The 91,481-nt window shown below is 69.2% G+C and carries 79 protein-coding genes (1 of these 79 only partly in view); 37 read left to right on the plus strand and 42 right to left on the minus strand.

What is annotated here, in order from left to right:
- The 3 genes in view from AC1RCS_RS20695 to hemC are tightly spaced (at most 7 nt apart) and all read right to left on the minus strand, a layout consistent with a single transcriptional unit that may run on beyond the window.
- Positions 1–785, minus strand: the 5' portion of a protein-coding gene (locus AC1RCS_RS20695; RefSeq protein WP_218293749.1) for a uroporphyrinogen-III C-methyltransferase. It extends 349 nt beyond the left edge of the window; the window shows 785 of its 1,134 coding nt (coding positions 1–785); the start codon lies at positions 783–785; its stop codon lies off the left edge, out of view.
- Positions 782–1,594 carry a uroporphyrinogen-III synthase gene (locus tag AC1RCS_RS20700; RefSeq protein WP_492245782.1) on the minus strand — a complete coding sequence of 271 codons (813 nt, stop codon included), beginning with the start codon at positions 1,592–1,594 and terminating at the stop codon, positions 782–784. The genes AC1RCS_RS20695 and AC1RCS_RS20700 overlap by 4 nt, the downstream gene beginning before the upstream one ends.
- 7 nt (positions 1,595–1,601) lie before the next feature.
- Positions 1,602–2,546, minus strand: a complete 945-nt coding sequence (gene hemC, locus AC1RCS_RS20705; RefSeq protein ID WP_218293751.1) for a hydroxymethylbilane synthase — start codon at positions 2,544–2,546, stop codon at positions 1,602–1,604.
- Positions 2,547–2,684: 138 nt separating this feature from the next.
- Between hemC and ppc the strand changes: the two genes are divergently transcribed.
- Both ppc and AC1RCS_RS20715 read left to right on the plus strand, forming a co-directional pair.
- Positions 2,685–5,474: a phosphoenolpyruvate carboxylase gene (ppc, locus tag AC1RCS_RS20710; RefSeq protein WP_492245781.1), complete on the plus strand. Its 2,790-nt coding sequence runs from the start codon at positions 2,685–2,687 to the stop codon at positions 5,472–5,474.
- A 264-nt stretch (positions 5,475–5,738) separates the two neighbouring features.
- Positions 5,739–7,790, plus strand: a complete 2,052-nt coding sequence (locus tag AC1RCS_RS20715) for an EAL domain-containing protein (RefSeq protein ID WP_492245832.1) — start codon at positions 5,739–5,741, stop codon at positions 7,788–7,790.
- Here AC1RCS_RS20715 and AC1RCS_RS20720 read toward each other — a convergent pair.
- Positions 7,729–9,081 (minus strand): AI-2E family transporter, encoded by a 1,353-nt coding sequence (locus AC1RCS_RS20720; protein ID WP_492245780.1) that lies wholly within the window; start codon positions 9,079–9,081, stop codon positions 7,729–7,731. The genes AC1RCS_RS20715 and AC1RCS_RS20720 overlap by 62 nt on opposite strands.
- Before the next feature lie 190 nt (positions 9,082–9,271).
- Between AC1RCS_RS20720 and AC1RCS_RS20725 the strand changes: the two genes are divergently transcribed.
- Both AC1RCS_RS20725 and AC1RCS_RS20730 read left to right on the plus strand, forming a co-directional pair.
- A complete protein-coding gene (locus tag AC1RCS_RS20725) occupies positions 9,272–10,027 on the plus strand; it encodes a hypothetical protein (protein WP_492245779.1) in 756 nt (251 codons plus the stop codon).
- A gap of 71 nt (positions 10,028–10,098) precedes the next feature.
- Positions 10,099–10,620: a FlgO family outer membrane protein gene (locus AC1RCS_RS20730; RefSeq protein ID WP_492245778.1), complete on the plus strand. Its 522-nt coding sequence runs from the start codon at positions 10,099–10,101 to the stop codon at positions 10,618–10,620.
- A gap of 260 nt (positions 10,621–10,880) precedes the next feature.
- Here the strand turns inward: AC1RCS_RS20730 and flhC are convergent, their stop codons facing one another.
- The 5 genes from flhC to AC1RCS_RS20755 all read right to left on the minus strand — a co-directional run bounded on the left by flhC (position 10,881) and on the right by AC1RCS_RS20755 (position 15,323).
- Positions 10,881–11,438: a flagellar transcriptional regulator FlhC gene (gene flhC / locus AC1RCS_RS20735; RefSeq protein ID WP_218293757.1), complete on the minus strand. Its 558-nt coding sequence runs from the start codon at positions 11,436–11,438 to the stop codon at positions 10,881–10,883.
- Between the two features lie 57 nt (positions 11,439–11,495).
- Positions 11,496–11,822, minus strand: a complete 327-nt coding sequence (flhD, locus tag AC1RCS_RS20740) for a flagellar transcriptional regulator FlhD (RefSeq protein WP_056166924.1) — start codon at positions 11,820–11,822, stop codon at positions 11,496–11,498.
- 317 nt (positions 11,823–12,139) lie between these two features.
- The gene (locus tag AC1RCS_RS20745; RefSeq protein WP_492245777.1) at positions 12,140–13,039 is read right to left on the minus strand and encodes a sulfurtransferase; all 900 of its coding nucleotides are present in this window, start codon (positions 13,037–13,039) and stop codon (positions 12,140–12,142) included.
- 77 nt (positions 13,040–13,116) lie between these two features.
- Positions 13,117–14,028 (minus strand): DMT family transporter, encoded by a 912-nt coding sequence (locus AC1RCS_RS20750; RefSeq protein ID WP_218293761.1) that lies wholly within the window; start codon positions 14,026–14,028, stop codon positions 13,117–13,119.
- Between the two features lie 140 nt (positions 14,029–14,168).
- Positions 14,169–15,323, minus strand: coding sequence for an aromatic ring-hydroxylating oxygenase subunit alpha (locus AC1RCS_RS20755; protein WP_492245776.1), 1,155 nt, complete (start codon positions 15,321–15,323; stop codon positions 14,169–14,171).
- Between the two features lie 309 nt (positions 15,324–15,632).
- Here AC1RCS_RS20755 and xseB point away from each other — a divergent pair, with 309 nt between their 5' ends.
- The 5 genes from xseB (at position 15,633) to AC1RCS_RS20780 (ending at position 21,461) form a co-directional block, all read left to right on the plus strand.
- Complete coding sequence (gene xseB, locus AC1RCS_RS20760; protein ID WP_218293763.1) at positions 15,633–15,875, plus strand: exodeoxyribonuclease VII small subunit; 243 nt, start codon at positions 15,633–15,635, stop codon at positions 15,873–15,875.
- Complete coding sequence (locus tag AC1RCS_RS20765) at positions 15,872–16,810, plus strand: polyprenyl synthetase family protein (RefSeq protein ID WP_218294430.1); 939 nt, start codon at positions 15,872–15,874, stop codon at positions 16,808–16,810. Before xseB ends, AC1RCS_RS20765 begins: the two co-directional genes overlap by 4 nt.
- A gap of 98 nt (positions 16,811–16,908) precedes the next feature.
- On the plus strand, positions 16,909–18,789 hold the full coding sequence (dxs, locus tag AC1RCS_RS20770; protein ID WP_218341673.1) for a 1-deoxy-D-xylulose-5-phosphate synthase: 1,881 nt from the start codon (positions 16,909–16,911) through the stop codon (positions 18,787–18,789).
- Positions 18,790–19,071: 282 nt separating this feature from the next.
- A complete protein-coding gene (locus AC1RCS_RS20775) occupies positions 19,072–20,154 on the plus strand; it encodes a TRAP transporter substrate-binding protein (RefSeq protein WP_218293766.1) in 1,083 nt (360 codons plus the stop codon).
- Positions 20,155–20,378: 224 nt separating this feature from the next.
- Positions 20,379–21,461 carry a TRAP transporter substrate-binding protein gene (locus tag AC1RCS_RS20780; RefSeq protein ID WP_218293768.1) on the plus strand — a complete coding sequence of 361 codons (1,083 nt, stop codon included), beginning with the start codon at positions 20,379–20,381 and terminating at the stop codon, positions 21,459–21,461.
- Positions 21,462–21,868: 407 nt separating this feature from the next.
- Here the strand turns inward: AC1RCS_RS20780 and AC1RCS_RS20785 are convergent, their stop codons facing one another.
- From AC1RCS_RS20785 to AC1RCS_RS20800, 4 genes are all read right to left on the minus strand, one after another.
- The gene (locus AC1RCS_RS20785) at positions 21,869–22,357 is read right to left on the minus strand and encodes a hypothetical protein (RefSeq protein WP_218293769.1); all 489 of its coding nucleotides are present in this window, start codon (positions 22,355–22,357) and stop codon (positions 21,869–21,871) included.
- A gap of 34 nt (positions 22,358–22,391) precedes the next feature.
- Entirely contained in the window at positions 22,392–23,912 is a 1,521-nt protein-coding gene (locus AC1RCS_RS20790; RefSeq protein WP_218293771.1) for a TRAP transporter large permease, read from the minus strand.
- 97 nt (positions 23,913–24,009) lie between these two features.
- Positions 24,010–24,549 carry a TRAP transporter small permease subunit gene (locus tag AC1RCS_RS20795; RefSeq protein WP_218293772.1) on the minus strand — a complete coding sequence of 180 codons (540 nt, stop codon included), beginning with the start codon at positions 24,547–24,549 and terminating at the stop codon, positions 24,010–24,012.
- Positions 24,550–24,867: 318 nt separating this feature from the next.
- The gene (locus AC1RCS_RS20800; protein WP_218293774.1) at positions 24,868–25,989 is read right to left on the minus strand and encodes a substrate-binding domain-containing protein; all 1,122 of its coding nucleotides are present in this window, start codon (positions 25,987–25,989) and stop codon (positions 24,868–24,870) included.
- A 50-nt stretch (positions 25,990–26,039) separates the two neighbouring features.
- Between AC1RCS_RS20800 and AC1RCS_RS20805 the strand changes: the two genes are divergently transcribed.
- The 4 genes from AC1RCS_RS20805 to AC1RCS_RS20820 are packed head-to-tail and all read left to right on the plus strand — an operon-like array spanning position 26,040 to position 29,175.
- Complete coding sequence (locus AC1RCS_RS20805; protein WP_218293776.1) at positions 26,040–26,777, plus strand: ABC transporter permease; 738 nt, start codon at positions 26,040–26,042, stop codon at positions 26,775–26,777.
- Positions 26,774–27,502 (plus strand): ABC transporter ATP-binding protein, encoded by a 729-nt coding sequence (locus AC1RCS_RS20810; protein ID WP_218341672.1) that lies wholly within the window; start codon positions 26,774–26,776, stop codon positions 27,500–27,502. Before AC1RCS_RS20805 ends, AC1RCS_RS20810 begins: the two co-directional genes overlap by 4 nt.
- A complete protein-coding gene (locus AC1RCS_RS20815; protein ID WP_492245775.1) occupies positions 27,499–28,326 on the plus strand; it encodes an ABC transporter substrate-binding protein in 828 nt (275 codons plus the stop codon). Before AC1RCS_RS20810 ends, AC1RCS_RS20815 begins: the two co-directional genes overlap by 4 nt.
- 9 nt (positions 28,327–28,335) lie before the next feature.
- A complete protein-coding gene (locus AC1RCS_RS20820) occupies positions 28,336–29,175 on the plus strand; it encodes a molybdate ABC transporter substrate-binding protein (RefSeq protein WP_492245774.1) in 840 nt (279 codons plus the stop codon).
- Positions 29,176–29,290: 115 nt separating this feature from the next.
- Here AC1RCS_RS20820 and AC1RCS_RS20825 read toward each other — a convergent pair whose 3' ends face one another.
- The 8 genes from AC1RCS_RS20825 to modA form a co-directional block, all read right to left on the minus strand.
- Positions 29,291–30,988: an ABC1 kinase family protein gene (locus AC1RCS_RS20825; RefSeq protein WP_492245773.1), complete on the minus strand. Its 1,698-nt coding sequence runs from the start codon at positions 30,986–30,988 to the stop codon at positions 29,291–29,293.
- 13 nt (positions 30,989–31,001) lie between these two features.
- Positions 31,002–31,478 carry a DUF2269 family protein gene (locus AC1RCS_RS20830; protein WP_369641842.1) on the minus strand — a complete coding sequence of 159 codons (477 nt, stop codon included), beginning with the start codon at positions 31,476–31,478 and terminating at the stop codon, positions 31,002–31,004.
- On the minus strand, positions 31,475–31,873 hold the full coding sequence (locus tag AC1RCS_RS20835; protein WP_218294431.1) for a DoxX-like family protein: 399 nt from the start codon (positions 31,871–31,873) through the stop codon (positions 31,475–31,477). Before AC1RCS_RS20835 ends, AC1RCS_RS20830 begins: the two co-directional genes overlap by 4 nt.
- Complete coding sequence (locus AC1RCS_RS20840) at positions 31,873–33,009, minus strand: saccharopine dehydrogenase family protein (RefSeq protein ID WP_492245772.1); 1,137 nt, start codon at positions 33,007–33,009, stop codon at positions 31,873–31,875. The genes AC1RCS_RS20835 and AC1RCS_RS20840 overlap by 1 nt, the downstream gene beginning before the upstream one ends.
- Positions 33,010–33,169: 160 nt before the next feature.
- Positions 33,170–34,876, minus strand: a complete 1,707-nt coding sequence (locus tag AC1RCS_RS20845; RefSeq protein WP_492245771.1) for an EAL domain-containing protein — start codon at positions 34,874–34,876, stop codon at positions 33,170–33,172.
- 95 nt (positions 34,877–34,971) lie between these two features.
- Positions 34,972–36,075, minus strand: a complete 1,104-nt coding sequence (gene modC / locus AC1RCS_RS20850) for a molybdenum ABC transporter ATP-binding protein (protein WP_218341668.1) — start codon at positions 36,073–36,075, stop codon at positions 34,972–34,974.
- An 11-nt stretch (positions 36,076–36,086) separates the two neighbouring features.
- Positions 36,087–36,770, minus strand: a complete 684-nt coding sequence (modB, locus tag AC1RCS_RS20855) for a molybdate ABC transporter permease subunit (RefSeq protein WP_218293791.1) — start codon at positions 36,768–36,770, stop codon at positions 36,087–36,089.
- Between the two features lie 75 nt (positions 36,771–36,845).
- Positions 36,846–37,553 (minus strand): molybdate ABC transporter substrate-binding protein, encoded by a 708-nt coding sequence (modA, locus tag AC1RCS_RS20860; RefSeq protein ID WP_255594618.1) that lies wholly within the window; start codon positions 37,551–37,553, stop codon positions 36,846–36,848.
- Between the two features lie 311 nt (positions 37,554–37,864).
- On the opposite strand from modA, the gene AC1RCS_RS20865 reads away from it, so the two are divergent.
- A complete protein-coding gene (locus AC1RCS_RS20865; protein ID WP_492245770.1) occupies positions 37,865–38,680 on the plus strand; it encodes a TOBE domain-containing protein in 816 nt (271 codons plus the stop codon).
- Positions 38,681–38,850: 170 nt separating this feature from the next.
- On the opposite strand, the gene AC1RCS_RS20870 is transcribed toward AC1RCS_RS20865, so the two are convergent.
- Positions 38,851–40,032, minus strand: coding sequence for a helix-turn-helix domain-containing protein (locus AC1RCS_RS20870; protein WP_492245769.1), 1,182 nt, complete (start codon positions 40,030–40,032; stop codon positions 38,851–38,853).
- A 205-nt stretch (positions 40,033–40,237) separates the two neighbouring features.
- Between AC1RCS_RS20870 and AC1RCS_RS20875 the strand changes: the two genes are divergently transcribed.
- The 7 genes from AC1RCS_RS20875 (at position 40,238) to AC1RCS_RS20905 (ending at position 48,070) form a co-directional block, all read left to right on the plus strand.
- A complete protein-coding gene (locus AC1RCS_RS20875) occupies positions 40,238–40,708 on the plus strand; it encodes a (2Fe-2S)-binding protein (RefSeq protein WP_218293798.1) in 471 nt (156 codons plus the stop codon).
- A 14-nt stretch (positions 40,709–40,722) separates the two neighbouring features.
- On the plus strand, positions 40,723–43,110 hold the full coding sequence (locus tag AC1RCS_RS20880) for a xanthine dehydrogenase family protein molybdopterin-binding subunit (protein WP_492245768.1): 2,388 nt from the start codon (positions 40,723–40,725) through the stop codon (positions 43,108–43,110).
- An 11-nt stretch (positions 43,111–43,121) separates the two neighbouring features.
- Positions 43,122–43,913 (plus strand): FAD binding domain-containing protein, encoded by a 792-nt coding sequence (locus AC1RCS_RS20885; protein ID WP_492245767.1) that lies wholly within the window; start codon positions 43,122–43,124, stop codon positions 43,911–43,913.
- Between the two features lie 111 nt (positions 43,914–44,024).
- Positions 44,025–44,963: an AAA family ATPase gene (locus AC1RCS_RS20890; protein WP_492245766.1), complete on the plus strand. Its 939-nt coding sequence runs from the start codon at positions 44,025–44,027 to the stop codon at positions 44,961–44,963.
- Between the two features lie 11 nt (positions 44,964–44,974).
- On the plus strand, positions 44,975–46,189 hold the full coding sequence (locus AC1RCS_RS20895; RefSeq protein ID WP_492245765.1) for a vWA domain-containing protein: 1,215 nt from the start codon (positions 44,975–44,977) through the stop codon (positions 46,187–46,189).
- A 58-nt stretch (positions 46,190–46,247) separates the two neighbouring features.
- A complete protein-coding gene (locus tag AC1RCS_RS20900) occupies positions 46,248–46,886 on the plus strand; it encodes an SRPBCC family protein (protein WP_218293804.1) in 639 nt (212 codons plus the stop codon).
- A 101-nt stretch (positions 46,887–46,987) separates the two neighbouring features.
- Complete coding sequence (locus AC1RCS_RS20905) at positions 46,988–48,070, plus strand: XdhC family protein (RefSeq protein ID WP_218293805.1); 1,083 nt, start codon at positions 46,988–46,990, stop codon at positions 48,068–48,070.
- A gap of 30 nt (positions 48,071–48,100) precedes the next feature.
- On the opposite strand, the gene AC1RCS_RS20910 is transcribed toward AC1RCS_RS20905, so the two are convergent.
- The 5 genes from AC1RCS_RS20910 to AC1RCS_RS20930 form a co-directional block, all read right to left on the minus strand.
- A complete protein-coding gene (locus AC1RCS_RS20910; RefSeq protein ID WP_218341660.1) occupies positions 48,101–48,793 on the minus strand; it encodes a glutathione S-transferase family protein in 693 nt (230 codons plus the stop codon).
- Between the two features lie 180 nt (positions 48,794–48,973).
- Positions 48,974–49,144 (minus strand): hypothetical protein, encoded by a 171-nt coding sequence (locus tag AC1RCS_RS20915; RefSeq protein ID WP_162995995.1) that lies wholly within the window; start codon positions 49,142–49,144, stop codon positions 48,974–48,976.
- A gap of 153 nt (positions 49,145–49,297) precedes the next feature.
- Positions 49,298–50,185, minus strand: coding sequence for a transglutaminase-like domain-containing protein (locus AC1RCS_RS20920; protein WP_218341721.1), 888 nt, complete (start codon positions 50,183–50,185; stop codon positions 49,298–49,300).
- A gap of 371 nt (positions 50,186–50,556) precedes the next feature.
- Positions 50,557–50,925 carry a hypothetical protein gene (locus AC1RCS_RS20925; RefSeq protein WP_218341659.1) on the minus strand — a complete coding sequence of 123 codons (369 nt, stop codon included), beginning with the start codon at positions 50,923–50,925 and terminating at the stop codon, positions 50,557–50,559.
- Between the two features lie 32 nt (positions 50,926–50,957).
- Complete coding sequence (locus AC1RCS_RS20930) at positions 50,958–51,710, minus strand: IclR family transcriptional regulator (protein ID WP_218293808.1); 753 nt, start codon at positions 51,708–51,710, stop codon at positions 50,958–50,960.
- Between the two features lie 97 nt (positions 51,711–51,807).
- Here AC1RCS_RS20930 and AC1RCS_RS20935 point away from each other — a divergent pair, with 97 nt between their 5' ends.
- From AC1RCS_RS20935 to AC1RCS_RS20965, 7 genes are all read left to right on the plus strand, one after another.
- A complete protein-coding gene (locus tag AC1RCS_RS20935) occupies positions 51,808–52,632 on the plus strand; it encodes an SDR family oxidoreductase (protein WP_218293809.1) in 825 nt (274 codons plus the stop codon).
- A 54-nt stretch (positions 52,633–52,686) separates the two neighbouring features.
- Positions 52,687–54,021 (plus strand): flavin-containing monooxygenase, encoded by a 1,335-nt coding sequence (locus AC1RCS_RS20940; RefSeq protein ID WP_218341658.1) that lies wholly within the window; start codon positions 52,687–52,689, stop codon positions 54,019–54,021.
- Positions 54,022–54,052: 31 nt separating this feature from the next.
- The gene (locus AC1RCS_RS20945; RefSeq protein WP_218293811.1) at positions 54,053–54,982 is read left to right on the plus strand and encodes a bile acid:sodium symporter family protein; all 930 of its coding nucleotides are present in this window, start codon (positions 54,053–54,055) and stop codon (positions 54,980–54,982) included.
- Entirely contained in the window at positions 54,979–55,971 is a 993-nt protein-coding gene (locus AC1RCS_RS20950; protein WP_492245764.1) for an SDR family oxidoreductase, read from the plus strand. Before AC1RCS_RS20945 ends, AC1RCS_RS20950 begins: the two co-directional genes overlap by 4 nt.
- On the plus strand, positions 55,968–56,888 hold the full coding sequence (locus AC1RCS_RS20955) for an EamA family transporter (protein WP_218293813.1): 921 nt from the start codon (positions 55,968–55,970) through the stop codon (positions 56,886–56,888). Before AC1RCS_RS20950 ends, AC1RCS_RS20955 begins: the two co-directional genes overlap by 4 nt.
- Positions 56,889–56,920: 32 nt before the next feature.
- The gene (locus AC1RCS_RS20960) at positions 56,921–57,559 is read left to right on the plus strand and encodes an ABC transporter ATP-binding protein (RefSeq protein ID WP_492245763.1); all 639 of its coding nucleotides are present in this window, start codon (positions 56,921–56,923) and stop codon (positions 57,557–57,559) included.
- A gap of 176 nt (positions 57,560–57,735) precedes the next feature.
- A complete protein-coding gene (locus AC1RCS_RS20965; RefSeq protein WP_369641858.1) occupies positions 57,736–58,368 on the plus strand; it encodes a LysE family translocator in 633 nt (210 codons plus the stop codon).
- A gap of 21 nt (positions 58,369–58,389) precedes the next feature.
- On the opposite strand, the gene AC1RCS_RS20970 is transcribed toward AC1RCS_RS20965, so the two are convergent.
- The 7 genes from AC1RCS_RS20970 to AC1RCS_RS21000 all read right to left on the minus strand — a co-directional run bounded on the left by AC1RCS_RS20970 (position 58,390) and on the right by AC1RCS_RS21000 (position 63,258).
- The gene (locus tag AC1RCS_RS20970) at positions 58,390–59,238 is read right to left on the minus strand and encodes a LytR/AlgR family response regulator transcription factor (protein WP_492245762.1); all 849 of its coding nucleotides are present in this window, start codon (positions 59,236–59,238) and stop codon (positions 58,390–58,392) included.
- Positions 59,235–60,305, minus strand: coding sequence for a sensor histidine kinase (locus AC1RCS_RS20975; RefSeq protein WP_492245761.1), 1,071 nt, complete (start codon positions 60,303–60,305; stop codon positions 59,235–59,237). The genes AC1RCS_RS20970 and AC1RCS_RS20975 overlap by 4 nt, the downstream gene beginning before the upstream one ends.
- A gap of 41 nt (positions 60,306–60,346) precedes the next feature.
- Complete coding sequence (locus AC1RCS_RS20980) at positions 60,347–60,652, minus strand: 2TM domain-containing protein (protein WP_492245760.1); 306 nt, start codon at positions 60,650–60,652, stop codon at positions 60,347–60,349.
- 127 nt (positions 60,653–60,779) lie between these two features.
- Positions 60,780–61,853, minus strand: a complete 1,074-nt coding sequence (locus AC1RCS_RS20985; protein ID WP_492245759.1) for an alpha/beta hydrolase family protein — start codon at positions 61,851–61,853, stop codon at positions 60,780–60,782.
- A 10-nt stretch (positions 61,854–61,863) separates the two neighbouring features.
- Positions 61,864–62,157, minus strand: a complete 294-nt coding sequence (locus tag AC1RCS_RS20990; RefSeq protein WP_218293819.1) for a 2TM domain-containing protein — start codon at positions 62,155–62,157, stop codon at positions 61,864–61,866.
- Between the two features lie 67 nt (positions 62,158–62,224).
- Positions 62,225–62,797, minus strand: coding sequence for a DUF6622 family protein (locus AC1RCS_RS20995; protein WP_492245758.1), 573 nt, complete (start codon positions 62,795–62,797; stop codon positions 62,225–62,227).
- A gap of 50 nt (positions 62,798–62,847) precedes the next feature.
- The gene (locus AC1RCS_RS21000) at positions 62,848–63,258 is read right to left on the minus strand and encodes a DUF2306 domain-containing protein (protein WP_492245757.1); all 411 of its coding nucleotides are present in this window, start codon (positions 63,256–63,258) and stop codon (positions 62,848–62,850) included.
- A 349-nt stretch (positions 63,259–63,607) separates the two neighbouring features.
- Here AC1RCS_RS21000 and AC1RCS_RS21005 point away from each other — a divergent pair, with 349 nt between their 5' ends.
- The 7 genes from AC1RCS_RS21005 to AC1RCS_RS21035 all read left to right on the plus strand — a co-directional run bounded on the left by AC1RCS_RS21005 (position 63,608) and on the right by AC1RCS_RS21035 (position 76,104).
- Positions 63,608–64,942, plus strand: a complete 1,335-nt coding sequence (locus AC1RCS_RS21005; RefSeq protein ID WP_218293822.1) for an efflux RND transporter periplasmic adaptor subunit — start codon at positions 63,608–63,610, stop codon at positions 64,940–64,942.
- 12 nt (positions 64,943–64,954) lie between these two features.
- A complete protein-coding gene (locus AC1RCS_RS21010) occupies positions 64,955–68,059 on the plus strand; it encodes an efflux RND transporter permease subunit (protein ID WP_218293823.1) in 3,105 nt (1,034 codons plus the stop codon).
- On the plus strand, positions 68,056–71,238 hold the full coding sequence (locus tag AC1RCS_RS21015) for an efflux RND transporter permease subunit (RefSeq protein ID WP_492245756.1): 3,183 nt from the start codon (positions 68,056–68,058) through the stop codon (positions 71,236–71,238). Before AC1RCS_RS21010 ends, AC1RCS_RS21015 begins: the two co-directional genes overlap by 4 nt.
- A gap of 87 nt (positions 71,239–71,325) precedes the next feature.
- Complete coding sequence (locus AC1RCS_RS21020) at positions 71,326–72,768, plus strand: efflux transporter outer membrane subunit (RefSeq protein ID WP_492245831.1); 1,443 nt, start codon at positions 71,326–71,328, stop codon at positions 72,766–72,768.
- Between the two features lie 107 nt (positions 72,769–72,875).
- Positions 72,876–73,700 carry an undecaprenyl-diphosphate phosphatase gene (locus AC1RCS_RS21025; protein ID WP_218293825.1) on the plus strand — a complete coding sequence of 275 codons (825 nt, stop codon included), beginning with the start codon at positions 72,876–72,878 and terminating at the stop codon, positions 73,698–73,700.
- Positions 73,701–73,710: 10 nt separating this feature from the next.
- Positions 73,711–74,556, plus strand: a complete 846-nt coding sequence (locus AC1RCS_RS21030) for a MipA/OmpV family protein (RefSeq protein ID WP_492245755.1) — start codon at positions 73,711–73,713, stop codon at positions 74,554–74,556.
- A 216-nt stretch (positions 74,557–74,772) separates the two neighbouring features.
- A complete protein-coding gene (locus tag AC1RCS_RS21035; RefSeq protein ID WP_218293826.1) occupies positions 74,773–76,104 on the plus strand; it encodes a diguanylate cyclase domain-containing protein in 1,332 nt (443 codons plus the stop codon).
- 57 nt (positions 76,105–76,161) lie between these two features.
- Here AC1RCS_RS21035 and AC1RCS_RS21040 read toward each other — a convergent pair whose 3' ends face one another.
- From AC1RCS_RS21040 to AC1RCS_RS21070, 7 genes are all read right to left on the minus strand, one after another.
- Entirely contained in the window at positions 76,162–77,649 is a 1,488-nt protein-coding gene (locus AC1RCS_RS21040) for an FAD-binding oxidoreductase (RefSeq protein WP_218293827.1), read from the minus strand.
- Between the two features lie 93 nt (positions 77,650–77,742).
- Entirely contained in the window at positions 77,743–79,533 is a 1,791-nt protein-coding gene (locus AC1RCS_RS21045) for a diguanylate cyclase (protein WP_218341647.1), read from the minus strand.
- Positions 79,534–79,801: 268 nt separating this feature from the next.
- Positions 79,802–81,559: a diguanylate cyclase domain-containing protein gene (locus AC1RCS_RS21050; RefSeq protein ID WP_218341719.1), complete on the minus strand. Its 1,758-nt coding sequence runs from the start codon at positions 81,557–81,559 to the stop codon at positions 79,802–79,804.
- Between the two features lie 44 nt (positions 81,560–81,603).
- The gene (locus AC1RCS_RS21055) at positions 81,604–83,079 is read right to left on the minus strand and encodes an oxygenase MpaB family protein (protein ID WP_218341646.1); all 1,476 of its coding nucleotides are present in this window, start codon (positions 83,077–83,079) and stop codon (positions 81,604–81,606) included.
- On the minus strand, positions 83,076–83,897 hold the full coding sequence (locus AC1RCS_RS21060; RefSeq protein ID WP_492245754.1) for a carotenoid biosynthesis protein: 822 nt from the start codon (positions 83,895–83,897) through the stop codon (positions 83,076–83,078). The genes AC1RCS_RS21055 and AC1RCS_RS21060 overlap by 4 nt, the downstream gene beginning before the upstream one ends.
- 129 nt (positions 83,898–84,026) lie before the next feature.
- Entirely contained in the window at positions 84,027–84,839 is an 813-nt protein-coding gene (locus AC1RCS_RS21065; protein ID WP_492245753.1) for an alpha/beta fold hydrolase, read from the minus strand.
- Between the two features lie 47 nt (positions 84,840–84,886).
- Positions 84,887–85,714 carry a proteasome-type protease gene (locus AC1RCS_RS21070; RefSeq protein WP_218293832.1) on the minus strand — a complete coding sequence of 276 codons (828 nt, stop codon included), beginning with the start codon at positions 85,712–85,714 and terminating at the stop codon, positions 84,887–84,889.
- A 319-nt stretch (positions 85,715–86,033) separates the two neighbouring features.
- Here AC1RCS_RS21070 and AC1RCS_RS21075 point away from each other — a divergent pair, with 319 nt between their 5' ends.
- The gene (locus AC1RCS_RS21075; protein ID WP_370627878.1) at positions 86,034–87,245 is read left to right on the plus strand and encodes an alpha/beta hydrolase family protein; all 1,212 of its coding nucleotides are present in this window, start codon (positions 86,034–86,036) and stop codon (positions 87,243–87,245) included.
- A gap of 57 nt (positions 87,246–87,302) precedes the next feature.
- Here the strand turns inward: AC1RCS_RS21075 and mutS are convergent, their stop codons facing one another.
- Positions 87,303–89,921, minus strand: coding sequence for a DNA mismatch repair protein MutS (mutS, locus tag AC1RCS_RS21080; protein WP_218341644.1), 2,619 nt, complete (start codon positions 89,919–89,921; stop codon positions 87,303–87,305).
- Positions 89,922–90,201: 280 nt separating this feature from the next.
- Between mutS and AC1RCS_RS21085 the strand changes: the two genes are divergently transcribed.
- Positions 90,202–91,481 (plus strand): PAS domain-containing protein (locus tag AC1RCS_RS21085; protein ID WP_492245752.1); only part of this gene is annotated, 1,280 nt, incomplete at its 3' end.

The following is a 91,481-nucleotide window of genomic DNA, read 5'->3' on the forward strand; positions in this document are numbered from 1 at the left end:
CGCTGCAGCGCGGCCTGCCACCAGGCCATCCCGCCGGTGGAGGCCGGCATGCCGCCCGGCGCCGGGGGCGCGGCCGACAGGCGCCGCGTGGCGGCGGCCTGGGCCACCGCATTGAGCACGGGCAGCTCGTCCACCTGGCGCACCAGGTCGTCCAGGCGGGCCAGCAGGCCGGCGGTGTCGGTGACGGTGGCGCGGGTCAGGCGGTCCAGGTCGCGGCCGATGGCGCGCTGCACGGGTGCGAGCCGGGGCTGGGCGGCGCGCTCGATGCGCAGGTTGGCGCTTTTGAGCGCGGCCACCAGCGGCTCCAGGCTGCCGGTGAGCTGAGCCTGCTGCTGCGCGAGGCGGATGGCGGATTCGATGTCCACCACCAGGTTCTCGTCGCGCGAGCGCGACAGGCTCTGCATGAGTTCTTCGAGCTGGCTGCGCTGCAGCGCCACCTCGCTCACCCGCGCCTCGGCCACCGACAGGCGGGCGGCGGTCTCGCGCACCAGCTCTTCGGCCTGGCGGGCCATGGTGCGGGCCTCGATCGCCTGCGCACCCGAGTCCGCAGACTGCCGGGCGAGCTGCTCCTGGATGGAGCTGAGTTTTTGCCACAGCAGGCCGCTGCTGACCAGTGCCGCCGCCGCCACGGTGCCCAGCAGCAGCGTCACGGCGCCGCCCCGGCCGGGAGCGGGTGTCGGCGCGGCGTGCGAAGGCGCGGGGCCCGCTGCGGGTGCGCCCACGGGCGCCGCCACGGGGGCTGCGGCGGGTGCAGGGGGCAGATCGTTGGGGGGCACGGAACTCATGCCGCCGATTCTATCGAGGCCACCACGTCTTCCAGGGCCGGACGGCATTCCCGCACGGCGCCAAAGCCCGCCGCACGGGCCGCCTCGGCGATGCGCGGGTGCGTGGCCAGCGCCCGCGCGGCGCCCCAGGGCTGGCCGGGCAGGGCCTCGGCCAGGTGGGCCACGGCTTCGGAACTGCTCAGCAGCCAGAGGGAACCATCGTGCGCCGCCTGTTGCGCCAGCGCCACCTCGTGCGCTGAAAAGCGGGGCGCGCCGCGTTGGTAGGCCACCACAAACTCCACCGTGCCGCCCGCTGCCTCGATCTGGCGGGCCAGCCAGTCGCGGCCGCTGCCCTGGGCAGATTCAGGCACGCTGCCGGATCTTCCGCGCACGATCAGCACGCGGTCGCCGGGCCGTACCTGCGCGGCCACCTGCTGCCACAGCGCTTCCGAGTCGAACTGCGGCGCGTCGGGCGCCGGACCGTCGATGCAGGCCGAGGGCACGCCGGCCTGCTCCAGCGCGCGCGCCGTGCCGGGGCCGGGTGACCATGCTCTTGTTTTGATAGCTGCCAGCGCTTGTCCATCCAGCGCTGGAGGCCTGCCAGATCCAAAAAAATGGGCCACGGCATTGCCACTGACAAACATCAGGGCGCGGTACTGCGCAAGGTGGGCCCTGGCCCGGGCGAGCGCCTGCTGCGCAGCGGGGTCGCGACAGGGGCCGATGGCGATGAGCGGCAGCGCCACGGCGCCGATGCCGTGCGCGCCCAGCATCTCCACCCAGTGCGCGGCCTCGCGGGCGGGCCGCGTGACGATCACCCGGGGCGAGGGCATGGGCGCCTCAGGGTTGTGGAAGGCTGGCGGGGTCCGCGCCCCGTGCGCCGCCCGCGCGCAGGCGCTGGGCAATCGCGTCGCCCAGCGCTTCGGCCTGCGCCAGTGTGCCGACGGGGGCGCTGGCCTGCGCGCGCACCAGCGGGGCCTGGCCGTCCGGGTCGCCCCAGGCGGCATCGAGCTGCAGCACGCCGGCGGCCAGCGTGCCGTGCGCCGCCAGCGGCATCGAGCAGCTGCCGCCCATGGCGCGGCTCACGGCGCGCTCGGCGGCCACGGTCAGCCAGGTGGGCTGGTGGGCCAGCGGCGCCAGCGCGTCGATCAGGTCTTGCCGGTCGCTGCGCACCTCGATGCCCAGTGCGCCCTGACCCGCCGCGGGCAGCATGGCCGTGGGCTCGAACGTGGCGCGAATGCGGGAGGCGAGCCCCAGGCGTTTCAGGCCCGCCGCCGCCAGCACGATGGCGTCGTACTGGCCTTCGTCCAGCTTGCGCAGGCGCGTGTCCAGGTTGCCGCGCAGCGGCTCGATCCTCAGGTCGGGCCGCAGGGCCTGCAGCAGCACCTGGCGGCGCAGGCTGGAGGTGCCCACCACCGCGCCCTGGGGCAGGGCATCAATGTTCGGGTAGTTGGGTGAGACAAACGCATCGCGCGGGTCTTCGCGCTCCATCACGCAGGCCAGGGCAAAACCCTCGGGCAGCTCCATGGGCACATCCTTGAGCGAGTGCACGGCGATGTGCGCGCGGCCTTCTTCCAGCGCCACTTCCAGCTCTTTCACGAACAGGCCCTTGCCGCCCACCTTGCTCAGCGACCGGTCCAGGATCTGGTCGCCCTTGGTCGTCATGCCCAGCAGCTCCACCGTGTGGCCCCGTGCGCGCAAAAGGGCCTGTACATGCTCGGCCTGCCACAGGGCGAGACGGCTTTCGCGCGTGGCAATGACGATGGTGAGGGGTGTCTGGGGCATGCTCAAGTTCGTAACCTGTTTGTAATCATTCAGGGGCGGGCGATGCTAGCATGCGCCCGCACTGGGGCTGGTGCGGCCCGGGGGCATGCCGGGCGGACGGCGCCGGCGATCCCCCCATCCCATTCCGGAGACCACCGCATGAAACGATCCGACAAGGACCAGCCCCTGATTGACGACATCCGCCTGCTCGGCCGCATTCTGGGCGACGTGATCCGGGAGCAGGAGGGCGTGGCCGCGTATGAGCTGGTGGAGCAGGTGCGCAAGCTGTCGGTGGCGTTCCGCCGCGATGCCGATCAGGAGGCCGACCGCGCGCTCAAGAAGCTGCTCAAGTCGCTCTCGGGCGACCAGACGGTGAGCGTGATCCGCGCGTTTACCTACTTCAGCCACCTGGCCAACCTGGCCGAAGACCGCCACCACATCCGCCGCCGCGCCGTGCACGAGCGCGCGGGGGACACGCAGGAGGGCAGCATCGAGGTGGCCCTGTCGCGCCTGCGCTGGGCGGGTATCGCTCCCAAGACGATTTCGCAGACGCTGGCGGGCAGCTACGTGGCCCCGGTGCTCACGGCCCACCCTACCGAAGTGCAGCGCAAGAGCATTCTGGATGCCGAGCGCGACATTGCCCTGCTGCTGGCCGTGCGCGACGACATCCAGGTGCGTGCCCAGCTGTACAACAGCGCCAAGGACGCGCTCACCCCGCGCGAACTGGCCGCCAACGAAGCCCTGCTGCGCGCCCGTGTGGCCCAGCTGTGGCAGACGCGCCTCTTGCGCTACAGCAAGCTCACCGTGGCCGACGAGATCGAAAACGCGCTCTCTTATTACGAGGCCACCTTCCTGCGCGAGATCCCCAAGATCTACGCCGACCTGGAGAACGAGCTGGGCCAGTACCCCGTGCACAGCTTTCTGCGCATGGGCCAGTGGATCGGCGGCGACCGCGACGGCAATCCCAACGTCACCGCGCAGACCCTGCAATACGCACTGGGCCGGCAGGCCGAGGTGGCCCTGCGCCACTACCTGACCGAGGTGCACTACCTGGGCGGCGAGCTGTCGCTGTCGGCGCGCCTGGTGCAGGTGTCCGCCGAGATGGAGGCCCTGGCCCTGCGCTCGCCCGACACCAACGAACACCGCCAGGACGAGCCCTACCGCCGCGCGCTCACGGGCATCTACGCCCGCCTGGCGGCCTCGCTCAAGGAACTGACCGGCGGCGAAGCCGCGCGCCATGCGGTGGTGCCGCAGAACCCCTACGGCAGCGCCGAGGAGTTCCTGGCCGACCTGCGGGTGATCGAAGCCTCGCTGCAATCGCACCATGGCGAGGCCCTGGCGGGCGAACGCCTGCACCCCCTGATCCGCGCCGTACAGGTGTTCGGCTTCCACCTGGCCACGGTGGACCTGCGCCAAAGCTCCGACAAGCACGAGGAGGTGGTGGCCGAACTGCTGGCCAAGGCGCGCATCGAGCCCCACTACGCGGGCTTGCAGGAAGCCGCCAAGCGCGCGCTGCTCATCAAGCTGCTGAACGACGCGCGCCCGCTGCGCGTGGTGGGCGCTGAGTATTCCGCACACGCAAAGGGCGAACTGGCCATCTTCGAAACCGCCCGCGTGATGCGCGAGCGCTTCGGCCACGAGGCCATCCGCCACTACATCATCAGCCACACCGAAACGGTGAGCGATTTGCTCGAAGTGCTGCTCTTGCAGAAGGAAGTGGGCCTGATGAACGGCACGCTCGATGCCGAGTCGCGCAACCACCTCATCGTGGTGCCCCTGTTCGAAACCATCGAAGACCTGCGCAATGCCGCGCCCATCATGCGCGAGTTCTATGCGCTGCCCGGCGTGGCAGCCCTGGTGCAGCGCAGTGGCGGCGAGCAGGACATCATGCTGGGCTACAGCGACAGCAACAAGGACGGCGGCATCTTCACCAGCAACTGGGAGCTGTACCGCGCCGAGATCGCGCTGGTGGAGCTGTTCGACGAGCTGGCCACCAGCCACGGCATCCAGCTGCGCATGTTCCACGGCCGGGGCGGCACCGTGGGCCGGGGCGGCGGCCCCAGCTACCAGGCCATCCTGGCGCAACCCCCCGGCACCGTGCGCGGCCAGATTCGCCTGACGGAGCAGGGCGAAGTCATCGCCTCCAAATATGCCAACCCCGAGATCGGCCGGCGCAACCTGGAAACCCTGGTGGCCGCCACGCTCGAAGCCACGCTGCTGCAGCCCACCAAGCCCGCCACCAAGGCGTTCTTGGACGCCGCCGCGCAGCTCTCGCTGGCCAGCATGGGCAGCTACCGCGCGCTGGTGTACGACACCCCGGGCTTCACCGAATACTTCTTCAACTCCACGCCGATCCGCGAGATCGCCGAACTGAACATCGGCTCGCGCCCCGCCAGCCGCAAGGCCAGCCAGAAGATCGAAGACCTGCGCGCCATCCCCTGGGGCTTCAGCTGGGGCCAGTGCCGTTTGACGCTGCCCGGCTGGTACGGCTTTGGCTCGGCGGTCGATGCGTTCGTGAACCTGGAAGGCAAGGACCCCAAGACCCAGCTGGCCCTGCTGCAGAAGATGTACCGCCAGTGGCCGTTTTTCCGCACGCTGCTGTCCAACATGGACATGGTGCTGGCCAAGAGCGACCTGGCGCTGGCCTCGCGCTACAGCGAACTCGTGACAGACGCGCGCCTGCGCAAGAAGGTGTTCACCAGCATCGAGGCCGAATGGCACCGCACGGCCGAGGCGCTCACGCGCATCACGGGCGACAAGCAGCGCCTCACGCACAACGCGGCGCTGGCCCGCTCCATCAAGCACCGCTTTCCGTACATCGACCCGCTGCACCACCTGCAGGTGGAACTGGTGCGCCGCTGGCGCGCGGGGCAGGGGGATGAGCGGGTGCAGACGGGGATTCACATCTCGATCAACGGGATCGCTGCGGGGCTGCGCAACACGGGCTGAGGTCGTCGGCTTCCCTGGGGGGCGGTGGCGCCCTTTGCAAGATGCGGGCAGGCCCGATAGCATGGGCCCAGGGGGGAGAGGACACGCGGGCAGATCGCCGGCCGCCTCTTCGGACGGGTGCGGGGAATCTGGGGGCTGCCGGGCAGGCTCCAGGTGGCATCCTCGCGGTCGCTTCAGGGTGGGAGGCATGGCTTGGGCATTGATCTTGCGTTCTGGCGGCTGTTACTGTCCCGGCGGCTGGAGGCCGTGGCGAGGGCCGACGCGATGCGTGCCATTCGCGAAGGGCTGCTCTGGGTCCTGCCGTGCCTGATGGTGTCGGCCGTCCTGCTGGTGCTGTCGGTGCTGGCGCGCATGCTGGGCCTGCCGGCCTCCGTGGCCGACTTGCTGGCGGACCTGCACGGGGAGATCAGCCGCATCCTGCCGCTGCTGATCACCGCCTCCATCGGCTACATGCTGGCCATCCGCCACCGGTTGCCACGCTTGCCGGTGGCCTTTCTGTGTTTCGTCCATGCCGCGCTCGCCGCCTACCTGCTGCGCGGCCATCCGCGGGCGGCGGCCACGCTGGTGCTGTTCATCGCGATTGCCGCCCCGCTTGTCACCGTGCCGCTGATGGCCTGGCTGATGCGGGTGCGCGGGCTGCGGGTCGCGCGCATGGCCCAGGTCAGCGAGAACGTGGAGGACGCCATGAACATGGTGGTTCCCGGCATCGCCACCACCGCGCTGCTGGTGGTCGTTCTGGCCTTGCTGCAGCAGTGGGAGGGGCTGGTGCACTGGCGCCTGCCCATCGATGTGGCCAACCCCGATCAGTCCTATCTCAACGCCGTATTGCTCACGGGCCTGAATTCGCTGCTGTGGTTTTTTGGCATCCATGGCTACCACGCGCTGCAGCCGCTGTTCCAGTCCCTGGACCAGGCCGTGGGCTGGAACGCCCTGGCCCTGCTGGCCGATCAGGTGCCGCAGCATCCCCTGAACGCGGGCCTGCTGGGGGCATTTGCCTTCATCGGCGGCTCGGGCGGAACCTTGTCGCTGGTGCTGGCCGTGCTGTGGCGCGCCCGCAGCCCCGGCCTGCGCCTGCTCGCGCTGGCGAGTCTGCCGATGGCGCTGCTGAACGTGAACGAGCTGCTGCTCTTCGGCATCCCGCTGATCCTGAACCTGCGGATGCTGCTGCCGTTCCTGGCCGTCCCCGCCCTCAATGCCTGCCTGGCGCTGGCGGCCGTGCAGGCGGGCTGGGTGGCCGTGGCCAGCATGCCCATGCCGCTCAATGCGCCGGTCGTCTTCAATGCCTATGTCAGCACCCAGGGCGACTGGGGCGCGGTGGCCCTGCAGCTGGCGCTGGTGCTGCTCGGCGCCTGCCTGTATGGGCCTGCGGTGCGCTCGCTGGAGCGCCACAACGAAACCACCGTGCACCTGCCCGGGCTGGACACCACCTTCACCCGCCTGCAGGAGGAGGGAAGCCTCTATGCGCGCGATCCCGTGGTGGTCGCACAACAAGGCCAGGCACGCCGCGAGGAACTGCTGGCCCAGGTGCGCCGCATGGGGGACTACGAATTCTTCCTGGAGTACCAGCCCCAGGTGTCGCTGCGCACCGGCCGGTGCACGGGCTGCGAGGCCTTGCTGCGGGCCCGCGATTCCCGGGGCCGCGTCCAGCCCCCCGGGGCGTTCCTGGCCTGGCTGTCCGAGGCGGGCCTGATGAAGGATGTGGACCTGTGGGTGGCGGCTGCGGCGCTGCGGCAGTACCGGCGCTGGCGCAACGCGGGCTTCGAGCTGCCCATTTCCATCAACATCACGGGCCCCACGCTCATGTCGCAGGAGCACTGCATCCGTCTGGTGGACCTGATCGCGCCAGCGGCCGGCTGCATCAGCATCGAGCTGACCGAGGATGCCCTGGCCGCGGATGTCTTCGGAATGCGCAACGCCATCGCCCGTGTGCACGCTGTGGGCGCGAAGGTCTCCATCGACGACTTTGGCACCGGCTACTCATCCCTGAGCTACCTGCATGCCTTCGAGGTCGATACGATCAAGATCGACCGCAGCTTCGTGCTCGCCAGCGCGCAGGCGCAGGGAGGGCGGGTGCTGGAAGGCCTGCTCAACTTCTGCCAGGGGCTGGGCTGCGGCATCGTGGTGGAAGGGGTCGAGACCGCCGAGCAGTTGCAACGGCTGCCCCGGACCATGGACCTGGAGGTGCAGGGCTGGTATTTCGGCCGGGCGGTGCCTGCAGACGAGCTTCCCGCGTTCGTGCAGCAGCGCCTGGACCTCAGTCCCCCAGCAACTCCCCCACCGCCTTCAGATCCTCCACCCGGTCGCACACCGCCTTGACGGCCATCATCACCGGGATGCCCAGCAGCAGGCCCCACAGGCCCCACAGCCAGCCCCAGGCCAGCACGCTGACGAACACGGCCACGGGGCTCATGCTGCTGGTGCGGCTGGTGAGCCAGGGCGTGAGCAGGTTGCCCACGAGGGTATGGATGACCAGCGACGCGCCGCCGATGGCCAGCGCCATGTCCAGGGTGCCGAACTGCAGGAAGGCCACCAGGGCCGATGCGCCGGTGACCAGGGCCGAGCCGATGTAGGGCGCGAGGTTGAGCACCCCGGCCACCACGCCCCACACGGCCGCGTTCTCCAGGCCCAGGGCCCAGTAGGCCAGGCCCGTGGCCACGCCCACCAGGGCGCTGGTGAGCACCTGCACCAGCAGGTAGCGCTGGATCTGGTTGGTGATGTCTTCCAGCACGTGGATGGTGACCTTGCGCCGTTCCAGGCTGGTGCCCGCGATGCGCAGCAGCTTGTTGCGAAACAGGTTGCCGGAGGCCAGCGCGAAGAAGGTGAGGAAGACCACCACGGTGAGCTGGCCCAGGGCCGACATCAGCCCCATGGTGCCGCTCCACAGGTAGTCGCGGATGTTGAACGGAGGGCGCTCCACCACCACGCGCTGCACGCCCCGCCGGGTGGGGCTGGCGGCGCTGTTTTCGTTGGCGGCCTGCTCGATCTGCGTGGCGGCCTTCTGCACGGTGTCGAGCGGGCTGCTGGTGCCTGCGCGCGCCTTGATGCTGTCGCGCACCTTCTTGGCGGCCACGGGCAGCGAGTCGACGAGCTGCGCGGCCCCGTCGCTCAGCGACCAGGCGGCGCTCGCCAGCCCGAAGACGATGGCGATGAGCAGCACGCCCGCGCCCAGCCAGCGCGGCACGTGGCAGCGCCGCAGGAGCTCGACGGCGGGCCGCAGCGCCGTGGTGAGCAGCAGGCTGAGCATTATGGGGATGAACACGGCGCTGGCCCAGTGCAGCAGCGCCACGCCGGCAAACAGGGCCAGCAGCGCGAGCGAGAGGTTGCGCACGTCCACGGGCATGTGGAGCATGAGCGGGCCGGTGAGGGGTGCCGGTATCTCGGCCACGGCGGCGGCCTGCGCGCCAGGGCCGGGCGGCGCCGTGCCGTGCGTGTCCGGCGAAGCGGTGGTGCCTGCGGCAGCTGCCGCCACCGTCTCCAGGGGCGTTGCTGCGGGGCCTGGCACAGGGTCGGGCCCCGCTGCTGCTGCGGCCGGCCCAGCGGCGGGCCTAGACCCTAGCGTGGCGGGGGGCAAGGAGGGGGGCAGTGGTTCGTCGGGGGGCACGGTCATGCGCGGATTGTGCGGCAGCGGGTGGCGCCGTCCTGTAGGTGGCGACCCAAGCGGGGGGAAGGCGGCGCCGAAAGCGACGCAAAAACCGCGCTTATCGCCGGATGGGCACCGTGGCCGGCCGCTAGGATGGCGCGATGCTATTGCATTGCATGCATCTCATCCACACCACGTCAACAAAGGGCTCGTGCGCATGAAACACCACCGATCCCTCGCCCGGGTGCCGTTCTGGGCCGCCACCGCCGCCGTGGCGGCGTTGCTGCTGCTGGGCGGCTGCTCGTCCCTGGACGTGCCGCGCGCCGACAACTATTCCGCCACCGACCAGAAGAAGGCGCGCGCCGTGCACCACTGGGACGTGCTGGCCGACGACGTGGCCAGCCGCGTGGCCGGCAAGATCAGCGCCTGGTCGGCGGGCGAGTACCCCATCTACGTGGCGCCGTCCGCGGGCGATACGAGCTTCAACAACGGCTTTCGCAAGCTCCTGATCACGCGGCTGCTGGATAAGGGCGTGACGCTGTCCACCCAGCCCACGGCTGTCACCATGACGTTCGAGACGCAGCTGGTGCAGCACGAGGCGCGGGTCAACAGCATGGGCCCCCTGCCCTGGACGCGCCTGGCGCTGGGGGTGGGCGTGGCGCGCGACTGGTACCTGTACCACCAGAGCGCGGGCTCCATGCTGGCCGGTGTCACGGGCCTGGGCCTGGTGACCGACCTCACGCAGTACGCCATCAGCGGCCCGGCCGCAGGCGGCCCCACGCGCACCGAGGTGCTGATCACCACCTCCCTGGAGGGCGGCGACCGGTATCTGGCGCGCACCGCCGACGTGTACTACATCGAGCAGGAGGATTCGGTGCTCTACAAGACCAAGGCGCCCGAGATGTCCCCGCCTCCCCCGCCAGCACCCCCGCCGCCCACGCCAGTGAAGACCTGGCGGGTGGTTGCGCCATGACGGCCCGGCCATCCTTCAGCGTCAGGATGCCAGCCCGGGCGCCCGCTGCTGTGCTGGCATTGGTGGGACTCATGACACTGGGCCTGCTGCAGGGCTGCGTGACCAACCCCATGCACAGCTACTACTACGGCGACCGGGCGGGCGGAGTATCGCGCAGCAACCTCATCGAGCTGAATGAACGCGCCACCGATGCGCTGCTGCAGACCGCACCGCTGGACGCCAACCAGCCCGTGCTGGTGGCCACGCTGGTCAGTGTGGACCGGCTTACCGAATCGTCGCGGCTGGGCCGCATCTTCTCCGAGCAGATCGCGGGCCGCATGGTGCACCGGGGCCTGAAGGTGACCGAGGTGAAACTGCGCGAGAACCTGCTGCTGCAGCGCGACCAGGGCGAGCTGCTGCTGTCGCGCGAGGTGCGCGAGGTGAGCCAGGCCCAGGACGCGCAGGCGGTGGTGGTGGGCACGTACGCGGTGTCCACGTCGGTGGTGTACATCAGCCTCAAGCTGGTGAACCCCGTGGGCAACACCGTGGTGGCGGCGCACAACTATGCGGTGCCCATGGATGAAAACGTGCGGGCGCTGCTGGCCGGGAGGTAGCAGGGCGCTCGCAGGCCTCAACCGGATTTGATATTAATTTGATAGCTGCTCGCGCTTTTTTTATAAGCGCAAAGTGCCAATTTGACTTGGATTCTTGAACGCTCGACCCGACCGGGCGAGCCTTACGAACTGGCGCTGCCTTCCCCCTGCCAGGGATGGCAGGCAAGGGCCGCCCCGCAGCGAGGGCATCGTCCCCTTTCCCGAATCGCGTAGCGGTTCGAGAGAAGGGGGAAGCGGCAAAGCCGCTCGGGGGGATGTACTTAGTGCAGCATCAGTGCACCGGCCGTCTTGCTCTTGCCAGCGCGGGCGGGTGGGTTGCACAGGCCACAGGTGAAATGGCGGTTCTCGTACAGCTCGGTCACGAACTGGCCGCTGCACTGGGCGCACTTGGTGCGGGTGAGCATGCCGGCATCCACGAATTTCACCAGACGCCAGGCGCGGGTGAACGACAGCAGGGGTTCGATCTCGGCCGTGGCCACCTGTTCGTTGTACAGGCGGTAGGCCTTGGTCAGCAGCTCCACCGAATCCAGGTCCACGCCCTTGGACAGGTATTCGTAGATGTTCAAAAACAGCGAGCTGTGGATGTTCTCCTGCCAGGTCAGGAACCAGTCGGTGGAGAAGGGCAGCTGGCCCTTCGATGGCGACTTGCCCGCGATTTCCTTGTACAGGCGGATCAGGCGCTCGTACGACAGCGTGGTTTCCGACTCCAGCACCTGCATGCGGGCGCCCATCTGGATCAGCATGGCGGCGCGTTCGATCTGCTTGGATTCGTTCAGAACGCTCTTGGCTGGGGCTTTGGCGGCGGTGGTGGAGGACATGGCGGGCTTTCGGCGAGAGAGATGGAGGGCGTTCGGTGCAAAGGTCTGGCGGTGGGCTCAGAGCACTTCGGACACGCGGCTGGCCATCAGGATGTTGGCGTGCAGCGTGTTGGTGGCCTCGTTGCCCACCTTCTTGGCCGAGTGGTTGGTGAGCAGGCTCCACACCAGGTTGTCGTCCACGCGGAAGCTGCAAAGAAGCGTGTTTCTGGAGGCCAGTTTCATCACTTGCGCCGCCGACAGCGATGCGAGAATATCGGCAGACTCCTCGTTCATGCCCAAGCGGAACACGGCTTCGGCCTTGTCCTGACGGATCAGGGTTTGGGCCAACATCAGGTAGGTGAGGTTGGCTTCGCGGATTTCAGCGAGGATTTGTTCGTTGGTCATGGCAGCTTCCTTTTTTCCAGTGCCGGGTCTTGCGTTGCCTGCTGATTGCAGGTTTTGCGTGATCCGTTGAAATGGATTGTGAAACCGCCCCAATCAGAAATTAAGTCGGGGTTTGGCTGTGCCGCGTGTCTGGTTCTGCGGTGGGCTGTGTAGGAATTTGCCCTACACGCACATCAGGTGCAGGCTGGCATTTCAGGCGGTGGTCGCTGCTGTGGCAGTGGGCCCAGGCTGCCCACTTCTGTTCATGGTTTTGATAGCACCCTCAAAACCATCTTTTTTGCACTTTTACAACCTGCGCTGCCGTGCTGGACGCTGGATCAGCCTTTTTCGACCGGGCGCGTGGGGTCTGAACACCACTCGCTCCAGCTGCCAGCAAACAATGCTGTCGGGCCGAGGCCGGCTATCTCCATGCCCAGCAGATTGGGCACGGCGCTCACGCCGCTGCCGCACTGGTGCACCACGGTGGCGGGGTCACGGCCGCCTAGCAGCGCTTCAAATTCAGAGCGCAGCACGTCAGCAGGCTTGAAGCGGCCATCGGCGGCGATGTTCTCGGTGAACGGGCGATTGAGCGCGCCGGGGATGTGGCCCGCCACCGGGTCCAGCGGCTCCACCTCGCCACGGTAGCGGGCACCCGCCCGCGCATCGACCACGGTCTGGCCGGGCTGCCGCAGCCGGGTCAGCACGTCGGCGGCAGTGGCCAGCCGGCGCAGGGGTTCGCCCAGCTGGAAGTTGGACTGAAAGCGCGCGGGTTCCTCGCCGCTGGCCACCGGGCCGCCCGCGGCCTGCCAGGCCTGCAGGCCGCCATCGAGGACGGCCGCGGCATCGTGGCCCGCCCACTTGAGCATCCACCACAGCCGGCCGCAGTAGTTGGCACCCTGGCGGTCGTACACGACGGCCTGCATGTTGTTGGCGAAGCCCACGCTGGACAGCCACATGGCAAACCGTTCGCGGCTGGGCAGCGGGTGGCGGCCGCCGGACGCGGGCAGGTCGGCTTCCTGCGCGGTGAGCGTGCCGCCGGCGCCGGGCGCGCCGTGCCTGGCGCTCAGGTCGTTGTTGAGGTCGGCGTACACGGCGCCGGGAAGGTGGGCCTGCGCGTACTGCTGGGCGCCCGCGCTGGGATGCATCAGGTCGAAGCTGCAGTCGAACACCATCAGCGGCGCGCCGCTGGCGGCCAGGGCTTGCAGTTCGGGGGCGGAGATGAGGGTCGTGTAGGTCATGGGGTGCGGTCCGGTGCGAAGGGAAAGACGGGCTCCATTGTGTCCAGTTGGAAAGCCGATGGCATGCCCACTTCGTATCAATGTTCTTCGGCCGGCGCACCGGGCGCGGCGCGGGCCCGCAGGATGGTGGCCACGATACCGCTGCCCACGATGAGGGCCATGCCGATCCAGCCGATGGGCGGGATCTTGTCGCCAAACAGCAGCACGCTGTAGACGGCGGCGAACACGATGCCTGAATACTGCAGATTGGCCACCACCAGCGTGCCGCGCTGGGTCTTGGCGCTGGCGTAGGCCTTGGTCATGCACAGCTGGCCGCCCGCGGCCAGCACGCCGATGGGCAGCAGCCACAGCGCCTGCCAGCCCGGCCAGGCCGAGGTGCCGGTGAACAGCATGGCCACGCCGCCCGCCACCGCCGAGCCGACGGCGAAGTAGAAGACGGTGCGCGACTCGGGCTCGCCCAGGCGCGACAGCGCCACCACCTGCATATAGGCAAACGCAGCCGTCAGGCCCGACATCAGCCCGATCAGGCCGGCAAAGGCCTGGTTCTGGTCCAGGCTGGGGCGCAGCATCAGCACCACGCCCACGAAACCGACCAGCACGGTGAGTACCAGCGGGCCTTGCAGGGCCGGGCGCGGGGTGGCTGGCGAGGGGCGCCAGGCCAGCAGCGTGCCCCCGATCAGGAAGGCGGCGATCCACACGCTGCTCATGTAGTTGAGCGTCATGGCCGTGGCCAGGGGCAGGTGGGCGATGGCGAAGAACCAGGCTCCGAGCGAGGTCACGCCCACCAGGCTGCGCCAGGCGTGCATGCCGGGGTATTGCGTCGCCAGCGTCACCTTTTGCGAGCGCGCCAGCAGCCACAGGATGAACATGCCGATCAGGCCCCGGTAGCACACCAGCTCGGCCGAGTTGAAAAAGTCCGACGCGATCTTGACGCACACGCCCATGCTGGCAAACAGGAACGCGGCCAACACCATCCAGAGGGCTTGCATCGGGTTGTGGTCTCTCGAGGCGCGCCGTGGGGCGCAGAAATGAAAATAGCTGCCAGCGCTTATTTTTTAAGCACTGGCAGCTATTTTAATGAGAGCAGACCATGGTGGGCCTGCGGATTGGCGGGGTTTTGCCGCCGTATTCAGCGTTTTGGCGTGGCCGGGTCGATGGTGTCCGAGCCCATCGCCTCACGGTACCACTCGTGGAAGTGCTGCATGCCGTCTTCCATGGGGCTTTGGTAGGGGCCGACCTCGTTGTCGCCGCGCGCCAGCAGCGCCTTGCGGCCTGCGTCCATGCGCTCGCCGATCTCGTCGTCCTCGATGCAGGTCTCCATATAGGCGGCCTTCTGCGCCTCGACGAATTCGCGCTCGAACGCCGCGATTTCTTCGGGGTAGTAGAACTCCACCATGTTCAGCGTCTTGGTCGGGCTGATGGGGTGCAGCGTGGACACGGTGAGCACATGCGGGTACCACTCCACCATGATGTGGGGGTACAGCGTGAGCCAGATGGCTCCGTGCTTGGGCGGCTTGCCCTCCCGGAAGGCGAGCAGGGCCTCATGCCAGCGCTCGTACACGGGGCTGCCGGCCTTGCCCAGGCGGTTGGCCACGCCCACGGTCTGCACCGAGTAGTTCTTGCCGAACTCCCAGCGCAGGTCCTCGCAGGTCACGAAGCTGCCCAGGCCCGGGTGGAAGGGCCCCACGTGGTAGTCCTCGAGATAGACCTCGATGAAGGTCTTCCAGTTGTAGTTGCACTCGTGCAGCTCCACGTGGTCGAGCACGTAGCCCTCGAAGTCCAGGTCGGCGCGCGGGCCCATCTGGGCGAGGTCGGCGGCCACGTCGTAGCCGTTGTCCTCGAACAGCAGGCCGTTCCACTCGCGCAGCTTGTAGTTGTTCAGGTTCAGGCAGGGGTCGTTCGCGAAGTGCGGGGCGCCCAGCAGCTCGCCCTGGGGGCTGTAGGTCCAGCGGTGCAGGGGGCACACGATGTTGCCGCCCGCGCTGCCCTTTTGCTGGGTGTGCAGGGAGCCCTTGCCCTTGAGCATGACGGCCTGGCGGTGGCGGCAGACGTTGGAGACGAGCTCGACCCCGCCCTGGGCGTTGCGCACCAGGGCGCGGCCCTCGCCCTCCTGGGGCAGTGCGTAGTAGTCGCCGACGTTCGGCACGGACAGTTGATGCCCCACATAGCGGGGCCCGCGCTGGAAGATGGACTCCAGCTCGCGCTGGAACAGCGCATCGTCAAAGTAGCTTGAAACTGGTAGTTGGCTTGCGGCCTGCTGCAGTTGAAGACTTAAATCAGACATGGGTGACCTGACCTAAAGACTCCCCACAGGGAGGTGCGCCTGGGCGCATCTGGAAAAAAGAAACCGGCTCAGGAGATGAGCCGGCTCGACGGGAATGGGATTATAGGCGGTGGGGTTATTCCCGCATCCCACTTACGTGTATTGAAACCCCTGTTCCGGCCATCTGCTCACGGCGTGCCGCGGCCCCGTGGCGGGCCGGACACAGGCTTCTGGCGCCGGGGGCGGAGCGCGCCGGGGGGCGTCCCGCGCCGCGCCGCGGTGGTGCGCCTAAAATGACCGGTTTTTCACCCGCGCACCGTCGCCCCCTCCATGCCCAAGGCCCCCGCAACTCCCGCGCCCCCCGCCGAACCCGCTAGCTACGAAGCGGCGCTGGAAGAGCTGGAGCAACTCGTGGCCCGCATTGAATCGGGCCAGCTGCCGCTGGACCAGATGCTGGCCGGCTACCAGCGCGGTGCGGCGCTGCTGGCGTTCTGCCGCCAGCGGCTCGATGCCGTGCAGGACCAGATCAAGGTGCTGGACGAAGGACAGCTGCAACCATGGAACCAGGAATGAGCGCGGTGCCGATGGCGTGTGCGAGCCGACCCCTTGACATGAATCTCTGGAGCCAGAACCACCTGGCACGCGTGGAGCAGGCCCTCTCGCAGTGGGTGGGCCACGGCGCGCCCGCCGGGCTGGGCGATGCCATGCGCTACGCCGTGCTCGACGGCGGCAAGCGCCTGCGGCCCCTGCTGGTGCTGGCGGCCTATGAGGCGGTGTGCAGCGGTGCCTCCGCCTCCGCGGTATTCGACGACGCGGCGCTGCGCGCGGCCTGCGCGGTGGAGCTGATCCACGCCTACTCGCTGGTGCACGATGACATGCCCTGCATGGACAACGACGTGCTGCGCCGGGGCAAGCCCACGGTGCACGTGCAGTTTGGCGAGGCCCAGGCGCTGCTGGCGGGCGACGCCCTGCAGGCCTTTGCGTTCGAATTGCTGACGCCGGACAACACCCTCATCCCTGCGGCCACCCAGGCCGCGCTGTGCCGGCTGCTGGCCTGCGCTGCGGGGTCGGCCGGCATGGCGGGTGGGCAGGCGATCGACCTGGCCAGCGTGGGGGTTGCGCTCACGCAGGACCAGCTGCGGCAGATGCACCGCCTCAAGACGGGCGCGCTGCTGCAGGGCAGCGTGCTCATGGGCGCGGTGTGCGGCCATGCGGTGGGCGCGGCGTACCAGGCGCTGTCCGACTATGGCGCCGCCATGGGCCTTGCTTTCCAGGTGGTCGACGACATCCTGGACGTGGTGGCCGATTCGGCCACGCTGGGCAAGACGGCGGGCAAGGACGCGGCGGCCGACAAGCCCACCTATGTCTCGCTGCTTGGGCTGGAGCCCGCGCGGGCCCATGCCGACGAACTCCTGGGCGAGGCGCATGCGGCGCTGGCCCGCAGCGGCCTGCCCGATACCCGCGCACTGGCGGCCCTGGCGGACATGGTGGTGCGCCGCTCGCACTGAGCAGGGCCCTGGCCGTGCCGCGTCGCGATGAAGAAACATACCAAACTGGCCACTGGCGCTTATCGGTAAAGCGCTGGAAGCTATAAAAAGAATAGTAAATGTCCACGACGTCCTTTCCCCTGCTGCAGAACATCAATGACCCGGCAGACCTGCGCAAGCTCTCGCGCGCAGACCTCAAGGCGCTGGCCACCGAACTGCGCGAGTTCGTGCTGCAGAGCGTCTCCCAGACCGGCGGCCACCTCAGCTCCAACCTGGGCACGGTGGAGCTGACCGTGGCGCTGCACCACGTCTTCAACACCCCCGAAGACCGCCTCGTGTGGGACGTGGGCCACCAGACTTACCCCCACAAGATCCTGACCGGCCGGCGCGACCGCATGCATACGCTGCGCCAGCTGGGCGGCATCTCGGGGTTTCCGCAGCGGGCGGAAAGCGTGTATGACACCTTCGGAACGGCGCACTCGAGCACCAGCATCTCGGCGGCACTGGGCATGGCGCTGGCCGCCAAGCGCAAGGGAGAAGACCGGCATGCGGTGGCCATCATCGGCGACGGCGCGATGAGCGCCGGCATGGCCTTCGAGGCGCTCAACAACGGCGGCGTGGCCGACGCCAACCTGCTTGTCGTGCTCAACGACAACGACATGAGCATCAGCCCGCCCGTCGGTGCGCTCAACCGCTACCTGGCCCAGCTCATGAGCGGCCAGTTCTACGCCGCCGCCAAGAACGTGGGCAAGACCGTGCTGCGCCCCGTGCCGCCCCTGCTGGAGCTGGCCAAGCGCTTCGAGCAGCAGGCCAAGGGCATGGTGGTGCCCGCCACGCTGTTCGAGAAGTTCGGCTTCAACTACATCGGTCCCATCGACGGCCACGACCTCGATTCGCTGATCCCCACGCTCGAGAACATCAAGAGCCTCAAGGGCCCGCAGTTCCTGCACGTGGTTACCAAGAAGGGCCAGGGCTACAAGCTGGCCGAGGCCGACCCCGTGGCCTACCACGGCCCCGGCAAGTTCGACCCGGCCGTGGGCCTGGTCAAGAGCAGCGCCGCGCCGAAGCCCACCTTCACCCAGGTGTTCGGCCAGTGGCTGTGCGACATGGCCGCGCACGACGGGCGCCTGGTGGGCATCACGCCCGCCATGCGCGAAGGCTCGGGCATGGTCGAGTTTGAAAAGCGCTTTCCGGACCGCTACTACGACGTGGGCATCGCCGAGCAGCACGCCGTGACGTTCGCCGCCGGCATGGCCTGCGAGGGCGTCAAGCCCGTGGTGGCGATCTACTCCACCTTCCTGCAGCGCGGCTACGACCAGCTAATCCACGACGTGGCGCTGCAGAACCTGCCCGTGGTGTTCGCGCTCGACCGTGCCGGGCTGGTGGGCGCGGACGGCGCCACGCATGCCGGGGCGTATGACATCCCGTTTGTGCGCTGCATCCCGAACATGAGCATGGCCTGCCCGGCCGACGAGCGCGAATGCCGCCAGTTGCTGAGCAGCGCCTTCGAGCAGGACCACCCCGTGGCCGTGCGCTACCCGCGCGGCAGCGGCGCGGGCGTGGCGCCGCTGGCGGGCCTGGACAGCCTGCCCTTTGGCAAGGGCGAGATCCGCCGCGAGCGCCAGGGCACCCGTGCCGGTGCCCCGCGCATCGCCATCCTGTCGTTTGGCACGCTGCTGTACCCCGCGCTCGAAGCGGCCGAGGCGCTGGACGCCACGGTGGTCAACATGCGCTGGGCCAAGCCCGTCGACGAGGCGCTGCTGCGTGAAGTGGCCGAGCGCCACGATGCGCTGGTCACGCTGGAAGAAGGCGCGATCATGGGCGGCGCGGGCAGCGCCGTGACCGAAGCGCTCAACGCCATGGGCATCGTGCGCCCGGTGCTGCAGCTGGGCCTGCCGGACGTGTTCATCGAGCACGGCGATCCGGCCAGGCTCCTGGCATTGCAGGGGCTCGACGCGGCGGGAATCCGCAACGCGATAGAGAAGCGGTTCCCGGGCTAGGGCGAACGGCCGCGCTGCGCGGACTGGCCTCGCCGGCGGCCGCATGCCGTGGGTGGATGCGCAGGCAGTGCCCTCTGCTTTTTCCGGGACAGGGTGGGGCGCTGACGGCGGGGCCGCCAGCCGGTGCCGCGCATGGCCTTGCGTGCCCGGGAAAACCTAGAGGGCCAGCCGCGGACCCTCCTCCTACAATTGCGACAAAAGGCAACAGTGCCCGTCCCCCGCCAGCGCCGCAATGGCGCCATGCGCCCGCGCCTGCCAACACCCCTCTTGGAGACAAGTTCTATGGATCGCCGCTCTCTCGTCAGACACGCAGGTATCGCAGGGGTCCTGGCCACCGGCGTGGCGCCCGCGGTGTTTGCGCAGGCATCCATCCGGTGGCGCCTGGCCTCCAGTTTCCCCAAGTCGCTGGACACCATCTATGGCGGCGCGGAGGTGTTCGCCAAGGCCGTGAAAGTGATGACGAACGGCCGCTTCGAGATCTCCGTGCACGCGGGGGGCGAACTCGTGCCGGCATTTGGCGTGGTGGACGCCGTGCAGGGCGGCGCGGTCGAGATGTGCCATACCGTGCCGTATTACTTCTACGGCAAGAGCCCCGCCTTCGCGCTGGGCTCGGCCATCCCCTTCGGCTTCAACGCGCGCCAGATGAGCGCCTGGATGCTCCATGGCAATGGACGCAAGCTCATGGACGAGTTCTACGCCGGCTTCAGCATGGTCAGTTTCGCGGGGGGAAACACCGGCACGCAGATGGGCGGGTGGTACTTGCGCGAGATCAAGAGCCCGAGCGACTTCAAGGGCATGAAGATGCGCCTGGGCGGCGGTCTGGTGGGTGAAGTGATGTCCCGGCTGGGCGCCATTCCGCAGAGCATTCCGGGGGGCGAGATCTACCAGGCCCTGCAAAAGGGCACCATCGACGCCGCCGAATGGGTGGGGCCGTATGACGACCAGAAGCTGGGGTTCAACAAGGTGGCGCCCTTTTACTATTACCCCGGCTGGTGGGAGGGCGGGCCCGAGGTGGATTTCTTCATCCACAAGAAGGCGTTCGACGGCCTCTCGGCCGACAACAAGCTCATCGTGGAGGCAGCCGCCGCCATTGCGCACGCGGACATGCTGGCCAAGTACGACGCGCTGAACCCCACCGCGCTCAAGCAGCTGGTGGCCGCCAAGACCAAGGTGCTGCCGTTCTCGCAAAGTGTCATGGATGCGGCCTTCAAGGCTTCCATGGAGGTCTTTGCGCACAACGATTCCAAAAGCCCCGAGTGGAAGAAGATCTACGGGGACATGCGCAACTTCCAGCGCGACCAGATCCTCTGGTTCCGCTTTGCCGAAGCGCGCTACGACACCTTCATGTCGGCGCAGAAGATCTGACGCCGCTTCCAGGCGATGCGGCCCGTTGCGGCCTTGTGCGCGCGGGGCGCAGCCGATGCTTGCAGAACCCTGAAGCCCTGATCGGGCGTCTGGGATTTCACGGGAAAACCCGCAAATCCGGCACAGGGCATGTTCCTACAATCGACTCCGGTAAAAAGGTTCTTGGCCCGTGGGTTACCGCCCGTTGCGCCAAGTTGTGCAATCGAGTTTTCGGAGATAACCACATGGATCGTCGTTCAATCATCAAGCATGCGGGCATCGCGGGCGTGCTGGCCGCGGGTGTTGCGCCTGCCGTTCACGCGCAGGCTGCCGTGCGCTGGCGCCTTGCGTCGAGCTTCCCCAAGCCCCTTGACACCATCTACGGCGGTGCCGAGGTGTTTGCCAATGCGGTGAAGGCCATGTCGGGCGGCAAGTTCGAGATTTCGGTGCACGCTGGCGGCGAACTGATGCCCGCCATGGGCGTGGCTGACGGCGTGCAGCAAGGCTCCGTGGAAATGTGCCACACCGTGCCGTACTACTTCTACGGCAAGAACCCCGCGTTCGCGCTGGGCTCCGCGATCCCGTTCGGCATGAACTCGCGCCAGATGAACGCGTGGATGATGCACGGCAACGGCCGCAAGCTGATGGACGAGTTCTACGCAGGCTACGGCATGCTGAGCTTCGCGGGCGGCAACACGGGCACGCAGATGGGCGGCTGGTACCGCAAGGAAATCAAGTCGGTCGCTGACCTCAAGGGCCTGAAGATGCGCCTGGGCGGCGGCCTCGTCGGCGAAGTGATGCAGAAGATGGGTGTTGTTCCCCAAAGCCTGCCAGGCGGCGAAATCTACCAGGCGCTGGAAAAAGGCACCATCGATGCGGCGGAATGGGTCGGCCCCTATGACGACCAGAAGCTGGGCTTCAACAAGGTGGCGCCTCACTACTACTACCCCGGCTGGTGGGAAGGCGGTCCTGAAGTGGACTTCTTCATCAACCAGAAGGCCTTCGATGCCCTGTCGGCCGAGAACAAGGCCATCATCCAGTCCGCTTCGTCGCACGCCGCCGTGGACATGCTGGCCAAGTACGACGCCCGCAACCCCGTGGCCCTCAAGCAACTGATCGGCGCGAAGATCAAGCTGCTGCCCTTCACCAAGGACGTGCTGGACGCTTCGTTCAAGGCTTCCCAGGAGGTGTACGCCGAGAACGATGCCAAGAGCCCCGAGTGGAAGAAGATCTATGCGGACTTCCGCAACTTCCAGCGCGACCAGGTGGCGTGGTTCCGCGTGGCCGAAGGCCGTTTCGACAGCTACATGCAGACCCTCAAGCTCTGACGCCCCACCGCGCTCAGTGCAACAAGAAAACCGCGCCCTGGCGCGGTTTTTTCATGGGCGTCGTTTTTCTATTCGCTGTTCGGTCCGCTCGCCAGAGGATGGGCCCACGCAGCGGGAGCCGGGGCCGCCGCCGGGCTCCTCATCCCCGTGGCACGCAGCTCCACCCATGGCCAACCCCTGGCTCACCTTGCCCTGCGTGTGGCATGCAGCGCCCCCGGTGGCCGTGCGGGGAGTGTTCAAGAGGCCTGGGGGCACGGCGCGGGAGGTTGCACACGGGCCCCGGGAACGTCCGCCAGGAGAGTAGTCGCCGCTGCGCGTTGGCGAGTCGGGCCCGCCGTCGTGTGGAGCGCATGAAAAAGGCGGGCACCCCTCTCGGAGTGCCCGCCTCTCCACGAAGCCGTGGCGGCTCAGAATTGCCGGAAGGCGCTGAGCTCTTTTCCCATGCGCTCGAACTCGCCGATCAGTGCGGGCGTGGCGCCATAGAACACCGTGAACTTGCCGGCGAGCGTGCGCACGTACAGGCGGGGAGCGATGAGCCAGCTGAACCCGCGCACGCGGATCAGCCGCACATAGGCCAGGTCGTCGTAGGGCATGGCCTTGTCCCACACCCAGCGCTGGTGCAGGCCTTTCGTGTCCATGCGCGTGGTGCTCACCATGATGCTCCACCAGGTCCAGGCCATCAGCGCCAGGCCCGCGATGAACCATCCGGTGCCCGTGCCCACCGAGTTGCCCAGCGCTCCCCGTGTCCACAGCTGGGCGAACCACAGGGCGCAACCGCCCACGATCACGGTGGCCATGAGCCGGAACGAGCGCGAGAACGCGGGGCCCACGACCGTGCCGCCCTCGGGTGTAAATCGAAAGGGCTCGGGCAGGGGCAGCGGGGTGAGGTTCAGCATGGCAATGGGAGCGCGGGGATGGGCCTGTTGTGCATCACTTTGCCGGTTCCGACGCTGCTTCAGCCGGGGCGTTGCCGAAAGGGTTCTCGCCGGCGGTTTCTCCGCCCGCATCGGGCGTGGCTTCCGAGCGCATCAGGTCATCCGTCGGCACCTCGATCTGGACCTTGTCGGTGTCGATGATCTCCTGTTTGGGCAGGAACATGGTCACCGTCTGTGGCACGAAGATCACGATGGTCACCAGCAGCAGCTGCATGATCACCCAGGGAATCGCGCCCATGTAGATGTCGCTGGACAGCACGGGCTTGGGAATGCGGCCTTCCTTGAAGAGCGTGTTGGCGATACCCCGCAGGTAGAAAAGCGCGAAACCGAAGGGCGGGTGCATGAAGCTCGTCTGCATGTTCACGCACAGCAGCACGCCGAACCAGATCAGGTCGATGCCCAGCTTGTCGGCCACGGGGCCCAGCATGGGCAGGATGATGAAGGCGATCTCGAAGAAGTCGAGGAAGAACGCCAGGAAGAAGATGAACAGGTTCACCGCGATCAGGAAGCCGATCTGGCCGCCGGGCAGGCCCGAGAGCATGTGTTCGACCCACTTGGCGCCGTCCACGCCCTGGAACACCATCGAGAACACGCGTGCACCGATCAGGATGAACACCACCATGGCGGTCAGGCGCATGGTGCCCTGCATGGCTTCCCACATCAGGGCCAGCGTCAGGCGCTTGTGGATCGCGGCCAGGACCATGGCGCCCACCACGCCCATGGCGCCCGCCTCGGTCGGCGTCGCAATGGCGGTGTCGATGCCGGGCAGGCCGCCCATGGAGCCCAGCACGGCGAAGATCAGCAGGGCCGACGGGATGATGCCGCGCAGGCACTTGAGCCACAGCTTGGCGCCCGACATGGTGCGCGCTTCCTTCGGGATGCCCGGCAGGTAGTGGGGCTTGAAGACGCCCAGCATGAACGTGTAGCCCGCGAAGATCAGCACCTGCAGGATGGAGGGACCCCAGGCGCCGCGGTACATGTCACCCACCGAGCGTCCCAGCTGGTCGGCCATCACGATCAGCACGAGCGAGGGCGGCACCAGCTGCGTGATGGTGCCCGAGGCGGCCAGCACGCCGGTGGCGTAGCGCATGTTGTAGCCATAGCGGATCATGACGGGCAGCGAGATGAGCGCCATGGCGATCACCTGGCCCGCCACCGTGCCGGTGATGGCCCCCAGGATGAAGCCCACGATGATCACCGAGTAGCCCAGGCCGCCGCGCACGGTGCCGAAGAGCTGGCCCATGGAGTCGAGCATGTCTTCGGCCAGGCCGCATTTCTCGAGGATGGCGCCCATGAAGGTGAAGAACGGAATGGCCAGCAAAAGCTCGTTGCTCAGGATCCCGAAGATATTGATGGGCAGGTTGGCCATGAAGACGGCGGGGAACCAGCCCATCTCGATGGCGAAGAAGCCCGAGGCCAGCCCCAGCGCGGCCAGCGAGAAGGCGACGGGGAAGCCGATCAGCATCACCACCACCAAGCCCGCGAACATGATCGGGGCAAAGTTTTCCATTTGCATTTTGTTGTTCCTGAAAATCCGGAATTGAGAGCGTGGCGCGGCGGGCTTCGCAGCTCAGCGGCACCACGGGTTCATGGTTCGGCGCTTGCGGACCGGATTACTGAACCGGTTTCTCGTAGTGGGTGCTCATCTGATAGATGCCGCGCAGATAGGCCACGCGCTTGATGATCTCGGCCAAGCCCTGCAGGAACATCAGTGAAAAACCGATCGGCATGAGCAGGATGGCGGGCCAGCGGATCAGTCCCCCCGCATTGCCCGACATTTCGCCCGAGAAGAAGGCACGGGTGAACAGCGGCCAGCTCAGGTAGGCGATCAGCAGCATGGCGGGCAGCAGAAACACCACCAGGCCCGCGATATCGACATACACCTGCTTGTTGCCGCGCAGCTTGCCGTAGATGATGTCGACGCGCACGTGCTCATTGAGCATGAGGACGAACGGGGCGCCCAGCATCACGGTGGCGGCGAACAGGTACCACTGGATCTCCAGCCAGGCGTTGGAGCTGAGGTCCAGGCCATAGCGGATGAAGGCGTTGCCTGCCGAGATGAGCGCCGCGGCCAGGACGGTCCACGTGGCCACCTTGCTGAGCTTGCCGGAAATCCAGTCCATGCCCAAGGCTAATTTGAGTAGTGCTGACACTTGGTGTCTCCTGAGAGTATAAAAAAGGGGCGGGCCCAATGCGCTGCTGGGCCCAGGGGCATGTCCGCGGCCTGCACGGCGCGCAGCAATATCCCAACGGGTGTCCGAAAGTAACGCGCATCCTACCCCTTCGCCGCTGAAGAAAGCCTGACGCGCGGACATGGGGTTTTCCTCAGGGGGGCGGGTGTCTGCCCCTCTTTCTCCTGCCTTTTTTCTCCGGTGTCAGCCCACCGCGCCGTCTCCCGGCGGGCGGCCTGCTGCCCATGCCTCCTGTGGCTTCGGAGTCGCTTCAGCGGACTCCCGGGCCCCTTCCGTCCCTCAGGCCGTGGCGCGTGCCCGGCGCTTGGGGCGGGCAAAGCGCCACCAGGGCAGCACGGTGCTCATGGCCAGGACTTCGCCGCAGTGCAGGGGGGTGTAGCCCGGCAGGGCCCCCAGCCGCTCCAGCCATTCGGGGGTCTGCAGCAGCGCGCGCAGCGCCTGCGTGGCGGGCTGGTCCAGGCTGGCCTTGAGGCATGCCAGGTGGTAGCGCTCATGCACCAGCGGCACGAAGCCCAGTCCGCGCGCCCGCGCGGCCAGCTCGATGCCCATGCCCACGTCCGCGGCACCCGCGGCCACGGCCTGCGCCACCGCCGTGTGAGAGGGTTCGTTGAGCGCATAGCCCGCGATGGAGGTGGCCCCGATCCCGGCTTGCGCGAGCAGGTCGTCGAGCAGCACGCGCGTGCCGGTACCCAGCGGCCGGTTCACGAAGCGGGCCCCGGTGCGGGCGATGTCGTCCAGGCCGTGCAGCGCCAGCGGGTTGCCGGGTGCGACGATGAGGCCCTGGGTGCGCTGGGCAAAGCCGATGATCTTGTGCAGCCCGGGCTGCAGCAGGGGCTGGTAGGTGCGTGCCGTCAGAGAGTCCGCCTTGGCGTTGTCCACGGTGTGAAAGCCCGCCAGCGTGCAGCGCCCTTCGTTCAACGCGCGGATGGCATCCACGCTGCCGGTGAAGCGGATGTCCAGATGCAGCGCGCCCGTTCCGCCGTGCGCCGCGGCATGGGCGCGCAGCGCGGCCAGCGCGTCGTCATGGCTGGCGTACAGGGTGAGCACATGGGCGTGGGGGTCGAAGGCCACGGCGAATGCGCGTTCCAGGTCGGCGTGCAGCGCGGCGATCTGCGGCGCGAGCCGTGCCTGGGCCTGCCGCTCCGCCCACAGCAGCTTGGCGCCGAACTCGCTGAGCTGCGCCGACTGGCCCTTGCCCCAGATGATGAGTTCGCCGCCCAGCTGGTCCTCCCAGCGCTTGAGGGCCCCCCAGACGTGGCGGTAGGACAGGCCCAGCCCCCGCGCCGCGCCGGAGATGGACCCGTGCTCCGCCACCGCCTGCAGCAGTTCGGGCAGCGGGTTGCGGATCAGCGCGTTGCCGGCATCGCGGCTGAGTGTGTAGTGAAGTTGGACCCTATGCACGGGAGTTCATATCGCTGGATATTGGTTGGGTGCCTACGATAGCCGAACCCATGTCCACACTCTCGGAAAGCGCGAGCACAGCGCTGCAACTCACTCTCTCGTCCGACCCCGTCCTGTGGACCATCGTGGGCCGCTCCCTGTCGGTCAGCGCCACGGCGTGCCTTCTTGCCTGCGGCGTGGGCCTGGTGCTGGGCGCCTGGCTTGGCGTGGCCCGCTTCGCCGGGCGCGGCGCCGCGCTGGCGGTGCTCAACACCTTGCTGGCGGTGCCGTCGGTGGTGGTGGGGCTGGTGGTGTACCTGGTGCTCTCGCGCAGCGGGCCGCTGGGCTCGCTGGGCTGGCTGTTCAGCTTCAAGGCCATGGTGCTGGCGCAGGCCATCCTGGTGTTGCCGGTGGTCACGGCGCTCACGCGCCAGGTGGTGGAGGATGCCGAGCGCGCGCATGGCGAACAGCTGCGCTCCATGGGCGCGGGCCCGCTGCTGCGCGCCCTGCTGCTGGCGTGGGACGAGCGCTACGCCCTGCTGACGGTGCTGCTGGCATCGTTTGGCCGCGCGATCTCGGAGGTGGGCGCGGTGATGATCGTGGGCGGCAACATCGACGGCTTCACGCGCGTGATGACCACCGCCATCGCCCTGGAGACCAGCAAGGGCGACCTGCCCCTGGCGCTGGCGCTGGGCATCATCCTGCTGGCCGTGGTGCTGGCGCTCAATGTGCTGATCGCGCTGGTGCGCCGCTGGCGCGAACGGGTGGACGGCTCTGCCTCCAGCACCCCCGTGGGGGTGGCGGCATGAGCGGGCCCTTGGCAAACCCCTGGGTCGACCTGCGCCAGGTGACCGTGCGCTACGGCCACGTGCAGGCGCTGGACCGTGTCACGCTGCGCATCACCCCCGGCGAGCGCGTGGCGCTGGTGGGCGCCAACGGCAGCGGCAAAAGCACGCTGCTGCGCGTGCTCAACGGCCTGGCCGATGCCAGCGGGGGCGGCCTGCAGTGCGATGCCGCGCTGCGCCAGGCCATGCTGTTCCAGCGCCCGCACATGCTGCGCACCAGCGCACGGAACAACGTGGCGCTGGCCCTGTGGCTGCGGGGCGTGCGGTGGCGCGATGCCCGAGTCACGGCGCTCACGGCGCTGCAGCGCGTGGGGCTGCGGGACATCGCCGCGCAGAACGCGCGCACCCTGTCGGGGGGGCAGCAGCAACGCGTGGCGCTGGCCCGCGCCTGGGCGCTGCGGCCCGACGTGCTGCTGCTGGACGAACCCACCGCCAGCCTCGACCCGCATGCCAAGCGCGAGGTCGAGGCCCTGATGGCCGACTTTGCCGCCAGCCACAGCGCGGCAGGCCCGGCGCACCCCGTGACCATGGTGTTCAGCAGCCATAACCTGGGCCAGGTCAAGCGCCTGGCCAGCCGCGTGATCTACATGGAGCATGGCCGCCTGGTGGCCGACCTGCCGGTGCACGATTTCTTCAACGGCCCCCTGCCGGAGGCCGCCCGTCTGTTTGTCAAAGGAGAGCTGGTATGACGAGTTTCAAGACTTTTCGCGCTGCAGCGCTGGTACACAAAGCGCTGGTAGCTATTGTTTTGGTAGCGTCTGGTTCCGCGTTTGCGCAGAGCATCACCATGGCGTCCACCACCTCCACGGAGCAGTCGGGCCTGTTCGGCTACCTGCTGCCCGAGTTCAAGAAGGCCACCGGGCTCGATACCAAGGTGGTAGCGCTGGGCACGGGGCAGGCGCTGGACATGGCGCGCCGGGGCGATGCCGACGTGCTGTTCGTGCACGATCAGGCGGCCGAGGAAAAGTTCGTGGCCGATGGCTGGGGCGTGAAGCGCTATCCCGTGATGTACAACGACTTCATCCTGATCGGCCCCAGGAACGACCCGGTGGGCACCAAGGGCAAGGACATCGTGCAAGCCCTGCAGAAGTTGTCCGCGGCCAACGGCGGCTTCATCTCGCGCGGCGACAAGAGCGGCACCCACGCGGCCGAGCTGCGCTACTGGAAGCTCGCGGGCGCCGACGCCACCAAGGGCAGCGGCTACAAGGAATGCGGCTGCGGCATGGGGCCCGCGCTCAACATCGCGGCATCGAGCGGCGCCTACGTGCTGGCCGACCGGGGCACCTGGCTCAACTTCAAGAACCGCGCCGACCTGGCCATCCTGGTCGAGGGCGACACCAGGCTCTTCAACCAGTACGGCGTGATGGTGGTGAACCCCGCCAAACACCCGCACGTGAAGGCGCAGGACGCGCAGAAGTTCGTGGACTGGGTGGTGTCGCCCGCGGGCCAGGCCGCCATCGCCAGCTACAAGATTGGCGGCGAGCAGCTGTTCTTCCCGAACGCAGCCCCGTGAGAACGCGCCATGGAGCACCGCGTGAGGACGGCGGCCTTGGCCGCGGCCGTGGTTTGTGTGCTGGCCCTGCCGCTGGCGGGCTGTTCCACGGTGGCTGCCGAGGCCTTGGGCGCTGAAAAGGCACCCGTGCAGGTCTATGCCGCCGGCAGCCTGCGCGAGGCCTTCACCGAGATCGCGCGCGACCATGAAGCCCGCACCGGCCAGAAGGTGGCGCTGACCTTCGGGGCCTCGGGCCTGCTGCGCGAGCGCATCGAGAAGGGCGAGGCGGCCCAGGTCTTTGCCTCGGCCGACACCGACCATCCCGAGCGCCTGGCGGCCCGGGGCGGCTGGCGGGCGCCGGTGGTGTTCACGCGCAATGCGCTGTGTGCGTTGACCAGCGAACAGATCAGCGCCACCCCCGACACCTTGCTGGCCACCTTGCTGCGCAGTGACGTGCGCGTGGGCACGTCCACGCCCAAGGCCGACCCGTCGGGCGACTACGCCTGGGCGCTGTTCCGCCAGGCCGACAAGATTCAGCCGGGCGCCTATGCCCAGCTGGATGCCAAGGCCCTGAAGCTCACGGGGGGCGCGGACTCGCCCAAGCCGCCCGCCGGCCGGGGCACTTACGCATGGGTGATGGACCAGCGCCAGGCCGATGTGTTTCTGACCTATTGCACGAACGCGGTGGCCGCGCAGGCCGAGGTGCCGCGCTTGCGGGTGGTGCAACTGCCCCCCGCGCTGCAGGTGGGGGCCGCCTATGGCATGGCGGTGCGCGCCGATGCCCCCGCTGCGGCGCAGGCGTTTGCCACCGCGCTGCGGCAACCGGCGGCGCAGGCCGTGCTGCGGCGGCTGGGGTTCGGGCCGCCCTGACAACCGAATCCGAATGCGTCGGTCGGCGGTTGCTGTGTGCACACGCCATGCCCGCCCGCCTGGTGGGGTGGGCATGGCGTGTGTTTTTTTCCGGTGCCGCCGGGGGCCGCCGTGTTCAGTCGTCGTCGCGGTGGTGGCTGCTGCGCCAGATGGCGCGCACCAGCCACAGGCCGCAGACCACCGCGCCGAAGAATCCGAGAAACCCGAAAGCCGGCAGGCCGAACAGCGTGGGTCCGCCCTTGACGGTCATCACGATGGACGAGCCGATGATCAGCGCGGCAATCACCAGCGCCATCGCGAGCCGGTTGGCCGAACGGTCGATCTGGTCGCCCACGCGCTTGAGGTGGGCCAGCTCGATGCCCACCTGAAAATGCCCGCGCCGCGCATTGCGCAGCAGCCGCGCGACATCGTCGGGCAACTGCTCCACGGTCGATAGCGCGCGCCGCAGCGTCCACCAGGCGCGGCCCGCCAGCGCCCGGGGGTGGTAGCGGTCGCGCGCCACCTGCTGGAGCAGGGGCAGGGCCTCGGTGGCCATGTGGAAGTCCGGGTCCAGGTTGCGGCCCATGCCTTCGAGGGAGATGAAGGCCTTGATCAGCAGCGCCAGGTCCGCCGGCAGGCCCAGGTGGTGTTCGCGCAGGATGGCGGTCACGTCGGCCAGCATCTGGCCCAGGCTCAGCTGCGCCAGCGGCACGCCGTGGTACTGGTCCACGAAGGCCTCCACCTCGGTCTCCAGCTGGCCCAGGTTGACGCCGTGTTCGTCGCCCGTCCAGTCCAGCAGCACATCGGCCACCGCCTGCGGCTGGTGCTCCACCAGGCCCAGCAGCAGCTGCAGCAGCTCTTCGCGCCGGCGCTGCGACAGGCGGCCCACCATGCCAAAGTCGATGAAGGCAATGCGGTTGCCCGGCAGGTAGAACACGTTGCCCGGATGCGGGTCGGCATGGAAGAGTCCATCCTCCACGATCATCTTGAGCACGGCCTGCGCGCCGCGCCGGGCGAGCACCGAGCGGTCGAATCCGGCTTCGGGCACCAGCGCCCCCAGCGCGCCGCCTGGCGTTCCGTCGATGAAGTCCTGCACATTCAGGCGCTCGCGGGTGTGCTCCCAGTACACGCGCGGGATCACGATGTGGGGCAGCTGCGCCAGGTTCAGCGCGATGCGCTCGGCCTGCCGGCATTCGCCGGCCAGGTCCAGCTCGCGGCGCAGGGAGCGCGCGAACTCGCGCACCAGCTGCTGCGGCCGGTAAGGCTTCAGCGCAGGCAGTTCGGCCTCCGCCAGCGCGGCCAGGCGCAGCAGCAGGCGCAGGTCGGCGTGGATGGTGTCGGCAATGCCGGGGCGGCGGATCTTGACGATCACCTCGGGACCATCGCGCAGCCGCGCGCGGTGCACCTGCGCGATGGAGGCCGCGGCCAGCGGCGTGGCGTCGAACCAGGCGAACACCTCTTCCGGCTCGGCCCCCAGGTCTTCCCGCAGTTGCGGGCGCAGCACATCGAGGGGCACGGCGGGCACCTGGCTGTGCAGCTTTTCAAACTCGGCGATCCACTCGGGGCCGAAGAGGTCCGCGCGGCCCGCCAGGATCTGCCCGAACTTCACGAACGCAGGCCCCAGTTCTTCCAGTGCCAGCCGCACCTGGGCGGGTGGCTCGACGCGGGCCAGGTCGGCGGCATGCGCCCAGTGCAGGGCCTGGCCGGCGCGTTCGAGCCTGTCGGCCAGGCCGAGGCGGCGCACGGTGTCGCCAAAGCCATGGCGCACCATCACACCCAGAATTTCCTTCAGGCGCCCCAGGTCGCGCGCCGTGTCCAGGGTCTCTATGAGCATGGGGCGATGATAGTCAGAACGCCAGCGCAGGCTTGTTCACCATCAGGTAGAACACCACCGCCATGGCCGCGAAGGCGGGGTAGCCCAGCGCCTCCCACCGGCGTGCATAGCGCCAGTACCGCGCGGGCGGGGCGCTGCCGCTGCGCGCCGCCTCCGCCGCCATGTCGCGCATGCGCAATTGCAGCCACACCACCGGCACCCAGCACGCACCGGCCACCGCGTAGAGCACGAGCGATGCGGCCAGCCACGGCGTGCTCCACGGCAGGCCCGCCATCGCGGCCATCGCCAGCCCCGTGGCCGGCTGGATGAAGACCGTGGGGGTGGTGAACCACCAGTCGGCGCGCACCACGAGGCGGCTGACCACGGCCTGCGCCTGCACGTTGCCGCTGCGGTTGGTGAAGAAGAGGTAGAACGCCGAGCCCAGCCCGGTGCCCACCAGTAGCACGCTGGAGACGATGTGAATCCACTTGAGGATGAGGTACAGGCTCATGGCGGGGGCGGCGAGGTGGTTGTGTCCTGCAGCAGCACCCACAGGATGGCGGCGATGGGCAGGTTCTTGGTGAGCGGCCCCAAGGGGTGCAGCCACCATGCGGGGTGGATGAGCGTGGCCAGCAGCGTCATGGCGGCCATCAGAAGCAGTGCGGCCGCATATGCGCAACGCCCGGGGCGCAACGCCAGCCACAGCCCCAGCACGAGGTCGGCAGCGGCCCCGGCCAGGATGAGGGCGGTGGGCAGCCACGGTGCACCACCGTCGGTCCACGCCCTGGGCAGGCCCGCCAGCAGCTCGCGGCTCTGGCCGTGGAGCTCCCACACGCTGGCGAAGGCGGTGGCCAGCCAGACCGCGACCAGGCTGTAGCGCAGCAGACGGTGTTGCGGCGGCGCCATCATGGTGGCGCGGGCTCCTCGACCACATCCGTCTGCATGCCCCATCGTGCGAATTCGGGGGCGAAGGCCTCCAGCGGGAGGAGTCCGGTACTGGTATGGGCGCCGGTCGGCAGGGGATGCCCGGCGGCGAGCCGCCGGGCGAGCAGGATCGCGGCCATGCAGGGGATCTCGGGGCCGTGGTCGTGGTCTGCCGCGATGTGCCAGGCCCGGCGGCACGGCTGGCCCTGGGCACCGGTGCCCGCCGCGCGCACCACCATGCCCCCCAGCGGAGTGCCCAGGAAATCGAGCACGCCCCCGGTGTGGTGCATCAGGCCCGCCAGCATCTCGGGGCGGGGCAGGATGCCCCAGCCGCGCAGCGCGGCGATGGCGGCGAAGGTGCGCTGCGCCAGGCCGACTTCCAGCGCGGCGCGGAAGGTGACGCGGTCGGTGGCCTGGTAGTGCGCGGGAAAAATCTCGAGGTCCGGGATGTCGCATACCGCGCCCAGGCGCGGCCGCAGGCGGTGGAACTGGACGCGGCTGGGTTGCGCCCAGCCGCGCCGGCGCTGCCAGCGCCCGCCCTCCCACACGGGAATGGGCAGGCCGCAGTAGCTCAGCACCGCGGCCAGCGTGGCCTGCCCGCGCGGCGCGCGCTGCGCGGGGGCGATGCAGATGTCGATGCTGTCGATGCGCTGCCAGCCCGCGCACAGGTGGTCGATGACGGCCGAGGACAGCGCCGGCACCGTGCTGGCGCCCGTGACGGCCGTGCGCTGCGCGGCGGTGAACGGGCCGTGCATGGCGGCAGGGAAATCGCACACGAATCGGCGGCCGTCGGCCAGGTCGACGTAGTGCGCTCCCGCCTCGGCGGCGGCCTGGGCCACGCCGTAGCCCTGTGCCTGGAACGGCCCGGCCGTGTGGATGACCAGGCCCACGCCCCACTGGCGCAGCGTGGCGGCCAGGCCGGGTGCCTGGTGGTCCAGCGCCACGCCCCGGGCTCCATGCCCGAGCGTGCCGGCCAGCGCCTGGGCGCGTGCCGCGTCACGGCCCGCCACCAGCAGCGCCACGTGGCGCGCCGTGGCGGGGTCGCCGGCCAGCGCGCGGCAGATGCGCGCGCCGAAGTTGCCGTAGCCGCCGAGGACCAGGGTGGTGAGTGCCGTCACGGGTGGTGCATGTCCAGGAGAAGAGGGGGTGAAAGGAGAAGGGCAGGCGCCAGGCCGGGTGGCTGGCGGTGTTTCCGGCGGCGCGCGGTGCGTTCGCATTCCCTGCTGGCGCGCTCCCGCGCGGTTGCGGCGGGGTGCGGGGGGGCCGCCTTGGGGGTGGTCATGTTCCGGGCACCCAGGGCGCCGGGCCCCGCGCGGAGGCCGTGGGCGCGCGCGCCGCCGTCGCGGTACCCTTCGCGGGCACCAGCTCCTGCAGCGCGGCACGCCGGGGCTGCATCTGCGTTTCGTGCCAGGCGGGCACGTCCGCCGCGGGCATGGGGCGGCTGTACACATAGCCCTGGATGCCGTGCAGGCCCACTGACCGCAGGATGCGCAGTTCCTCTGCGGTTTCAACGCCCTCCACCACCACGGACAGCCCAAACTCCTGCGCCAGCGTGCCGATGTGCCGCAGCAGCGACTGGCGGCGCCGGTCCTGCGGCAGCTGCTGCACGAACAGGCGGTCGCATTTGATGCCGGCGATCGGCAGGTCGGCCAGCATGCCCAATGACGAGTAGCCCGTGCCAAAGTCGTCCATCACCACCGCCACGCCCAGGGTGCGCAGGCGCTGCATCGCGGCCACCATCTGCGCGCCCAGCGCGATGATGGCGTGCTCCGTCAGCTCGAGCTTGAGCGCGCGGGGCGGCAGGGCGCGCTGGGCCAGTTCGCCGCGCAGCCAGGGCACGAAGCTGTCTTCCAGCAGCGTGAGGGGCGCCACGTTCACGCTGATGGTGACGTCGTGCAGGCCCTGGGCCTGCCAGGACTTCACGCAGTCGAGCGCGTTGGCCAGGATGGTGCGGTCCACTTCGACCGTCCGGCCCTGCAGTTCGCACACCAGCAGGAACATCTCGGGGTTGATGGGCCCCAGGGTCTTGTCGGTGATGCGCAGCAGCGCCTCGAACTGCACGCCCTGCTGCCGGAAGTCCAGGATGGGCTGGAAGTGCAGCGCCAGCCGTTGCGGCCGCAGCAGGCTGGGCAGGTGGTCGGCGATGAGCGACAGCTGCATGTCGCGCTCGGGGTTCTGGGTCATGTTGGATACCCGCATCATCGACAGGCCCCTGCGCAGCAACTGCTGGCGGCCGGTGTCAAACCGCATGTTGCTCAGCTGTTCCATGGCCAGGGCGATGCCGAACACCAGCACGCTGCCGAGCAGCGCATGGCTCTCGGGTTCGCCGCGTGGCGTGCGGGCGTGCAGGGCAAAGGTGTTGACCAGCAGCCAGTGCAGCAGCAGGATCGCGGCCCCGCACAGCACCTTCTCGTCCCACGACTGGCGGCGGTAGCGGGGGGTGAGCACGCTCAGCCTGGCCGAGCGGTGGCGCATGGACGTGACGGTGGCGATGCCCATGGCGATGGTGAAGGCCAGCGCGATGGCCGTCCAGTTCACCGAGGCGAAGTCCTGCACCTGGTCCCGCGTGATCGTGAAATGCGCCACCAGCATGCCGACGGCCAGGCACAGCCCCGCCACCGCGATGCGCGCCTTGCTGGCACCGGTGCTGAGCGTGGGAATCGTCAGGCGCGCGCTGACCACCATGATGATCAGCCCGCTCAGGGCGGGCACCAGGTCCAGCGCCGCGGCGTGGTGCGCCAGTTCCGCATACATGAACAGGCCGACCACATCGAGCGCCCAGACGATGCAGCCGATGCACAGGGCCGCGTGCGACGCGCTGATGCGCCGGCTGGACGGATCGACCGAAAATGCCGTGTGCTCCACCAGCCGCTGGCAGACATGCACCACCAGCGACGCGAACAGCCAGAACAGCAGGCACTGGAGCAGCGGCGGAAACCCCACCGCGAACGCCTGCGCTGCGTTGTGCCAGATTGAAACCACCATGTCCCGCCCTCGTTGTGGAGGGGCATCATACGACCGTTGGGCGGCCGGTCCGGCGCCTCGCGGCACATCCCTGGACAGTGTCGGCTGTCCGACACTCAGTTGACGATGGCGATGCCCTTGACCTGCGCGAAGACCGCCTTGCCGGGCGCCAGCGCCAGTGCCTGGGCCGAGCGCTGGGTGATGCGCGCCAGCAGCCGCGTGGGCCCCAGATCCAGCGCCACCATGAGCTGCCCGGGGCTGTCCTCGGCGACCTGGGCCACGGTGGCGGGCAGGACGTTGAGGATGCTCGTGTGTGCCGGTTCGGTGAGCGCCAGGCTCACGTCGCGTGCCTGCACGCGCAGGCGGATGGGCTCCCCGGCCGCGCGCGCCACCGGGCTCACCAGCAGCAGCCGCCGCCCCGCGAACGCCACCGTGGTGACATGGTCGTCCGGGTCGTGCCCGAGCACCTCGCCGTCGATCACCGTGGCCGCCGCATCGCCATGGGCCAGGGGCAGGTCCAGCCTGACGATGAGCTCGTGGGTGCTGCCCTGGGCCTGCACCCGGCCCGCCTGCATCAGCACCATGTGGCCCGCCAGCCGGGCCACCTCGTCGATGGAGTGGCTGACGTAGAGCACCGGGATGTCCAGCGTGCGGTGCAGGCGCTCCAGGTAAGGCAGCACCTCGGCCTTGCGCTGTGCGTCCAGCGCGGCCAGGGGTTCATCCATCAGCAGCAGGCGCGGACTGGTGGCCAGGGCGCGGGCCATCGCCACGCGCTGGCGTTCGCCGCCCGACAGCGCATGGGGCTTGCGGTCCATCAGCGGGCCGATGCCCAGCAGCTCCACGGCCTGCTCCAGCGCCACCTTGCGGCGCGCGGCGGGCGTACGCCGCAGGCCATAGCCGATGTTGCCGCGCACGCTCAGGTGGTCGAACAGGCTGGCTTCCTGGAACACATAGCCCAGCGCGCGCTCGTGCGTGGCGCGCCAGACCCGCAGCGCATCGTCCTGCCACACCTCGCCGTTGACTTCCACCCGGCCCGGTTGCGCCCGCGCCAGCCCCGCGACGGCGCGCAGGCAGGTGGTCTTGCCGCAGCCCGAGGGCCCGAACAGGGCCGTCACGCCACGCCCCGGCAGGCGCAGGTCCACGTCCAGCGTGAAGCCGGGGCGCTCCAGCTTCAGCCGGGCGGTGATCTGCGGGGGGAGCGTTTCGTCCTGGGGTGCCATCGTGCCGGCCCTCATTGCACCATGGACGCCGGCCGGTGCCGCGTGAGGTTCAGCCCCAGCAGTACGACGAACGAGAACAGCACCATGCCGCCGGCCAGCCAGTGGGCCTGTGTGTATTCCAGCGCCTCCACATGGTCGTAAATTTGCACGGACACCACGCGCGTCACGCCGGGGATGTTGCCGCCCAGCATCAGCACCACGCCAAACTCGCCCACCGTGTGGGCGAAGCTCAGGATGGCGGCGGTCACGAAGCCCGGGCGCGCGAGCGGCAGCGCCACGGTGAAAAAACGGTCCATGGGCCCGGCGCCAAGCGTGGCGGCGGCTTCCAGCGGGCGCTGGCCGATGGCCTCGAACGCGTGCTGCAGCGGCTGCACCGCGAAGGGCAGCGAGTAGATGAGCGAGCCCGCCACCAGCCCCCAGAAAGTGAAGGGCAGCGTGCCCAGCCCCAGCGACTGCGTGAACTGGCCCACCGGGCCGTGGGGGCCCATCGTGACCAGCAGGTAAAAGCCGATCACCGTGGGCGGCAGCACCAGCGGCAGCGCCACCACGGCCGACACCGGGCCCCGCCAGCGCGACGGCGTGTGCGCCAGCCACCAGGCCAGCGGCGTGCCCAGCACCAGCAGCAGTGCCATGGTGGTGCCCGCCAGGCGCAGCGTGAGGCCGATGGCCGCAAGGTCGGCGCTGGAAAAAGGCATGGGTGGCTGAAAAACGGATGGGGAGGTGAAGGGAAATCGCCGGGGCCACGGCGCCGGCGCGTGTGGGCCACCGGCTCAGAAACTATAGCCGTAGGACCTAATGATGGCGCGTGCCTTGTCGCCGCGCAGGTACTGGAGCAGTGCCGCGGCGGCGGCGCTGTCCTTGCCGGGGCTGAGCAGGGCCGCGTCCTGGCGGATGGGTTCGTGCAGTTCGGCCGGTACCTGCCATGCGGACCCGCCCGTGATCTTGCCATCGGCCATCACCTGCGACAGCGCCACGAAGCCCAGCTGCGCGTTGCCCGTGGAGACGAACTGGTAGGTCTGGGCAATGTTCTCGCCCTGCACGAAGCGCGGCTGCAGCCGCGCGGTGACGCCCAGCTTGTCCATCACCTGCATCGCGGCCAGGCCGTAGGGGGCAAGCTTGGGGTTGGCGATGGCCAGGTGCTTGAAGTCGCCGGTCTTGAGCACGGCGCCCTGAGCGTCCACGGTGCCGGGCTGCGCGCTCCACAGCACCAGCGTGCCGATGGCATAGGTGAAGCGCGAGTTGGCGACGGCCTTGCCTTCCTTCTCCAGCCTGGCGGGGGTGGTGTCATCGGCCGCCAGCAGGATCTGGAATGGCGCACCGTTGGTGATCTGCGCATGGAACTTGCCCGTGGCGCCGAAGGACAGCTCCGCCTTGTGGCCGGTGTCGGCCTCAAACGCCGCGGCGATCTTCTGCATGGGGGCGGTGAAGTTGGCGGCCACGGCGACCGACACGCTGTCGGCATGGGCGGCCTGAAACATCGCAAGGCAGATGGCGGTGGCGGCAAGGGAGCGGGGCACAGGAATGAAGCGGAACGGCATGGCGGCATGGCGCAGGTGCGCTATTCATTAATGGAATAGCGAGAGTATATGAAGCCACGGCGGCCCGGCGCCTGGCGGCAGAAAAAAACGCGCCCCGGACATGTGCTGGCGGGAGATGTCCCTGCGCCAGGTCAACAGGCGGGCCCGTTGCCACTGCCGCGTTGCGCCGGGGCGCGAAGGTGGGGTGGGGGCGGGGTGCGCCGTCCGGTCAGAATCCCATGCCGGCCCTGGCCACCAATCCGATCTTCACCATGCCTTCCTCCCTTTCCATTTCCTCCGCGCTGACCCACGCCCTCACCGACAAGCGCATCGACATCCTGCGGCAGATCGGCGCCACGGGCTCGATCTCGCAGGCGGCCCGGGTGGTGGGGGTGAGCTACAAGGCGGCCTGGCAGGCGGTGGACACCCTGACCAACCTCGCGGGCAGCGCGCTGGTGGCGCGGGCCGTGGGTGGGGCGGGGGGCGGCGGGGCGCGGCTGACCGAGGCGGGGCAGCAGTTGCTCGCCGCCGCCGATGCCATGGCCCAGGCGCGCGGCGCGGTGCTGTCGCGCTGGCAGGCCACGCCCCATGCCGGGCCCGCGCTGGCGCGGCTGGCCGTGCGCACCAGCATGCGCAACCAGTGGCCGTGCGTGGTGCGGCGGCTGGAGGTGCAGGGGCAGATCGTGCGGGTGCACCTGGCGCTGGAGACCGGGGAGGGCGGGGGCGGCGCCCTGGCGGCGGGCGTGCTCATCTCGCGGATCACGCGCGAGAGCGCCGAACTGCTGGGCCTGCAGACCGGGCTGGCGGTGCAGGCACTGTGCAAGGCCACGGCGGTGCGGGTGGAACGCCTGGCGGGCCCGCGCACCGAGACCGGCACGCAGGGGACGGAGGAGCCCGCCCGCTGCCGCCTGCCGGCCAGGGCGGTGCGCGTGGTGCGCGGCGCGTCGGGCGACGAGGTGTCCGCCGAACTGGCCGCGGGGGTGCGGATGGTGGGTTTTGCCCCCGCGGGCAGCGGACTGCGCGCCGGCAGCAAGGTGGTGCTGGTCGTCGATGACAGCGCGGTGGTGCTGGCCCTGGCGGAGGTCTGAGGCGGGTGCAGGGCGGCCGCTGGGGGCCGCCGACAGGCATGCTGGCGGGATTGCTATTGTTTGAATAGCTGCAGCCGCTTGTGTGACAAGCGCGGTGCGGCATTTTCGTGCATGAACGCAGTCCTTGTGCCGGGCCTGACTGCCTGCGTGCCGGGCCCGAAGACCCGCCCTCAGTGCCCCCTCGGGGCCCCCAGCTTGCGGTACACGGTGGCGCGGCTGATGCCCAGGGCGCGGGCCGCCTCCGCCACGTTGCCGCGGGCATCCTGCACCGCCTGGCGGATGAGGGCGGTTTCCGCCTCGCGCAGCGGCGCGGGGGCCGCTGCGCCGGCAAGGCGCGGCCCATTGGCGGGCAAGGTGGCCTGCGCGCCCGGGGGCGCGGCCGCGAGGCCGTGGACACCCGCCGCGCGCGTGCCGTGGTGCGCCAGCCCCTGCAGCCGCAGGCCGGACCACAGGGGCAGATCCAGCGGCCTGGCCGCGCCGCGCTGGCGGGCGGCGTCGAACAGCAGGGTCCAGGGCAGCGCGATGAGGTCACCGCAGTGCAACGGGCTGCCGGGCGCGCGCAGGGGCTGGGGCAGCAGCTGGCGGGCCACGCTGTTGCTGCCGATCACATAGCCATCGCCATCCAGCGCCACCAGGCCGTCGCCTTCGGCGCCCAGCGGGCAGCCGGGCCAGTTCAGGCGCAGCAGCAACGCATGGGGCATGTGCAGCAGCAGCGCGTCTTCCATGGCGCGGGCCGAGCGCGCCACCAGGTGCCGCAGCTCGGGGCGCTCGGGCACGTCCACGCCGGTCAGGTCGAGCATGCCCATGCAGTGGCCGTGCGGATCGAACAGCGGCGCGCCCGCGCAGCTGTAGCTGGCGTTGTCGTCAAAGAAGTGTTCGCCCCGGTGCAGCCAGACGGGCTGCAGCTCGGCCAGCGCGGCGCCGATGGCCGTGGTGCCCACCGCGGCCTCCGAGAGGTCGATGCCCACGCGGCCGATGGCGCGGGCGCGCGGGTCGCGGCGGTCGAAGGTGCCCTGCACATCCACCACGATGCCGCGCGCATCGGTCAGGATGGCGAAGTAGCGCATGCCCGCGATGGCACGGGTGAGCTGTGCGAGCACCGGCCGCGCGGCCTGCAGCAGGGGGTGGTTCTGTTCCCGGCTGCGGCGCAGCGCGGGGGCGCTGACCATGTCGAACGCCACGTGCTGCGCGGGGCGCAGGCCCTGGGCCAGGCAGCGCTGCCACGATCGCGTGATCCAGGGCTCCACATCGGCGCGCGCGGGGACCGCGCCATCGGCCAGCAGCGCATGGCGGGCCTGCGCGATCAGCGCGTGGCGGTCGGCGGCCGGCAACGGCGGTGCAGCGGAAAGCATCGGACAGACCCCTGGGACGTGGAAGGCGGAGCGGCGCGCGGAACGCCGTGCGCATGATGCGCCGGTGTGCGGCGCAACATGTTTCATTTTGAGAATATCCCGCGCGCACTCCCGTGAATCTAGGGTTCTCCCTAGGGGTGGGGCCGGGGGGCAGGCAGAAGATTCAACGGCCTATCCAGCCAAAACTCTTCCAGGAGACAGCCAGATGCAAGTCCAGTTCACGGTCAACGGGCGCGCTGCCAGCGTTGACGTCCCGCCCAACACCCTGCTTGTCCATGCGCTGCGAGAGCACCTGCTGCTCACCGGCACGCACGTGGGCTGCGACACCAGCCAGTGCGGCGCGTGCACCGTGCACGTGAACGGCCGCGCCGTGAAGTCCTGCGCCATGCTGGCCGTGCAGGCCCAGGGCGCCGAGGTGCAGACCATCGAGGGCCTGGCCGCCGCGGACGGCACCATGCACCCCATGCAGGCGGCGTTCAAGGAATGCCACGGCCTGCAGTGCGGCTTCTGCACGCCGGGCATGGTGATGAGCGCGGTGGACCTGTGCAAGCACCATCCCCAGGCGAACGAAGGCGAGATCCGCGAGCTGCTCGAAGGCAACATTTGCCGCTGCACCGGCTACCAGAACATCGTGCGCGCGGTGCAGGTCGGCCAAAAAGCCATGGCATCGGCATAAAAAGGAGAACGACCATGGGTGCATCCGACTTTTCCAAGCTGCCGCACATCGGCGAATCGCTCAAGCGCAAGGAAGACTACCGCTTCCTCACCGGCGCCGGCCAGTACACCGACGACGTGGTGCTGGCCGCGCAGAGCCATGCCGTGTTCGTGCGTTCGCCGCATGCGCACGCGCGCATCAACAGCATCAACGTGGACGCCGCCAAGGCCGCGCCCGGCGTGCTGGGCGTGTTCGTGGGCGCCGACGTGGCGGCCGACAACATCAACGGCCTGCCCTGCGGCTGGCTCATCACCAGCACCGACGGCCAGCCCATGAAGGAGCCGCCGCACCCCATCCTGGCGCAGGGCAAGGTGCGCTATGTGGGCGACCACGTGGCCATGGTGGTGGCCCTCACGCAGCAGCAGGCGCGCGACGCGGCCGAGCTGGTGGAGGTGGACTACGACGTACTGCCCGCGGTGGTCAGCGTGGCCGATGCCGCCGCAGGCACGGTGGCCGGCGCAGGCCTGCACGACGCGGCGCCGGACAACCACTGCTACAAGTGGGCCATCGGCGACAAGGGCGCGGTGGACGCGGCCTTTGCCAACGCGGCGCATGTGACGCAGCTCGATCTGGTCAACAACCGGCTGATCCCCAACGCCATGGAGCCGCGCACGGCCATCGGCAGCTACAGCCGCGCCAACGACGAGTACACGCTGTACGTGAGCAACCAGAACCCGCACGTCGAACGGCTGCTCATGACGGCCTTCGTGATGGGCCTGCCCGAGCACAAGGTGCGCGTGATCGCGCCCGACGTGGGTGGCGGCTTCGGCTCCAAGATCTTTTTGTACGCCGAGGACGTGTGCCTGACCTGGGCGGCCAAGAAGCTCAACCGCAACATCAAGTGGGTGGCCGACCGCAGCGAGTCCTTCTTGTCCGACGCGCATGGCCGCGACCACGTGAGCCATGCCGAGATGGCGATGGACAAGGATGGCAAGTTTCTGGCCATGCGCGTGCACACCGACGCCAACATGGGTGCGTACCTCAGCACCTTTGCCAGTGCGGTACCCACCATCCTGTACGCCACGCTGCTGGCGGGCCAGTACACCACACCGCAGATCTATGTGGAGGTCGACGCCTGGTTCACCAACACCGCGCCGGTCGATGCCTACCGCGGCGCGGGCCGGCCCGAGGCCACCTACCTGCTGGAGCGCCTGGTCAGCCGCTGCGGCTGGGAGATGAACCTGCCTCAGGACGAGATCCGCAAGCGCAACTTCATCACCAGCTGGCCCTACCAGACGCCGGTGGCGCTGCAGTACGACGTGGGCGACTACCACGCGTGCATGACGCAGGCGCAAGAGCTGGCCGACGTGGCGGGCTTTGCGGCGCGCAAAGCGGCCAGCGAGGCCAAGGGTTTGAAACGCGGCATCGGCTACAGCAGCTACATCGAGGCCTGCGGCATCGCGCCGTCCAACATCGCAGGCGCCCTGGGTGCGCGCGCGGGCCTGTTCGAATGCGGCGAGGTGCGCGTGCACCCCACCGGCAGCGTGACGGTGTTCACCGGCTCGCACAGCCACGGGCAGGGGCACGAGACCACCTTTGCGCAGGTGGTGGCCGCGCGCCTCGGCATTCCGGTGGAGAACGTGGACATCGTGCACGGCGACACGGGCCGTGTGCCGTTCGGCATGGGCACCTACGGCTCGCGCTCCATCAGCGTGGGCGGCGCGGCCATCATGAAGGCGCTGGACAAGATCGAGGCCAAGGCCAAGAAAATCGCGGCGCATTTGATGGAGGCGAGTGACGCCGACATCGACTTCAGCGGCGGTGAATTCACGGTGCGCGGCACGGACAAGAAGATCCCGTTCGGCCAGGTGGCGCTGACGGCCTACGTGCCGCACAACTACCCGCTCGACAAGCTCGAACCCGGGCTCAACGAAACAGCGTTCTACGACCCGACCAACTTCACCTTCCCCGCTGGCACCTACATCTGCGAGGTCGAGGTAGACCCCGCCACCGGCAGCACGCGGGTGGACAGGTTCACCGCCGTGGACGACTTCGGCACCATCATCAACCCGATGATCGTGGAAGGCCAGGTGCACGGCGGCCTGGTGCAGGGCATCGGCCAGGCTCTGATGGAAAACTGCGTGTACGACCGCGAGACGGGCCAGCTGCTGACGGGCAGCTTCATGGACTACGCCATGCCGCGCGCCGATGACTTCCCCGAGTTCAAGCTGGGCCATGTCTGCACACCCTGCACGCACAACCCGCTGGGCACCAAGGGCTGCGGCGAGGCCGGGGCCATCGGCTCGCCGCCGGCGGTGATCAATGCGGTGCTCGACGCGCTGCACCCGCTGGGCGTCAAAGAGTTCGACATGCCCGCATCACCGCACCGCGTGTGGGAAGCCATCCAACAAGCCAAGGCCTGAGGAGACACACCATGTACGCCTTCACTTTTGAAAACCCATCGTCCACTGCAGCCGCCGCGCAACTCATCGCCCAGGGCGGCAAGCTGCTGGCCGGTGGGCAAAGCCTGCTGCCGTCGATGCGGCTGCGCCTGGCCAATCCCGAGAAGATCGTCGACCTGAACAGCATCGCCGAGCTGGCCGGCATTTGCCGCGAGGGCAACGCGCTGGTCATCGGCGCCATGACGCGCCACATGGACGTGGCGAACAGTGCAGAGGTTAAAAGCGCCATCCCGGCGCTGGCCGACCTGGCCGCCCACATCGGCGACCGGCAGGTGCGCGCGCGCGGCACGCTGGGCGGGTCGGTGGCCAACAACGACCCGGCGGCCTGCTACCCCAGCGCGGTGCTGGGCCTGGGCGCCACCATCGTCACCAACCAGCGCGAGATCGTGGCCGATGACTTCTTCGTGGGCATGTACACCACGGCGCTGGAAGAGGGCGAGATCATCACCGCCATCCGCTTCCCCATCCCGAAGCGCGCGGCCTACCTGAAGTTCAAGCAGGCGGCATCGCGCTTCTCGCTGGTGGGCGTGTTCGTGGCGCAGACCGATGGCGGCGTGCGCGTGGCGGTGACGGGTGCGGCCAGCAGCGTGTTCCGGCACGCGGGGCTCGAGGCCGCGCTGAACCAGAGCTTCACGCCCGCATCGGCGGCGGCGGTCAGGATTGACGCGGGCGATCTCAACGCGGACATCCACGCGAGCGCGGCCTACCGCGCCAACCTCATCAGCGTGCAGACCCAGCGGGCGGTGGCGCAGATGCTGGGCTGACGGGCGGGAGAGTGCCCGCTGCCGCTGTCCGGCATCCAGGAGCGGGTGTTTGAATGAAATTGGCCTCCAGCGCTTGTCTGTCAAGCGCTGGTAGCTATTAAAAATATAGCGATGAACGTTTCCCCTGCTGCGCCCGTGACCGCGCCCGCGCTGTCCTCCATCGATGCCCTGGTGCTGGCCCTGCAGGGCGTCGGGTACTTTGCCGACCGGCGGCTGGCCACGGCCGTGTTCCTGGCGCTCCAGCTGCAGCGCCCGCTGCTGCTGGAAGGGGAACCCGGCGTGGGCAAGACGGCGCTGGCCCAGGCACTTGCCAAGGTGCTCTCGCGCAGCCTGATCCGCCTGCAGTGCTACGACGGGCTGGAGCAGCGCGAGGCGCTGTACGAATGGAACTACGCGGCCCAGCTCTTGCACATGCGTGCGGCGGAAGGCCAAGGCGGTGCCGACATGGCGCAGGTGGAGCGCGAGGTGTACCAGGACCGCTACCTCATCCGCCGCCCCCTGTTGCAGGCGCTGCAGGCCCCGGCGCCTGGCGCCGTGCTGCTCATCGACGAAGTGGACCGCGCCGACGAGCCCTTCGAGGCCTTCTTGCTCGAATACCTGGGCGAGTACCAGGTGAGCATTCCCGAGATCGGCACCGTGCGCGCCACGGCCACGCCGGTCACCCTGCTCACCAGCAACCGCACGCGCGACCTGCACGACGCCGTCAAGCGCCGCTGCCTGTACCACTGGCTGGACTACCCCGAGCGCGAACGCGAGCTGGCCATCGTGCGCGCCCAGGTGCCGGGCGCCAGCGACGCGCTGGCCGTCCAGGTGGCGGATTTTGTGGGCCGCCTGCGCAGCCAGCCGTTCGCCAACGCCTTTCAGCGCGCGCCGGGCATCGCGGAGAGCGTGGAGTGGGCCAAGGCGCTGGTGGCGCTCGACACCATCGTGGTGGACCCGGAAGTGGTGTCCGACACCGCCGGCATTTTGTTCAAGCAGCGCGAGGATGTGGCGGCGCTCACGCGCGACATGGCGGCGCAGCTGCTGCAGCCCGCCGAGACGGATGCGTGAAGGCTCGCGCCATGGCTGAGGGCATGACGATCTCGCAGCTGGGGGATGCCCGCACCGGCAAGCTGGCCGACAACCTCACGGGTTTTGGCCGCACGCTGCGCCGTGCCGGCGTGCCCGTGGATGCGGCCCGCATGGCCCTGGCGCAACAGGCCGTGATGCTGATGGGCGTGGGGCGGGAGGACTTCGGCGCCGCGCTGGAGTCCGTGCTCATCAGCCGTGAGCAGGACCGGCAGGTGTTCCGCGAGCTGTTCGACGCCTATTTCAAGAACCCCGGCATCGCACAGAAGCTGCTGGCCCAGATGCTGCCCAGTGCCGAGTCCAGGGCCGAGCCCGCCAAACGCCGCCCGCGCGTGAGCGAGGCGCTGGCCCCGGTGCGCGCCGCGCGCGATGCGCCAGCGCCGCGCGAGGACGACAAGATCGACCTCGACGCCGCCATGACCGCCAGCGACCTGCAGCGCCTGCGGCACGCCGACTTCAACCAGCTTTCGGCCAGCGAATACAGGCTGGTGGAGCGGCTGGCGCGTGAAATTCCCTTGCCCCTGCCGCGCTATGCGGCCCGCCGCACCCGCCCGGGCACGCGCGGCGGGCGTCCCCACTGGCCGGGCGCCATGCAGGAGGCCGCGCGCACGGGCGGCGAGGTGCTGCGCGTGCCTTTGCTGCAGCGGCGCCGGCAGCCATTGCCGCTGTGCGTGCTGGTCGATGTGTCCGGCTCCATGGAGCGCTACGCGCGGCTTTTGCTTGCCTTTCTGCATGCCGCCACCGCGCCCCGCCACGCAGGCGCGGGCCTGCGCCGCGACGTGTTCGCGTTCGGCACCGGCCTCACCGACCTCACGCCCGCGTTCCGCCTGGCCGATACCGATGCGATGCTGGAGGCGGCCAGCCAGGCGATCCCTGACTTTGCCGGCGGCACGCGCCTGGGTGACAGCCTGGCCCGGTTGCGCGTGCAGCACGCGCGCCGGCTCGTGGGGCGGCGCACGCTGGTGCTGCTGGTCAGCGACGGGCTCGATACCGGCGCGCCCGAGGTGCTGGAGCGGGAGCTGGGCTGGCTGCGCCGGCACTGCGGCCGGCTGCTGTGGCTCAACCCCCTGCTGCGCTTCGAGGGCTATGCGCCCACGGCGCGTGGCGCCGCGGTGCTGCACCGCCAGGCCCACGGCATGGTGGCCGTGCACAACCTCAGCCGCCTGCAGGACCTGGCTGGCAGCCTGGCCGAAGTGCTGCGCCAGTGAGCGCGTGGCCCGCACGCGCACAGCCCCCCCATTGTTCAGGAACCCGGAGGACTCCACCATGGAAATGCAAGCCAGCCGAACCCTCGCCGTCAGCCAGCAGCAGGCCTGGGACGCACTCAACGATCCCGAGGTGCTCAAGCTGTGCATCCCTGGCTGCGACAAGGTCGAGCCCACGGGCGAGCACCAGTACAGCGTGGCGATGGCGCTCAAGATCGGCCCGGTGTCCGCCAAGTTCGCGGGCAAGATCACGCTCTCCGAGATCGTGCCGCCCGAAAGCTACACCATCGCCTTCGACGGATCGGGCGGCGTGGCCGGGTTTGGCAAGGGCAGCGCCCAGGTCAAGCTGGTGCCGCTGCCGGCCGATGCGGCCGGGCAGGACAGCTGCGAGCTGCACTACACCGTGCACGCCACCGTGGGCGGCAAGATCGCCCAGCTCGGCCAGCGTCTCATCGATGGCGCGGCCAAGGGCATGGCCGAGGATTTCTTCAAGCGCTTTGACACCGAGATGCAGCGCCGCCATCCGCGCGCGCCCGTGGCCGACGACCCCGAGCCCGGGGCGGGGGGCGGGGGCGCCGTTGCGGCGTCGGGCGCGCTGGCGGCATCGGCGGGTGAGGACAATCCCCCCAGCGGCATTCCGGTCTGGGTGTGGGTGGTGGGCGCGGCGGCGCTGGTGCTGTTAGCGTGGTGGTGGAACTGAGCCCCTGCAGGTTTTGAGCCCCGCCCGAGGCGCCGCGCGCACCCTGTGTGGGCTGCGGGGCCGGAGGCAGGGGCCGTAGAAATGAATGGGCAACGAAGCAAATGGAAAACCTGGATGTGATGGTGCTGCGCACGCTGCAGGGCTGGCGGGCCGCGGGCCGGCGGGCGCTGCTGGCCACGGTGGTGCGGACCTGGGGCTCCTCGCCCCGGCCGGTGGGTTCGATCATGGCGCTGTGTGAAGACGGCTCGGTGGTGGGATCGGTCTCGGGCGGGTGCATCGAGGACGACCTGATCGACCGCCACACGCGGGCCTATGCGCAGGCGGCGGCGCAGGCCGGCACGGGCGATGGCGGCGATCGGCGCATTCCGAGCGGACCTCCCGCGTTTGTCAAATACGGCGTCACGGCCGACGAGGCGCACCGGTTCGGGCTGCCCTGCGGCGGCACGCTGGAGCTGCTGCTGGAATACGACCCCGACCCGGCCAGCCTCCGCGAGCTGATCCTTGCGCTCGAGGGCGGGCGGCTCATGCAGCGCACCGTGCGCCTGGCCGACGGGCTGGCCACCGTGCAGCCCGCCGCTGCCCCCGCCGAGCTGGCGGTGGACACCCGGCAGCTGACCAACACCTTCGGCCCGGAGTACCGGATGCTGCTGATCGGCGCCGGCCAGCTGGCGGAATACCTGGCCACCATGGCGCTGTTCAACGGCTTCGCGGTCACGGTGTGCGACCCGCGCGAGGAATACCGTGGCAGCTGGAACGTGCCCGCGGCCACGCTGGTGAGCGGCATGCCCGACGATGTGGTGCTGGCCTTCAGGCCCGACCGGCGCAGTTGCGTGGTGGCGCTCACGCACGACCCCAAGCTCGATGACCTGGCGCTGCTGGAGGCGCTGGACACCGAGGCGTTCTATGTGGGCGGCATCGGCTCGCGCCGCAACAACGAAGCGCGCCGTGCCCGGATGATGGAGCATTTCGGGCAGACCGCCGAGAGCCTGGCCCGCCTGCGCGGCCCGATCGGCATCTACATCGGCAGCAAGACGCCGCCCGAGATCGCGGTGAGCGTGATGGCTGAAATCCTGGCCGTGAAGAACGGCGTGGCCCTGCCGCGCGACGTGGAGGTGGCGCAGGCCAAGAACGAGCGGGAACTGGCGCGGAACGACCCCGGGCCGCTGGTGTGCGGGCTGCGCTAGCGCGGCCCGCCCCTTCCCGCCGTGGCGCCGTCAGGCGGCGCCCATCACCACCGGCCCGCCCTTGGCGATGCCGCGCTGGTACGCCGGGCGTGTCTCCATGCGCTGGCGGTAGGCCTGCAGGCGCGGGCAGTTGCCGGCCGTGCTGGCGCGCGAGAGCGCGGCTTCCACCGCGAAGCTCATCTGGAAGTCGGCCATGGTGAGGTGCTCGCCCGCGAACCAGGTGTGCCGGCCCAGGTGCTCTTCCATGAAGGCCAGCGCGGTGGCCACGTTGGGGTCGATCACCTTGTCCTGCACCTTGCCGCACAGCGCCCGGGCGATGGGCTTCACGAAAAAGGGCATGGGCTGCGTGGGAATGGTCATGAACACCAGCTTCATCACGAGCCAGTTCATGAGCGAGCCCTCGGCGTAGTGCATCCAGAACCGGCACTGGCGGTATTCGGGCGTGCCGGGGGCGGGCTGCAGGTGGGCCAGGTCCCCGCTGGCGCGGGCGCCGTAGGTTTCCACCAGGTATTCGATGATCGCGGCGGATTCGGCGATCACCTCGCCGCCGTCGGTGATCACGGGCGACTTGCCCAGTGGATGGATCTTCTTGAGCTCGGGCGGGGCCAGCCGGGTGGCCTTGTCGCGCTGGTAGATCTTGAGCTCGTAGGGCACGCCCAGTTCTTCCAGGAGCCACAGGACGCGCTGCGAGCGCGAGGTTTCGAGGTGGTGAACGGTGATCATGGGCGGATTAGAACCTGTCCACGGCGGTTCGGGGCCGGGTTGGTGTCGCCTGCACGATGTTCGCGCCCGCAAGCCTGGGGGGCCTTGCCCGCGCCGGCCCTGGCGGGGACCAGAAAGCAAAAAGCCCTCTGGCGAGGGCTTTTGCGGGGGCCGGCGCAGCCGGCCGTGGCGATCTGGCGATCAGCCGCCCTTCTTGGAGCGCTTGCCGGGGTTCTTCTTGCTGCGGGTGGCAACACCGCGCTCCAGGCTCACGCGCTGGCCGCGGCCAGGGGTGGCGAGGGTGTAGCCGGGCACCGGCGTGGGCCGGGGGGTGCGCTTGCGGTCTGCTTCGGTGACGATCTTGTTGCCCATGGTAGGTCTCTGAGATAGTGGAAAAAAGAGTGATATTAGGCCACAGCCGGGGTGGGGGGGCTTCCCGGCCACCGCCATCCGCCCCCCGGACCCAGGGGTTTGGCGGCCCATGGGGCGCGAAAAAGCACGGTGCGTAGGCGCACCGGCACCCCTTCACGGCGCGATGAAACCCGCCGCCACGCCCGCACCGTGGTCGGTGGAGAGCGCATCGGTGCAATGGCCGGGCAGCACGAAACCCCGTGCGGCGTCTTCCACGGCCTGGGTCCGTATCACCGGGGGCTGTGCCCGCACGCCGCCGAAGATGGTGGCGAACGCCACGTCCGCCGCATCGCGGCCGGTGCCAAAGCGCAACAACCCCATGGGTATGGCGGTGCCCGAGGGGTCGAAGATGTACCACCGGTCTCCCAGGTAGGCCTCGACATAGGCATGGAAGTCCGGCGGGCCCAGGGCCGGGTCGGCACCGTAGTCGGTGCCGGTGGTGAAGCGCGCGGGAATGTTCACGGCGCGGCACAGGGCAATCATCAGGTGCGCGAAATCGCGGCACACCCCCACCTGCTCGACCAGGGTATCGACCGCCGAGGTGTTGGAGTTGGACGTGTTCGAGGTGAACGCCACATGCCGCTGGACCCAGTCCCGGATCGCCTGCACGCGGCTGTGGCCTTGCCAGAGCCCGCCAAACTCGTTGAGGGCAAGGCGCAGCAGGCGGTCGGACTGGCAGTACCGGCTGGGGTAGATGTACCCCATGACTTCCTGCGGCAGGCGCCGCACGGGGACCTCCGCCAGCTGGGAGGGGTCGGTGCGGTAGTGGGTGATGTCCACCGTGGCGGAATACGACACTTCCAGGATGCCGGGTTCGCCGTGCAGGCGCAGATAGCGGTTGCCGGTGGCCGGGTCGGTATGGATGTTGTGGGGAATGTCCTGGTTGATGACGAGCCGTTCGCTGCTGACCGCCTGGCTGGGCGTCTGTGCGGCATGGATGTTGAACACGAAGTCCGCGCCGTACTGGTCGATCTCATAGCTCAGGTCGATCTGCAACTCCATGCGCACCCGGCCGTGGCCCTGGTGGATCGCCGGCGCGCGCGCCACCGGGCTGGCCGCAGCGGGCTGGGTGGAGGGCGGCAGCGAGGGAAGAGTGGCTTCACCGCCCTGCGCCAGGGTGTTTTCACGGCCCGCGCCAGTGGGCAGGGCCAGGGGTGAAGCCGTGCTGCCGCCGCAGCCTCGAAGAAAAGGCTGGGACCGGGCAGGGGCGCGGGACGGGGTGCTTTCCATGGAAATATCCTTCGTGCGCTGCGCGTCGGGGCATCCGACACGGCGGCGTGATCCGAGGATAGGGCGCGGGTCCCGGGGGCGGTGTAGGCGGACGGCCCGCGCTCACGCAGGCATGCGAGGCAGCCCCGCACCGCGCCGCCGCGTCAGTCGATGGCGAACGCTTCGCGCAGGGCGCCGCAGAAGCCCGCATGCCCGCTGAGCGACAGCGTGACCGTGGTCCGGGGAGGGGCCGGGGTGCCGGGCACGGTGGCGATGCGCCCGCTCGCTGCATCGAAGTCCAGCGTCAGCGGCGTGCTCACCTCCTGCACGCCCTGCAGGTCGTATTGCCATTCGCCACCTTCCTCCGAGGGGCCGCAGGCGTCGGGGTACTGCGCGTGGGCCCAGCGCAGCACCTGCGCGATCTCGGCGTGCAGGGCGGGCATCTGCGCGGGCGACACGCTGGCCATGGCATCGAAGGTGCCGGTGCCGTCCGTGTCTTCGCTGTAGTCAAAGTCCAGGTAGTGAAGTGGCATGGGGTGTGGTGTCTCGTGGTTGCGGTCCGGGTTCATGTCCAGGTGCGGGCGAGGGCCTGCGCCGCCTCGCTGAGCCGGGGCACCTGCTGCAGGGCCCGCGCCAGCGGCATGCGCACCGCCGGGGCCTGCAGCGCCACCGCGCTGTGCACGCTGCGCCGCCCCCCCGCCGGCACGGGCACCGCCACGCACACCAGCCCATCCACGAACTCCTCGGCGTCGGTGGCATAGCCCTGGCGCGCGATCTGCTCCAGTTCGGCCTCCAGGGCCTTGCGGTCGGTGAGGGTGGTGGCCGTGTGGCGCGTGAGCGGCAACCCGTCCAGGATGGCGCCGCGCCGCGCCGCCGACAGGTAGGCCAGGAAAAGCTTGCCGCTGGCCGAGCAGTGGATGGGCACGCGGGTGCCCGGCCGCAGCTCCAGGCGCAGCGGAAACGCTGATTCCACGCGGTCCAGGTAGATCACTTCGGCGCCGCTCAGGGCGGTCAGGTTGCAGCTCTCGCCGATGTCGGCCACCAGCTGGCGCAGCACCGCGTGGCGCACGCTTTGCTGCGTGCCCGCGCTCAGCGCGCTTTCGGCCAGCCGCAGCAGGCGGGGCGCCGGGGCGTAGCGGCGCCCGCCCGGTTCGCGCGCGAGCAGCCCGCCGCCCTCCAGCTGGCCCAGCATGCGGTGCACGCTGGGCTTGGGCCAGCCGCAGGCCTCCACCGCATTGGCCAGCGTGAACGGGCGGCCCTGGGCGCACAGGATCTCGAGCAACTCAAAGAGCCGCAGACTGGGGGATGTTTCTGTCATAAATACCGGAATTCGAGACGAATTCATAAATCATTCCGAGATTATTCCGCACTGTGGCTAAGCTGCAAACCCATATCCCCTTGAACAACACATGTCCATGACAGCCTCATTCCAGAACGCGGTACTGACGGGCGCCTGTGGCGGCCTGGGCCAGGCATTGGCGCGGGAACTGATCGCACGGGGCGCCGCGGTGGCGCTGGTGGGGCTGCACCTGCCCACGCTGCAGGCGCTGGCCGCGCTCGCGCCAGAGCGCTGCGCCGTGTACACGCCCGACGTGGCGGACAGTGCCGCCATGCAGGCCATGGCGGCCGACTGGATGGCGCGCGCGGGCGCGCCCGACCTGGTGATCGCCAACGCCGGCGTGGCCGGCGGCTATGACACCGCGCAGGCGGACGACCTGGCCGTGCTGCGCCGCATGCTGGAGATCAACCTCCTGGGCGCCGCCACCACCTTCCAGCCGTTCGTGACCGCGATGCGCTCGCAGCGGCGCGGGGCCCTGGTGGGCGTGGCCAGCATCGCGGGATGGCGCGGCATGCCGGGCAACGGCGCCTATTGCGCCAGCAAGGGCGGCCTGATCCGCTACCTGGAGAGCCTGCGCGCCGAAATGCGCGGCGGGCCCGTGGCGGTGGTCACGGTGAGCCCGGGCTACCTGCGCACGGCCCTCACGGCGGGCAACCGGTTTGCCATGCCCGGCCTCATGGAGCCCGATGCCGCCGCGCGCGCCATGCTGGCTGGCATCGCGCGGGGCCGCACCCACATCGTTCTGCCCGCGCGCATTGGCTGGCTGGCGCGGCTGCTCAACCTCTTGCCCGGCGCCCTGCACGACCGCCTGCTGCTGGGCCAGCCGCGCAAGCCGCGCAGGGGCGAGGCGGGTGCCACGCCGATACCGGGCCTGGCGCCCCCCACCGATCCCCGCGCCTGACCTGCCCATGGCGGGATGGGCCCCAAAAAAATGCCGACAGAAAGCAAAAAAGACATGACACCGGAGACAACCCCCACCGTGGTGGACACCCGCACACAGATCGCGCTCATCGGCGCCGGCCCCAGCGGACTGGCGGCGGCGCGCAACCTGCAGAAGCTGGGCGTGCCATTCCAGGGCTTCGAGGCCCACACGGACGTGGGGGGGCTGTGGAACATCGAGAACCCGCGCAGCACCGTCTACGAATCCGCGCACCTGATCTCCAGCAAGACCACCACGGAGTTCACCGAATTCCCCATGCGCGCCGGCGTGGCCGACTACCCCAGCCACCGCGAGATGCGGCAGTATTTCTTTGATTTCGCGGAGCACTTCGCGCTGCGCCCCCACTACTGGTTCGGCTGCCGCGTATTGAACGTGGAGCCCGCGGGGGAAGGGGCAGCACCCTTGTGGCGCATCACCTGGAGCCAGCACGGGGGGCCCGCGCAAACCGCGCAGTTCAAGGGCGTGGTCATTGCCAACGGCACGCTGGCCGAACCCAGCATGCCGCGTTTCGAGGGCCGGTTCGACGGCGAGTTGCTGCACACCAGCGCCTACAAGAGCGCCGAGCTGTTCAAGGGAAAACGCGTGCTGGTGGTGGGCGCGGGCAATTCGGGCTGCGACATCGCCGTGGATGCGGTGCACTACGCGCGCAGTGTGGATCTGTCGGTGCGGCGCGGCTACTACTTCGTGCCCAAGTACGTGTTTGGCAAGCCCTCCGACACGCTCGGTGGCAAGTTCAAGATGCCGCCCTGGCTCAAGCAGAAGGTCGACAGTATGGTGCTGCAGTGGTTCACGGGCGACCCGGTGCGTTTTGGACTGCCCAGGCCCGACTACAAGATGTACGAGTCGCACCCCGTGGTGAACTCGCTGGTGCTGCACCACCTGGGCCACGGCGACATCCACGTACGGCCCGACATCGCGCGCCTGCAGGGGCACACCGTGTTTTTCAAGGACGGCAGCGCGCAGGACTATGACCTGGTGCTCTGCGCCACGGGCTACAAGCTGCACTACCCCTTCATCGACCACAGCCTGCTCAACTGGCAGGGCATGGCGCCGCAGCTGTACCTGAACATCCTTTCGCCGCGCTTCGACAACCTGGCCGTGATGGGCATGATCGAGGCCAGCGGCATCGGCTGGCAGGGCCGCTACGAGCAGGCCGAACTGGTGGCGCGCTTCTTCAGGGCGCAGGCAGAGGGATCGCCCCGCGCCGATGCGCTGCGCCAGGCCAAGGCCGGCCCGGCCCCCGACCTCTCGGGCGGCTTCAAGTACCTCAAGCTCGAACGCATGGCGTACTACGTGCACAAGGACACCTACCGCAGCGCGGTGCGCGCGGCGTCTGCCGCGCTGGCCTGAATTCCCTCCCCACTATTCCGAAGGGCCCACCATGCTGCCTGTCGACGAAATCCGGCTCAATTTCAATCCCGCATCGCTCGTGGTGCTCAACGTGGTGCTGGGCTTCCTCATGTTCGGCATCGCGCTGGACACGCGCGTGGCCGACTTCAAGCGCGTGCTGCGCATGCCGGGCGCCATGGCGGTGGGCGTGGCCGCGCAGTTCATCGTGCTGCCGGCGGTGACCTTCGTGCTCACGCTGCTGCTTTCGCCCGGCCCCAGCATCGCGCTGGGCATGATCCTCGTGGCCTGCTGCCCGCCAGGCAACGTGAGCAACATCCTCACGCACCGCGCGGGGGGCAACGTGGCGCTGTCGGTGTCGATGACGGCGATCTCCAACGCGCTGGCCATCGTGCTCATGCCGCTGAACTTCGCCTTCTGGGGCGGCATGCACCCCACGGCGGCGCCGCTGCTGCGCAGCATCGCGCTGGACCCGCTGGAGATGGCGGGCCACATCGTGGCCATCATCGGGCTGCCGTTCGTGCTGGGCATCCTGTGTGCGGAGAAGCTGCCCCGCTTCACGCGGCGGGTGCACAAGCCCGTGCGCATCCTGAGCTTCGTCTGCCTGATCGGCTTCATCATCGGTGCGGTGGCGGGCAACTGGCGCTATTTTCTCGACTACGTGGGGCTGGTGCTGCTGGCGGTGGCGCTGCACGATGCGCTGGCCTTCGGCACCGGGTATGCCTGTGCGCGGCTGAGCGGCCTGTCCGACTACGACCGGCGCGCCGTGAGCATCGAAGTCGGCATCCGCAATGCCGGGCTGGGCCTGGTGCTGATCTTCAGCTTCTTCGGCGGCCTGGGCGGCATGGCCGTGGTGGCGGGCGTCTGGGGCTTCTGGGACATCATCGCGGGCCTGGCGCTGGCGGGATGGTGGGGACGCCGGCCGCCCGTGGTGCCCCATGCCGTGCGGGAGGGCGGCGCATGATGGCGCGCATTCTCGTGACCGGGGCCGACGGTTTCCTGGGCCGCGGCGTGGTGGCGGCCCTGGCGCGCGAGGGCGCCCCCGTCATCGTCGCCGCCGACGTGCGCGAAGTGCCCGCCGAGCGCCGCCTGCCCGGCGTCACCTACGTGGTGCAGGACGTGCGCGACCCGGCGCTGGCGCAAACGCTGGCCGAGCACTCCATTGACAGCGTGGTGCACCTGGCCTCCATCGTCACGCCCGGCAAGGGCTCCAACCGCGAATTCGAATACTCCGTGGACGTGCTGGGCAGCCAGAACGTGCTCGACGCCTGCGTGGCCACGGGCGTGCGGCACCTGGTCGTCAGCTCCAGCGGCGCGGCCTATGGCTACCACGCCGACAATCCCGACTGGCTGCGCGAAACGGATGCGCTGCGGGGGAACGAAGTCTTTGCCTATGCGCACCACAAGCGCCTGGTGGAGGAGATGCTGGCGCGCTACCGCACACAGCACCCGCAACTCGCGCAGACCGTGCTGCGCATCGGCACCATCCTGGGCGAGCGGGTGGACAACCAGATCACGGCGCTGTTCGAGAAGCGGCGCCTGCTGGCCATCCGGGGCAGCGCCAGTCCGTTCGTGTTCATCTGGGACGAGGATGTCACCGGTGCCATCGTGCACGCGCTGCGCACGCGCCGCGCCGGGTGCTTCAACCTCGCGGGCGATGGCGCGCTGCCGCTGCGCGAGATCGCGGCGCGCCTGGGCAAATCGGTGTTGGACCTGCCGGCGGGCCTGCTGCGCGCCGCGCTGGCGATGGGGTCGGCCCTGGGCGTGAGCCGCTACGGGCCCGAGCAGCTCGACTTTCTGCGCTATCGCCCGGTGCTGCTCAACACCGCGCTCAAGGAGGTGCTGGGCTACGTGCCGGCCAAGACCAGCAGCGAGGCCTTCGATGCCTTCGTGGCCGCGCGCGAACGCCAGGGGCGTCCGGTGGCGGCGGGCAGCCGCGTGGTGTCCGCATGAATGCCGCCGCGCTGAGCCGGGGCGACCTGCTGCGCGCCTTGGCGGTGGTGGTCATCTGGGGGCTGAACTTCGTGGTGATGAAGCTGGGCCTGCAGGGGCTCAGCCCCATGCTGCTGGGGGCGCTGCGGTTCTCGGCCGCGTCGCTGCCCTTCCTGCTGTTCGTGCCGCGCCCGGCGCTCCCCTGGCGGTTCGTGCTGGGCTATGGGCTGGCCCAGGGCCTGGGCCAGTTCGGATTCCTGTTCCTGGGGTTGCAGCTGGGGATGACGGCGGGCATGGCGTCGGTCGTCATGCAGACGCAGGCCTTCTTCACGCTGCTGCTGGCCGCCCCGCTGCTGGGCGAGCGCGCCCGGCCCTGGCAGTGGTGGGGCCTCACGCTGGCCTTCGCAGGGCTGATGACCATCGGGCTCGCCCATGGCGAAGGCCCCGGGCAGATGACGCTCGCGGGCTTCGTGCTCACGCTGGCGGCCGCCTTCATGTGGGCGGTGTCCAATCTCGTGGCGCGCCGTGCCGCGACGGCGGGGCCGTACGGGCCGTTCCCGTTCATCGTGTGGAGCAGCACGGTGCCGATCGTGCCTTTCTTCGCGCTGGCGCTGTGGACCGATGGCGCGCAGGGCGTGCTCGCGCAGCTGCGGGCGGTGGACGGCGTGGCGCTGGCGGCCGTGCTGTACCTCGCCCTGCTGGCCACCTTGCTCGCCTACACGTTGTGGACGCAGCTGTTGCAGCGCCACCCCGCCGGGCGGGTCACTCCGTTTTCGCTGCTGGTGCCGGTGGTCGGGCTGTGGGCCGCATATGCCTTTCTGGGAGAGCAGCCCGCGCCGCTGCAGTGGGCGGGAGCGGGGGCCGTGCTCTGCGGGCTCGTGGTCAACCAGGCCGGGGGCTGGCTGCGGGCGCGGCGCGCGAGGCCGGCGGCCTCCTAGAATCCCCTCTTTTCTTCCTTTCGCAAGGATGCATGGTGGCCGACAGCGTGGTGTTGCAGGTGCAGGGGTTGCGGTTTGCCTACCCGGAGTGCGCGGTGCTGGAGGGCCTCAGCCTGGCATGGCCCGCGGGGCTGGCGCTGGTGCAGGGCGACGAGAGCACGGGCAAGACCACGCTGCTGCGCGTGCTGGCGGGTGAGCTGGCGCCCCAGGCGGGCGATATCACGCTGCGCGGCGTGCGCCGGGGGGCGGTGCCTGCCGCGGCCTGGCGCGCGCAGGTGTTCTGGCAGGACCCGCGCGCCACGGCGCTGGACCCGCTCACGGTGCGCCAGTGGCTGGGCAGCCTGCCTGCGCACTGCGCGCAGTGGGACGCCGCCGCCCTGGCGGCGCATGTGGAGGGGTTCTCGCTGGAACCTCATCTGGACAAGCCTTTTTTTGCCTTGTCCACCGGCAGCCGGCGCAAGGCGCTGATGGCCGCCGCGCTGGCCAGCGGGGCCGCGCTCACGCTCATCGACGAGCCGGTGGCGGGGCTCGACAAGCCTTCGGTCAGCTACCTCGGTCAGGCCCTGGCCGAAGCCGCGCGCCAGCCGGCGCGGCTGGTGGTGGTGGCGCACTACGAGGCGCTGCCGGGCGTGCCCTGGGACAGCGTGGCGACATTGGCCCGGCCTCGCTAGGGCCTGTCAACACTGTTTTCGCCAGTGCCAAGGCCGGGGCCTTGGCTAGGAACGCAACGACGAGTGGCCTGGATGCAGTGGGCGGCCTTCCCTTCGGGTTGCGATGCCAGCAAAAATAGTGCTGACAGCCCTAAACTGGGCGACCCTGCCTGCCCATTTCTCTTGAAGGACACCCCATGGACGCGCTCCTCTTCGCCCCGGTGGCCGTGGCCATTGCGCTCACGCCCGGCCCCAACAACTTCTGCGGCCTCAACAACGGCATCCGCGCGGGCATCGGCGCGGCGCTGGTGGCCACGCTGGGGCGGGTGGCGGCGTTCGCCATCTTCCTGGCCATCTCGGCCGTGGGCCTGGGGGCGATGCTGCTGGCATCCGAGATGGCGTTCACGGTCGTCAAGTGGGTGGGCGCCTGCTACCTCTTCTGGCTGGGCTGGAAGGCATGGCGCAGCCGTGAGTTCAGCGGGCTGGAGGTGGTCGAGGGCGGCGACGTGAAATCCTCCGGAGCCCCGGTGCGGCTGAAGGCGCTCATCACCCAGGAGTTCCTGCTGGGCATCACCAACCCCAAGGCCATCATCCTGTTCGCGGCGATCTTCCCGCAGTTCATCGACCCGAGCCAGCCGGCCGTGCGCCAGTTCGTGGTGCTGGGCGCCGTGTATCTGGCGGCGGAGTTCGTCTCCACGGCCGTGTATGCCGCCGGCGGGCGCCAGATCCGCCGCTTCATCCGCACTTCGCGCGGCGTGGTCCGGCTGAACAAGGCCACGGGCGGTTTCTTCATGGGGGCGGGCGGCCTGCTGCTGGCCACCAATCGCTGACACCGGGGCGCGGGGGCGCCGCTACATCGCCTTGAACAGGTGGGCGTAGAGGCGGCTCACGGGCAGCTTCTCGGGTCGTCCGGCCAGCTCCAGGTGCAGCTTGCCCGCCTCGTCGCGGGTCACGGTGGTGATGCAACTGGCGCGCACCAGCGTGCTGCGGTGGATCTGCCAGAACACCTGGGTGTCGAGCTGGCCGATCAGGTCCTTGAGCGGGGTGCGGATCAGGTACTCACGCGCTGCGGTCAGCACCCGCACGTACTTGTCGGCCGCCTCGAAATACAGCACGTCGGCCACCGGCACCATGTGGATCTGGCTGCCGTTGCTGGCCTGGATGAGCGTGAGCGGCGTGCCCGTCGCCGGTGCAGCGGGCGCAGCTGCGGCAACGGGGGCCGCCACCCCCGGCGCCACCAGCAAATGCCGCAGTTGCGCCATGGTTGCTTCAAAATCCATAGCGGCTGGCGCTTTGCTGGCAAGCGCCAGCTGCAGTTTTTGCACCGTTTTTTGCAGCCGCGCGGCCTGCACGGGCTTGAGCAGGTAGTCCACCGCCTGCGCTTCGAACGCCTGCACGGCGTACTGGTCGTAGGCGGTCACGAACACCAGCGCGGGAAAGGGGCGGCCCGAGGGTCCGTCGGCGGGCCAAGCATCGGCGAGTTCCACGGCGGCATCCAGGCCGCTCTGGCCGGGCATGCGGATGTCGAAGAACAGCACGTCCGGCTGCAGCGCCAGGGCCTGGCGCACGGCGGACAGACCGTCGCCCACGGTGGCCACGACCTGCAGCCCGGGCCAGGACCGGGCCAGCTCTTGCTGCAGCGCGGCGGCGAGCAGGGGTTCGTCTTCAGCAATCAGGGCGCGCACGGCAGGCTGGGTCATGGGGTGGTGGTCGACGGGCTCGATTTCAAGGGAAAAGTGACCGTAGCGCTTGTCCCGCCAGCGCTGCCAGCTATCAATTTCAGAGTGCCCGCCGTTCCGTGCAGTGTGGCCAGCCGCTCGCGGGCCTGGGCCAGGCCAAAGCTCTGCCCCGGCCCCGGGGTGGGCAGGGTGTCGGGCAGGCCCGCGCCGGTGTCGGTCACATCCAGCACCAATAGCGCCCCGCTGTCACTCTGCCGCGTGCTGGCACGCACGGTGATGTGCCCGCCCTCGACCTGCGGCTCCAACCCGTGGCGGATGGCGTTTTCCACCAGGGGCTGCAGCAGCAGCGGCGGCACGGGCACATCGCGCAGCGCGTCGGGCAGGTCCAGCGTGTAGGCCAGGCGCGGGCCCATGCGCACCGCCATCAGCTCCAGGTAGTCACGCAGGCGCTCGAACTCGTTCTCCAGCCGGTGTTGGGTGCTGCGCGAGGCGCTGAGCGTGGCGCGCAGGTAGCCGATCATGCGGTCCAGCATCTCCTGCGCGCGGGCCGGGTCGGTGCCGATCAGCATGCGCAGATTGGCCAGGGTGTTGAACAGCATGTGGGGTTCGAGCTGCGTTTCCAGCAGCTTGAGCTGCGCTTCGCTCGCCTGGCTGCGCACCTCGTTGACCTTGGCCAGCAGCCAGGCGCTTTTGCTCTTGGTGTAGAAGTAGTAGGTGCCCAGGAACCCCGCCACCACGGTGATGCCGATGGAGATGCGCAACTGCGCACGGCCACCCTGGTCCCACGACGAGCTGCCGCACCACCAGTCGCCCAGCAGCGTGCCGCCCAGGTAGCCCAGCACGATGCTGGCAAACGGCAGAAGAAACCCGGACAGGCCCGTGGGCCAGCCCGTCTCCTTGCTGGACGGAAACAGGTGCCGGCCGAAGTCGATCAGCGCCCAGGTCAGCGAGCCGATGGCCAGCGAGTAGCGGGCCGGGATGTCGTAAGCCTTCTCGGGCTGGAAGGCGTACTGCAGGGCCGCGATGGCCAGGCAGAAGGCCAGCACCTGCAGCAGGTGCTGCAACTTCTCGATCCAGTCGATTTTCATGGCGGCGCGGGCGTGGTGGTCGAAGGCGCAGGCCGTGGGGCCTAGCGCTGGTTGCGCTGTTGCTGGTCGCGCAAAAGCCGCTCGCGCTCCTTTTGCACCATGCGCTCGCGCAGGCCGCTGCCGGTGCCCAGCACGAACACCGAGATGCCGTGCAGCGCCAGCCCCAGGCCCCAGCCCAGCAGCGGGAACACCGACCACGGCCGGTTGCCGAAGCCGTAGCGCGACAGGCTGAACAGCACCAGGTTGACCACGACGAAGGCGGCGGCGTGCACATACCAGCCCAGCTTGGCGCCAGCGCGCCGGCGGGCCAGTTGTTCGATGTCGTCGGGGGTCATGGGTTGGGGCATGGTGAGGGGTCGATTCTAGGCGGGCGCCGCGCGGGCTCAGCCCTGGCAGGCGTGGGCGATGGTGCGCACGGCCAGCGCGTTCAGCGTGAGGCCGATGTGGTTCACGCCGGTGTGCCGCGTCATGCGGTCACGGAGCGCCACGGCGCGGCAGCGGCAGCAGGTGCTGCTCGAAGTAGCGCACGATCCGCAGGTCGACAGCGCGCATCTGGCTGCGGTCGAAGCCCGGCGGGTCGCCCAGCAGCCGCGCCGCCAGCGCGGACATCCGGTCCCGGGGCGGCGGTGGCGAGAGCAGCGCGCCGTGGCCGGCGTCGGGCAGGGCGGCCAGCACGGTGCAGCGGTCGGCACAGGCCTGGAGCACACGGTCGCTGTGAAAGCGGGGCACCAGCCACAGGTCCTGCCCGGAGGTGATCAGCGCCAGGGGCACGCGCGGCCTGGCCAGTGACTCCATGTCGAAATCCGCCGCGGCCGGCACCCCCGCCACCACGGCCGCGATGCGCGGTTCGCCATGGGCCTGCCAGGCGGCGTCGTCAAAACGCTGGCGGATGACGCCCAGCGCCACGGCCTTCTTCACGCCGTCAAGGAGGTTGCCCTTGAGTTCGGTGGCAAGCCCCACGCAGGTCGCGAAGTCGTCCGCGATGTGGGCTTCGCAGTGCTGCCGGAACAAGGCGGGCGACCAGCGTCCGCCAGCCAGGCTGAGGGCGGTGTGGCCGCCGGCGGACATGCCGTACATGCCCACCCGGTCCAGCGACAGCAGGGGCGCCAGGGCCGCGTCCTTGGCGATGGCGTCGATGGCGCGCGAGACCTCGGCCGGGCGCCGCTTCCAGCTCTCGGGGCCGGGGGTCGACGGGTCTTTCGCGTTGTCGCCGGCGTGTTCGGGCAGGGCCACCACGAAGCCCGCGCCCACCAGGGCGCGCGCCAGGTCCGAGTGCACCCACGGGTTGCCGCCGGAGCCGTGCGACACCACGACCAGCCGGCCGTTGCCCGCCACCGGAGCGCCTTGCCAGGCGGCCTGGAGGCTGAAGGGGCCGCGCTGCAGTGCCTCGTCGGGTGCGCTGCTGGGGTAGTACACGGTGACGGGGCCGTCGCCCTGCATGCCCGGAATCTCCATGAGGCCCGTACCCGCCTGCGCCAGGCTGGCGCACACGGCGAGCAGGCCCGCCAGGATCAGGGAAACGTGGTGGTGGATGTGCAGCTGTTTCATGGAGCCTCGCTCAGGATGGGTTGTGGTTCTGGGCAATGCGGTCGCGCTCGGCCTGCACCATGCGCTCGTGCAGGCCGGACCCACCAGCCAGCAGAAACACCACGATGCCGTGCACGGCCAGGCCGATGCCCCAGCCCAGCGCGGGGTAGACGGCCCAGTGGCGGCCGCTGCTGGCGGACAGCGTGACGAGCAGCAGGTTGACCAGAAGATAGACGCTGGCGTGCATGTACCAGCCCAGCTTGGCGCCGGCGCGTTTGCGGGCCAGGCGTTCGATGGGGTCGTTGAAGGTCGGTTCTTGGCGCATGGCGGGTTCTCCTAAACAGTCAGGCAAGGAAGGGAAGGGGAGGGCAGGCAACGGGCATGGCCGGGGCTCAGGTGCCCACCGGCGAAGCGCCGAAGACCGCGCTGTGCTGCGCCAGGCGCCACAGACGCAGTGCCCGGGCGGCAAACAGGCCGTTGAACACGCCGTAGAGGGCGGAGATCTGCAGGGCGAACGCGCCGTCCCGGGCCAGGGACGGCTGTAGGGCCAGCTCGGCGCCCACGAAGTACTTGGTCAGGAAGATGCCGATGATCAGCGCCAGCGGCATCGCGCTGCCCGGAACGTGGAAGCTGCGCGAGGAGGCCGCGTAGAGCGTGCCGGCCGGCGCGGTGGGCTGGAACCACAGGGCCAGCGCGCCGATCAGCACCGCGGCCACGAGCCAGGCGCCGACCGCCTGCGCCGCCGTCTGGCCCGCGCCGCCAAACGCCGACACGACGCCCGCCACGGAGAAGATGGCCATGCCTACGGGCATGAGCAGGGTCCGGCGCCGGCTGGCGGTGCGGTCGCACAGCTGGCTGGCCCCCAGCCCCACGAGGGCGGCCAGCAGGCCCCAGACCCAGTAGGGAGTGTGCGTGACGATCTGGATCAGTGCCTGGGGCTGGTGAACAATCACATTGAGCAGCATGGTGTGGTTCCTTGGTGTGGAGGGGATGTGGGGGCTGGAAAGGGGCGGGGTCAGAGCAGGCCCAGCTGGCTCCAGAGCGAGTGCCCCAGAAAACGCCCGGGCAACAGGGTGAAGCCGCCTGCGACGATGCAGGCGCCGATGTAGATGCGCTGCATGACCACGCGGTGGCCGGCGATGTTGCGCCGGGCCAGGTAGATGAAGGACAGCACCAGCATCCCCAGCGTCACCGGGATCAGCAGGTGGATGAGCCCGAAGCTCCCCCAGCGGGGACCATTGCCGCCGCTGATGAAGATGGCGGAGACCGCGGTGGCCACCATGAGGGTGACCCAGGCATATCCGGCGGCGCGGTGCAGGCGGGGGCGCTGGGTGGCGCCCTTGCGCGCCCACAGGGCGAGGGGGCCGATGGCCGTGGCGGCGAGGGCGGCGGCGAGGTGGATGGCGATGACGGGGGTGAGTTGCATGGGGTGCTCCTGGCGCGTTCGATGGAGCGGACTGTGCCGCCGCCCGCCCGGGGCCGCCAGCGCCTTGCGACGAAACGCGGCCTGGCTGCCGCGAAATGCAGGATGGCGGTGCGGCCTGCAGGGCCTTGGGCCCCCGATTTCATGCAAACTCCGGGGAATGTGGGGACGCCGCCCGCCCGGAACGGAAGGTGCCCTGGCGCCCGGCCTCCCAGGTTTACTTTTCTTCGCACAGCGTTCAAGGCAAAGCTTGAATTGACTCTCTACGATCAGGCATGGCGCGATCCCCGCCGCCGCCTGTTGCCATTCCCCCAGTCCGGCCCGCAGCCCAAGAACACGAATCAGGACCGCCATGAACCCGCAAGACGTCAACGCGCCCCCGCCATCGGCCATTCCGCCCGCCCCCGCGGCCCCACCGCCCCGGCGCTCGCGATGGGTGGGCAGCCTGCTGGCCCTGGTGCTGGTGGGCCTCGTCGGCGGGGCTGCCTGGTACCTCGTCCAGCGTTCCGGCGGCGAGCAGGGCGCCGGGCCCGGCCGGGGCATGCCCGGGGGCGGGCGCCCCATGGTCACCGTGGGCGACGCGGTGGCGCGCAGGGCGGAGCTGCCCGTGGTCATCGACGCGCTGGGCACCGTGATCCCCGCCACCACCGTCACGCTGCGGCCCCAGGTGTCGGGCATGCTCACGCAGGTGCTCTTCACCGAGGGCCAGATGGTCAAGAAGGGGCAGGTGCTGGCGCAGATCGACCCCAGGCCCTTCGAGCAGGCGCTGATGCAGGCCCAGGGCACCCGGCAGCGGGACGAGGCCCAGCTGGAGAATGCGCGCCTCACGCTGGAGCGCTACCGCACCCTGCTGTCGCAGGACTCCATCGCCCGCCAGGACGTGGACACGCAGGCCGCGCTGGTCAAGCAGCTTGAAGGCACGGTGATGACCGACAAGGCCCAGGAAGGCACGGCGCGCCTGAACCTGGACTACACGCGCATCACCTCGCCCGCCACGGGCCGCATCGGGCTGCGCACGGTGGATGCGGGCAACTATGTGACATCGGGCGATGCGACGGGCATCGCCACCATCACCCAGGTGGCCCCGATCGACGTGCAGTTCTCGGTCCCGCAGGACCGCGTGGGCGATGTCCGGGCGGCGCAGGGCGCGGCGCCCACGCTGGCCGTGACGGCGCTGGACCGCACGCGCAAGGCCGAACTCGACAAGGGCCTTTTTTCCACGCTGGACAACCAGGTGGACACCACCACAGGTACCGTCAAGGCCAAGGCGCGCTTCGAGAACGCGGCGGGGGCGCTGTTTCCCAACCAGTTCGTGAACGTGCAGCTGCTGCTGCGCAACGTGCCCGCGGTGGTGGTCCCGGTGACGGCCGTGCGCACGGGCGCCAATGGCGACTATGTCTATGTCATCAACGAAGACCGCACCGTGTCCCTGCGCAAGGTCAAGCGCGGCCAGGCGACCGTGGGGCTCATGGCCATCGCCGAAGGGCTCCGGGAGGGCGAACGCGTGGTGACCGAGGGCGGGGACCGCCTGCAGGACGGCATGGCCGTGCAGCTGCCCGGTGCCCCGGCGGCTGCGCGCGGCCCCCGCCCGGGCGCCAGCGGGCCCCGATCGGGAGCGAGCGGGCCGCGTGGCGGTGCCTCCGGTGAAGGCCAGCAGCGCCGCCAGCGCCCCGCGCAGAACCCCTGAGCCGCCACCAGCATGAGTCCTTCACGTCCCTTCATCGAAAGGCCCGTGGCCACCGCGCTCCTGATGGTGGCCATCGTGCTCGCCGGGCTGCTGGGTTTCCGCTTCCTGCCGCTGTCCGCCCTGCCCGAGGTGGACTACCCCACCATCCAGGTCCAGACGCTGTACCCGGGCGCAAGTCCCGAAGTGATGAGCCGCACCGTGAGCGCGCCGCTGGAGCGGCAGTTCGGCCAGATGCCGGGGCTGGAGCGCATGGCCTCGACCAGCGCCTCGGGCGTGTCCATCATCACCCTGCAGTTCGGCCTGGGTCTGGCGCTGGACGTGGCCGAGCAGGAGGTGCAGGCGGCCATCAACGCCGGCAACTCGCTGCTGCCCGCCGACTTGCCCGCGCCGCCGGTGTATGCCAAGGTGAACCCCGCCGATGCGCCGGTGCTCACGCTGGCCATCAGCTCGGACACGCTGCCGCTGACCGAGGTGCAGAACCTGGTCAACACCCGCCTGGCGCAGAAGATCAGCCAGGTCAGTGGCGTGGGGCTGGTGTCGCTGGCGGGCGGGCAGCGCCCCGCGGTGCGCATCCAGGCCGACAGCAAGGCGCTGGCGTCTTACGGCATTGGCCTCGATACCCTGCGCACGGCCATCACCTCGGCCAATGCCAACAGCGCCAAGGGCAGTTTTGACGGGCCGCAGCGCTCCTACACCATCAACGCCAACGACCAGCTGCTGACGGTGGACGACTACAAGAACCTCATCGTGTCCTGGCGCAACGGCGCGCCGGTGCGCATGCTGGAGGTGGCGCGCGTGGTCGACAGCGCCGAGAACAACCGCCTGGGCGCTTGGGCCAACGAGACCCCGGCCATCATCCTGAACGTGCAGCGCCAGCCGGGCGCCAACGTGATCGCCACGGTGGACAACATCAAGAAGCTGCTGCCCGAGCTGCAGGCGGGCCTGCCCGCGTCGCTCAAGGTCCAGGTGCTGTCCGACCGCACCACGGGCATCCGCGCCTCGGTGCACCATGTGGAGATGGAGCTGGTCCTGGCCGTGCTCATGGTCGTGCTGGTGATCTTCTTCTTCCTGCACAGCCTGCGGGCCACGGTCATCGCCAGCCTGGCCGTGCCCATCTCGCTCATCGGCACCTGCGGGGTGATGTACCTGCTGGGCTACAGCCTCAACAACCTGAGCCTGATGGCGCTGACCATCGCCACCGGCTTCGTGGTGGACGATGCCATCGTGATGATCGAGAACATCGCGCGCTACCTGGAGGAGGGCGAGCCGCCGTTCCAGGCCGCGCTCAAGGGCGCCACGCAGATCGGCTTCACCATCATCTCGCTGACCGTGTCGCTGATCGCGGTGCTCATCCCGCTGCTGTTCATGAGCGATGTGGTCGGCCGCCTGTTCCGCGAATTCGCGGTCACGCTCGCCATCACCATCCTCATCTCCGGCATCGTGTCGCTCACGCTGGTGCCCATGATGGCCGCGCGCTGGCTGCGTGCCGAACCCGTGGGCGGCCCCCGGGGGATGGCGGGGCGCATCAACCGGGGGTTCGAGCGGGTGATCGCGGGCTACGACCGCTGGCTGCAGTGGGTGCTGCGCCACCAGGGCGTGACCCTGGCGGTGGCGGTGCTCACGCTGGCGCTCACGGCCCTGCTGTATGTGGTGATTCCGAAGGGCCTGTTTCCCACGCAGGACACCGGCCAGCTGCAGGCGCGCATCGAGGCCTCGCAGGACGTTTCGTACGACCGCATGAGCGAACTCCAGCAGGCGGCCGTGCGCGCCATCCTGCAGGACCCGGACGTGTTGTCGCTCAGCTCTTTCGTGGGCGTGGATGCCGCCAACAACACCATGCTCAACGCCGGGCGCATGCTGATCAACCTCCAGCCCCGGCGCGACGCGCAGGAGGCGATCATGCTGCGGCTGCGCGAGCGGGTTCAGGCGGTGGCGGGGGTCACGCTGTACCTGCAGCCCACGCAGGACCTGACGATCGACGCGGAGACGGGGCCGACCGAGTACCGCGTATCCATCGGCGGCGTGGATTCCGCGCAGGTCAACGACTGGACGCGCAAGCTGGTCGAGCGGCTGCAGAGCGAACCCAAGGTGCGCAACGCCACCACCGATGCGGGCGCGCAGGGCCTGTCGGCCTATGTGGACATCGACCGCAACACGGCGTCGCGCCTGTCGGTCACGGCCAGCACCGTGGACGACACGCTGTACAGCGCGTTTGGCCAGCGCATCGTGTCCACGATCTTCACCGAGACCAACCAGTACCGGGTGATCCTGGAGGCGCAGCAGGAGCAGCTCAATACGCCCGAGGCGCTTGGCACGCTGCAGCTGCGCACCGGCTCCGGCACCCCGACCCCGCTGGCGGCCGTGGCCACCATCCGGGAACAGCTGGCTCCGCTGCAGGTGACGCGCGTGGCCCAGTACCCGGCCGCGACGCTGGGGTTTGACAAGGCCGAAGGCGTGTCCCTGGGCAGCGCGGTGGACGCGATCCGCGCCGCGGCCAAGGAAATCGGTGTGCCGCCGGGGCTGTCGATGGAGTTCCTGGGTGCCGCGGGGGCCTACGAAAAGTCGCTCTCCAGCCAGCTGTGGCTGATCCTGGCGGCGATGGTGTGCGTCTACATCGTGCTGGGCGTGCTCTACGAAAGCTACATCCACCCCGTGACGATCCTCTCCACGCTGCCATCTGCCGGGGTGGGGGCGCTGCTGGCGCTCATGGTGTCGGGCAACGACCTGGGCGTGATCGGCATCATCGGGATCATCCTGCTGATCGGCATCGTCAAGAAGAACGCGATCATGATGATCGACTTCGCCATCGACGCGGAACGCCATCAGAACATGCCGCCGCAGCAGGCCATCCACCAGGCCGCGCTGCTGCGCTTTCGGCCCATTCTCATGACGACCCTGGCGGCGCTGTTCGCGGCGCTGCCGCTGATGCTGGGCTGGGGCGAGGGCGCCGAACTGCGCCGCCCGCTCGGGCTCGCGATTTTCGGGGGGCTCATCCTGAGCCAGATGCTCACGCTGTTCACCACGCCGGTGATCTACCTGGCGTTTGACCGGCTGGGCCGCCGATGGACGGGCAGGGGCACGGCGGCGGCGCCCTTGCAGGCAGGAGAGGCGCCATGAACCTGTCGCGCCCCTTTGTCGAGCGGCCGGTCGCGACCGTGCTGCTCACCATCGGCATGGCGCTGGCGGGGATCGCGGCTTTTTTCGTGCTGCCGGTCTCGCCTTTGCCGCAGGTGGACTATCCCGCCATTTCGGTATCGGCCAGCCTGGCGGGGGCCAGCCCCGAGACCATGGCCACCAGCGTGGCCACGCCGCTGGAGCGGCGGCTGGGGGTGATCGCGGGGGTCAATGAAATGACCTCGTCCAGTTCCAATGGCTCGGCGCGGGTCAGCCTGCAGTTCGACCTGAACCGCGATATCGACGCGGCGGCGCGGGAGGTGCAGGCCGCCATCAACGCCGCCCGCGCCGACCTGCCCGCCACGCTGCGCAGCAACCCCACCTACAGAAAGCGCAACTCGGCGGCGTCGCCCGTCATCATCCTCGCGCTGACGTCCAAGACCCGCACGCCGGGCGAGATCTACGATGCCGTCTCCAACGTGGTGAGCCAGCGCCTGTCGCAGGTGGAGGGTGTGGGCGAGGTGGAGATCGGTGGCGGCTCGCTGCCCGCCGTGCGGGTGGAGCTGCTGCCGTTCGCGCTCAACCGCTACGGCATCAGCACCGAGGATGTGCGCGCGGCGATCCAGGCATCGAACGCCAACCGCCCCAAGGGCGCCATCGAGGGCGATGGCCGCCGGCTGCAGATCTACACGCCGTCGCCCGCGCGCAAGGCCGCCGAGTACGAATCGCTGATCGTCGCCTGGCGCAACAACGCCGCCGTCCGGCTCGGGGATGTGGCGCGCGTGGTGGATGGCGTGGAGAACCTGCGCACCGTGGGGCTGTTCAATGGCGAGCCCGCCATCATCGTGCTGGTCACGCGCCAGCCCGGCGCCAACATCATCGAGACCGTGGATGCCGTGCGCGCCCTGCTGCCCGATCTGCAGGCGCAGTTGCCGCAGGACATCCAGGTGGCGGTGGCGTCTGACAGCACCAATTCCATCCGTTCGTCCCTGCACGAGATCGAGCTCACCCTGATGGTGTCCATCGCCCTCGTGGTGCTGGTGGTGGGCCTCTTTCTGCGCAAGGCGCGCGCCACCGTGATTCCGGCGGTCGCCACGGTGGTGTCCCTGCTGGGCACTTTCGGCGTCATGTATTTCCTGGGCTTCAGCCTGAACAACCTGAGCCTGATGGCGCTGACGGTGGCCACCGGCTTCGTGGTGGACGATGCCATCGTGGTGCTGGAAAACACCATGCGGCACATCGAGGCCGGCATGGGCCGCATGGAGGCCGCGCTGCGCGGCGCGCGCGAAGTGGGGTTCACCGTGCTCTCGATCAGCCTGTCGCTGGTGGCGGTGTTCATTCCGCTGCTGTTCATGGACGGGCAGGTGGGGCGGCTGTTCCGTGAGTTCGCGATCACGCTGTCGGCGGCGGTGATGATCTCGCTGGTGATCTCGCTCACCACCACGCCCATGATGTGCGCGTGGCTGCTGCGCGAGCATGATCCTGCCAGCGACAAGCCGCCGTCGCGTCTGGCGCGATGGGCCGAGCGCGGCTACCAGGGCGTGCTGCGCGGCTACGAGCACAGCCTGGACTGGGCGCTGGCCAGCAAGGCGCTGGTGGTTCTCATCCTGCTGGCGGTGATCGGGCTCAACGTGTACCTGTTCGCCAAGATTCCCAAGGGGTACTTCCCCGAGCAGGACAACGGACAGCTCAATGCGGGGCTGCGGGCCGACCAGAGCATCTCGTCCGACGCGCTGGCGCGCAAGCTGCGCGAGGCCGTGGAGATCATCCGCAAGGATCCAGCGGTCGATACCGTGGTGGGCTTCTCGGGGGGCAGCCGCGCTGGAGGCGGCTTCATGTTCGTGAATCTCAAGCCCCTGGCGCAGCGCACGGACAGCACGCCGGCCGTCATCGCGCGCCTGCGGCCGCAGCTCAACCAGATCACGGGGCTGCGCGTGTTCCTGAACCCGGTGCAGGACCTGCGGATGGGCGGGCGCTCCAGCAATTCCACCTACCAGTACACGCTCAAGAGCGACAACATGGCGGATCTCAAGCAATGGGCCGGCAAGCTGGCGGAGCGGCTCAAGGATGAACCGCTGCTCAAGGACGTGGACACGGACCAGGCGGAAAATGGCGTGGAGACCTATGTGGAGGTGGACCGCGCCAGTGCCTCGCGCCTGGGGGTGAGTTCATCGGCCGTCGACAACGCGCTGTACAACGCGTTCGGCCAGCGCTCCGTGGCCACGATCTATGGCGAACTCAACCAGTACGCCGTCATCATGGAGTGGGCGCCCGAATACACGCGCGGTCCGCCGGCGCTCAAGGACATCTACGTGGCGTCCAACCCGACCGGCGCCACGGGGACGGCGGCGAACCCGGGACAGCGCGGCGCGTCCACGGGGCAGGTGATCAGCACCACGCCCTCCACCATGGTGCCGCTCAGCGCCATCGCGCGCGTGGTGGAAAGGGCCTCGCCCACCTCCATCAGCCACCAGGACGGTGAACTGGCCACCACCATCTCGTTCAACATCGACCCCGGTACCACGCTGGGCCAGGCGCGCCAGGTGATCGAGCAGGCGGAGGCCGACATCGCCATGCCGACCAATGTGCGTGGCAGCTTCCAGGGCACGGCGCTGAGCGCGCAGCAATCCCAGGGGCAGCAGGCGTTCCTGATCATCACGGCCGTCGTGGTGATCTACATCGTGCTGGGCGTGCTGTATGAAAGCCTGATCCATCCGGTCACCGTGCTCACCACCCTGCCCTCGGCGGGGGTGGGGGCCGTGCTGGCCCTCCTGCTGTTCAACATGCAGTTCACCATCATCGCGCTCATCGGCGTGTTTCTTCTCATCGGGATCGTGAAGAAGAACGCCATCATGATCATCGACTTTGCCCTGGAGGCCGAGCGTGCCCGCGGCTTGACGGCGCTGGAGGCCGTGCGCGAGGCCTGTGTGCTGCGCTTTCGCCCCATCCTGATGACCACCATGGCCGCCGCGCTGGGCGCCTTGCCGCTGGCCATCGGCTTCGGCCAGGGGTCCGAGCTGCGCCAGCCCCTGGGCGTGGCGATCATCGGCGGGCTGATCGCCAGCCAGCTGCTGACCCTGCTCACCACCCCGGTGGTCTACGTGCTGCTCGACGAGCTGCGCACGCCCGCCCCCAACGAACAACACCTGAGCCGCGCCGGAGCCCCCGGCACGGCCACCTGATCGGTGCCCATGACACATTTCCATGCCCCGCTCACACCCGGCGCGCCCACGGCGCGCCGCGCCGCCCGCTACCCTGAGCCACGCCCCATGGCCCGCCCGGCCTCCCTGGCGCTGGTGGTGGCCATCGCGGCCCTGCTGTCCGCCTGCTCGGTCACGCCGCCTTACCAGCAACCCGACATGGCGGTGCCCACGTCGTTCAAGGAGGCGGGTGCCACCTGGGCCCCCGCGGCGCCTGCCGACGCGCTGGACCGTGGCCCCTGGTGGGAGCTGTTCCAGGATGCCGAGCTCAACCGCCTGGCCGAGCAGGTGCAGCTGTCCAACCAGAACATCGCCGCCGCCGTGGCGGCCTACGCGCAGGCGCAGGCCGTGGTGCGGCAGCAGCGCGCGGGCCTGCTGCCGTCCGTGAGCCTCTCGGGCGGCGCCACGCGCACGGGCGGCGAGGGCGCCACGCGCTCGGGCCTGTCCACCCAGGCATCGCTGGGGGTGGACTGGGCGCCGGACCTCTGGGGACGCCTGCAAAGCGGCGTGAACAGCGCCCAGGCCAGCGCGCAGGCGAGCGAGGCGGACCTGGCCTCCGCGCGCCTGTCGGCCGTGGGCACGCTGGCCTCGGCCTACTTCCAGCTGCGCGAGGCGGATGCGGAGGTCGAGCTGCTGCAGGCCACGGTGGAGGGCTATGAGCGCAGCCTGCAGATCGCCCGCAACCGCTACGGCGCGGGCGTGGTGGCCCAGACCGATGTGCTGCAGGCACAGACCCAGCTGGCCAATGCGCGCGCCGACCTGGCCACCGTGCGGCAAAACCGCGCGCGCTTCGAGCATGCGCTGGCCGTGCTGACCGGGCGCGCCCCGGCCGATTTTTCGCTGCCGCGCGCGCAGTGGGTGGCGGCGGTGCCCGAGGTTCCGCTGGGCGTGCCCTCGACGCTGCTGCAGCGCCGGCCCGACATCGCGGCGGCCGAGCGCGCGGTGGCGGCCGCCAATGCGCAGATCGGCATCCAGCGCGCGGGCTACTTTCCGAACCTGAGCCTGGGCGCGTCGGTGGGCAGCGGGGGCAGCAGCGTGGCCGACCTGTTCAAGGCGTCCACGCTGGTGTGGTCGCTCGGGCTGTCGGTGGCGCAGACGATCTTCGATGCCGGGGCCACCGCGGCCCGGGTGGAAGAAGCCCAGGCCGCGCGCGAGGGCCGCGTGGCGGTCTACCGCCAGACGGTGCTGACGGCCTTCCAGACGGTGGAAGACCAGCTCACGGTGCTGCGCACGCTGCAGGAGCAGGAGCCCCTGCGCCGCGAGGCGGTGGCCGCGGCGGAGCGCACCGCGCAGCAACTGCTCAACCGCTACCGCGAAGGGCAGGTGAGCTACACGGAGGTCGTGACGGCCCAGGTCTCGGCACTCTCTGCGCAGCGCGCGCTGCTGCAGCTGCAGGTCAACCGCCAGCTCGCGGTGGTGACGCTGGTGCAGGCGCTGGGCGGCGGGTGGCAGGCACCGTGGCAGGTGCCGCAACAGACAACTGGGCAGACGCCCCCGCGGGCACGGTCCTGAGGGGTGCCAGGTCCCGCTGCGCATATACTCCTGTTTTGATAGCTGCTAGCGCTTGTCAGATAAGCGGTAGGGGCTGATTTGACTTAAAGTTTTCTCAAGGAGCGCGCGTGGACGTTGTATTGCTGGTCAAGGCCGCCATCATGGGCGTGGTCGAAGGCCTGACCGAGTTCCTGCCCATTTCCTCCACGGGGCACCTGATCCTGGCGGGCTCGCTGCTGGGTTTCGACGACGCCAAGGCCAAGGTGTTCGACATCGCCATCCAGACGGGCGCCATCTTCGCCGTCATCCTGGTGTACTGGCAGAAGATCCGCGAGACGCTCGTGGCCCTGCCCACCGAGCGCCAGGCGCAGCGGTTCGCGCTCAACGTGCTGATCGGCTTCCTGCCGGCCGTGGTGCTGGGCCTGCTGCTTGGCAAGATGATCAAGGCGCACCTCTTCACGCCGGTCGTGGTGGCCAGCACCTTCATCGTCGGCGGCTTCATCATCCTGTGGGCCGAGCGCCGCCCGCCGTCCGCCACGCGCATCCAGACGGTGGATGAGATGACGCCGCTCGATGCGCTCAAGGTCGGCCTGGTGCAGTGCCTGGCCATGGTGCCGGGCACCAGCCGCAGCGGCGCCACCATCATCGGCGGGATGCTGCTGGGCCTGTCGCGCAAGGCGGCCACGGACTTCTCGTTCTTCCTGGCCATCCCCACGCTGATCGGTGCCGGGGTGTACAGCCTGTACAAGGAGCGCGCGCTGCTGTCGGTGGCCGACATTCCGATGTTCGCGACCGGGCTGGTGTTCTCGTTCGTCAGCGCCTGGCTCTGCGTGCGCTGGCTGCTGCGCTACATCAGCAGCCACAGCTTCGTGCCGTTTGCGTACTACCGCATCGTGTTCGGCATCGTCGTCCTGGCGACCGCATGGACGGGCTGGGTGCAATGGGCGGGCTGATAATCCGCGCATGAACCGTCCTGTTCCGTTTGCCTGTCTGTGGTCCTGTGCTGCGGCGCTGGCGTGCCTGGGCGCCACGCCGCTGGCGCGCGGCGCGCAATCGCGCGCTGCCGAGGGGCCGCCCGCCCCCCAGTTCAACTATGCGCTGGGCGCCATCATGGGCTCCAGCCCCGACTATGCGGGGGGCGATGGCCGCAAGAACAGCCTGCGGCCGGCATGGGCGATCGAGTACGGGCGCTTTCGGCTCAGCACATCGCGCGGGAGCGCCTTCATGGGCCACGGGCTCGGTCCACGCGAATCGGGCGCCAGTGCCACGCTGGCGCAGGGGGACCAATTTCACCTGGGCGCGTCGCTGCGCATCGACAAGGGGCGCGATGGATCGGATGCGCCCATCCTCGTGGGGCTGCCCTCGGTGCGCTCCACCTTGCGCGCGAGGGTGAGTGCCGGGTATGCGCTGACGCCGCGGTGGTCCGTGGGCGCGGGCTTCTCGCAGGACATTCTCGGGCGCGACGGGGGCGCGCAGATGTCCGCCAGCGTCGGGTATGCGTGGCCCGTCACCGCGCAGACCACGGTGACCTTCGGCGCGGGTGCCAGCTTGGGCGACCGCAGCTACCTGCGCGGCCATTTCGGCGTGCCGGCGGGCGGTGCCAGCCCCTTGCCGGCATTTGACCCCGGCGCCGGGCTGTACAGCGTGGATGCGGGCGTGGAGGTCATGTCCGCCATCAATCGCCACTGGGTCGTGCTGGGTGCCGCGCGCGTGTCGCAGCTCAAGGGCGACGCACGCCGCAGCCCGCTGACGGTGGAGCCCACGGGGTACTCCGTGACCGTGGGCCTGGCGTACCGCTGCTGCCGGTAGCGGCGTGGGCGGACCTGGCCGCCGGTGCGAAAGAACGCGGTGGGGGCGAGAGCACCCGCAGGCAGGCCGGGGACGGGTGCCCATCGAAAGTGATAAGCTGGGGTAGACACACTGTTACCTGTAGCAGGGCAATGCGAAACGCGTTCCGCCACGGCGGGGCCGGCGCGTGTTGCCTCATCTGTTGATGATCCTTTCCCCGCCGGGGGCTTTCGCCGCATGATGCAAGACGAGCCTGAGTTGCCGCCGCCCGCCTACGCCGCCCGCAAGGAGTCCTGGTCCAAAGCGGAATTGCTCGATCTGATCACCCGCAGCGCCGGGGCGACCATGGCTGTGGTGGACCGCAGCCTGACCATGATCTATGTCAACGATGAGTATGCCCGGTGGTTCGGCACCGTGCCCCACCACCTGATCGGAAAATCCCTGGTGGAGGTGTACGGCGAGATCGATTGCGCGCGCTTCATGCCCTTTGTCGAGCGCGTGCTGCAGGGCGAGCGCGTGCAGTACCAGCGCCTGCTGCGCACGCCCTATGGCTTTGACGAATGGCGCACCATCTGCCTGACGCCCTGGCACAACCCGCACGGCGTGATCGATGGCTTCATTACCACGGCGCTCGACGTCCATGAGCTGCAGGTCACCATGAACGCGCTGCGCGCCGCCAACCAGCGGCTTTCCTCGCACATGGAAAACAGCCCGCTCGCGGTGCTGGAGATGGACCACAACCTCAAGCTCCTGCATTGTTCGCAGCGTGCCGTGCAGCTCATGGGCTGGCTGCATGTGGCGGGGCTGGAGGGGCGGCTGCTGACGGAGCTCGTGGACCTGTCGTCCCAGGACGATGGGCTCGAGCATGCCCTGCAGCGCCTGCAGTCCGGGCAGGAGTCCCAGAACCGCGCGGAGACCTGCTTCACGCGGGAGGACGGGACCGAGGTGCATTGCGAGTGGTTCAACTCCGCGTTGACCGATGCCCAGGGCCAGGTCACCTCGATCATGGCGCTGGTGCAGGACGTCTCGGCCAAGATCCAGATCGCACGCCAGCAGCACTACCTGGCCAACCATGATTCGCTCACGGGCCTTTTCAACCGGGCGGCCTTTCAGAACCGGCTGGAGCAATCCCTGAGCCAGGCGCGGCGCAATGCGGGCTCCGTGGCGCTGCTGTTCATCGACCTGGACGGCTTCAAGGGCGTGAACGATTCCGAAGGCCATCGCGCCGGCGACGAGGTGCTGCGCATCGTCGCCCAGCGCATTGCCAGCACGGTGCGTGCGGGCGACACCCTGGCGCGCCTGGGCGGCGACGAATTCCTTGTCATGCTGGACCGGGACGTGACGCGCGATGTGACCGACACCATCGGCCAGCGCATCATTGACGCGCTGCACCAGGCCATGACCGTGGAAGGGCGGGATCTGTTCGTCGGCGCCAGCATCGGTGTCGCGGTGCACCCCCCGCTGGAGGGCGACATCGATGCCCTGATGAACCGGGCGGACCAGGCGATGTATTCCGCCAAGCGCGCGGGCAAGGGCCGGCTGCACTACGCGGACGCCGTCTGCCCTTGAGAGCCTGCCGGACCGGGGGCAGTGCCCTGGCCCCGGCGCCAGGGCCGCGCGGCTTGCTCAGCCGTTGGGCAGCCGGATGCTCTGCTGGAAGTGGAAGAAGTTCGAGGGGTCGTACCGCGCCTTGACCTGCTGAAGGCGCGGATAGGCCGGGCCCCAGTAGGCCGTGGGGAAGTCCTGCAGGCTCGCGTCCGGGTAGTTCTGGTACACATGCCCGTTCAGGAACGGCTTGACCAGGTTCATGAAGCCATCGAGCCAGGCTTCCATCTGGGTGCGCTCCTGAGCATTGGTCCAGAACACGTCCACCACCAGGTCTGCATCGACATGGCGGTGGATGAAGGCGCTGTCGGCCACCGGGTAGCGGTTGATGGCGCCGCCATAGGGCTCCAGGTATGCGAGCGACCAGGGATTGGGGGAGGTCTGGAAGTAGTCGATGATGCGCTGCCAGTCCGAGCGCGACAAAGGCGCGCTGATGTAGCCGCTGGCCTTGGTCTCCGCGACGCCGTCGGGCAGGTTGTCCGGCAAGGTGTAGGGATGGTCCTCGAGCCAGATGTTCATCTCGGGGTAGGTGCCCGTCTTGTCGACCAGCAGCTGCGCGCTCGGGATCGCCATCAGCCGTGCGATGGCCTGCATGCCCGCCTCGCGCGTGCCGCAGAACATGCCTTGCACCATATAGACCGGCACACCGTTCTGGTAGCCTAGATTCATCATGTAGCCCAGCGCATCGGGGGCCCCGGTTTTCATGTAGTGGGCCTGCATCGTCGTGAGCACGTCCGCCGCGTGCGCCGCATCCCAGCTGATGGCCCAGGCCCACACCTGGTCCAGCCTCAGCATGCGGTAGGTGACCTGCAGCAGCACCCCGAAGTTGCCGCCCGTGCCGCCCCGCAGGGCCCAGTAGAGATCGGGGTTCTCCTGCGCGCTGGCGGTGACGATGGTGCCGTCGGCCAGCGCCACCCGCAACGACTCCACGAGGTCGCTCTGGATGCCGAAGGCGCGCGACGTATAGCCGTAGCCGCCCCCCTGCACGAACCCGCCCACGCAGACGCTGCCGCATGCCCCGGTGGGCACATGCCAGCCGGTGTGGTTCATGGCGCCGTTGAAATGATCGAAATCCGTACCCGGCAGCACGTAGACGCGCTCCCGGGCGGGATCGAGCACCACGCCCTGCAGTTCGCTCAGGTCCACCACCATGCCGCTGTTGACGGAATAGCCCGCCGTGCTGTGCCCGCCACAGCGCACGGCCACCCAGACCTGATAGGTGCGCGCGACGGAAAGGCATTCGAGCACATCGTTCTCGCACGCGCAGTACACGATGATCTCGGGATAGGCCTGAAACGCGGGATTGGACTCCTGGCGGGCCGCGTTGTAGTCGGGGCTCGATGGCAGCACGATGCGGCCCACCAGCCTGGCCTCCAGCGCAGCGACCGCGTCCCAGGTGAGTGTCGCGCCGGGCGCGTTCTGGGCGGTGGCCTGCCGGGCGGCAAGCGACCGGAAGTGCGCGATGCGGGCGTCTTTGGCAACGCGGGCGGGACTTTTGCGATGGGCCATGGCGAACAATCCTTCGTGAAAACGCGAAGTCCCGTGTTTAACTGAAGCCAGGCTGTTTGACCAGTTCGGAATGGCCCGTGTTGCCGGCGGTGCTCAGGCGGAGGACAGTGCGAGGTCGCCGGTATTGCGCCGAAGGCAGAATTTGCCGCCCTGCTTGCCGCTGTACATGGCCGCATCCGCCAGCTTCAGAAGACCGATGGCATCGTTGCTGTCGTCCGGGGCAATGGCATAGCCGATGGTCAGGCCCACTTCCACCCGCACGTTGCCCAGCGAGAAGGGCGAGCGGAATGCGTCCAGTAGCTTGTGCCCCAGCTCCTGCGCCTGTTGTTCGCTGCCCAGGTGGCCCGTCATCACGACGAACTCATCACCCCCCAGGCGGGCCACCACGTCGCTCTGGCGCACGTGGCCCTGCAGGCGCCGGGTCACCGCGACGAGCAATTCGTCGCCCACGTCGTGGCCGTGCTGGTCGTTCACGGGCTTGAACCCATCCAGGTCCATCACGTACACGGCCAGCAGCTTGTCGGGCCCGCAGCGCGCCAGTGCGGATGCCAGCGCGATGTTCAGGCCGCGCCGGTTGGGCAGGCCGGTCAAGGGGTCCGTGTGCGCGAGGGAGCGCATGGCGTCGCGCTCGCGGTTGGCGTCCAGCGCCTCCAGGCGCAGTGCCTTGGTGCGCAGGCCCAGCACGCGCATGAAGAGCAGCATGTCCAGCGTCGCGCCGAACTCGAAGGAGTGCAGGGTCCAGAAGTTCACCGGCACCCAGCCACGGATCACGCCGATCACCGTGGCCGTGGCCGCGAAGTAGACCAGCCACGCCAGCAGCAGGCTGCTGCCCACGGGGTCGCCCTGGCGCGCGCGGCGCACGGCGCCCGGGATGCCCATGAGCGCGGGAACCAGGCCGAGGATACTCACGATGGCGGCAACGGCCGGCGTGCTCAGGATGTCCAGCGCATGGATGAAAGCCAGCAGCACGCACAGCAGGGCGCCACCGCGCATCGTGCGCAGCAGGAGGCTCTTGGGGCGGTGCCCCACGAGGGCCTGGCTGATGAAGAGAAACGATCCGCAGGTGGCCATCAGCGCGGACAGGCCCGCCGCGTGGACTTCGAACCAGAGGCTGTCCTGCCAGAGGTACTGCGTGCCCAGGCCGAAGAGATGCAGTGAGAACAGCAGGCTGCCCGTGAGCAGCAGCGCGTACTGGATGAACAGCACGTCCCGCAGATTGATCCATTGCGCCAGGCTGTAAACCAGCAGGCACAGTGCCAGGCCCGTCAGGATGCCCTGCAGCATCTGCTCGTTCATCGCGGCGCTGTGCCATGCGGTGGGTTTGTTCAGCGTGACCGGCAGCACCATGGCGCCCCGGGTTTCCACGCGCAGCAGCAGGTCGTAGTCGTGCCCGGGCTGCATGGCGAGGGCCAGGGCGTGGGTGCGGCTGCGCAGAGGTCTTTGTGAAAAAGGCTGCAGGCTGCCCAGCGTGGCCTGCTGGCTGACATGGCCGTCTGTGGTGAGATAGACCTCGACGCGGTTGAGAACCGGGTAGTCGATGTCGGCGATCCAGATGCCGTCGGAGGTGGGCGATACCGTCAGCGGGATGCGGATCCACATGGCGTCGGACCGCACGCCCAGTGTTCCGCTGGTTCCGGGCGGCGCGGAGAAATCCGGGGCGCGGGCCATCGCATCCTGCACCGACTGCAGCCGGGTGGGATCGGCCAGCACCGTGACCGCTGGCCAGACGTTGACCGAAGGCACGTCGTCGCGCAGAAGCAGCCGGTCCGTGGCGGCCTGGCAGCCCTCGCCCGCGTGCACGAGCAGCAGCAGGCATCCCAGCACCCATTGCCAGGCCGGGGCCGGCAGCCATTGCCACGGGAGCAGGGAAGGGACTGGGCGCATGGTGCTCGTCAATGCGCTGTGAGTATAGGAAGGCCCGCAACGCCTGGCACGCGGTATTTGCGCACGCCGGGGTCCCGCGCTTCCAGGGAGGATGTGATGCCCGCCCCGCCGGCCCCGCCCGTCCGGACGCTGTGGGCGCGCTGTCGGATGTTCGCCACAGCGGCCAGCGTGCCACTGCGCGAGCATGGATTCACGGCGGGCGCGTTGCCATCTGTGCTTGCCATGTTGCTCCCCGGCCTGCAGGGCGACAAGGGGCTGCGGTGCTCCATCATCCCGCCAGCGCCGGTGTGGTGGTGATGCGCCGCACCGAGTGCTTGCCGCCTTGTTTGCCCGCGTACATCGCGGCGTCTGCGTGCCGCATCAGGGCCTGCGGGTCATCACTGTCCAGGGGCGCCAGTGCGTACCCGATGGTCAGCCCCACCTGGATGTGCAGGTGGCTCAATGTGAAAGGCTGCTCGAAGGCCCGCAACAGCGAGCGGCCCAGATCTTCGGCCTGCTCGGGGGTCGCCAGGTCGCGGGCCATGATGATGAATTCATCGCCGCCGAGCCGGGCCACGAGGTCGGTCTGGTGCCGCACGTTGGCCTGCAGGCGCCGGCCCACGGCCACGAGCAAATCGTCGCCCACATCGTGGCCGTGCGCGTCGTTCACGGGCTTGAATCCATCCAGGTCCATGAGGTACAGCGCCACCAGCCGCTGCGGCGAACACTGGGCCAGCGCGGCCTCCAGGGCGTGCTGCAGGTCGCGCCGGTTGCTCAGTCCCGTGAGTGGATCGGTGTGGGCCAGCGAGTGCATCACGTCGCGCTCTCGCATGGCCTCCTGGGCCTGTGCCTTGGCGGCCTGGGCGCGCAGGCCCAGCACGCGAAAGAAGAGCAGCATGTCCGCCGTGGCGCCGAACTGGAACGAGTGCAGGGTCCAGAAGTTCGCGGGCACCCAGCCCTGGACCAGGCACACCATCACGGCGGCGGCCACGCCGAAGGCGATCCAGGCCACCAGCAGGGTGGCGCCGATGGGGTCTTTCTGCCGCACCCGCGCGACGGCGGCAGGCAGGCTGATGAGGGAAGGCAGGGTGCCCGCCAGGCTCATGAACGCGATGGCGATGGGCACGCTCAACCAGCCGAACACGACGGCTGCGCAGACCATGGCCGTGATTGCGGCGCCCGCCCGCATGGTGCGTGCGTACCGGCTGCCCTGCGTGTGGCCGGCCAGGGTGTGGCCCAGGAAGAGGAACGAGCCCGCGAGGGCCGCCAGCCCCGCCACCAGGCCCGAATACCGATCCATCCATGGATTGCCAGGCCACAGGTACTGCGGACCGATGCCGAAGAACTGCAGCGAAAAGCCCGCGCTGCCCAGCACCACCAGCGCATAGAAGCCGAACATGGGATCGCGCTGCGTGACCCACTGCATCAGGCTGTACATCAGCAGGCAGAGCGCCAGCCCGTTGAGCAGGCCCTGCAGCATCTGCTCGCCCAGGGCCTGGCGCATGTGAATGGGCATTTCGCTGACCGTGATGGGCAGGATCAGCGGACCGGTGGCCTGCACGCGTATCAACAGGTCGTAGGGCTGCCCGGCCCGCAGGTCGAACACCATCGCCGGCGTGCGGCTGGACCGCTGCGTCTGGTCAGACGGGCTTGTGCGGACCTGTTGAAGCACCTGGCCTCCGCTGGCCAGGTACATTTCGGCCTGCAGCGAGCTGTAGCCGATATTGACCACCCAGGGGGTGCGCGGCGCCTCGGGCGCAATGATGGGGATGTGCAGCCACATCGCTGCCTTGTGCACGCCCAGCGAGCCGCCGCGCCGCGCGGGCGCCTCGAATTCGTCCAGGCGGCCCAGCATGTCCTGCGCCGAGAGCTGGTACGTGGGGTCGGCCTTGAGCGTGATGGCCTCCCAGGCATTTACTTGCGGCCTCTCCTGCGTGAGCACCAGGGGCGTGCCCGCCTGCGCGCCCACGGGCAGGGCCAGGGGAGCGAGCAGCCACAGCAGGATGGATGCCCTGCGGCAATGCGCGCGCCAAAGCCGGGCCAGCATCAGGAGAACGCGGGGCAGCAGGTGCATCGGCGTGAGAACAACGGCTACGTGGCTTGCCGCGCCGGGCCCGCGCTGGCGGCCTTCGCCTTCCCGGCCAGGCCCAGGCTCCAGCTGCCATGGGTGGTCAGCCGGTCCTCGATGCGGTTGAGCCAGCGGGGGGCGTGGGGGTCATCGCTCCAGCTGTGCATCACTTCGTCCACCTGGTTGAGCAGCTCGGTGGGCAGTTGGAGGGGGCGGGTCTGGCTCATGAGCACCTTGCTCATGAAGTGGTAGCCCAGGATGCGGGTGAGGGCCCGCACGATGGAGAAGCGGGGGAGCACCATCCGCGCGGCCACGTCGATGGCCCGCGCCAGCAGCAGCACTCCCCAGAACAGCAGCGCCGACGGCCAGGGCACGGGCTGCGTCAGGCCCAGGTCGCTCGCCGTGTCACGCCCGCACAGGTAGCGGGTCATGAGCCGGGGAAAGGGCTTCACGATGGGCCAGGGCAGGGCGTTCTCCATGGTCTGCATCAGGGCCTGGCCCAGGGCGGGACGGGGGTCTGGCGTGACGGGTTCGGCGCGGCCGCGGGCCTGCATCCGCGCCATCAGGGCCTTGCCCTGGTCCATGGTGTCCACCATCAGGGCGCGGTCGATGCCCAGGATGTGGCCCACCACGTTCCAGGCATGCAGATAGGCTTCCTCGTCGGCCGCCCGCAAACCGATGCCCAGGCGGCGCAGGCTGCGCAGGAACACATAGCCAAACGTGAGCAGGGTGTAGGCCAGTTCTTCCTGGTTGCAGGGCAGGCCGTCACCTTGGAGGTTCCAGCCACGGGCATACAGCGTCTGGAACATGGCCTGGCGTCCGCCCTGGGTCTGCAGGGCCTGCGGCGCAATACGCCCGGCGCCGCCCGCCAGCAGGTCCCTGACGGCATTCTGGGGGCTGCCATGCAGGATCAGGTTGCGGATGGTGGCGTGGATCAGGCGTACCTTGAGCACCTGCGCCACACCGGCGCCGCGCTGGCTGAGGCCACCATGCATCATCACCGGAAAGATCATCGCGGCGGTGGAGCGGATGCGGTACTCCGCGTTCTGCTCCAGCTGGCCGGAGGTGTGCAGCACGCTCGACAGGTCGGGAATCACGTAGCACTCGGGCAGGCTGGCGCAGAACAGCAGGATGCATGACAGCGCCCCGTGTTCCATGAACAGCTTCTCGGCGCGCTCGATCTTGCGGGCATCGGCCCAGGGCGGCAGCACCTGGGCGGTCTGCACGTAGTGGTCCAGGGCTTTGGACATGGCCGCATCCACCCCCTCGCCCTGGGCGGTCCAGCCCACCAGGCTTGCATTGTCCGCCCACTGGCCGAACAGGCGGTTCACGGTGTCGATGCGCGACCATTGCGGTGCGTCCATCGCCACGTCCCCTTCGGGCCAGTCGCCCAGGATGTCGGCGATGGTCTGGTCGGCCAGCGGGTCGGCGTGGCGCTGCATGCCTGCAAGCTCCGAATCGGACAGCGGGGATGGTGAGAGGGTCTTGCCGTGGTTCATGCTGCGGTCTCCGTGGTTGCGCGCCAGCGCTGAAAGCCCGCCAGGGCGCACAGCAACGGGATGCCCATGGCGAACGGCGCGATCGAGCGGATCTCCACCGGATTGCCCAGGATCATCTGGAACACCATGCCCGATGCGTAGATGGCCAGTGGCACCAGCGCATGGCGGCGCAGGAAGGGGCTGGTCGGTCGAAGCGCGAGTTTGCGCACCGACATACGAAAGCCAAAGATGATCACGAAGGCCACGAACACCCAGCCAAAGAAGCCCTGCACCGTCTCGCCAAACCAGGCGCCGTCGGTCTTGGCCATGATCCAGGCTTTCAGGGTGTAGACCAGGTAGGGGTCGGCGCCCAGGTCGAACGCGGTGACGATCATCGCCGCCAGGAACGACAGCATCGCAGCGTGGCCCAGCCCCGGCGCGCCGTCCACCGGCGACTGCCAGACGATGAGGTTGCTGATCACGTAGCCCGCATACGTCAGCGCGAACCACATCATGGGAATGACGATGGGAACATCCACAAACCGCGCGCCCAGTACCTCGGTGTAGGTGTAGTGCCCGAAGAACCAGCCATGCGTGGTACCCATCTGCTCGGCGAACCAGCCCAAGGCCAGGGCGATCAGCACGAACTGCAGCGCGGGCCGGGCGCCCAGCAGGTGCGTGGCGCTGGCCCAGCAGCACGCGAACATGAGCACCGAGGCCGTGACGATGGCGATGGTGGTGTCGTTGTGGGTGCGCACCGCCGTGGCCACCAGGAAGGCGGCCAGCAGGGCAAAGCTCAGCGCCGGCAGGCGCGCGGCCAGTGGGGTCCGTGCAGGCATGGGTGTATCACGCTGTAACAAACCTCCAGTGTAGAGGATGGAGCCAAAAATGGCGCGGCCTGTGTGTCCTGCGCATCAGCGCGCTTTTTCGGCGCTTTTGGCGGCTGTTCCGGTGCTATACCGCTGGGCTCAGGGGGTCAGCGACGCCAGGTTGAGCAGGGAGGCCTCCATGGCGGCGGCCGTGGCCAGCGGCTGCTCCATGGGGAAAAGGTGGCTGCCGTCGAGCATCATCGTGCGGCCCTGGGTGATGCGCAGCGTCATGGCCATGCCCACCTGCTTCATTTCGTCCGAGTCCCGCCCGCCGATGAAGGCGGCCGGGCATTGCAGCGGATGGGTGCCGAGCAGCCGGCCCAGGTTGTGCGGCAGCGTGTTGTAGATGGCGGTTTCCACCGCACGGTCGAATCCGAGCACGCGCTTGCCATCGTGGTCCTGCAGTCCGTGGCTGATGTAGTCCTGCAACACGTCCGGATGCCACTGTGCAAAGGCCTTCTTCTTGCGGAAGTGTTCCAGCGCCTCGTCATTGCTGGCCCAGCTGAAGCGCCGCTGCCGGCTGATCTTGCCGGGCGAGATGGAGCCCACCACCTGCGTGCGCTTGGCCACGCCGACCGCGTTGGCCTTCCAGCCGCCCAGCAGGGGCGAGTCGATCAGCAGCACGCCGCGCACGAGCTCGGGGTGGCGGGCCGCTGCCATCACGCTCAGGAAACCGCCGAGCGAATGCCCTGCCAGAAACACTGGCGCACCCAGGCGCTGGACCTGCGCCGTGGCGAAGTCGGCGAGCTGCTGCACCAGGTGCGGCCAGTTGTTGGTGACGGGGTACCTGGGGTCGTGCCCATACCGATCCACCGCGCTCACTTCGAACCCGCGGGCCCGCAGGTGCTTGAAAAGGACGCGGTAGGTGCTCGCTGGGAAGCTGTTGGCGTGCGAAAAGACGATGGGAAGCATGGGGTACCCGGCAGGAGGGAAGGTCGGGCGCTGCGGCCCCGCGGCCGTCAGATCAGCTTGTCCAGATGGTTGGTGATCTTCTTGAGCGGCTTGCTGCGCGCCGGGTTCACCATGATGGGCACGGTGGTCACGCCGCCGCCCCAGGCGGGGTCTTCGATGCTGTCGAACACCTGGCGCAGCTTCTGGCCCCAGCTGTCGTGCAGCATGCGGAAGTAGGGATTGTTCTCGTCGATGCACACCACTTTCTCGGTCGAGAAACGGTCCACCTCATAGACGACGAGGTCCAGCGGCAGGCCCACCGAGAGGTTGGACTTGAGCGTGCTGTCCATGGAGACCAGCGCGCACTTGGCGGCTTCGTCCAGCGGTGTTTCGGGCGTCAGCACGCGGTCGAGCACGGGCTTGCCGTACTTGGATTCGCCGACCTGGAAGTACGGCGTCTCGGACGTCGCCTCGATGAAGTTGCCGGCCGAATACACCTGGAACAGGCGCATGCCCTCGCCCTTGATCTGGCCGCCGAACACCATGGACACATTGAAGTCCACGCCCGAGCGCTTGAGCGCCGCGCCGTCGCGCTCGTGCACGTGGCGCACGGCGGCGCCCAGCACGCGGGCCGCGTCGAACATGCTCTTGGCGTTCCAGATGGAGATCGTCTCGCCCGAGTCACCGTCCTTGAGCTGCTCGGTCTGCAGGATCTCGCGCACCGACTGCGAAATGGACAGGTTGCCCGCCGACAACAGCACCATGAAGCGGTCGCCCGCCTTCTCATACACCATCATCTTGCGGAAAGAGCTGATCTGGTCCAGGCCGGCGTTGGTGCGCGAATCGGACAGGAAAACCAGCCCGGCGTTGAGTTTGATGGCGACGCAATACGTCATGGAAAAAGTGGGGTCGTTGGAAGAGAGGAACCCGCGAGTTTAGTCTGGCGTGGGAAGGCCCCCTCGGGAGGTGGTGCCGGACGGCTCTCCTGTGCTCCGTGGCGGGTATGCGAAATTGATAGCAATGGAGGGTGGATGGACAAGCGCTGCAGGCAATTTTTAATAAGAATCGGCTTGCTGCAACCCCCCGCCGCCAACCCGGGGCCACAGCAGTTGGCAAGGCAAGGTCCGCCGCGGGGGCAAAGGGCTATTCCTCCCAGGCCAGGCAGCATGCGCCCGCCGCTCCTATCATCCGCCGCTTCACCTGAAGGGCCCTGCCGTGTTGAAGAATCCACTGATCCTGTCTGGAACCCGCCGCGCCTGCGCGCTGGCCCTGGTTGCATTGCTGGCGGCCTGCGGCGGGGGCGGCACGGAAGAACCTGGCGATGGTGGCAACCCGCCAGCGCCACCGCCTGCCCCGGTGCGCTCCGGCCAGCTTGAATCCGCCGCCGCGCTGGGCACCGTGCCGACCGCCGACATCGCCGCGGCCCTGGCCGCCAAGGAGTCGCTGGCCCAGGACGTGGTGCCGCGCTACAGCGTCGCCTCCTACCGGCTCGAATACCTCACCACCGATGCCGACGGCAAGGAGGTGCGCGCCTCCGGCCTGGTCAGCGTGCCGCAAAAGCCCGCCGGTGCGAAAAGCCCGGTGCTCAGCTACCAGCACGGCACCATCTTCCGCGATGCCGAGGCGCCCAGCAACAACGCGGTGGCGTCGGAGGTGTCGGTGGTGCTCGCATCGCTGGGCTACATCGTGCTGGCGCCCGACTACGTGGGTTTTGGCGCCTCCAAGGGCACGCCCCACCCCTACCTGCTGGCGGCGCCCTCGGCGGCCGCCACGGCGGATTTTCTGACGGCCGCCCGCACCTGGCGCGGCCAGGCCAACGTGGCGGACAACGGTCAGCTCTTTCTGACCGGCTACTCCGAGGGCGGCTACGTCACCATGGCCACGCACCGCGCGCTGCAGGCGGGCGGATCGCCGCACCTGCAGCAGCTGCGCATGGTGGTGCCGGGCGCGGGGCCCTACAACGTGCAGACCACCATGGATGGCCTGGTGGACCTGGTGCGGCAAGAACAGCCGGTGATCGGCGCACTCATCAACCCGGGCTTCCTGCGCTACCTGGGCGGCAGCGTGCAGCGCGAGGTGCGCCGCCTGCTGCTGCGTGCGCTCATCCCGGGCGATGCCGACGTGGCCTACGACACGCGCTTCATCGACCACTTCCTGGCCGACGATGTGCAGGCCCTGGCCAGCGCCAGCAACGTCTACGACTGGAAACCCAACGTGCCCGTGCGCCTGTACCACGGCCGCGACGACCGCACGGTGCCCTACGCCAGCTCGGTCAGCACCGTGCGCGCCATGCAGAATCGCGGCGCGGGCGACCTGGCCGGCCTGACCGAGTGCCGCGCACGACCGGTGGCCGGGCATCTGCAGTGTGTGCCGCCGTTCATCACCTTCATGCTCGGGCAGCTGGCGCCAGTGGCGCAGGATCTTTGAGCCGGGGCGCCGCGGTGGCCTTCCGGGGCGCCGGGCCGGGAGCCTGGTGGCGTCGCCTCAGCCCGCCATCTTCTTGAGCTGGTAGAGCGCATCCAGCGCCTCGCGCGGGCTCAGCGCATCGGGATTGATGCCGGCCAGCGCGGCCTCCACCGGGCTGGCGCCCGCGCCCTCGGGCGCGGCCGGGGTGGCGAACAGGTCCACCTGCAGGTCGTTCTCGCCCGCGCGCTCCTCCAGCGCGGCCAGCGCATGGCGGGCGTGGTGCAGCACCGGCGAGGGCATGCCCGCGAGCTTGGCCACCTGGATCCCGTAGCTGCGGCTGGCCGGCCCGGGCTGGATCTCGTGCAGGAACACGATGTCCGCGCCCGACTCGGTGGCGCTCACGTGCATGTTGATCGCGTGGCGCGCCTTGGCGGGCAGCTCGGTCAGCTCGAAGTAGTGCGTGGCAAAGAGCGCGAACGCGCGGGTCTTGTCGTGCAGGTGCGTGGCGATGCCGCTGGCCAGCGCCAGGCCGTCGAAGGTGCTGGTGCCCCGGCCGATCTCGTCCATCAGCACCAGGCTGTGGGGCGTGGCCGCGTGCAGGATCTGCGCGGCCTCGGTCATCTCCAGCATGAAGGTCGACTGCGCGTTGGCCAGGTCGTCCGCCGCGCCGATGCGGGTGTGGATCGCGTCGATGGGCCCCAGCCGGCAGCTCGCGGCCGGCACGTGGCTGCCCATGCTGGCCAGCAGCACGATGAGCGCCACCTGCCGCATGTAGGTCGACTTGCCGCCCATGTTGGGGCCGGTGATGACCTGCATGCGCGTATTGGCGTTCAGCCGCGTGTGGTTGGCGATGAAGCTGCCGCTCGACGTCTCGGCCAGGCGCGCCTCGACCACGGGGTGGCGGCCCCCTTCGATCTCGATGCAGGGCTCGGGCACGAACTGCGGCGCGCACCAGTTCAGCGTGAGCGAGCGCTCGGCCAGCGTGCACAGCACGTCCAGCGTGGCCAGGGCCTGCGCCAGGCGGGTGAGCGCGGGCACGTGGGGCTGGAGCTGGTCGAGGATCTGCTCGTACAGCCACTTCTCGCGCGACAGGGCGCGCTCGTTGGCCGACAGCGCCTTGTCCTCGAAGGCCTTGAGCTCGGGCGTGATGAAGCGCTCGGCGTTCTTCAGGGTCTGGCGGCGGCGGTAGTCGTCGGGCACCCGGCCAAGGTTGCTGCTTGTCACTTCGATATAGAAGCCGTGCACCTTGTTGAACTGCACGCGCAGGTTGGCGATGCCGGTGCGGGTTTTCTCGCGCGTTTCCAGGTCCAGCAGAAAGGCATCGCAGTTGGTCTGGATGGCGCGCAGTTCGTCGAGTTCGGTATCGAAGCCCGGGGCGATCACGCCGCCGTCGCGCACCAGCGCGGCGGGCTCCTCGGCGATGGCCGCGCACAGCAGGGCGGTACAGCCCTCGGGCGGATGCAGGTGGCTGAAGATCTGAATCAAATAGGGCTCTGGCGCTTGTCCAGAAAGCGCTAGCAGCTCTGATTTTTGTAGCGTCTTGCAGAGCGCGACCAGCTCGCGCGGGCGCACCTGGCGCAGCGCGATGCGGGCGGTGATGCGCTCCACATCGCTCACGCCCTTGAGTTCGCCGCGCAGTGTGGACCAGGGGCCCGCACCGCCGCCTGCGCCGCCCGCACCCCGCAAGGCTGTGGTGGCCGACAGGCGCTGGCGTGCCTCGGCGCGGTCGCGGCGCGGCTCCAGCAGCCAGGTCTTGAGCAGGCGGCTGCCCATGCCGGTCATGCAGGTGTCCAGCAGCGAGAACAGCGTGGGCGCGTCGTCGCCGCGCAGGGTCTTCACGAGCTCCAGGTTGCGCCGCGTGGTGGCGGGCAGGTCGATGAGGTCGTCGCCGCGCTGCACCTGCACACTGTGCACGTGCGTGAGCGTGCGGCCCTGGGTGTGCTCGGCATAGGCCAGCAGGCCGGCCGCGGCGGCGTGCGCCTCGCCCAGGTCCTGCGCGCCCCAGGCCTGCAGGCTGGCGGCGCCCAGGTTTTCGAGCAGCTTGCGCTCGCCCAGGGCGCTGTCGAACTGCCAGTCGGGCCGGGGGCTCATGGGGCAGTTGAAGGCGCCGCCCTGGCGCAGCGCCTGCAGCTGCTGCTCGAAGCGGTCCGTCACGCCCGCGCTGTAGATCAGCTCGCTGGGGCCCACGCGCGCGATCCACCCGCCCAGTTCGTCCTGCGCGCATTCGGCCAGGTACACGCGCCCTTGCGTCACGCTCAGCCACGCCAGGCCGCAGCGCGCGCGCGGCGCCTGGTGCACGGCCATGAGCAGCGATTCGGACTTGTCGGACAGCAGCTCCGTGTCGGTCAGCGTGCCGGGCGTGACCACCCGCACCACCTTGCGCTCCACAGGCCCCTTGGCCGCGCCCACTTCGCCCACCTGCTCGGCGATGGCCACCGACTCGCCCATCTTGATGAGGCGGGCCAGGTAGTTCTCCAGCGCATGGAAGGGAACGCCCGCCATGGTCACCGGCTGGCCGCCCGACTGGCCGCGCTGCGTGAGGGTGATGTCGAGCAGGCGCGCCGCCTTTTCGGCGTCGCCATAGAACACCTCGTAGAAATCGCCCATGCGGTAGAACACAAGCGTTTCGGGATACCCGGCCTTCAGGGCCAGGTACTGCTGCATCATGGGGGTGTGGTGTTCGAGCGTGTCGGACATGCTGGGGGCCGGGAAATGAGGCGTGGACTGTAGCAGTTCGCCCTGCACGCGCTGCCGCGGGCCCCGCGCGGCGAAACCTGGCGGCGGGCCCGTGCCGGTCCCTGCGGCGTGTCCGGCGGGCCTCGGGTTTTCCCTTGGGGAAATGCCCCAGGTTTTGAACGAATGTTACGTTTAGACATACTCTTGCCTGTATGCTGGCACTTTGGCTTTTGACCGTCGGCCCCGCCCTGCGCAGGCGGGACCCATCCCAACCGCAGGCTTCAGAGGTTCCAGAGCGACCGTGATCTCGTCCGAACTGTTGACCGATCTCCTCGCCCCCGCTGGTGAGGGCCCCATAGAGCCCATGGCGCAGGCGCGCTTGCAGGCCCTGGTCGATGCCGTTCCGGTGGCATTGATGGAGTTCCGGCTGCAGCGGGGCCGCCTGCTGCTGTTGGCCGCCAACGCCGCCGCCCGCCGCATGCCCGGCCTGGGCGCCGTGCGCAACCCGGGCGCGGATGCGAGCGAGGTGTTCGACCTGCTGGAAGGCACGGCGCTGCTGGACCAGCTGCACGGCGTGGTCCGGGTGGGGGCGCCGCTCGAATGCCGCCAGGTGGTGCGCGAGCCGGGCCGGCTGCTGCTGGCCTGGGATCTTTCTGCCCGCCGCGTGACCAATCACTGCATCGTGGTCACGGTGCGCGATGCCACCGAGGCCGAAACCCTGCGCTCGGCGCTGGCCGCTTCCGAACGCGCGCTGGAGGAGGTGCGCCGCGAGCTGCGCGAGCAGACCGAGGTCTTCAACGCCATGGAGAGCCTGGCGCGCACCGGCCACTGGCGCCGCATCGAAGACCCTGGCGAGACGGTGCTGCTGTGGTCCCCGGGGCTGTGCGAGATCGCGGGTTTCGAGCAGCAGGAATGGGTGGACCCGGAGCGCGCCGTGAGCGGCATCCTGCCCGAAGACCGCCAGGTGTTCGACAAGGTGCGCGAGCGTGGAGCCGGCGGGGATGTGGAATACCGCTGGCGCCGTCCCGATGGCGAGGTGCGGTGGATGCGTTCCCGCGTGCGGCGCACGCTCCCGCGCGACGGGGTGCAGGTGGTGATGGGCGTGGTGCAGGACGTGACGGACGAGCACCGCGCCGCCGAGCAGTTGCGCGAACAGCTGCTGTTCATCCAGCGCATCGCCAGCCGCATTCCGGGCTTCATCTACGAATACCGCCTGCACGCGGATGGCGGCACCAGCGTGCAGTACATCAGCGATGCGGTGCGCGAATTCATGGGCGTGGAGCCGCACGAGGTCACGGCCGACCACGGCGTGCTCATGCACCGCGTGCTGGCCGAGGACCTGCCCCAGGTGCAGCGCTCCGCCATCACCTCGGTGCGCAAGCTGGTGCCCTGGCAGTGCGAATACCGCGTGCGCATGCCCGACGGCAGCGTCCGCTGGCACATGACCAATGCCATTCCGCACCGCGAGCCCGATGGCTCGGTGGTATCGCACGGCTTCACGATGGACATCACGGACCGCAAGCGAGCGGAGCAGGAGATCGAGCGCCTGGCGTTCTTCGACGCGCTGACGGGCCTGCCCAA

It is taken from the genome of Acidovorax sp. GW823-FHT01C06, assembly GCF_058798375.1.

Excerpts from the sequence above, each read along its gene's own strand:
- AC1RCS_RS20700 (WP_492245782.1), bottom strand. The coding sequence starts at position 1,594 with ATGCCCTCGCCCCGGGTGATCGTCACGCGGCCCGCCCGCGAGGCCGCG.
- hemC (WP_218293751.1), bottom strand. The coding sequence starts at position 2,546 with ATGCCCCAGACACCCCTCACCATCGTCATTGCCACGCGCGAAAGCCGT.
- ppc (WP_492245781.1), top strand. The coding sequence starts at position 2,685 with ATGAAACGATCCGACAAGGACCAGCCCCTGATTGACGACATCCGCCTG.
- AC1RCS_RS20715 (WP_492245832.1), top strand. The coding sequence starts at position 5,739 with ATGCGTGCCATTCGCGAAGGGCTGCTCTGGGTCCTGCCGTGCCTGATG.
- AC1RCS_RS20720 (WP_492245780.1), bottom strand. The coding sequence starts at position 9,081 with ATGACCGTGCCCCCCGACGAACCACTGCCCCCCTCCTTGCCCCCCGCC.
- AC1RCS_RS20725 (WP_492245779.1), top strand. The coding sequence starts at position 9,272 with ATGAAACACCACCGATCCCTCGCCCGGGTGCCGTTCTGGGCCGCCACC.
- AC1RCS_RS20730 (WP_492245778.1), top strand. The coding sequence starts at position 10,099 with ATGACACTGGGCCTGCTGCAGGGCTGCGTGACCAACCCCATGCACAGC.
- flhC (WP_218293757.1), bottom strand. The coding sequence starts at position 11,438 with ATGTCCTCCACCACCGCCGCCAAAGCCCCAGCCAAGAGCGTTCTGAAC.
- flhD (WP_056166924.1), bottom strand. The coding sequence starts at position 11,822 with ATGACCAACGAACAAATCCTCGCTGAAATCCGCGAAGCCAACCTCACC.
- AC1RCS_RS20745 (WP_492245777.1), bottom strand. The coding sequence starts at position 13,039 with ATGACCTACACGACCCTCATCTCCGCCCCCGAACTGCAAGCCCTGGCC.
- AC1RCS_RS20750 (WP_218293761.1), bottom strand. The coding sequence starts at position 14,028 with ATGCAAGCCCTCTGGATGGTGTTGGCCGCGTTCCTGTTTGCCAGCATG.
- AC1RCS_RS20755 (WP_492245776.1), bottom strand. The coding sequence starts at position 15,323 with ATGTCTGATTTAAGTCTTCAACTGCAGCAGGCCGCAAGCCAACTACCA.
- xseB (WP_218293763.1), top strand. The coding sequence starts at position 15,633 with ATGCCCAAGGCCCCCGCAACTCCCGCGCCCCCCGCCGAACCCGCTAGC.
- AC1RCS_RS20765 (WP_218294430.1), top strand. The coding sequence starts at position 15,872 with ATGAGCGCGGTGCCGATGGCGTGTGCGAGCCGACCCCTTGACATGAAT.
- dxs (WP_218341673.1), top strand. The coding sequence starts at position 16,909 with ATGTCCACGACGTCCTTTCCCCTGCTGCAGAACATCAATGACCCGGCA.
- AC1RCS_RS20775 (WP_218293766.1), top strand. The coding sequence starts at position 19,072 with ATGGATCGCCGCTCTCTCGTCAGACACGCAGGTATCGCAGGGGTCCTG.
- AC1RCS_RS20780 (WP_218293768.1), top strand. The coding sequence starts at position 20,379 with ATGGATCGTCGTTCAATCATCAAGCATGCGGGCATCGCGGGCGTGCTG.
- AC1RCS_RS20785 (WP_218293769.1), bottom strand. The coding sequence starts at position 22,357 with ATGCTGAACCTCACCCCGCTGCCCCTGCCCGAGCCCTTTCGATTTACA.
- AC1RCS_RS20790 (WP_218293771.1), bottom strand. The coding sequence starts at position 23,912 with ATGCAAATGGAAAACTTTGCCCCGATCATGTTCGCGGGCTTGGTGGTG.
- AC1RCS_RS20805 (WP_218293776.1), top strand. The coding sequence starts at position 26,040 with ATGTCCACACTCTCGGAAAGCGCGAGCACAGCGCTGCAACTCACTCTC.
- AC1RCS_RS20810 (WP_218341672.1), top strand. The coding sequence starts at position 26,774 with ATGAGCGGGCCCTTGGCAAACCCCTGGGTCGACCTGCGCCAGGTGACC.
- AC1RCS_RS20815 (WP_492245775.1), top strand. The coding sequence starts at position 27,499 with ATGACGAGTTTCAAGACTTTTCGCGCTGCAGCGCTGGTACACAAAGCG.
- AC1RCS_RS20820 (WP_492245774.1), top strand. The coding sequence starts at position 28,336 with ATGGAGCACCGCGTGAGGACGGCGGCCTTGGCCGCGGCCGTGGTTTGT.
- AC1RCS_RS20825 (WP_492245773.1), bottom strand. The coding sequence starts at position 30,988 with ATGCTCATAGAGACCCTGGACACGGCGCGCGACCTGGGGCGCCTGAAG.
- AC1RCS_RS20830 (WP_369641842.1), bottom strand. The coding sequence starts at position 31,478 with ATGAGCCTGTACCTCATCCTCAAGTGGATTCACATCGTCTCCAGCGTG.
- AC1RCS_RS20835 (WP_218294431.1), bottom strand. The coding sequence starts at position 31,873 with ATGGCGCCGCCGCAACACCGTCTGCTGCGCTACAGCCTGGTCGCGGTC.
- AC1RCS_RS20845 (WP_492245771.1), bottom strand. The coding sequence starts at position 34,876 with ATGGTGGTTTCAATCTGGCACAACGCAGCGCAGGCGTTCGCGGTGGGG.
- modC (WP_218341668.1), bottom strand. The coding sequence starts at position 36,075 with ATGGCACCCCAGGACGAAACGCTCCCCCCGCAGATCACCGCCCGGCTG.
- modB (WP_218293791.1), bottom strand. The coding sequence starts at position 36,770 with ATGCCTTTTTCCAGCGCCGACCTTGCGGCCATCGGCCTCACGCTGCGC.
- modA (WP_255594618.1), bottom strand. The coding sequence starts at position 37,553 with ATGTTTCAGGCCGCCCATGCCGACAGCGTGTCGGTCGCCGTGGCCGCC.
- AC1RCS_RS20865 (WP_492245770.1), top strand. The coding sequence starts at position 37,865 with ATGCCTTCCTCCCTTTCCATTTCCTCCGCGCTGACCCACGCCCTCACC.
- AC1RCS_RS20870 (WP_492245769.1), bottom strand. The coding sequence starts at position 40,032 with ATGCTTTCCGCTGCACCGCCGTTGCCGGCCGCCGACCGCCACGCGCTG.
- AC1RCS_RS20875 (WP_218293798.1), top strand. The coding sequence starts at position 40,238 with ATGCAAGTCCAGTTCACGGTCAACGGGCGCGCTGCCAGCGTTGACGTC.
- AC1RCS_RS20880 (WP_492245768.1), top strand. The coding sequence starts at position 40,723 with ATGGGTGCATCCGACTTTTCCAAGCTGCCGCACATCGGCGAATCGCTC.
- AC1RCS_RS20885 (WP_492245767.1), top strand. The coding sequence starts at position 43,122 with ATGTACGCCTTCACTTTTGAAAACCCATCGTCCACTGCAGCCGCCGCG.
- AC1RCS_RS20890 (WP_492245766.1), top strand. The coding sequence starts at position 44,025 with ATGAACGTTTCCCCTGCTGCGCCCGTGACCGCGCCCGCGCTGTCCTCC.
- AC1RCS_RS20895 (WP_492245765.1), top strand. The coding sequence starts at position 44,975 with ATGGCTGAGGGCATGACGATCTCGCAGCTGGGGGATGCCCGCACCGGC.
- AC1RCS_RS20900 (WP_218293804.1), top strand. The coding sequence starts at position 46,248 with ATGGAAATGCAAGCCAGCCGAACCCTCGCCGTCAGCCAGCAGCAGGCC.
- AC1RCS_RS20905 (WP_218293805.1), top strand. The coding sequence starts at position 46,988 with ATGGAAAACCTGGATGTGATGGTGCTGCGCACGCTGCAGGGCTGGCGG.
- AC1RCS_RS20910 (WP_218341660.1), bottom strand. The coding sequence starts at position 48,793 with ATGATCACCGTTCACCACCTCGAAACCTCGCGCTCGCAGCGCGTCCTG.
- AC1RCS_RS20915 (WP_162995995.1), bottom strand. The coding sequence starts at position 49,144 with ATGGGCAACAAGATCGTCACCGAAGCAGACCGCAAGCGCACCCCCCGG.
- AC1RCS_RS20920 (WP_218341721.1), bottom strand. The coding sequence starts at position 50,185 with ATGGAGTTGCAGATCGACCTGAGCTATGAGATCGACCAGTACGGCGCG.
- AC1RCS_RS20925 (WP_218341659.1), bottom strand. The coding sequence starts at position 50,925 with ATGCCACTTCACTACCTGGACTTTGACTACAGCGAAGACACGGACGGC.
- AC1RCS_RS20930 (WP_218293808.1), bottom strand. The coding sequence starts at position 51,710 with ATGACAGAAACATCCCCCAGTCTGCGGCTCTTTGAGTTGCTCGAGATC.
- AC1RCS_RS20935 (WP_218293809.1), top strand. The coding sequence starts at position 51,808 with ATGACAGCCTCATTCCAGAACGCGGTACTGACGGGCGCCTGTGGCGGC.
- AC1RCS_RS20940 (WP_218341658.1), top strand. The coding sequence starts at position 52,687 with ATGACACCGGAGACAACCCCCACCGTGGTGGACACCCGCACACAGATC.
- AC1RCS_RS20945 (WP_218293811.1), top strand. The coding sequence starts at position 54,053 with ATGCTGCCTGTCGACGAAATCCGGCTCAATTTCAATCCCGCATCGCTC.
- AC1RCS_RS20950 (WP_492245764.1), top strand. The coding sequence starts at position 54,979 with ATGATGGCGCGCATTCTCGTGACCGGGGCCGACGGTTTCCTGGGCCGC.
- AC1RCS_RS20955 (WP_218293813.1), top strand. The coding sequence starts at position 55,968 with ATGAATGCCGCCGCGCTGAGCCGGGGCGACCTGCTGCGCGCCTTGGCG.
- AC1RCS_RS20960 (WP_492245763.1), top strand. The coding sequence starts at position 56,921 with ATGGTGGCCGACAGCGTGGTGTTGCAGGTGCAGGGGTTGCGGTTTGCC.
- AC1RCS_RS20965 (WP_369641858.1), top strand. The coding sequence starts at position 57,736 with ATGGACGCGCTCCTCTTCGCCCCGGTGGCCGTGGCCATTGCGCTCACG.
- AC1RCS_RS20970 (WP_492245762.1), bottom strand. The coding sequence starts at position 59,238 with ATGACCCAGCCTGCCGTGCGCGCCCTGATTGCTGAAGACGAACCCCTG.
- AC1RCS_RS20975 (WP_492245761.1), bottom strand. The coding sequence starts at position 60,305 with ATGAAAATCGACTGGATCGAGAAGTTGCAGCACCTGCTGCAGGTGCTG.
- AC1RCS_RS20980 (WP_492245760.1), bottom strand. The coding sequence starts at position 60,652 with ATGCCCCAACCCATGACCCCCGACGACATCGAACAACTGGCCCGCCGG.
- AC1RCS_RS20985 (WP_492245759.1), bottom strand. The coding sequence starts at position 61,853 with ATGAAACAGCTGCACATCCACCACCACGTTTCCCTGATCCTGGCGGGC.
- AC1RCS_RS20990 (WP_218293819.1), bottom strand. The coding sequence starts at position 62,157 with ATGCGCCAAGAACCGACCTTCAACGACCCCATCGAACGCCTGGCCCGC.
- AC1RCS_RS20995 (WP_492245758.1), bottom strand. The coding sequence starts at position 62,797 with ATGCTGCTCAATGTGATTGTTCACCAGCCCCAGGCACTGATCCAGATC.
- AC1RCS_RS21000 (WP_492245757.1), bottom strand. The coding sequence starts at position 63,258 with ATGCAACTCACCCCCGTCATCGCCATCCACCTCGCCGCCGCCCTCGCC.
- AC1RCS_RS21005 (WP_218293822.1), top strand. The coding sequence starts at position 63,608 with ATGAACCCGCAAGACGTCAACGCGCCCCCGCCATCGGCCATTCCGCCC.
- AC1RCS_RS21010 (WP_218293823.1), top strand. The coding sequence starts at position 64,955 with ATGAGTCCTTCACGTCCCTTCATCGAAAGGCCCGTGGCCACCGCGCTC.
- AC1RCS_RS21015 (WP_492245756.1), top strand. The coding sequence starts at position 68,056 with ATGAACCTGTCGCGCCCCTTTGTCGAGCGGCCGGTCGCGACCGTGCTG.
- AC1RCS_RS21020 (WP_492245831.1), top strand. The coding sequence starts at position 71,326 with ATGGCCCGCCCGGCCTCCCTGGCGCTGGTGGTGGCCATCGCGGCCCTG.
- AC1RCS_RS21030 (WP_492245755.1), top strand. The coding sequence starts at position 73,711 with ATGAACCGTCCTGTTCCGTTTGCCTGTCTGTGGTCCTGTGCTGCGGCG.
- AC1RCS_RS21035 (WP_218293826.1), top strand. The coding sequence starts at position 74,773 with ATGATGCAAGACGAGCCTGAGTTGCCGCCGCCCGCCTACGCCGCCCGC.
- AC1RCS_RS21040 (WP_218293827.1), bottom strand. The coding sequence starts at position 77,649 with ATGGCCCATCGCAAAAGTCCCGCCCGCGTTGCCAAAGACGCCCGCATC.
- AC1RCS_RS21045 (WP_218341647.1), bottom strand. The coding sequence starts at position 79,533 with ATGCGCCCAGTCCCTTCCCTGCTCCCGTGGCAATGGCTGCCGGCCCCG.
- AC1RCS_RS21050 (WP_218341719.1), bottom strand. The coding sequence starts at position 81,559 with ATGCTGGCCCGGCTTTGGCGCGCGCATTGCCGCAGGGCATCCATCCTG.
- AC1RCS_RS21055 (WP_218341646.1), bottom strand. The coding sequence starts at position 83,079 with ATGAACCACGGCAAGACCCTCTCACCATCCCCGCTGTCCGATTCGGAG.
- AC1RCS_RS21060 (WP_492245754.1), bottom strand. The coding sequence starts at position 83,897 with ATGCCTGCACGGACCCCACTGGCCGCGCGCCTGCCGGCGCTGAGCTTT.
- AC1RCS_RS21065 (WP_492245753.1), bottom strand. The coding sequence starts at position 84,839 with ATGCTTCCCATCGTCTTTTCGCACGCCAACAGCTTCCCAGCGAGCACC.
- AC1RCS_RS21070 (WP_218293832.1), bottom strand. The coding sequence starts at position 85,714 with ATGACGTATTGCGTCGCCATCAAACTCAACGCCGGGCTGGTTTTCCTG.
- mutS (WP_218341644.1), bottom strand. The coding sequence starts at position 89,921 with ATGTCCGACACGCTCGAACACCACACCCCCATGATGCAGCAGTACCTG.